Origin of the sequence: Arthrobacter sp. SLBN-112 (genome assembly GCF_006715225.1) — a bacterium.
Classification (GTDB): domain Bacteria; phylum Actinomycetota; class Actinomycetes; order Actinomycetales; family Micrococcaceae; genus Arthrobacter.
The window spans coordinates 4,293,202-4,404,006 of record NZ_VFMU01000001.1; the positions used below are offsets into that span (position 1 = coordinate 4,293,202).

General features: G+C 66.7%; 107 protein-coding genes and 1 tRNA gene (1 of these 108 only partly in view). 41 read left to right on the forward strand and 67 right to left on the reverse strand.

Annotated elements, in window-relative coordinates; translation table 11 throughout:
• Window positions 1-322, reverse strand: the 5' portion of a protein-coding gene (locus FBY33_RS19775) for a VOC family protein (RefSeq protein ID WP_142033063.1). The gene continues 83 nt to the left of window position 1, outside the view; only the first 322 of its 405 coding nucleotides appear in the window; its start codon is at window positions 320-322; its stop codon lies off the left edge, out of view.
• Window positions 323-510: 188 nt separating this feature from the next.
• On the opposite strand from FBY33_RS19775, the gene FBY33_RS19780 reads away from it, so the two are divergent.
• From FBY33_RS19780 to FBY33_RS20395, 5 genes are all read left to right on the forward strand, one after another.
• On the forward strand, window positions 511-1,494 hold the full coding sequence (locus FBY33_RS19780) for a DNA-3-methyladenine glycosylase family protein (protein WP_142032137.1): 984 nt from the start codon (window positions 511-513) through the stop codon (window positions 1,492-1,494).
• A gap of 136 nt (window positions 1,495-1,630) precedes the next feature.
• Window positions 1,631-2,242 (forward strand): hypothetical protein, encoded by a 612-nt coding sequence (locus FBY33_RS19785; protein ID WP_142032140.1) that lies wholly within the window; start codon window positions 1,631-1,633, stop codon window positions 2,240-2,242.
• A 74-nt stretch (window positions 2,243-2,316) separates the two neighbouring features.
• Window positions 2,317-3,810, forward strand: coding sequence for a C2 family cysteine protease (locus FBY33_RS19790; RefSeq protein WP_142032142.1), 1,494 nt, complete (start codon window positions 2,317-2,319; stop codon window positions 3,808-3,810).
• Between the two features lie 119 nt (window positions 3,811-3,929).
• Window positions 3,930-4,247, forward strand: a complete 318-nt coding sequence (locus FBY33_RS19795) for a hypothetical protein (RefSeq protein WP_142032144.1) — start codon at window positions 3,930-3,932, stop codon at window positions 4,245-4,247.
• Window positions 4,248-4,291: 44 nt separating this feature from the next.
• Complete coding sequence (locus tag FBY33_RS20395) at window positions 4,292-4,459, forward strand: hypothetical protein (RefSeq protein ID WP_160141976.1); 168 nt, start codon at window positions 4,292-4,294, stop codon at window positions 4,457-4,459.
• Here FBY33_RS20395 and FBY33_RS19800 read toward each other — a convergent pair whose 3' ends face one another.
• Window positions 4,460-6,136, reverse strand: coding sequence for an AMP-binding protein (locus FBY33_RS19800; protein ID WP_142032146.1), 1,677 nt, complete (start codon window positions 6,134-6,136; stop codon window positions 4,460-4,462).
• A gap of 103 nt (window positions 6,137-6,239) precedes the next feature.
• Between FBY33_RS19800 and FBY33_RS19805 the strand changes: the two genes are divergently transcribed.
• The gene (locus FBY33_RS19805) at window positions 6,240-6,518 is read left to right on the forward strand and encodes a putative quinol monooxygenase (RefSeq protein WP_142032149.1); all 279 of its coding nucleotides are present in this window, start codon (window positions 6,240-6,242) and stop codon (window positions 6,516-6,518) included.
• A 71-nt stretch (window positions 6,519-6,589) separates the two neighbouring features.
• Here FBY33_RS19805 and FBY33_RS19810 read toward each other — a convergent pair whose 3' ends face one another.
• Window positions 6,590-7,027 carry a thioredoxin family protein gene (locus FBY33_RS19810; protein WP_142032151.1) on the reverse strand — a complete coding sequence of 146 codons (438 nt, stop codon included), beginning with the start codon at window positions 7,025-7,027 and terminating at the stop codon, window positions 6,590-6,592.
• 93 nt (window positions 7,028-7,120) lie between these two features.
• The gene (locus tag FBY33_RS19815; RefSeq protein WP_142032153.1) at window positions 7,121-7,675 is read right to left on the reverse strand and encodes an acyl-CoA thioesterase; all 555 of its coding nucleotides are present in this window, start codon (window positions 7,673-7,675) and stop codon (window positions 7,121-7,123) included.
• 455 nt (window positions 7,676-8,130) lie between these two features.
• Between FBY33_RS19815 and FBY33_RS19820 the strand changes: the two genes are divergently transcribed.
• A complete protein-coding gene (locus FBY33_RS19820; protein WP_142032155.1) occupies window positions 8,131-9,147 on the forward strand; it encodes a LysM peptidoglycan-binding domain-containing protein in 1,017 nt (338 codons plus the stop codon).
• A gap of 90 nt (window positions 9,148-9,237) precedes the next feature.
• Here FBY33_RS19820 and FBY33_RS19825 read toward each other — a convergent pair whose 3' ends face one another.
• Window positions 9,238-9,663: a CBS domain-containing protein gene (locus tag FBY33_RS19825; RefSeq protein WP_142032157.1), complete on the reverse strand. Its 426-nt coding sequence runs from the start codon at window positions 9,661-9,663 to the stop codon at window positions 9,238-9,240.
• A 391-nt stretch (window positions 9,664-10,054) separates the two neighbouring features.
• Here FBY33_RS19825 and FBY33_RS19830 point away from each other — a divergent pair, with 391 nt between their 5' ends.
• A complete protein-coding gene (locus FBY33_RS19830) occupies window positions 10,055-13,033 on the forward strand; it encodes an ATP-binding protein (RefSeq protein ID WP_142032159.1) in 2,979 nt (992 codons plus the stop codon).
• Window positions 13,034-13,101: 68 nt separating this feature from the next.
• Here the strand turns inward: FBY33_RS19830 and FBY33_RS19835 are convergent, their stop codons facing one another.
• The 4 genes from FBY33_RS19835 to FBY33_RS19850 form a co-directional block, all read right to left on the reverse strand.
• Window positions 13,102-13,668 (reverse strand): sulfocyanin-like copper-binding protein, encoded by a 567-nt coding sequence (locus FBY33_RS19835; protein ID WP_142032161.1) that lies wholly within the window; start codon window positions 13,666-13,668, stop codon window positions 13,102-13,104.
• Entirely contained in the window at window positions 13,665-13,916 is a 252-nt protein-coding gene (locus FBY33_RS19840) for an SHOCT domain-containing protein (RefSeq protein ID WP_142032163.1), read from the reverse strand. Before FBY33_RS19840 ends, FBY33_RS19835 begins: the two co-directional genes overlap by 4 nt.
• A 460-nt stretch (window positions 13,917-14,376) precedes the next feature.
• Window positions 14,377-14,458 (reverse strand) — tRNA-Tyr (locus FBY33_RS19845).
• A 167-nt stretch (window positions 14,459-14,625) separates the two neighbouring features.
• The gene (locus FBY33_RS19850; protein WP_142032165.1) at window positions 14,626-14,880 is read right to left on the reverse strand and encodes a hypothetical protein; all 255 of its coding nucleotides are present in this window, start codon (window positions 14,878-14,880) and stop codon (window positions 14,626-14,628) included.
• A 186-nt stretch (window positions 14,881-15,066) separates the two neighbouring features.
• On the opposite strand from FBY33_RS19850, the gene FBY33_RS19855 reads away from it, so the two are divergent.
• From FBY33_RS19855 to efeB, 4 genes are all read left to right on the forward strand, one after another.
• Window positions 15,067-15,558 carry a YajQ family cyclic di-GMP-binding protein gene (locus FBY33_RS19855; protein WP_142032167.1) on the forward strand — a complete coding sequence of 164 codons (492 nt, stop codon included), beginning with the start codon at window positions 15,067-15,069 and terminating at the stop codon, window positions 15,556-15,558.
• A gap of 233 nt (window positions 15,559-15,791) precedes the next feature.
• Window positions 15,792-16,652 carry an iron uptake transporter permease EfeU gene (gene efeU, locus FBY33_RS19860; protein WP_142032169.1) on the forward strand — a complete coding sequence of 287 codons (861 nt, stop codon included), beginning with the start codon at window positions 15,792-15,794 and terminating at the stop codon, window positions 16,650-16,652.
• Between the two features lie 38 nt (window positions 16,653-16,690).
• Window positions 16,691-17,887 (forward strand): iron uptake system protein EfeO, encoded by a 1,197-nt coding sequence (efeO, locus tag FBY33_RS19865; RefSeq protein ID WP_142032171.1) that lies wholly within the window; start codon window positions 16,691-16,693, stop codon window positions 17,885-17,887.
• The gene (gene efeB / locus FBY33_RS19870) at window positions 17,884-19,260 is read left to right on the forward strand and encodes an iron uptake transporter deferrochelatase/peroxidase subunit (RefSeq protein WP_142032173.1); all 1,377 of its coding nucleotides are present in this window, start codon (window positions 17,884-17,886) and stop codon (window positions 19,258-19,260) included. Before efeO ends, efeB begins: the two co-directional genes overlap by 4 nt.
• Window positions 19,261-19,463: 203 nt before the next feature.
• On the opposite strand, the gene htpX is transcribed toward efeB, so the two are convergent.
• Both htpX and FBY33_RS19880 read right to left on the reverse strand, forming a co-directional pair.
• Entirely contained in the window at window positions 19,464-20,330 is an 867-nt protein-coding gene (gene htpX, locus FBY33_RS19875; RefSeq protein WP_142032175.1) for a zinc metalloprotease HtpX, read from the reverse strand.
• Window positions 20,331-20,358: 28 nt separating this feature from the next.
• On the reverse strand, window positions 20,359-21,630 hold the full coding sequence (locus FBY33_RS19880; RefSeq protein WP_142032176.1) for an MFS transporter: 1,272 nt from the start codon (window positions 21,628-21,630) through the stop codon (window positions 20,359-20,361).
• 80 nt (window positions 21,631-21,710) lie between these two features.
• Between FBY33_RS19880 and FBY33_RS19885 the strand changes: the two genes are divergently transcribed.
• The 3 genes from FBY33_RS19885 to FBY33_RS19895 all read left to right on the forward strand — a co-directional run bounded on the left by FBY33_RS19885 (window position 21,711) and on the right by FBY33_RS19895 (window position 24,465).
• Window positions 21,711-22,196 carry a Fur family transcriptional regulator gene (locus FBY33_RS19885; protein ID WP_142032178.1) on the forward strand — a complete coding sequence of 162 codons (486 nt, stop codon included), beginning with the start codon at window positions 21,711-21,713 and terminating at the stop codon, window positions 22,194-22,196.
• Window positions 22,197-22,203: 7 nt separating this feature from the next.
• Entirely contained in the window at window positions 22,204-23,700 is a 1,497-nt protein-coding gene (locus tag FBY33_RS19890; RefSeq protein WP_142032180.1) for a catalase, read from the forward strand.
• A gap of 129 nt (window positions 23,701-23,829) precedes the next feature.
• On the forward strand, window positions 23,830-24,465 hold the full coding sequence (locus tag FBY33_RS19895) for a DUF2461 domain-containing protein (protein WP_142032182.1): 636 nt from the start codon (window positions 23,830-23,832) through the stop codon (window positions 24,463-24,465).
• 118 nt (window positions 24,466-24,583) lie between these two features.
• On the opposite strand, the gene FBY33_RS19900 is transcribed toward FBY33_RS19895, so the two are convergent.
• The 8 genes from FBY33_RS19900 to FBY33_RS19935 form a co-directional block, all read right to left on the reverse strand.
• Window positions 24,584-26,149: an amino acid permease gene (locus tag FBY33_RS19900; protein ID WP_142032184.1), complete on the reverse strand. Its 1,566-nt coding sequence runs from the start codon at window positions 26,147-26,149 to the stop codon at window positions 24,584-24,586.
• A gap of 174 nt (window positions 26,150-26,323) precedes the next feature.
• Complete coding sequence (locus tag FBY33_RS19905) at window positions 26,324-26,731, reverse strand: DUF779 domain-containing protein (RefSeq protein WP_142032186.1); 408 nt, start codon at window positions 26,729-26,731, stop codon at window positions 26,324-26,326.
• Window positions 26,731-27,753, reverse strand: coding sequence for an alcohol dehydrogenase AdhP (gene adhP, locus FBY33_RS19910; RefSeq protein ID WP_200831429.1), 1,023 nt, complete (start codon window positions 27,751-27,753; stop codon window positions 26,731-26,733). The genes FBY33_RS19905 and adhP overlap by 1 nt, the downstream gene beginning before the upstream one ends.
• A gap of 52 nt (window positions 27,754-27,805) precedes the next feature.
• Entirely contained in the window at window positions 27,806-29,329 is a 1,524-nt protein-coding gene (exaC, locus tag FBY33_RS19915) for an acetaldehyde dehydrogenase ExaC (protein WP_142032188.1), read from the reverse strand.
• Between the two features lie 122 nt (window positions 29,330-29,451).
• A complete protein-coding gene (locus tag FBY33_RS19920) occupies window positions 29,452-30,795 on the reverse strand; it encodes a helix-turn-helix domain-containing protein (protein ID WP_142032191.1) in 1,344 nt (447 codons plus the stop codon).
• A 215-nt stretch (window positions 30,796-31,010) separates the two neighbouring features.
• Window positions 31,011-31,481 (reverse strand): DUF4304 domain-containing protein, encoded by a 471-nt coding sequence (locus tag FBY33_RS19925; RefSeq protein ID WP_142032194.1) that lies wholly within the window; start codon window positions 31,479-31,481, stop codon window positions 31,011-31,013.
• Window positions 31,482-31,524: 43 nt separating this feature from the next.
• The gene (locus FBY33_RS19930; RefSeq protein WP_142032197.1) at window positions 31,525-32,955 is read right to left on the reverse strand and encodes an FAD-dependent oxidoreductase; all 1,431 of its coding nucleotides are present in this window, start codon (window positions 32,953-32,955) and stop codon (window positions 31,525-31,527) included.
• Window positions 32,956-33,030: 75 nt separating this feature from the next.
• Window positions 33,031-34,026 carry a DNA topoisomerase IB gene (locus FBY33_RS19935; RefSeq protein WP_142033067.1) on the reverse strand — a complete coding sequence of 332 codons (996 nt, stop codon included), beginning with the start codon at window positions 34,024-34,026 and terminating at the stop codon, window positions 33,031-33,033.
• A gap of 105 nt (window positions 34,027-34,131) precedes the next feature.
• Between FBY33_RS19935 and rarD the strand changes: the two genes are divergently transcribed.
• Window positions 34,132-35,151 carry an EamA family transporter RarD gene (rarD, locus tag FBY33_RS19940; protein ID WP_142032200.1) on the forward strand — a complete coding sequence of 340 codons (1,020 nt, stop codon included), beginning with the start codon at window positions 34,132-34,134 and terminating at the stop codon, window positions 35,149-35,151.
• Window positions 35,152-35,251: 100 nt separating this feature from the next.
• Here the strand turns inward: rarD and gabT are convergent, their stop codons facing one another.
• Together gabT and FBY33_RS19950 are read right to left on the reverse strand one after the other, a co-directional pair.
• Window positions 35,252-36,622, reverse strand: coding sequence for a 4-aminobutyrate--2-oxoglutarate transaminase (gene gabT, locus FBY33_RS19945; RefSeq protein ID WP_142032203.1), 1,371 nt, complete (start codon window positions 36,620-36,622; stop codon window positions 35,252-35,254).
• Window positions 36,623-36,676: 54 nt separating this feature from the next.
• Window positions 36,677-38,107 carry an aminobutyraldehyde dehydrogenase gene (locus FBY33_RS19950; RefSeq protein ID WP_142032206.1) on the reverse strand — a complete coding sequence of 477 codons (1,431 nt, stop codon included), beginning with the start codon at window positions 38,105-38,107 and terminating at the stop codon, window positions 36,677-36,679.
• Between the two features lie 168 nt (window positions 38,108-38,275).
• Between FBY33_RS19950 and FBY33_RS19955 the strand changes: the two genes are divergently transcribed.
• The gene (locus tag FBY33_RS19955; RefSeq protein WP_142032209.1) at window positions 38,276-39,712 is read left to right on the forward strand and encodes a PucR family transcriptional regulator; all 1,437 of its coding nucleotides are present in this window, start codon (window positions 38,276-38,278) and stop codon (window positions 39,710-39,712) included.
• 16 nt (window positions 39,713-39,728) lie between these two features.
• On the opposite strand, the gene FBY33_RS19960 is transcribed toward FBY33_RS19955, so the two are convergent.
• Window positions 39,729-41,369 (reverse strand): CYTH and CHAD domain-containing protein, encoded by a 1,641-nt coding sequence (locus FBY33_RS19960; RefSeq protein ID WP_142032211.1) that lies wholly within the window; start codon window positions 41,367-41,369, stop codon window positions 39,729-39,731.
• 136 nt (window positions 41,370-41,505) lie between these two features.
• Between FBY33_RS19960 and FBY33_RS19965 the strand changes: the two genes are divergently transcribed.
• The 3 genes from FBY33_RS19965 (at window position 41,506) to FBY33_RS19975 (ending at window position 44,929) form a co-directional block, all read left to right on the forward strand.
• Window positions 41,506-42,819, forward strand: coding sequence for an MFS transporter (locus FBY33_RS19965; protein WP_142032214.1), 1,314 nt, complete (start codon window positions 41,506-41,508; stop codon window positions 42,817-42,819).
• Window positions 42,820-42,822: 3 nt separating this feature from the next.
• Window positions 42,823-43,503 carry a FadR/GntR family transcriptional regulator gene (locus FBY33_RS19970; RefSeq protein ID WP_142032217.1) on the forward strand — a complete coding sequence of 227 codons (681 nt, stop codon included), beginning with the start codon at window positions 42,823-42,825 and terminating at the stop codon, window positions 43,501-43,503.
• A 148-nt stretch (window positions 43,504-43,651) separates the two neighbouring features.
• Entirely contained in the window at window positions 43,652-44,929 is a 1,278-nt protein-coding gene (locus FBY33_RS19975) for an AI-2E family transporter (protein WP_142032220.1), read from the forward strand.
• Between the two features lie 81 nt (window positions 44,930-45,010).
• Here the strand turns inward: FBY33_RS19975 and FBY33_RS19980 are convergent, their stop codons facing one another.
• Window positions 45,011-45,550, reverse strand: a complete 540-nt coding sequence (locus tag FBY33_RS19980; RefSeq protein WP_142032222.1) for a hypothetical protein — start codon at window positions 45,548-45,550, stop codon at window positions 45,011-45,013.
• Between the two features lie 160 nt (window positions 45,551-45,710).
• Between FBY33_RS19980 and FBY33_RS19985 the strand changes: the two genes are divergently transcribed.
• Genes FBY33_RS19985 through FBY33_RS20000 form a run of 4 tightly spaced genes read left to right on the forward strand, consistent with a single transcriptional unit; the run spans window position 45,711 to window position 48,147 of the window.
• Window positions 45,711-46,001: a hypothetical protein gene (locus FBY33_RS19985; protein ID WP_142032227.1), complete on the forward strand. Its 291-nt coding sequence runs from the start codon at window positions 45,711-45,713 to the stop codon at window positions 45,999-46,001.
• A 3-nt stretch (window positions 46,002-46,004) separates the two neighbouring features.
• Window positions 46,005-46,832: a DUF1206 domain-containing protein gene (locus tag FBY33_RS19990; protein ID WP_142032230.1), complete on the forward strand. Its 828-nt coding sequence runs from the start codon at window positions 46,005-46,007 to the stop codon at window positions 46,830-46,832.
• Window positions 46,833-46,860: 28 nt separating this feature from the next.
• Window positions 46,861-47,646, forward strand: a complete 786-nt coding sequence (locus FBY33_RS19995) for a hypothetical protein (protein WP_235010619.1) — start codon at window positions 46,861-46,863, stop codon at window positions 47,644-47,646.
• 51 nt (window positions 47,647-47,697) lie between these two features.
• Complete coding sequence (locus FBY33_RS20000; protein WP_142032234.1) at window positions 47,698-48,147, forward strand: SRPBCC family protein; 450 nt, start codon at window positions 47,698-47,700, stop codon at window positions 48,145-48,147.
• An 84-nt stretch (window positions 48,148-48,231) separates the two neighbouring features.
• On the opposite strand, the gene FBY33_RS20005 is transcribed toward FBY33_RS20000, so the two are convergent.
• The 3 genes from FBY33_RS20005 to FBY33_RS20015 form a co-directional block, all read right to left on the reverse strand.
• On the reverse strand, window positions 48,232-49,698 hold the full coding sequence (locus FBY33_RS20005) for an FAD-dependent oxidoreductase (RefSeq protein WP_142032237.1): 1,467 nt from the start codon (window positions 49,696-49,698) through the stop codon (window positions 48,232-48,234).
• An 87-nt stretch (window positions 49,699-49,785) separates the two neighbouring features.
• On the reverse strand, window positions 49,786-51,048 hold the full coding sequence (gene cobA / locus FBY33_RS20010; RefSeq protein ID WP_142032239.1) for a uroporphyrinogen-III C-methyltransferase: 1,263 nt from the start codon (window positions 51,046-51,048) through the stop codon (window positions 49,786-49,788).
• A 94-nt stretch (window positions 51,049-51,142) separates the two neighbouring features.
• Window positions 51,143-51,760: a TetR/AcrR family transcriptional regulator gene (locus FBY33_RS20015; RefSeq protein WP_142032243.1), complete on the reverse strand. Its 618-nt coding sequence runs from the start codon at window positions 51,758-51,760 to the stop codon at window positions 51,143-51,145.
• Between the two features lie 65 nt (window positions 51,761-51,825).
• Between FBY33_RS20015 and FBY33_RS20020 the strand changes: the two genes are divergently transcribed.
• Complete coding sequence (locus tag FBY33_RS20020; RefSeq protein ID WP_142032246.1) at window positions 51,826-52,323, forward strand: cupin domain-containing protein; 498 nt, start codon at window positions 51,826-51,828, stop codon at window positions 52,321-52,323.
• Window positions 52,324-52,332: 9 nt separating this feature from the next.
• Here FBY33_RS20020 and FBY33_RS20895 read toward each other — a convergent pair whose 3' ends face one another.
• From FBY33_RS20895 to FBY33_RS20045, 5 genes are all read right to left on the reverse strand, one after another.
• The gene (locus tag FBY33_RS20895) at window positions 52,333-52,473 is read right to left on the reverse strand and encodes a hypothetical protein (RefSeq protein WP_327436762.1); all 141 of its coding nucleotides are present in this window, start codon (window positions 52,471-52,473) and stop codon (window positions 52,333-52,335) included.
• 289 nt (window positions 52,474-52,762) lie between these two features.
• On the reverse strand, window positions 52,763-53,707 hold the full coding sequence (locus FBY33_RS20030) for an ABC transporter permease (protein WP_142032249.1): 945 nt from the start codon (window positions 53,705-53,707) through the stop codon (window positions 52,763-52,765).
• Window positions 53,697-54,422, reverse strand: coding sequence for an ABC transporter ATP-binding protein (locus tag FBY33_RS20035; RefSeq protein WP_142032252.1), 726 nt, complete (start codon window positions 54,420-54,422; stop codon window positions 53,697-53,699). Before FBY33_RS20035 ends, FBY33_RS20030 begins: the two co-directional genes overlap by 11 nt.
• 26 nt (window positions 54,423-54,448) lie before the next feature.
• Window positions 54,449-55,579 carry an ABC transporter substrate-binding protein gene (locus FBY33_RS20040; RefSeq protein WP_142033071.1) on the reverse strand — a complete coding sequence of 377 codons (1,131 nt, stop codon included), beginning with the start codon at window positions 55,577-55,579 and terminating at the stop codon, window positions 54,449-54,451.
• 130 nt (window positions 55,580-55,709) lie between these two features.
• Window positions 55,710-56,876 carry an RtcB family protein gene (locus FBY33_RS20045; RefSeq protein ID WP_142032255.1) on the reverse strand — a complete coding sequence of 389 codons (1,167 nt, stop codon included), beginning with the start codon at window positions 56,874-56,876 and terminating at the stop codon, window positions 55,710-55,712.
• Window positions 56,877-56,945: 69 nt separating this feature from the next.
• Between FBY33_RS20045 and FBY33_RS20050 the strand changes: the two genes are divergently transcribed.
• On the forward strand, window positions 56,946-57,380 hold the full coding sequence (locus FBY33_RS20050; protein WP_142032258.1) for an SRPBCC family protein: 435 nt from the start codon (window positions 56,946-56,948) through the stop codon (window positions 57,378-57,380).
• 89 nt (window positions 57,381-57,469) lie between these two features.
• Here the strand turns inward: FBY33_RS20050 and FBY33_RS20055 are convergent, their stop codons facing one another.
• Genes FBY33_RS20055 through FBY33_RS20075 form a run of 5 tightly spaced genes read right to left on the reverse strand, consistent with a single transcriptional unit; the run spans window position 57,470 to window position 63,202 of the window.
• Complete coding sequence (locus FBY33_RS20055) at window positions 57,470-58,876, reverse strand: sulfate adenylyltransferase subunit 1 (RefSeq protein WP_142032261.1); 1,407 nt, start codon at window positions 58,874-58,876, stop codon at window positions 57,470-57,472.
• Entirely contained in the window at window positions 58,876-59,820 is a 945-nt protein-coding gene (gene cysD / locus FBY33_RS20060) for a sulfate adenylyltransferase subunit CysD (RefSeq protein WP_018769004.1), read from the reverse strand. Before cysD ends, FBY33_RS20055 begins: the two co-directional genes overlap by 1 nt.
• Window positions 59,817-60,545: a phosphoadenylyl-sulfate reductase gene (locus tag FBY33_RS20065; RefSeq protein WP_142032264.1), complete on the reverse strand. Its 729-nt coding sequence runs from the start codon at window positions 60,543-60,545 to the stop codon at window positions 59,817-59,819. The genes cysD and FBY33_RS20065 overlap by 4 nt, the downstream gene beginning before the upstream one ends.
• On the reverse strand, window positions 60,545-62,290 hold the full coding sequence (locus FBY33_RS20070) for a nitrite/sulfite reductase (RefSeq protein ID WP_142032266.1): 1,746 nt from the start codon (window positions 62,288-62,290) through the stop codon (window positions 60,545-60,547). Before FBY33_RS20070 ends, FBY33_RS20065 begins: the two co-directional genes overlap by 1 nt.
• 54 nt (window positions 62,291-62,344) lie before the next feature.
• Complete coding sequence (locus FBY33_RS20075) at window positions 62,345-63,202, reverse strand: sirohydrochlorin chelatase (RefSeq protein WP_142032268.1); 858 nt, start codon at window positions 63,200-63,202, stop codon at window positions 62,345-62,347.
• 61 nt (window positions 63,203-63,263) lie between these two features.
• Here FBY33_RS20075 and FBY33_RS20080 point away from each other — a divergent pair, with 61 nt between their 5' ends.
• Both FBY33_RS20080 and FBY33_RS20085 read left to right on the forward strand, forming a co-directional pair.
• Window positions 63,264-63,917, forward strand: coding sequence for a trimeric intracellular cation channel family protein (locus FBY33_RS20080; protein ID WP_142032270.1), 654 nt, complete (start codon window positions 63,264-63,266; stop codon window positions 63,915-63,917).
• 52 nt (window positions 63,918-63,969) lie between these two features.
• A complete protein-coding gene (locus tag FBY33_RS20085) occupies window positions 63,970-64,398 on the forward strand; it encodes a hypothetical protein (RefSeq protein WP_142032272.1) in 429 nt (142 codons plus the stop codon).
• Window positions 64,399-64,518: 120 nt separating this feature from the next.
• Here the strand turns inward: FBY33_RS20085 and FBY33_RS20090 are convergent, their stop codons facing one another.
• The 4 genes from FBY33_RS20090 to FBY33_RS20105 all read right to left on the reverse strand — a co-directional run bounded on the left by FBY33_RS20090 (window position 64,519) and on the right by FBY33_RS20105 (window position 69,040).
• Window positions 64,519-65,358, reverse strand: a complete 840-nt coding sequence (locus FBY33_RS20090) for an endonuclease domain-containing protein (RefSeq protein WP_142032274.1) — start codon at window positions 65,356-65,358, stop codon at window positions 64,519-64,521.
• A gap of 464 nt (window positions 65,359-65,822) precedes the next feature.
• Window positions 65,823-66,923, reverse strand: coding sequence for a polyprenyl synthetase family protein (locus FBY33_RS20095; protein ID WP_142032277.1), 1,101 nt, complete (start codon window positions 66,921-66,923; stop codon window positions 65,823-65,825).
• A complete protein-coding gene (locus FBY33_RS20100; RefSeq protein WP_142032280.1) occupies window positions 66,920-68,260 on the reverse strand; it encodes a geranylgeranyl reductase family protein in 1,341 nt (446 codons plus the stop codon). The genes FBY33_RS20095 and FBY33_RS20100 overlap by 4 nt, the downstream gene beginning before the upstream one ends.
• Window positions 68,261-68,263: 3 nt before the next feature.
• A complete protein-coding gene (locus tag FBY33_RS20105; protein WP_235010620.1) occupies window positions 68,264-69,040 on the reverse strand; it encodes a demethylmenaquinone methyltransferase in 777 nt (258 codons plus the stop codon).
• A gap of 137 nt (window positions 69,041-69,177) precedes the next feature.
• On the opposite strand from FBY33_RS20105, the gene FBY33_RS20110 reads away from it, so the two are divergent.
• The 4 genes from FBY33_RS20110 (at window position 69,178) to FBY33_RS20125 (ending at window position 73,336) form a co-directional block, all read left to right on the forward strand.
• Window positions 69,178-70,593 carry an isochorismate synthase gene (locus FBY33_RS20110; protein ID WP_142032286.1) on the forward strand — a complete coding sequence of 472 codons (1,416 nt, stop codon included), beginning with the start codon at window positions 69,178-69,180 and terminating at the stop codon, window positions 70,591-70,593.
• A 244-nt stretch (window positions 70,594-70,837) separates the two neighbouring features.
• Complete coding sequence (locus FBY33_RS20115) at window positions 70,838-71,638, forward strand: ABC transporter substrate-binding protein (protein ID WP_142032289.1); 801 nt, start codon at window positions 70,838-70,840, stop codon at window positions 71,636-71,638.
• A gap of 93 nt (window positions 71,639-71,731) precedes the next feature.
• Window positions 71,732-72,523 (forward strand): amino acid ABC transporter permease, encoded by a 792-nt coding sequence (locus tag FBY33_RS20120; protein WP_142032293.1) that lies wholly within the window; start codon window positions 71,732-71,734, stop codon window positions 72,521-72,523.
• Window positions 72,524-72,535: 12 nt separating this feature from the next.
• Complete coding sequence (locus FBY33_RS20125) at window positions 72,536-73,336, forward strand: amino acid ABC transporter ATP-binding protein (RefSeq protein WP_142032296.1); 801 nt, start codon at window positions 72,536-72,538, stop codon at window positions 73,334-73,336.
• A gap of 113 nt (window positions 73,337-73,449) precedes the next feature.
• On the opposite strand, the gene menD is transcribed toward FBY33_RS20125, so the two are convergent.
• From menD to FBY33_RS20165, 8 genes are all read right to left on the reverse strand, one after another.
• On the reverse strand, window positions 73,450-75,249 hold the full coding sequence (menD, locus tag FBY33_RS20130; RefSeq protein ID WP_442858357.1) for a 2-succinyl-5-enolpyruvyl-6-hydroxy-3-cyclohexene-1-carboxylic-acid synthase: 1,800 nt from the start codon (window positions 75,247-75,249) through the stop codon (window positions 73,450-73,452).
• A 59-nt stretch (window positions 75,250-75,308) separates the two neighbouring features.
• The gene (locus FBY33_RS20135; protein WP_142032301.1) at window positions 75,309-77,375 is read right to left on the reverse strand and encodes a PhoX family protein; all 2,067 of its coding nucleotides are present in this window, start codon (window positions 77,373-77,375) and stop codon (window positions 75,309-75,311) included.
• Window positions 77,376-77,560: 185 nt separating this feature from the next.
• Window positions 77,561-78,763 carry an IS30 family transposase gene (locus FBY33_RS20140; protein ID WP_142032303.1) on the reverse strand — a complete coding sequence of 401 codons (1,203 nt, stop codon included), beginning with the start codon at window positions 78,761-78,763 and terminating at the stop codon, window positions 77,561-77,563.
• Between the two features lie 354 nt (window positions 78,764-79,117).
• Window positions 79,118-80,146 (reverse strand): o-succinylbenzoate synthase, encoded by a 1,029-nt coding sequence (locus tag FBY33_RS20145; protein WP_142032305.1) that lies wholly within the window; start codon window positions 80,144-80,146, stop codon window positions 79,118-79,120.
• A 60-nt stretch (window positions 80,147-80,206) separates the two neighbouring features.
• Entirely contained in the window at window positions 80,207-81,223 is a 1,017-nt protein-coding gene (gene corA, locus FBY33_RS20150) for a magnesium/cobalt transporter CorA (RefSeq protein ID WP_142032308.1), read from the reverse strand.
• Complete coding sequence (locus tag FBY33_RS20155) at window positions 81,220-81,825, reverse strand: GbsR/MarR family transcriptional regulator (protein WP_235010621.1); 606 nt, start codon at window positions 81,823-81,825, stop codon at window positions 81,220-81,222. Before FBY33_RS20155 ends, corA begins: the two co-directional genes overlap by 4 nt.
• On the reverse strand, window positions 81,822-83,444 hold the full coding sequence (locus FBY33_RS20160) for an ABC transporter permease (protein WP_235010622.1): 1,623 nt from the start codon (window positions 83,442-83,444) through the stop codon (window positions 81,822-81,824). Before FBY33_RS20160 ends, FBY33_RS20155 begins: the two co-directional genes overlap by 4 nt.
• Before the next feature lies 1 nt (window position 83,445).
• On the reverse strand, window positions 83,446-84,432 hold the full coding sequence (locus tag FBY33_RS20165) for an ABC transporter ATP-binding protein (protein ID WP_142032312.1): 987 nt from the start codon (window positions 84,430-84,432) through the stop codon (window positions 83,446-83,448).
• Window positions 84,433-84,485: 53 nt separating this feature from the next.
• On the opposite strand from FBY33_RS20165, the gene FBY33_RS20170 reads away from it, so the two are divergent.
• Window positions 84,486-85,676, forward strand: coding sequence for an MFS transporter (locus FBY33_RS20170; protein ID WP_200831430.1), 1,191 nt, complete (start codon window positions 84,486-84,488; stop codon window positions 85,674-85,676).
• 36 nt (window positions 85,677-85,712) lie between these two features.
• A complete protein-coding gene (locus FBY33_RS20175; RefSeq protein ID WP_142032314.1) occupies window positions 85,713-86,618 on the forward strand; it encodes a phosphatase PAP2 family protein in 906 nt (301 codons plus the stop codon).
• Between the two features lie 105 nt (window positions 86,619-86,723).
• On the opposite strand, the gene FBY33_RS20180 is transcribed toward FBY33_RS20175, so the two are convergent.
• The 8 genes from FBY33_RS20180 to FBY33_RS20215 all read right to left on the reverse strand — a co-directional run bounded on the left by FBY33_RS20180 (window position 86,724) and on the right by FBY33_RS20215 (window position 96,509).
• The gene (locus FBY33_RS20180) at window positions 86,724-88,118 is read right to left on the reverse strand and encodes a dipeptidase (protein WP_142032316.1); all 1,395 of its coding nucleotides are present in this window, start codon (window positions 88,116-88,118) and stop codon (window positions 86,724-86,726) included.
• Window positions 88,119-88,121: 3 nt separating this feature from the next.
• Window positions 88,122-89,903: an N-acetylglutaminylglutamine amidotransferase gene (locus FBY33_RS20185; protein ID WP_142032319.1), complete on the reverse strand. Its 1,782-nt coding sequence runs from the start codon at window positions 89,901-89,903 to the stop codon at window positions 88,122-88,124.
• Window positions 89,904-89,929: 26 nt separating this feature from the next.
• A complete protein-coding gene (locus FBY33_RS20190) occupies window positions 89,930-91,426 on the reverse strand; it encodes an aminotransferase class I/II-fold pyridoxal phosphate-dependent enzyme (protein WP_235010623.1) in 1,497 nt (498 codons plus the stop codon).
• A gap of 21 nt (window positions 91,427-91,447) precedes the next feature.
• On the reverse strand, window positions 91,448-92,653 hold the full coding sequence (locus FBY33_RS20195; RefSeq protein ID WP_142032321.1) for a carboxylate-amine ligase: 1,206 nt from the start codon (window positions 92,651-92,653) through the stop codon (window positions 91,448-91,450).
• A gap of 219 nt (window positions 92,654-92,872) precedes the next feature.
• Window positions 92,873-93,712 (reverse strand): gamma-glutamyl-gamma-aminobutyrate hydrolase family protein, encoded by an 840-nt coding sequence (locus FBY33_RS20200; protein ID WP_142032324.1) that lies wholly within the window; start codon window positions 93,710-93,712, stop codon window positions 92,873-92,875.
• A 299-nt stretch (window positions 93,713-94,011) separates the two neighbouring features.
• On the reverse strand, window positions 94,012-95,007 hold the full coding sequence (locus tag FBY33_RS20205) for an aldo/keto reductase (protein WP_142032326.1): 996 nt from the start codon (window positions 95,005-95,007) through the stop codon (window positions 94,012-94,014).
• Window positions 95,008-95,203: 196 nt separating this feature from the next.
• On the reverse strand, window positions 95,204-95,587 hold the full coding sequence (locus tag FBY33_RS20210; RefSeq protein ID WP_142032328.1) for a VOC family protein: 384 nt from the start codon (window positions 95,585-95,587) through the stop codon (window positions 95,204-95,206).
• A 268-nt stretch (window positions 95,588-95,855) separates the two neighbouring features.
• Entirely contained in the window at window positions 95,856-96,509 is a 654-nt protein-coding gene (locus tag FBY33_RS20215) for a TetR/AcrR family transcriptional regulator (RefSeq protein WP_142032330.1), read from the reverse strand.
• A 68-nt stretch (window positions 96,510-96,577) separates the two neighbouring features.
• On the opposite strand from FBY33_RS20215, the gene FBY33_RS20220 reads away from it, so the two are divergent.
• The gene (locus tag FBY33_RS20220) at window positions 96,578-97,738 is read left to right on the forward strand and encodes a flavin-containing monooxygenase (RefSeq protein ID WP_327436763.1); all 1,161 of its coding nucleotides are present in this window, start codon (window positions 96,578-96,580) and stop codon (window positions 97,736-97,738) included.
• On the opposite strand, the gene FBY33_RS20225 is transcribed toward FBY33_RS20220, so the two are convergent.
• The 4 genes from FBY33_RS20225 to FBY33_RS20240 all read right to left on the reverse strand — a co-directional run bounded on the left by FBY33_RS20225 (window position 97,707) and on the right by FBY33_RS20240 (window position 100,674).
• On the reverse strand, window positions 97,707-98,408 hold the full coding sequence (locus FBY33_RS20225; protein WP_142032332.1) for an esterase/lipase family protein: 702 nt from the start codon (window positions 98,406-98,408) through the stop codon (window positions 97,707-97,709). The genes FBY33_RS20220 and FBY33_RS20225 overlap by 32 nt on opposite strands.
• A 119-nt stretch (window positions 98,409-98,527) precedes the next feature.
• Window positions 98,528-99,745 (reverse strand): MFS transporter, encoded by a 1,218-nt coding sequence (locus FBY33_RS20230; RefSeq protein WP_142032334.1) that lies wholly within the window; start codon window positions 99,743-99,745, stop codon window positions 98,528-98,530.
• Between the two features lie 53 nt (window positions 99,746-99,798).
• Window positions 99,799-100,230 (reverse strand): hypothetical protein, encoded by a 432-nt coding sequence (locus tag FBY33_RS20235; RefSeq protein WP_142032336.1) that lies wholly within the window; start codon window positions 100,228-100,230, stop codon window positions 99,799-99,801.
• On the reverse strand, window positions 100,231-100,674 hold the full coding sequence (locus FBY33_RS20240; RefSeq protein WP_142032338.1) for an SRPBCC family protein: 444 nt from the start codon (window positions 100,672-100,674) through the stop codon (window positions 100,231-100,233). It abuts the gene before it with no gap.
• 275 nt (window positions 100,675-100,949) lie between these two features.
• On the opposite strand from FBY33_RS20240, the gene FBY33_RS20400 reads away from it, so the two are divergent.
• A complete protein-coding gene (locus FBY33_RS20400; RefSeq protein WP_160141977.1) occupies window positions 100,950-101,117 on the forward strand; it encodes a hypothetical protein in 168 nt (55 codons plus the stop codon).
• A 7-nt stretch (window positions 101,118-101,124) separates the two neighbouring features.
• Here FBY33_RS20400 and FBY33_RS20245 read toward each other — a convergent pair whose 3' ends face one another.
• Window positions 101,125-101,739: a PAS and ANTAR domain-containing protein gene (locus FBY33_RS20245; protein ID WP_142032340.1), complete on the reverse strand. Its 615-nt coding sequence runs from the start codon at window positions 101,737-101,739 to the stop codon at window positions 101,125-101,127.
• 188 nt (window positions 101,740-101,927) lie between these two features.
• On the opposite strand from FBY33_RS20245, the gene FBY33_RS20250 reads away from it, so the two are divergent.
• Window positions 101,928-102,269, forward strand: coding sequence for a hypothetical protein (locus FBY33_RS20250; protein ID WP_142032342.1), 342 nt, complete (start codon window positions 101,928-101,930; stop codon window positions 102,267-102,269).
• Window positions 102,270-102,359: 90 nt separating this feature from the next.
• Here FBY33_RS20250 and trxB read toward each other — a convergent pair whose 3' ends face one another.
• Both trxB and FBY33_RS20260 read right to left on the reverse strand, forming a co-directional pair.
• Window positions 102,360-103,337, reverse strand: coding sequence for a thioredoxin-disulfide reductase (gene trxB / locus FBY33_RS20255; RefSeq protein ID WP_142032344.1), 978 nt, complete (start codon window positions 103,335-103,337; stop codon window positions 102,360-102,362).
• A 22-nt stretch (window positions 103,338-103,359) separates the two neighbouring features.
• The gene (locus FBY33_RS20260; protein ID WP_142032346.1) at window positions 103,360-103,794 is read right to left on the reverse strand and encodes an arsenate reductase ArsC; all 435 of its coding nucleotides are present in this window, start codon (window positions 103,792-103,794) and stop codon (window positions 103,360-103,362) included.
• A gap of 157 nt (window positions 103,795-103,951) precedes the next feature.
• On the opposite strand from FBY33_RS20260, the gene FBY33_RS20265 reads away from it, so the two are divergent.
• Window positions 103,952-104,275 carry a hypothetical protein gene (locus FBY33_RS20265; protein WP_142032349.1) on the forward strand — a complete coding sequence of 108 codons (324 nt, stop codon included), beginning with the start codon at window positions 103,952-103,954 and terminating at the stop codon, window positions 104,273-104,275.
• 142 nt (window positions 104,276-104,417) lie between these two features.
• On the opposite strand, the gene FBY33_RS20270 is transcribed toward FBY33_RS20265, so the two are convergent.
• Window positions 104,418-104,597, reverse strand: coding sequence for a hypothetical protein (locus tag FBY33_RS20270; RefSeq protein ID WP_200831431.1), 180 nt, complete (start codon window positions 104,595-104,597; stop codon window positions 104,418-104,420).
• 56 nt (window positions 104,598-104,653) lie between these two features.
• Entirely contained in the window at window positions 104,654-105,172 is a 519-nt protein-coding gene (locus FBY33_RS20275; RefSeq protein WP_142032351.1) for a MarR family winged helix-turn-helix transcriptional regulator, read from the reverse strand.
• Between the two features lie 229 nt (window positions 105,173-105,401).
• On the opposite strand from FBY33_RS20275, the gene FBY33_RS20280 reads away from it, so the two are divergent.
• On the forward strand, window positions 105,402-106,151 hold the full coding sequence (locus FBY33_RS20280; protein WP_142032353.1) for an ANTAR domain-containing protein: 750 nt from the start codon (window positions 105,402-105,404) through the stop codon (window positions 106,149-106,151).
• 323 nt (window positions 106,152-106,474) lie between these two features.
• Window positions 106,475-106,621: a hypothetical protein gene (locus FBY33_RS20405; RefSeq protein ID WP_160141978.1), complete on the forward strand. Its 147-nt coding sequence runs from the start codon at window positions 106,475-106,477 to the stop codon at window positions 106,619-106,621.
• Here the strand turns inward: FBY33_RS20405 and FBY33_RS20285 are convergent.
• Window positions 106,618-107,787: an MFS transporter gene (locus tag FBY33_RS20285; protein ID WP_235010624.1), complete on the reverse strand. Its 1,170-nt coding sequence runs from the start codon at window positions 107,785-107,787 to the stop codon at window positions 106,618-106,620. The genes FBY33_RS20405 and FBY33_RS20285 overlap by 4 nt on opposite strands.
• Before the next feature lie 158 nt (window positions 107,788-107,945).
• On the reverse strand, window positions 107,946-109,187 hold the full coding sequence (ftsW, locus tag FBY33_RS20290; RefSeq protein ID WP_235010625.1) for a putative lipid II flippase FtsW: 1,242 nt from the start codon (window positions 109,185-109,187) through the stop codon (window positions 107,946-107,948).
• A 202-nt stretch (window positions 109,188-109,389) separates the two neighbouring features.
• Between ftsW and FBY33_RS20295 the strand changes: the two genes are divergently transcribed.
• Window positions 109,390-110,805, forward strand: a 1,416-nt coding sequence (locus tag FBY33_RS20295; protein ID WP_200831432.1) for an LCP family protein, incomplete at its 3' end; no start/stop codon positions are given.

Sequence of the window (110,805 nt, forward strand, 5' to 3'; positions counted from 1 at the left end):
CCGTGTAGCCCATGCCGGGAATCTCGTTTTTGGGCATGACCACCGATCCGCCCAGCTGCTCTACCCGGTCAAGCGTTGCGTTGATGTCCGGAACGTCCACAGTGATGACCGGGTGGGTGATCTGCCCCTCTCTGGCCATCATTCCGCCGTTGATGGCACCGGCCGCCACCGGCTGGCCGTTGTCATCCATATCCGCGGTGATGACCATGCTGTAGTCCATCCCCGGCACCGGTTCTATCCGCCAGTCCAGCGCTTCCTGGTAAAACTTCCTGGCCCGCTCCCGGTCATCCGCCGGGATCTCGAAATGCACTACTCCGCCCATCGTGGCCCTCCTGCCGCGTCCGATGCGGCCCAATTGGTTCCGCACCACAGAGTGGATTCTAGGGTTTGCGCGCCCGCCGAATTAGGGCCGTTCTGCCTTTGCTTCCGGCCGCATTCCTGCCCTGGGTTTACTGCCAGGTCCGCCCGGATGTCCCGCTGCTGTCAGTGGTCCGTGGGACGATGGAAGACATGACGATTGCAGAGGCACCTCCCCGGCTGGCAGCCGCGGCGGACGTGTCCCTGCGGTGGTATCCGGAGGGCCCCTACAGTCTTTCCCACACCCTTGGGCCGCTCCTGCGCGGCAACAGCGATCCTTCCTTCTGCGTCCAGGGTGACGTCATCTGGAATGCGTTTACGACGCCGGCCGGCCCGGCAACCATGCGGCTCGCCCCGGCGGGCGGCGAATCAGGCGGGCCCCTGGTGGACATCCAGGCGTGGGGCCCCGGCGCCGCTTCGGCGGTGAAGGCAGCGCCCCGGCTCCTGGGGGCCGACGACGACTGGTGCGGTTTCGATGAACCGTCCTTCCATGCCACGCTGCCCCGGATGGTCCGGGAGGCCCGGCGGCGGAGCCTGGCGGTCCGGCTGCCTTCGAGCGGCCGCATGGTGGACCAGCTGGTCCCGATCATCCTGGAGCAGAAGGTGACGGTCATTGAGGCGCGGCGCGCCTACCGCTACCTGGTGCACCGCTTCGGCACCCTGGCGCCGCCGGCCGGAACGTCCACCCCGGCAGGGCTGGTGGTGGCCCCCACGGCAGCCCAGTGGCTGCAGGTTCCCAGCTGGGAGTGGCATAAGGCGGGCGTGGGACCACAGCGCTCGGCCACCGTCATGCGCGCGCTGCGTTCCGCCGTCGCGCTGGAACGGCTTGCGGCAGTGCCGGCGGCGGAAGCCGCCCGGAAGATGCAGGCCATTCCAGGCATCGGGGTCTGGACCGCCGCAGAAGTGGTGCAGCGAACCCACGGCTGCCCGGACTCGATTTCGGTGGGCGACTACCACCTCGCCGCCTACGTGGGGGCGGCGCTGACCGGACGCAGGACGGACGACGCCGGGATGCTCCGGTTGCTCGAACCCTGGCGGGGGCACCGGCAGCGCGTGGTCCGGATGATCCAGGCCACGGGCTTCCGGAAACCCACCTTCGGCCCGCGGATGACCATCCAGGACCATCGGGGGCACTGAACTCCCGGGATCCCCCTGGAAACGCTTGATCTCCGTGCCAGAGGGTACGGAGCCGGTATAGGGCGCTCCGCGGGGTGCCACACCCGTCCGGTTGGACGGCACCAGCCTGGCAGGCAACGTCGACCGAAAGGATCCCATGAGCTCCGAAACAGGCAGCACCGACCCAAACTCCGAGGCTGTGCCCGGAATGTCCCAGGATCCCGCCGTCCTGGATCCGGACGCCCAGGATCCGGACGCAGAGGAGAAGCTTAGGCTGCAGCTGGCCATCTTCGACGTGTCGCGCGACGCCGGAGGCAGGGGCTTGCAGGAGATCCGGGAAATGCTGCTGTCAGCCTTTGCCGCCCGGGGCGTTGCGGCACCGCCTGCAACTTGGGTGGAGTCCGTGGCGTCCTCGGCGTTTTACGGTGAGCCCTACATCATCGACTACCCCACGGCCATAGCAGCCGACGATCTGGAACCGGCCCCGAACCCGGAGGTCCGCGAGCGGCTCGCCGCCCGGCGGGAACTGCGCGAGGTGCAGCTCCCACCCGGAATCTTTCCCTCCCAAGAGGAGTGGAATATCCCTGCCAACGAGGTCACCAGCGCGGACCGGGGACGCGGCGGGCGAGCTGCCCTCCAAGCCCTGAAGGCACCTGAAGGCCTCTCCCGGCAGCTCTTGGCAGCGGTAGGGCTGGCAGGAGTCGTCCTGGCTGCCCTTGCGATTATCCAGTTATCACGCCGCACCTCCAGGGTCTCCCTGGAGGGCTAGGGGCAGTTCTCCCCATCCCGCCTTTGTCCGCCGCCGCATAAGCTGTTGGAGGCTGGGACTGATTTGGGGGAACAATGGCAGGCATTTATGGGGCGGACGTCGCCCAACTTCGCGCCCTGGGAAAGGCCCTGACGGCCTCCTCGGCGCGCCTGGCGTCCACCGGGACGGCGCTTTCGAGGGACGTGCGCGACCCGGGCCGGTGGAAAGGGGCCGACGCCGAGGCGTTCCGGAACGACTGGGCCGGTACCCACAGCCTCCTGCTGGGCAAAGTCGTCGAGGCGCTTGCGGAAGCCGGGAAAGCGGCCGGGCGGCACGCGGATGAGCAGGAACTCGCCAGCGGCGCCGGTGGCACGGCAAGCCGGACCAGCGCTGCTGGAGGCCCCGCCAGCAAGGACGGCGGGGATTCGACAGCCGAGTATCTGACCGGCGGGGAGCATTCTGTGGCTCGCCACCCCGACCGGGGCGAAGCGAACCTGGCCGCGCCGGAATTGGACAGGCTCCGGGGCCTGGTCAGGGACGCTGCGTCGAGCAGCAACTTCTTTGTGGGCAACGATACGGACGTCAACGAACTCCGTGATGCCCTGGCCGGGCTCAAGCCGGCCCAGCTGAACCAGCTGCTGGAGTCGTTGACCGACGATGAGATCCGCAGCCTGGGCAGCGGCGCCGCAACCGACGGCAAGGGCCTGTTCAACGGCGAGGGAACTACTCCCTTCGAACGGCAGCAACTGCTCGACCAGCTCTTGTCCAAGGCGTCAAGGGAGCAAGTGTGCCGGCTGAAAGACCTCATCCCGTGGGCACAGCCGGATGGAACAGCAATGGGAGACGCTGCCAGGCCCGGCGGCCCAGACCCCAGCGGCCCCGACCAGTGGGTGGAGCCCAAGTGGCCAGTAATCGGGCAACGCCCGAGCACTGACGACATCAAGCAGGGCCAGTACGGGGACTGCGTGGTTCTGGCAGCCGCCGGGGCCATGATCAATGCGGATCCCGGCTGGGCCCGCGAGCACATGACAGACAACGGCAACGGAACCGTTTCTGTCCTGTTGTTTGACAAGAACGGGCAAGAGCAGTGGGTGACCGTCACCTCCGACCTGCCGGCGAACAGCAAGGGCACACAGATGGGCGCCAAGGCGGGTTTCGGCGGCAACTGGCCGGCCTACGTGGAGAAAGCACTGGCACAGGTATACACCGAAGACGACAACAATGATGGCACTAAGGAAGGCACGCCCCCGGATCAGGCGTACCCGCCGGGTAACTACCGCGCCATCGAAGGCAACTGGGGACCGGATGCATTCCAGTACCTGGCGGGACCAAACATAGCGCGCACATCTGCTGCCGATGATGTGTGGGAGGCGGTCAGACAGGGGCGCCCCGCTTTGGTGACCACCCTCGCCGACCTGCCCCAAGGTGCCCCAGAGGGTTATCACACCAGCCACGCCTACTTCGTTACCGGTTTGGATGCGGAACGAAATATTCTCCTGCGGAACCCCTGGGGTTCGCAGTACCCGGTCCTGACCGTGACGCCACAGGACTTCAAAGACAAGTACCAAGACGCATCGGTGGTGCGCTGATGGGACTTCTGCATCGGTTTCACCGTCTGGGAGCTGTCGCCCTCCTGACCGTGGGCACAGGAGCGTGCTCCCCCAGTCCATCCACAGATCCCACGCCCGTTTCCACTGAGGAGCCCACAATGACTGACAGCTGCACTGGATCAGGCGCCTACCGTATCGTCCCTTCAATTCCCGGGTCATGGCCGCTGCTTCCCGATTCCAGCAAGGGCGACAAGTTCACGCCGATTGTGGGGCTGGCTGGCACGAAGGCCTCTGCCTCCCCTGCAACGGCCGACCTCTCACTGGCTGCCGACGCCCCGGATCCCACTCCGGTCTACTTCCATGACCTCAGGCTGGGCTCCGAAGCAGCGATGAACGGCTACACGATCAGGATCACCTCGATCTGCGACGGCGAAGTCCGCTTCGACCTGGTGCAGCAGCCCGATGGACAATCCTGAGGCCGGTCGGCTCATGGCGCGAACTTCGGAGGCGTAGTGACCCGGTGACCGCGGACTTGTCGGTTGCCCTCTTTTCCGGTGGCAGCCCCGCGTCAAAAGAGTTCCGCGGGCTCGCTATCGGCCAGCAGGCATCCTTCCACGGCTACACCATCAAAATCACCTCAATCTGCGACGGCGAAGTCCTGTTCGACCTGGTGGCGCAGCCCGGATAGTCAGAGCCCCAGCCGGGCCACTGCTTCCTCGCGCATCTGGACCTTGCGGATCTTGCCCGAGACCGTCATGGGGAAACTCTCCCGGACCTCCACGTAGCGCGGGATCTTGTAGTGGGCCAGCCGCCCCCGGCAGTACTCGGCGAGCGTTCCGGCGTCCAGCGGCCCGGCCCCCGGCTTGAGGATGATGCAGGCCATCAGCTCCTCGCCGTACCTGGGATCCGGTACCCCGATCACCTGCACATCCTGGATGTCCGGGTGCGTGTACAGGAACTCCTCGATTTCCCGCGGGTAGATGTTCTCGCCGCCCCGGATCACCATGTCCTTGATCCGGCCCTCCACCACCACGTATCCGTCGTCGTCCATCCGGGCAAGGTCGCCGGTGTGCATCCACCCGTCGGCGTCGATCGCTTCGGCCGTCTTGTCCGGCTGGTTCCAGTACCCTGCCATCACGGCATAGCCGCGGGTGCAGAGCTCGCCGATCTGCCCGCGTTCCAGTTCATCCCCGGTGGCAGGGTCCACGATCCGGCTCTCCAGTTGCGGCATGGTCCTGCCCACGGTCTCGGTGCGCTGCTGGAGGGTGTCGCCCTTGCGGGTCATGGTGGAGACGGGCGAGGTCTCGGTCATGCCGTAGCAGATGGCCACATCCACCATGTGCATCTCCGAAATCACCCGGTTCATCACCTCGATGGGGCACAGCGAACCAGCCATCACCCCGGTACGGAGCGTGGACAGGTCATAGGAGCCGAAGTCCGGCAGCGCCAGCTCGGCAATGAACATGGTGGGAACCCCATAGAGGGAGGTCCCGGCGAAGTCCTGCACTGCCTCCAGTGCGGCCGCAGGCGAGAAGCCACGCCCCGGGATGATGGTGGCGGCGCCGTGACTGAGGGCATTAAGGTTGCCGATCACCATGCCGAAGCAGTGGTAGAACGGCACGGGGATGACCACACGGTCGCGTTCGGTGTACCCCAGCAGCTCCCCGATGGCGTAGCCGTTGTTCAGGATGTTGTGGTGCGTGAGCGTGGCACCTTTGGGAAATCCCGTGGTGCCGGAGGTGTACTGCAGGTTGATGGGATCGTGCGGGTGGAGGTCGGCCATGCGGGCCTTCAGGGCAGCGTGGCCGACGTCGTCCGCGCGCCTGAGCAGCTCGGCGTACGTGAGTTCGGCGTCGCTTTGGGGGCTGCCGGCTGCCAGCCCGTCCAGGCCGTGGTCCGGGAGGAAGACGAGTTCCCGCAGGTCCGGGCCGGTCAGCAGGGCCTGCCGTGCCATGGCCACGTAGTCGCTGTTGGTGTCCGACGGCGCCGCGAACAGCATGCGCATGCCGTTCTGCTTGACCACGAATTCGAGTTCGTGGCTTCGGTAGGCCGGGTTGACGTTGACCAGGATGGCGCCGGCCTTGGCGGTTGCGTACTGCAGCAGGGTCCATTCGGCGCAGTTGGGGCTCCAGATGCCCACCCGCTCCCCCTTGGCGATGCCCAGGGCCAGGAGCGCACGCGCCAGCCTGTCGACGTCGTCGTTCATCTTGGTGTAGCTCCAGCGGCGGGCATCGGCGCCCGGCACCGGCGCGGCCTCAATCAGGGCGTCATGGAGGGGGAACTGCGCGGCCACGCGCTCAAAGTTCGCACCAATGGTTTCCTCCAGGAGCGGGACGTCAGTGTCCCCGGCTGTATAAGCACGCATGATGGCACGCTACCAACAGGATCCCGGCAGGAGAAGGAGGACAGGCGGGGGAAACGGCCGCAACAGAACGGGGCGGCTCCGCAGCCCCGGTATTGTGAAATCCATGAGTGCACCCATTGATCTGATAGCAACGTTCATCCCCAACGAAGGCGAGTTCGTCCGCGTCAAGCTGGCCCTGGAAATCGCGATCGATGAGGTGGTGAACGAGCAAGGCTGCATCCGTTACGAGCTGACCGAAGCCACGGAGGAAAAACTGGTCCTGACCGAACAGTGGGCGTCCGAGGAGGACCTGGACAAGCACTCCAAGGGCACCGCCGTACAGGACCTGAACGAGTCGCTCAGCGCGCTGCTGGCCGAACCGGTCAAGGTGGAGCGCGTCTGACGCAGCCTTAAACGCAAGGAATGCGGGACCTCCTGGGGGGAGGTCCCGCATTCCTGTTTTAATACCGGGTCTTAGAAATCGGGGATCTGCGTGCCGTCCTGCGTGGTGTCCCGGGGGCCGGAAGGCTGGCTGGCCGCGGCGGACGCTTCCTCACGCTGGCGGGCCACATGGGCGTGAACCTCGTCCATGTCCAGTGCCTTCACCGCGTCCACCACCTGTTCCAGCTGCTGTGCGTTCAGCGCGCCGGGCTGGGAGAACACCAGCACCTTTTCGCGGAAAGCCATCAGCGTGGGGATGGAGGTGATGCCTGCCTCCGCCGCAAGCTGCTGCTCGGCTTCGGTGTCCACCTTGGTGAAGAGGACGTCGGGGTGCTTCTCGGAGACTGCTGAGTATGTGGGGCCGAACTGCTTGCAGGGGCCGCACCATTCTGCCCAGAAATCGACCAGGACAATATCGTTGCCTTCGATCGTGGATGCGAACTGTTCACCTGTGATGTCGAGGGTAGCCATGTGTCTACGCTACGCGCCGCGGCCACGGCTGTCGCCCGTGTTCGCTCCCCGCGTCATCGGGAATAGAGGGAGGTACGACGCCGGCACGCGGGTTCAGCGGCTGGCGTTCCACAGGTGCGGGGCCGGGGTGCGGCTGCCGGGCAGGGCACTGGAGGCGCGCCACTCGTGGATCCATTCGGGGAGCACCAGGTCCGCCGGCGGGGTCCCGAACTCCGCCATGATCTCCTCCTGGCTGACCGGTCCGGCCTTGGTGACCAGCCGGGTGGCGATGTAGGCACGCGCGTAAATCTCGCCGTCGGCCACCATGCGCTGCTCAAAGAAGATCGCCTTGGTGTCCAGCCCAATGATCCGGGTTTCGATGGTGTATTCCTGCCACAGCTGGAGGGATTTGCGGAAGGAGATGGTTTCCGCCGACACCACCGGGGTCCAGCCGCGGCGGCGCATCCGCTTCCAGACGCCGCTGCGGACCATGAGGTCGAACCGGCCCAGGTCCATCAGGGACAGGTACATGCCGTTGTTGACGTGCATGGCAATGTCGATGTCCGTCGGCAGGACGCGCAGCGGCAGGGATGACGGGTCCCATACGGTCAGCGGCGGACGCCGTGCGGAACGGACGAGCATGAGCAGTGTTCTCAGGAGCAGGTGCATGCCCTTATGTTACCCGCCGGTAACATATTTCCCGCCTACTGTGCCCTGCCGTCACTCCGGCCACTATCTGGTGGTGGGCCTGCCCGTTCCAGGCCCGGCTGGTAGCTGGCAGCAGGCAAGTATTGGACCTCCGGCGGCCGAGTAGCTTCGCCGCCACAGACAGGTACCGGCCCCGGAAACTCGGGTATTTCCTACTGGTGCCCCGGCCTTGGTGAGGTTCCTAGACTCGGGATTCCTAGGACCAACACGCACTGGCAGGTTCCCCGGGTGGCTTCCGGAAGTTCCTGCCTTCACGCGGAGTTCCGCATTTTCTGGGTATGCGGATGCCTCCAACCTGCGCCGCCCGCGGCTCCGGCAACTGCGGGAGCCGGCGGTGCAATGACTTCTCCATCCGTCCGGCACGCCGGCGTGCAGCAGCACAGCCGGGCTGGACCGAACCCAGATGGGCCAATTCCATGAGCCAGCCTTTCCACCCTTCCCCCGACGGCATCAGCAGAAGCTTCGCCACCGACGAACCGCGAACCGACCTCAACACCGGCCGCCCCATCATCAGCAACAGGCTGTGGGCGGGAATGGCCGCGGCGGCCGTTGTGGCTGCGGTGGGCGTGGGCGCACTGGCCGCACCCACTACTTTCAGTGGAGGCACGACGGCGGCTGCGCAGGTGGCAGAGGCAGCCTCACCGGCGTCGCCAAGCGCCGCAGCCGAAGCAGCCACGGACGCCGGGTCATCCGGCGATCCGGGTGCGGTAGCGGCGGTAGCGGCGCAGGCTGCTGCGCCGGCCGCCGAGGCAGCGCCGGCCCCGGCCCCCGCCGAACCCGCCCCGGCCGCACCAGCACCGGAACCAGCGCCCGCCCCCGAACCCGGCGGCGACCCCAACCTCTACACGGTGGCGCCCGGTGACACGGTGGGTGCGATTGCGGCCAGCCATGGCGTGGACATGATCGCCATGCTCGCTGCCAACGGGCTCAGCGCCTACAGCACCATCTACCCTGGCCAGACGCTCCTGCTGACCGGCCCGCCCGTAGAGGTGGCCGCACCTGCGCCGGCTCCGGCTGCGGCACCTGCCCCTGCCGCCGCTGCACCCGCTCCCGCCGGAGCACCGGCACCGGCACCGGCTCCGGTTTTCGTGCCCGCAGCACCTGCAGTCCGGACCATTTATGTTGCAGGCTCCGGCGGCCAGTCCATGGTGGATGCATGCATCGGACCCATCCACTACACACCCAACGACGGCTACTCACTCTTCATCACGGAGCACGATTTCTGCGGCGGGTGGGCCAGGTTCTCCGGAATCGGCGTGGGTGAAACGGTCAGCATCCCGGGCTATGGAACCTTTACGGTGACGGGGCGCGGGACCGTCCCCAATCCCGGAACCACCAATGACGTGATTTCAGTCTTCGGCGGTTTCCCCCGGGCGATCCTGCAGACCTGCATCCCGGGCACCAGCCAGATGCTCCTGATCGCACTGAACTGAAGGCAGTGAACTGATATTTCCAAAGCTTGTCCGCGGGTCCGGACCCTCAAGGGGTAGACCCGCGGACAAGGCCATGCGGCGCTGCCGCCGCTACATCCCGTGGCGCTCCGAGATGTGTTCCACCAGTTCGCCCACGCGTTGTTCGGAGTAGTTGCGCGCGATGTCGCCCTGGCTGATGATGCCAACGAGCTTGTGGTCGGAGATCACCGGGAGCCGGCGGATCTGGTGCTTTTCCATCATGTCGATGGCTGCATCCACATTGGCGTCGGCGTCCACGCAATACGGCTTGCCGGAGGCGAGGTCGCGGGCCATCATCTGGCCCGGGTCACGGCCGGCGGCGACGCACTTGAGCACAATGTCGCGGTCGGTGATCATGCCCTTCAACTTGCCGTCATCGCCACAGATCGGCAGCGATCCGCAATCCAGATCCATCATCATCCGCGCCGCGTCCACAAGGGACTCGTTCTCCCTGATACACCGCGCATCAGTAGTCATGAATTCACGTACAGCACTCACTGAACCCTCCTTTATCGATGGAAATATCGACGCGGGCGTCGGGGCTCGTACGCCGATGCTGCCAGACTACGCCCGGCCCAAGCCCATGTCGACGACGGCGGTTTCTCCCCATGATCCGGGCTGTGACACGACTCTCCGTCGTGACGCAGGGTCTTCAACTCCGGTCAAAAAATTGCCCCGGCGGGCAAGCCGACAGCACTCAGTCCAAGTGGCGGTTGACAACTGGGAATCAAAGTTGTACGCCTTAATCGTCCATGCGCGGGGCAGAACGTTGTGAACATGGCGAGGAGGCCTGTGATGGAGGCTCCGGCGTCGTGAGCGGTATATCAGTAGACGATCGTTACGCTTCCGAGGGGACGCATCACGCGCTTAAGGAGGCACGAAGCAGCCGATGGCTAGCTCGACCTTAGGGCCCGATGAGCATCCTACGATCCGCACCCCCGACCAGCGGGTGCGCGTCTTCATCAGTTCGACACTGGAGGAGCTGGCACCCGAGCGGAAGGCGGCACGGGAAGCGATCGCTGACTTGCATCTGACGCCCGTGTTCTTTGAAGCGGGGGCGCGTCCTTACCCGCCGCGCGAGCTGTACCGGGCCTACCTGGCGCAAAGCGATGTCTTCGTTGGACTCTACTGGCAGCGCTATGGCTGGGTGGCACCCTCCATGGAGATCTCCGGCCTCGAAGATGAGTACCGGCTCTCGGGCGGAAAGCACCGCCTGATCTACATCAAGAGCCCCGCCCCGGATCGTGATCCCGGCCTGGACGCGCTGCTCGATCGCATCCGTGCCGAGGATGTCGCGTCTTACAAGGAGTTCAACACCCCCGGCGAACTGCGTGAGTTGCTGGCCAACGACCTGGCGGTGCTGCTGACCGAACGGTTCACCCAGGCCCAAGGGACGCCACACCCCAAGACGTCTCCGCCGGTACCGGTCCCCCGCGGACCGCTTGTCGACCGCGAGCAGGAGCGCTCGAGGATCAAGGAGTTGCTGCTCCGCGAGGACGTGGGTCTGCTGACGGTCACGGGGCCGGGCGGCGTCGGCAAGACCCGGGTAGCAGAACACGTCGCGGGCGATGTCGGCGCGGAGTTCAGCGACGGAGTCGCGTTCGTGCCATTGAGCGGGCTTAGAGATGCCCATCTGGTCATGCCGACGATAGCCCAGGCCTTCCACCTGTCCCCGGAACCGGGCCAATCTGCGGTCGAAAGCCTCGTGCAATACCTACAGCACCTGCGCCTGCTGCTGGTGATCGACAACTTCGAGCATGTGCTGGCCGCCGCCAGGGAAGTCGCCCAAGTCCTGGCGGTGTCACCCGGTCTGACCATTCTCGCGACGAGCCGCGAACCGCTGCGCGTGCGTGGCGAGCACGTGGAGCCCATGCTTCCGCTCGCGCTGCCCGACCCGACCCATTTACCCGATCTCCGCTGGCTTGGCCAGGTCCCTGCGGTGGCGCTGTTTGTGGAGCGTGCCCGCGAGGCCAGGCCCGCTTTCGCGCTCACGGCTCAGAACGCCGATGCGGTGGACGAAATCTGTCACCGGCTGGACGGTCTCCCACTGGCCCTTGAGCTGACGGCGGCTGTGCTGTCAGTACTCACCCCGGATGCGCTGCTGACGCGCCTGGAGCAACACCTTCCGCTGCCTGCCCGAGGGGCGCGGGACCTGCCCGAGCGCCACCAGACCATGCGCAACACGATCGCTTGGAGCTACGACCTGCTGGGCTCGGCCGAGCAGAGGTTCTTCCGGCGGCTGGCTGTCTTTGCCGGCGGTTTCACCTTGGATGCAGCACAGATTGTCTGTGCCGACGCCGACATGGGCCCTGCCGGGCCGGCCGACGATACCGCCGTGCTGGAGCGGCTGGCCCTCCTACTGGACAAGAGCCTCGTGCAGGTGCAGCCGGAGGCGAGTGCAGAACCACGTTTCACCATGCTGGAAACCATTCGTGAATACGCCGAGGAGCAACTGGCTGCCAGCGGGGAGGAAGCCGATCTGCGGCGGCGACACTTGGCGTACTTCCTCGCGAAGGCGGACGCGGTTCCTTTGACGCACCCACCGGACCAGTGGAAGGGGATGCACATCGAACAGGAGCGCCACAACCTTCGACAGGCCCTCGACTGGGCCCTCGAGGACGAAGACCCGGACAGCGCGCTGGGGTTGTGCGGCTGTCTCGGATGGTACTGGTTCCTAGGGAACCAGGACGAGGGGCGCCGGCGGCTGCGCCAAGTTCTGGATGTCGCTCCGACCTCCCGTATCCGGCATCGGGCCCGGGCGCTGATCGCGTACGGCCTGGTCTTGGCATGGCATCAGGGCGATGAGTCGGCGCGGGCGGCCAGGGAGGCACTGTCGATCTTTGAGGAGATCCGGGACTCCCCTGGAGCCGCGGCAGCGAAGCTGCTCATCGTGCTCGACCCGAACGAGCAGGATGAGCGGTCACAGGAGCGGTTGCTCGTCGAGGCAGAGTCCGCTTTCCGTGCTGTGGACGACCGAGTGGGCGAAGCCACCGTCTGGCAGTTGCGGACGGAACTGGGGCTCCACATCGGCAACCTGGAGCTGGCCTCCAGCGCAGGCACCATGGCCCTCAATCGGTTCCGCGAGCTCGGAGACATTTGGGGAGTGGCGGGCATGCTCGGAGACTTAGCGGAGACGGCGCGGCGCCGCGGCGACTATCGCGCGGCCCTCGAAATGTGCGAGGAATCGCTGGCCCTCGCCAGGACGCACGGCATCCGGTACGTCGAGCAGGAGGAGCTGCTGCGATTGGGGGACCTCTTCACGCTCCTCGGCGAGTTCGACCGGGCCGCGAAGCTCCATGGGGAGAGCCTGGATCTGGCGAACCGGATCGGCGATCGGGTGGGCGCCGCACACGTCTACGAGGGGATGGGCCTCCTCGCACGGCGACGGGGCGATCCTGCGCTGGCGGCGCGATACCACCGACAGGCCTTAACGGTCTACCGCGAGCTGGGGCATCGCACCGGCATCCGTGTACGGGCCCTCCCCGGCCCTGTCCAGGCGCTGTCGCTGTCGAACCTGGGCTACTGCTACGAGATGCTCGGCGACCTGGCCGAAGCCGAACGCTGTCATCGCGAGGCGCTGGCGCTGGCCCGGGAACACGGGGAGGCCCTGAGTGTTGTGCTGTGTATCGACGGCTTGGCTTCGGTCGCCGCCGCAAGCGGCCAGGCGGAGCGGGCAGCACGGCTGCTCGGCTCAGCAGCCGCCATCAGGTCTCGAAGCGGTACGCCGCTCGTTCAACCCGAACGCGCCGACGTCGAAAGGGTCACCGCGGCGGCACGTCGCTCTCTTGGCGGCAGAGCCTTCGACCGCGCCTACCGACAGGGGCAAACTCTCGATCTGGAGAGCACGATGAAAGAGGCCGAGCTTTGAGTGCTGAAGCTGCTCCGGTCGCGTAAGGACTGGCCGGGGCTGGCTTTGAGCAGGTATTGCTAAGTGGTCTAGCTGACCGTGAGCTGCGTGTACATCCCTGCGGCATAGTGCCCGGGAAGGTTGCAGACGAGTTCATAGCGGCCTGGGGGAAGGGTTACCGTCACCCACCCGGCAGAGCCGGGGAGGATTCCCAGGCCTTCACCTTCGGTGCAGGTGGCGGCGGCTTCACCAAGGCTGCCCGCTTCATCGATCTTCCCGTCACCGCCGGTGACGCGTGTGCCGGCGAGCTGTGTGCCCGTTATCGGAAGGATGACCATTTCATGGGCCAGACGTCCGGCGTTGGTGACCAGGAAAGAAACCTCACCGTGCTCAACGGTGGCCCGGTCTGCGGTAAGGCGCATACCTCCCATCCTCCGGGAGCCACTCATCATCGGGCCACCCATGTCGGTAGCGGTGACATCGATAAGGCTGCCCGGCAGGGCCGGGGTCGTGCATCGGGCGGCAACCGGAAACCCGAAGCCCCGAAGAGTCATGCCGCCGCCCACGAGTGCCACGACGACCAAAGAGACGCCCGTAAGGGCGATGGTCGCGATGATTCCGAGGAGGATCTGGGCCCTGCGGGAAAGCTTGTTCACGGTCGGTGCCGTAGTGCGGTGCGGCGCGCGTTGAACTCCGTTTCGTCAATCTCGCCCCGGGCAAAGCGCTCATTGAGGATACGCTCGGAATCATCGTGCGGCGGCCCGGAGAAACCTCTTCCCCCCGGGTGACTGCCGCGCAGCAGGAAGACCACCAAGGTGATTAAGCCTCCCCAGAACAGCAACATCATCAACCCCATTGCGATCCAGCCGGCGATCCCCCAGCTTCCATCCCATCCGTACATCATGACCAAATTCCCTTCAGCCCGGATTCCCTGTCTGCGTCCAGTATCCTTTGTGTCCGGTCTCTCCCACAGGGCATTTGGTCACATGCAGATCGCTCTCTTTTCAGCTTGCTGGCCACCTCAAGACTGTCGACGGCGGTCTCTTTCGGTACCGCACGGTCCTTTCCGGCGCCGCACCCCCGTGGTGCTGACACCGAGAAAAAGGCCGCGTGGGCTTTCCTGGGCAGAGATTACTGCTCAGCCAAGACCGCACCCGAAGCCCCTCCCGACCCGGACCCACGCCCTGAGCTCTACAGCACCGGCCTCAACGCCGACGAAGGCCTCTGGACCCGCAAAGGTTGGACACGACGCACACGACGGGCCCGAGATTTACACACGTCTTGTCCTATACCCCCATTGCGGGCCCTGCCTGGAGACACGAAAAAGCCTCCGGAACCTGGTGGTTCCGGAGGCTTTCCTTGGGTGGCAGATGAGGGATTCGAACCCCCGTAGGCGTTGCCAGCTGATTTACAGTCAGCCCCCTTTGGCCGCTCGGGTAATCTGCCGAACTTCAAAAGAAGTACCCGCTGATGCAGTGTTCGAAAGGGTCCGTTTCCGGTCCGTTCCGCTTCAGTAACCGCGGGCAAGACAACTTTACAGAACTTCCGCCGAAGAATCGAATCGGGCCACGGGCTGCCGCAAAAGACGCGGAACGGCGCGGAAAAACGGCGGTTTACGCCTCGCCCAGGATGCGTCCGGCCAGCTTGGCCTCGAAGCTCAGGGCCTGCTCCTCGGTGATCTGGTTAAGTTGCACCGCCCGCTGCAGGTCAGCCCGCACTCCGTCCATGCGGGAGGAAGCGTCCGCCACCGGGCTGAAGACGATGGAAGCAGCCACTGCTGCTGCCGCCACCGAGGTTGCCGCCGTGGCCACCGCCCCGGCGGCTGCCGTGGTGGTCCGGGTAACGTAACGGGCGGCTTTGCGGTGCATGGTGTTCCCTTCAGACTGCGGTACAACTGGTCCAACTCTCGCCGGTGCTCCTTCGTTCCGCCGATGCGTCCGCTGAGAGGGAACTGTGAATGCGCGGCCCCCACCGGCCGGGGCATCCGTATTAGGCTGGATGGCAGTGATCCACGCCCTGTCCCCGCACAGGGCTCCCATCAACAAAGGAGAGTCATGGCAGGCGAGTCAACGTTCGACGTCGTAAGCAAAGTGGACAAGCAGGAAGTGGCCAACGCCCTCAACCAGGCCCAGAAGGAACTCGCCCAGCGCTACGACTTCAAGGGCGTCGGCGCCGAGGTGGACTTCAGCGGCGAGAAGATCCTCATGAAGGCCAACTCCGAGGAGCGCGTCCTGGCGGTCCTGGACGTGCTGCAGTCCAAGCTGATCCGCCGCGGCATCTCGCTGAAGTCCCTGGACGCCGGCGAGCCCTACGCCTCGGGCAAGGAGTTCCGCCTGGAGGCATCGATTAAGGAAGGCATCGCCCAGGACCTGGCGAAGAAGATCAACAAGCTCATCCGCGACGAGGGCCCCAAGTCCGTGAAGTCCCAAATCCAGGGTGATGAACTGCGGGTTTCCTCCAAGTCCCGTGATGACCTTCAGGCTGTGATGGCGCTGCTGAAGGACTTCGACGAGGCCGACCTGCAGTTCGTGAACTTCCGCAGCTAGCCTTCCACCGCCGCTATTGCCGGCGGAAAATGCGAACCCGCCTCAGGGCCGGCGCACCCGACACCGGGCGCGCCGGCCTTTTGCGTCTCACAGCTTCTGCACGTCCACCATCGGGAGCCTGCTGAAGTAACCTCGACACAATTACCGCACGTTTAGTTTGCGTAATAGCCCGCGCCGGGTAACCTCTTCCTTAGGTCCGCCTAAGTAAGGACCGCCTGAGCGAAAGAACATCCATGACTGCCAACCTCCTGATCGGCCTGCGCGAAGGACTCGAAGCCACCCTGGTGGTAGTCCTCCTCATGGCCTACCTGGCCAAGACGGACCGCCGCCACCTCCTCCCCCGGCTGTGGGCAGGCGTTGCGGCGGCCGTGGTGGTCTCCGTTGGTTTTGGTGCCCTCCTGACCTTCGGCCCCAAGGGGCTTACGTTTGAGGCGCAGGAGGCGATCGGCGGCGGTCTGTCCATCGTCGCTGTCGGCCTGGTGACGTGGATGGTCTTCTGGATGGCACGCACCGCCCGGACGCTGGGAAGCGACCTGAAATCACGTGTTGACCGGTCAGCGGGCGGAGCGGGCTGGGGCCTGGCCGTGGTGGCCGCCATTGCCGTGGGACGTGAAGGACTGGAAACAGCGCTCTTCCTCTGGGCCGCGGCCAAGGCCACCGGCGAATCCACCCAGCCGCTGATCGGCGCCCTGCTGGGCCTGGCAGTTGCCGCCGGCCTGGGCTACCTGCTGCACCGGGGCGTCCTCAAGGTCAACCTCTCCCGCTTCTTCACCTGGACGGGCGCGGCCCTGATCGTCATCGCCGGCGGCGTCCTGTCCTACGGCATCCACGACCTCCAGGAGGCCCGTCTCCTTCCGGGGCTGCACTCCCTGGCGTTCGATATCAGCGGCGCGGTCCCGCCGTCGTCCTGGTGCGGCACCCTGCTCAAGGGCACCCTGAATTTCTCCCCGGCCACCACCTGGCTGGAAGCTGCCGCGTGGCTCCTGTACGTGGCGCCCGTGCTGTTCCTCTACCTGCGCACCAACCGCAAAGCCCCAGCCGGCCCCGCCGCTCCCGGCGCCAAAGCTGCCGTCAAGGCCGCAGCGGCCGTCTGACCCCCTCATCCCCGCCCCCGCACTCAAAGGACTTCCCCATGCCCGGCTTTTCCCTGCCCCAAAAACCCCGCCACGCTTGGCGAAACAGGCCCGCAGGCCTCGCTGCCGCAGTCGTGGCCGTCCCGCTGCTCCTAACCGGCTGCACGGACAACACCAAGGCGGCAGATACCTCGGGCGGCGCCATCGAGGTTGTCAGCTCCAACACCGAGTGCAAGGTGTCCACCGGCCGCGTGCCCAGCGGCAACCTCAACTTCTCGGTAAAGAATGAAGGCACCGAAGTCACGGAGTTCTACCTCCTGGCGTCTGACGGCCTGCGCATCCTGGGCGAGGTGGAGAACATCGGCCCGGGCCTGACCCGCAACCTGGTGGTCACCGCCCCGGCCGGCACCTACACCACGGCGTGCAAGCCCGGCATGGAGGGCGACGGCATCAGGGGCGCCCTGGAGGTCACCCAGTCCGGAAACCAGCCCACGGCAGATGCGGACTTCCAGCACCTCCTGGACACTGCCACGGCCCAGTACTCGTCCTATGTGAAGGACCAAAGCGAGCAGCTGCTCAGCGGCACGGAACAGTTTGCCGCGGCTTTCGCAGCAGGCAACACTGCGCAGGCCCGTGACCTGTATGCCGCGACGCGCCAGCACTGGGAACGGATTGAACCCGTGGCAGAGTCCTTCGGGGACCTCGACCCCCAGCTCGACGCCCGCGAGGCCGACCTTGAACCGGGCCAGGAGTGGACCGGCTGGCACCGCGCCGAAAAGGACCTCTTCCCGCCGGCGGAGTACACCGCAATGACTGCGGCCGAACGGTCCGCCATCGCCGACCGCATGGTGGCCGACACCAAGGACCTGGTGGAACGCACCAAGACCCTGGAGTTCACCGCGGACGCGCTGGGCAACGGCGCCAAGGAACTGCTGGACGAGGTGGCCACCGGAAAGGTGACCGGGGAAGAGGAAATCTGGTCGCACACCGACCTCTGGGACTTCCAGGCGAACGTGGACGGCGCCCGCATCGCCTTTGAGAACCTCAAGCCCGCCCTCCAGCAGAAGGACGCTGCCCTGGCCGCCTCCCTGGACGAGAAGTTCGCCGCCCTGCAGGCCGAACTTGCCACCCACGCCGAGGGCTCCGGTTTCGCCTCCTACGACAAGCTGGCCCCCGAACAGGTCCAGCGGCTCGCGTCACTGGTGGACGCGCTCGGGGAACCGCTGTCCCGGCTGACGGCGGCCGTGGTCCTGTGACCGGGTGCCCGTTTGGCGGCCGGCCGCCGGAGGCCTCCGGGCCGGACGGATCCGCCGTTTCCGCTGACCCGCCGCTTGACGGCAGGGACAGGGAACAGCCGACGGCGGTAAGCCGCCTGAGCAGGCGCGGCCTGTTTGGCATCGCCGGGCTGGGCGGTGCAGCCGCCGGTCTGGCCGCCGGCTTCCTCGGCCACGACGCCGTAGCCGCCTCCGCCGCGCCGCCGGCTGCAGACAGCCTGGTGGTCCCCTTCCACGGCGACCACCAGGCGGGCATCACCACCGCCGCTCAGGACCGGCTGCACATGGCCGCGTTCGACGTCACCACCACCAAGCGGGATGAACTGATCCAGCTGCTCAAGGACTGGACCGAGGCTGCGGAGGCCCTGACGCAGGGCCGTCCGGCCGGGGCAACAGGTGCCGTGGACGGACCGTACGGCGCCCCGCCCGAGGACACGGGCGAAGCGCTGGACCTGAATGCCGGAAAGCTGACCCTGACCTTCGGATTCGGGGCGGGCCTGTTCGAAAAGGACGGTGGGGCCCGTTTCGGCCTGGACGGCCGCCGGCCCGAGGCCCTGATCGACCTGCCGCATTTTCCCGGCGATGACCTGGACCCCCGGCGCAGCGGCGGTGACCTGGTGGTCCAGGCGTGCTCGGATGATCCGCAGGTGGCGGTGCACGCCATCCGGAACCTGGCCAGAATCGGATTCGGGAAGGTCCGGGTCCGCTGGTCCCAGCTGGGATTCGGCCGGACATCATCCACGTCCCGCGCCCAGCAGACACCACGGAACCTTTTCGGGTTCAAGGACGGCACCAACAACCTCAAGGTCGAGGATGAGCAGCTACTGGACCAGCACGTGTGGGCCCGGGCCACGCGGCCCCAGGACGCCTGGATGGCCGGCGGCAGCTACCTGGTGGCCCGCCGAATCCGGATGCACATCGAAATCTGGGACCGCACCTCACTGGGCGAGCAGGAGGCCCTGGTCGGCAGGACCAAGGGCACGGGAGCCCCGCTGTCCGGCGGCGAGGAGTTCACAAACCCCGACTTCGACCGGCAGGGCAAGGGCGGCAAACCCCTCATTCCGCTGGACTCGCATGTCCGGATGGCCCACCCCAGCCACAACAACGGTGCGCAGATGCTGCGCCGGGGCTACAACTACACGGACGGTTCCGACGGCGTTGGCCATCTCGACGCCGGGCTGTTCTTCATCGCTTTCGTCACCGATCCGCGGACGCATTACGTCCCCATGCAGCTGGCCATGGCGAAAGGCGACACACTGGCCGTCGAGTACCTCAAGCACACCGGTTCCGGGCTCTTCGCTGTCCCCGGCGGGATGAAGCCGGGCGGCTACATCGGCGAAAGACTCTTCGCGTAGCGGGACCGCCCACGCCGGCCCCGCCCCGCCGTCGTTCCCGACGCGCCAAAGGCTAACCGCTGCGCAGGTTCCTTGGCGCACCCGAAATACCAGGGGCGCCGAGGAATCTGCGCAGCGAAAATGAAGGTGCGCGTCCCCGGCGAAGGCGCGCGTCGCTGCTGAAGGCAGGGCGTCGGCATACAGGTCCGACGGCGGGCAACCGGCTAGGGCTGCCGGCCCGCCATCCGCTCCAGGCGGGCGATCCGGTCCCGCATGGGCGGGTGGGTGGCGAACAGCTTGTTCATGGCACCGCCGCGGAACGGGTTGGCGATCATCAGGTGTGAGGCGTTGACCAGCCGCTGGTCGTGCGGGAGCGGGACAATGCTGACGCCGCGCTCGATCTTGGCCAGGGCTGAGGCGAGCGCCAGCGGATCGCCGGTGAGCTGCGAACCGTCCTCGTCGGCGTCGTACTCCCTGGTGCGGGAGATGGCCAGCTGGATCAGCGACGCCGCAAAGGGCGCCAGCAGGGCCATGGCGATCATGGCCAGGGGGTTGGCGTTACGCCGGTCACCGCCGCCGAAGAACAGCAGCATCTGCCCCACCGAGGTAATGACGCCGGCGACGGCGGCTGCCACGGATGAAGTGAGGATGTCCCGGTTGTAGACGTGCATGAGCTCGTGCCCCAGGACGCCGCGGAGTTCGCGCGGATCCAAAAGCTGCAGGATGCCCTCGGTACAGCAGACCGCTGCATTTTGCGGATTGCGGCCGGTGGCGAACGCGTTGGGGTTCATGGTGGGCGAAACATAGATGCGCGGCATGGGCTGGTTGGCGCGCATCGAAAGCTCCCGGACAATCTGGTAGAGCTGCGGCGCCTGGGCTTCGGACACCGGGACGGCCTGCATGGACCGGATGGCAATCTTGTCGCTGTTCCAGTAGCCGTAGAACGTGGTGCCGACGCCGATCAGGGCCATGATCCAGATGGGCGCCGAGCTGCGCGTCCCCACTCCGATGAGCCCGCCAAGGCCCAGCAGCACCGCCCACAGCACCCCGAACAGTGCCGCTGTTTTCAGGCCGTTGTGATGTTTGTGCACGTTTCCTCCTCAGTAAGGGAACGGCTTGCTAGGGAACCGGGTTCCGCGCATCGTACTTCCGGAAACCCCGCTGCAGTTTCGCCGCCAGCCACGCCCCAGCGATGCACAGCGCACCGCCGAGGAGCAGGACCCAGCCCTCATTCAGAATCTTAGTCGCGCCGCCCGCCAGCAGGTCCCCGATTCGAGGACCGCCTGCCACCACCACGATGAACACGCCCTGCAGCCGGCCGCGCAGGTGGTCCGGGGCCGCCGCCTGCAGGATGGTGTTGCGGAAGACGCTGCTGATGGAGTCGGCGATGCCGGCCAGGCCGCAGCAGATGGCGGCGGGCAGGAGCCACAGGGTCACTGCGCCGCCCGGCGCGGGGCCGGCCAGCAGCACCACCAGGCCGAACGCCCCGATGGAGGCACCCCAGCCCATCACGGAAATGATGACGGCGGTGCCCTGGCGGCGGACGCTGCCCAGCGGCCCGGAGAAGAGGCCGGCAAGGAAAGCGCCGACGGCGGTGCAGGCCAGCAGGATGCCGACGGTTGCCTCGCCGCCGCCGACCATGAGGGCCGCGACGGCGGGCAGCAACGCCCGCGGCTGGGCCAGGATCATGGCCACGAGGTCGATGATGAAGGTCATGCGGAGGTTGGGCCGCGTGCCAAGGAATCGAAACCCCTCGAGGACGGAACGGATCCCGGCTTTGCTGTTGCCCCCGGATGGTGCCATGGGTGGAAGCCGGTACACAGCCCACAGGACGAAGGCAAAGCTCACGAAGTCGATGGTGTAGGTCCAGCCGAACCCCAGCCAGGCAACCAGGAGCCCGGCCAGCAGCGGTCCGGCTGTCATGGCAAGGCCGAATGACAGCATGCTCAGCGCGTTGGCCGCCGGCAGCAGTTCCTTGCGGATGAGCATGGGAATGATGGCGCTGCGGGCCGGCTGGTTGATGGCCTGGGCCCCGCTTTGCAGCGCCACCAGCAGGTACAGCACCCACACGTTTCCGAGCTGCACCCAGGCCTGCAGCGCGATCAGGCCGGTGGTCAGCCACAGCACGGTGGTGGCCAGCAGGGCAATGCGCCTGCGGTCGTGGGCGTCGGCGATGGAGCCGCCCATCAGTCCACCGAAAACCAGGGGAACCAGCGCAAAGATGCCCAGCAGGCCCACATAGAAGCTGTCCTGCGTCAGGCGGTAGACCTCGAGGCTTACGGCCACCAGGGTGAGTTGGCTGCCGACGGCCGACACTGCCGATCCCAGCCACAGCCGGCGGAATGCGGGGCTTTCCCTGAGCGGCGTGACATCGGCAAGTAATTTCCCCACTCCGTAACAGTAATGGGCGACACGATGAGGTTAACCGCGCCTTATTGTGAGTTGCTCAAAATAAGTGTTTCAATGGAGCCATGACGGAGCACTTTGACGGCCAGGACGCATGGGCTGCAGCCCTGCGCGCCCACGGACGCAGGGTGACCAAGCAGCGGCTGGCTGTACTGGCCGCCGTCGAACGCCACCCGCATTCCCCTGCCGAAAGCATCCTTGCCGCCGCCCGGGCCGAATTGCCCGAGCTGACGGCCCAGTCCGTCTACGTTGTCCTCGGCGACCTGACGGACCTGCACATGCTGCGCCGCTTCGAGCCGCCGCACTCCCCCGCTTTGTATGAAACGCGTGTGGGCGATAACCACCACCACGCCATCTGCATCAGCTGCGGCCGCGTTGAGGACGTGGACTGCGCCGTCGGCCACGCCCCCTGCCTCACACCCCACTGGAACCCGGACGCCAAGCCCATGACCATCCAGATCGCGGACGTCATGTACCAGGGCATCTGCCAGGAGTGCCAGCAGGCCCAGCAACTTCCTTCCCATAGTCCCTCGCAAGAAAAAGAGAAATAGGAGAACAATGACTGCCGTTTCCACAACCCAGTCAGGTGCGCCGGTTACGTCCGACGCTCACTCGAAGTCAGTTGGTGCCGATGGTGCCATCATCCTGACCGACCACTACCTCATTGAGAAGCTCGCCCAGTTCAACCGCGAGCGGGTTCCGGAGCGCGTAGTGCACGCCAAGGGCGGCGGTGCATTCGGCACGTTCAAGACCACCGAGGACATCTCCAAGTACACCAAGGCCGCGTTCCTGCAGCCGGGCGTCGAAACCGAAATGCTGATCCGCTTCTCCTCGGTCGCCGGCGAGAACGGCTCCCCGGACACCTGGCGCGATCCCCGTGGCTTCGCCGTGAAGTTCTACACCACTGAGGGCAACTACGACCTCGTGGGCAACAACACCCCCGTCTTCTTCATCCGCGACGGCATCAAGTTCCCGGACTTCATCCACTCGCAGAAGCGCCTGCCGGGCACGCACCTGCGCGACGCCGACATGCAGTGGGACTTCTGGACCCTGTCCCCCGAGTCCGCCCACCAGGTCACCTGGCTCATGGGTGACCGCGGCCTACCCGCCTCCTGGCGCGAGATGCAGGGCTACGGCTCGCACACCTACCAGTGGATCAACGAAGCCGGTGAGCGCTTCTGGGTCAAGTACCACTTCAAGTCCAACCAGGGCGTGAACTCCATGAGCTCGGACCAGGCTGAACAGCTTGCCGGCTCCGACGCGGACTTCTACATCCGCGACCTGTCCGAGAACATCGCGGCCGGCAACTTCCCGTCTTGGGACCTGCACGTCCAGGTAATGCCGTACGAGGACGCCAAGACCTACCGCTTCAACCCGTTCGACCTGACCAAGGTGTGGCCGCACGCGGACTACCCCCTGATCAAGGTGGGCACCATGGAGCTGAACAAGAACCCGGAGAACTACTTCGCGCAGATCGAACAGGCCACCTTCGCGCCGTCGAACTTCGTGCCCGGCATCGCAGCCTCGCCGGACAAGATGCTGCAGGCGCGCATCTTCTCCTACGCGGACGCACACCGCTACCGCGTGGGCACCAACCACGCGCAGATCCCGGTGAACCAGCCCAAGAACCAGGTCAACAACTACAGCCAGGACGGCCAGGGGCGCTTCCTGTTCAACGCCCCCTCGGTTCCTGTCTACGCCCCGAACTCGGTGGGCGGCCCGGCTGCCGTTGAGCCGCAGAACCCGGCCGGCGGCTGGGAGAACGACGGCGAGCTGACCCTCGCCGCGCACTCCCTCCACGCCGAGGACAGCGACTTCGTGCAGGCCGGCGCACTGTACCGCGAGGTCTACGACGAGGCAGCCAAGGCCCGCTTCCTGGAGACCATCACCGGTGCCGTGGGCGGCGTCAAGAGCCCCGGCATCAAGGAACGCGCCATCCAGTACTGGACCAACGTTGACGCCGAACTCGGCGCCAAGCTGCGCGCCAACCTCGGCGCCGTCGCTGCTCCATCCGCACCGACCTCCGACGCAGAGGCCGCCAACAAGATCGGCTGACCCTGCCAGTTGAACTGGACCACCCCGTCACGGTTTCCGTGGCGGGGTGGTCTTTTCGGTCCCGGAACTTTTTGCACATACGGCCCAGGACCCCTGTCCCGCTCCCCGCGCCCGTCCTAGGCTCCGTTCATGGACACATTTTCAGGCATTCCCCCGGAGGCCTTCCGGTTCTATAAGGAACTGGAGGACAACAACAACCGCGAGTGGTGGCTTGCGCACAAGGACACCTATGACACAGCCGTGAGGGAACCTATCACCGGGCTCCTCGCGCAGCTTGAGCCCGAATTTGGCCCTGCCAGGCTGTTCCGCCCCTACCGTGACGTCCGGTTCTCGCAGGACAAGTCACCCTACAAAACGGCACAAGGCGCGTTCGCCACCCGGCAGGAAGGCGTGGGCTACTACCTGCAGGTCGGTGCGGACGGGCTGTTAGTAGGAGGCGGTTACCGTTCCCATACCCCGGCCCAACTGGCCAGGTTCCGGGCCGCGGCCGATGCCTCCGGAAGCGGCGCCGCACTGCAGGAGATCGTGGACGCTATTGCGGCGGCCGGGTTCAGTATTGATGGGGAGAAACTCAAGACCGTTCCCCGCGGTTTCGACAGGGACCATCCACGGGCGGAGCTTCTCAAGTACAAGACCCTGTACAGCGGGTCCCACCTGGGCCGGGCGGAGTGGATTTCCACGGAAGCAGCCGCGGAGGAAATCGCAGGCAGGTGGCGGCAGCTCCGTCCGCTCATTGAATGGGTGGGCCGGTTTGCGGCACCCTGAATCACCGGAAAGCAGAGCCGCTGAAACCAAGAACCTCCGGAAACACAGGTTGCTCTTAACGCGGCTGCCCGCCCGGCAGAGGCCGGGCGGGCAGTTCAACAGCGGGAGTAGCGGGCCGTCAGGCGCGGCTCAGCTCGTCCTCGTCGTCACGCTCACTGGCTGCCTCGGTCCCGGCTGCAGCGGGTGCGCCGTTGACAGACACGCTGGCTTCGGCGAAGCGCTCGTTGAGCCGCGAATGCCGCTGTCCATAGGCGAAGTAGATCGCCAGGCCGATGACCAGCCAGATGGCAAAGAAGATCCAGGTCTCCACGGCCAGGTTGGTCATCAGGTACAAGCACAGCACTGCGGAAACGATGGGCAGCACCTTGCCGAACGGGACGCGGAAAGCGGGCTTCAGGTCCGGGCGCTTCCTGCGGAGCACCAGGATGCCCAGGCTGACCACCACGAACGCGGACAGCGTACCGATGTTGATCATTTCCTCGAGCAGGTCCACATTCGTGAGGCCTGCCACCAGGGCAACCGCGGCACCGCAGATGATCTGGAGGCGCGCCGGCGTGGAGCGCTTGTCGCTGGTCTTGGACAGCGACCGGGGCAGCAGGCCGTCGCGGCTCATGGCCAGCACCACACGCGACAGGCCCATGAGGAGCACCATGATGACGGTGGTCAGGCCCACCAGGGAACCGAAGGCGATGACCTTGGCGGCGGACGTGTCACCCACGGCCTCGAAGGCGGTGGTGAGGGTGGGGCTCTTGGCCTCGGCAAGCTGGGTGTAGGACACCATGCCGGTCAGGGCCAGGGAAACCAGGATGTAGAGCAGCGTGACCAGGGCCAGGCCGCCAAAGATACCGCGGGGCAGGGTCTTCTGCGGGTTCTTGACTTCCTCGGCGGAGGTGGCCACCACGTCAAAGCCGATGAAGGCGAAGAACACGAGTGCGGCGCCGGCGAAGATGCCCATGGTGCCGTACTGCGCGGGCGCGGCGCCGGTCAGGAAGCCGAAGAAGGACTGCTTCAGGACGTCCGCGGCGCCGGTGCCTGCCGTGGGCTCGGCGGCGGGAACGAACGGGCTGTAGTTCTCCACCTTCACGTAGGTGAAGCCCACCACGATCACGAACAGCACCACGCCGATCTTGATCAGGGTGAAGATGTTGCCCACTCGGGCGGACAGCTTGGTGCCCAGCACCAGCAGCACGGTGAAGATGGCCACGATCAGGAAGGCGCCCCAGTAGAGGTCCACGCCGCCCAGCGAAATGGCCGGCGGCACGTCCAGGCCCGTCAGGGCAAACACCTTGCTGAGGTAGATGCCCCAGTACTTGGCAATGACGGCGGCTGCCGTGAACAGCTCCAGGATCAGGTTCCAGCCAATGATCCAGGCAAGGAGTTCACCCATGGTGGCGTAGGTGAACACGTAGGCCGAGCCGGCCACGGGGATGGCAGTGGCGAACTCGGCGTAGCACATGATGGCCAGCGCGCAGGTGACGGCGGCGATCGCGAAGGAGACGGTAACGGCGGGGCCCGCGAAGTTGGCGGCGGCCTTGGCGCCCACCGAGAAGATACCGGCGCCGACAGCAACGGCGACGCCCATGATCATGAGGTCCCAGGTGCTGAGGGAACGCTTGAGCTTTCGTCCGGGCTCATCGGCGTCGGCAATCGACTGCTCGATGGATTTTGTCCGCAGAAGATTCATAAGGGGTCACAATCCTGGTTTGTGAGGGAAACAGACCTATCAACGATAGTGTCCATTCACTGGACGGCCCCAATCGTCCCGAATAGTGAGACACTCAGAACGCCGAATATTCTTCTGCCAACGCACTCGGGGCCCTCCGATTGGAGAGCCCCGAGAGGGTATTAGTCGAACTTGCTAGGCGGGCCAGTCCATCAGCGTGGACCGGATCAGGAAGCGTTTGCCCTCCGGCGCTTCCACCGAAAAGCCGCTCCCCCGGCCCGGTACAACGTCGATGGTCAGGTGGGTGTGGCTCCAGTAGTTGAACTGCTCCCGGGACATCCAGAACTCCAGCGGCAGGGGCTGCAGCCCGTCGGACAGGTCGAACAGCCCCAGCAGGACGTCCGAATCCCCGGTGACGAAGTCCCCGGCCGGGTAACACATGGGCGAGGACCCGTCGCAGCAGCCCCCGGACTGGTGGAACATGAGCGGTCCGTGCCGGTCCCAGAGCAGCCGCAGCAGGTCCACGGCCGCCGGCGTGAGCGCCACCCGGGAAAAGTCTTCCCCGGGCAGCGTCACGGCGGCATCGATCCCATGGGCGGGCATCAAAACCTCAGCACCACGCGGCCGTCGATCTTGGCGTGCTTCATCTCATCGAAGACGGCGTTGACCTCGGAGAGCTCCCGGACGGAGACCGTGGGGTGGATCTTGCCCTGCGCGTAGAAGTCCAGGGCCTCCTCCATATCCTGCCGGGTGCCCACGATGGAGCCACGGACGGTCAGTCCCTTGAGCACAATCTCGAAGATCGGCGCCGGAAAGTCCCCCGGCGGCAGGCCGTTGAAAACGATGGTGCCGCCACGGCGGACCATGCCGATGGCCTGCCCGAATGCTGACGGATGCACCGCGGTAACCAGCACTCCATGGCACCCTCCTGTCTCCCGCTGGATGACCTCCACTGGGTCTTCATGCAGCGCGTTGACGGTCACTTCGGCTCCATGGGCCCTGGCCAGGGCCAACTTGTCATCGGCAACGTCAACGGCGGCCACCCGCAGGCCCATCGCGACGGCGTACTGGACGGCGATGTGCCCCAGTCCGCCGATGCCGGAGATGGTGACCCACTGGCCTGGCCGGGCCTCGGTCATTTTCAGGCCCTTGTAGACGGTGACGCCGGCACAGAGTACCGGCGCCACCTCGACGGGGTCGGATCCCGCCGGTATGCGGGCCGCGAAGCGGGAGTCCACCAGCATGTACTCGCCGAAGGAGCCGTCCACGCTGTAGCCGCCGTTTTGTTGGGCTTCGCAGAGAGTCTCCCAGCCGGTGCGGCAGTACTGGCAGTCACCACAGGCGGACCAGAGCCAGGCGTTGCCCACCAGGTCTCCAACCTGGAGGTCGGTGACGCCCTGGCCCAGTGCCACCACTTCCCCCACGCCCTCATGGCCGGGAACGAACGGCGGGGTGGGCTTGACCGGCCAGTCCCCCTCAGCTGCGTGGAGGTCGGTGTGGCAAACGCCGGTGGTCAGCACCTTGACCAGCGCCTGTCCGGGTCCGGGTGTGGGGACGTTGAGGGTCTGGACCTGCAGGTCCTTGCCGAATTCGGTTACTACGGCTGCTTGCATTGTCGTCGTCATTGGCGATCCTTGCTTCGTTGTAGCTGGGTTGGGATAGGTTCTGCGGCGGGGTTTAGAAGAAGCCGAGCTTGTTTTCGTCGTAGCTGACCAGCAGGTTCTTGGTCTGCTGGTAGTGGTCCAGCATCATGGCGTGGTTTTCACGGCCAATGCCGGATGACTTGTAGCCGCCGAAGGCAGCGCCGGCCGGGTAGGCGTGGTAGTTGTTGACCCAGACACGGCCGGCCTGGATTTCCCTGCCTGCCCGGTAGGCCACGTTGCCGTTGCGGGACCAGACCCCGGCGCCCAGCCCGTAGAGGGTGTCGTTGGCGATGCCCATGGCGTCGTTGTAGTCGCTGAACTTTGTCACCGCCACCACAGGCCCGAAGATCTCCTCCTGGAAGATCCGCATCCTGTTGTGGCCCTCGAACACGGTGGGCTGGACGTAGAAGCCGCCCGCCAAGTCGCCCGGGAGTTCCGCGCGGGCGCCGCCGGTGAGCACCTTGGCGCCTTCCTGCTTTCCAATGTCGATGTAGGACAGGATCTTCTCCAGCTGGTCGTTGGAGGCCTGTGCACCCACCTGGGTATCGGTGTCCAGCGGGTTGCCCTGGACCATTTTTTCCACGCGGGCCACGGCGTCCGCCATGAAGGAGTCGTAAATGTCCTCCTGGATCAGCGCGCGGGACGGGCAGGTGCAGACTTCGCCCTGGTTGAAGGCGAACAGCGCGAACCCCTCCTGGGCCTTGTCGTAGAACGCGTCGTTGTCCTGGGCCACATCGTTGAAGAAGATGTTGGGGCTCTTGCCGCCCAGTTCCAGGGTGACGGGGATGAGGTTCTGGCTGGCGTACTGGCTGATGAGCCGGCCGGTGGTGGTCTCACCGGTGAAGGCGATCTTCCGGATCCGGGAGCTGGACGCCAGCGGCTTGCCGGCCTCCACGCCGAAGCCGTTGACCACGTTCAGCACGCCGGCGGGGAGCAGGTCCCCGATGAGTTCCACCAGCACCAGGATGGAGCTTGGCGTCTGCTCAGCGGGCTTGAGCACCACCGTGTTTCCGGCGGCGAGCGCGGGCGCAAGCTTCCAGACGGCCATGAGGATGGGGAAGTTCCAGGGGATGATCTGGCCCACCACGCCCAGGGGTTCGTGGAAGTGGTAGGCGGTGGTGTTCTCGTCCAGCTGGGACAGGCTGCCTTCCTGGGCACGGACTGCCGAGGCGAAGTAGCGGAAGTGGTCCGCGGCCAGCGGCAGGTCGGCATTGAGGGTTTCCCGGACCGGCTTGCCGTTGTCCCAGGTTTCGGCGACGGCGAGCATTTCCAGGTTCTCGTCAATGCGGTCGGCGATCTTGTTCAGAATCGCGGCGCGCTCTGCGGCGGAGGTCTTGCCCCAGGAAGGGGCCGCCTTGTGCGCAGCGTCCAACGCCAGTTCGATGTCTTCCGCCGTGCCGCGGGCCACCTGGCAGAACGCCTTGCCGGTCACCGGGGTGATGTTCTCGAAATACTGCCCCTTCACGGGGGCCACCCATTCGCCGCCGATCCAGTTTTCGTACCGGTCCTTGAAAGTGACCTTCGACCCGTCGGTTCCCGGCTGTGCGTAAACGGTCATGTGCTTAGCTCCTTTGCTGTGCAGGAGGCGGGCCACAGGGGCGTCCGCCGTTGAAGACAGCGTAGGAGCCGGGAGGTTGCAGCAAGGTTGCAACCTTGTGGCTCATGTCACAGTGGAACTTCTCAGGCGCGCAGTTCGGCTTCCAGCCGTTCGAGGTCGGCCACGACGGCGGCCCGCTTGGGTGAGCGCGGCGGCAGGAGGCGGAGCGCGGCGCGGCGGATTTCGACGTCGTCACTTGCCTCGGGAAGCGCGGCGTACTTGAGCAGGGACTCGGCACTGCCATCGGTGAGGACCGCTTCCCGCAGCAGGGACGAAACCCTGTTCCTCAAGTCCACGATGCCCGGCGCCTCGGAGCGCGGAAGCACCCCGCCGCGGTAAATCTCCAGGGCAATCCGGTGTGCACCGCGCTGCAGGCAACTGAGCACCTGGCCCGTGTCCGGCACCAGGTCGATGGGCAGCCGGTAGGGGCGCGAGCCGGGAACAGCATCCGGGGAGAGCTGCTGGAGGACTTTGCGCAGGCGGACCATCTCGGCGCGCAGTGTCATGGTGGAGCCGTCCCCCGGATACAGCAGCGAGCTCAGTTCCTCCGCTGTGAGCCCGTCCGGGTGCATGCTGAGCAGGGCAAGGATCTCGCTGTGCCGGGCGGACAGGGAAACGGTCCTGCCATCCAGGCTGAGCAGTGCCTGGTCGCGGCCCAGCAGCTGCAGGCTGTTCCGGTAGAGGCTGCCTTCCTTGGCACCCTGGCCCTGCCTTCCTGCAGCAGCCGGGGACCGTCGTCGTACAGGCTTCCTGGCCAGCTCCGCCGCATGCTGCAGTCGCTCCACCCGCAGTTGCGCCTGGGCGGCCGCCACCGTTGCCTCCACCAGGGACAGGGTGTGCGGCGCCACCGCCGTGGCCGTTCCGGTGATGTCCACGACGCCGAGCACGGCGCCCGAATCGGGGTCATGGAAGGGGACCGCGGTGCAGCTCCAGGGATGGACGGTGCGCTGATAGTGCTCGGCGCCGGCGATCTGGATACCCTTGCCCAGGGCCAGCGCGGTGCCCGGGGCGCTGGTGCCAACACTGGCTTCGGACCAGTCGGCGCCGGGGACGAACATCATCCCTTCGGCCCGGCGTTGCAGCGTGGGGTCCCCGTCCACCCACAGGAGCCTGCCCACCTCATCCCCCACGGCCACCAGGAGTCCGCTGTCGTGGCTGGGCTGGACCAGGAGCTTGTTGATGACCGGCATAATCGCGGCCAGGGGGTGCTGCCGGCGGTACTCCTCCAGCTCCTCGAAGTCCAGGGCCAGCGGCGCGGCAGTGTTGTCCGGGTTTGCCTTGAAGCTGGCGGACCGCAGCCAGGATTCCCTGATGAGTTTGCGCAGGCCGGGGATCTCGGGAGTGGCGCCGCCCAGGGCGTGATCCAGGCGCTCGTGCCCGGCCAGGGCGGCACGCTGGCGCGGTTCAGGCTGGAGCAGGTTCGTCATCGAACTCCCGGGAAGTGCAAGCGTGCGGCACGGTCAATTCAAGCCCGCGCACTCCTGCGCGCCGGACTCATTTTCAGCTGTGCATGGCTGGATGCCCAAGCCAGCATAGCCGGGTAAGAACTCCCTGTCATGGGTGTACCCGAACAAGCTCCTCCAGGGTATCCGCGCCCGCTGCGGCTCCCCCGGTGGCTGTTCCCTTCCGGATCCGCGTCGGATCAAACCGGCGGACCCTGAACGGCTACCAGCTTTTGCGCTGGACCTCTGACCAAGGATGCGGCAACCACCTTCTGGCCTGGGTCTTCGCGCAAACTCTTGATGCTCGCTACCGCCTCCAGCACTGGCCCCAAGTGGACAGTGAGGAAAGACGTGAGATCCTCGGCCCGTTGATCTTCAGGCACCGGGACGTCAAGATCCAGCAGAGCTGCGAGCTGCTCCTCTTCGCCTCCAACAAGCTGTGAGAGGCGGGTCCGGACGTGGCACACGTGCTCCTTCGGGGTCCTGGCTTCGCCAAGAGGCCGCAGCCACAGGGCAATGTTCACGTAGTACTGCAATCCGTACTGCGACTTTTGCAGTTCGACCACGGTGATCACCTCATCGGTGATGCGGTACCAGGATCCGCTGGTCTTCGAGAATCCGGCACTATCCATGAAGCCGTCAAAGGTAGTTTGAATGACATTCCTGCTCATGGCCCTCCGTAGGACATGACCTGCTGCCGGGGTAAGTAAAGGGTCAGCCGCGGGAGATGCGGATCATGTCCTCCCGCGGGACCACCTTGATCCGTTCACGCACCACGTGGTCCAGACCCTCAGGTCCGGTCCAGGCGGCGCCCAGTCCTGCCTCGTGGGCGTCGAGCCTGTTCCACCCCTCCCAGGTGGTGTATTCGATGCCGCGTTCCTCAAGCAGGTCGATGATGGCCTGGGGATCCGGGTTTTGTGCCGCCGGCAGGTTCGGCCGGTCCTCCAGCAGGAAGCCGATGGTCTCCAGCGCATCGCCTTTGGTGTGCCCGATCAGTCCCACCGGTCCGCGCTTGATCCAGCCCGTGGTGTAGATGCCCGGGACGGGGTTGCCCCCGGCATCCAGGACGCGGCCGCCTTCGTTGGGAATGACGCCGCGCTTGGCGTCGTACTCCAGTTCGTCCAGGGCCGAGCCGTGGTAGCCGACGGCCCGGTAGACCGCCTGGACGGGGTACTCCACGTACTCCCCCGTCCCCTTGGCGTTGCCGGTCCCGTCCAGCTGCATGCGCTCAAACTTGATGCCGCCCACCTTGCCCGTACCGTCGTCGAGCACTTCAACGGGGCTGTGCAGGAAGTGCAGGTGCAGCCTGCGGGAGGAGGGGTTCTCCGACTCCGCATGCTCCTCCACCAGCCAGTTGGTGAGCGTGTTCACCATGGTCTTGACCTGGTTGTTGCTGCGGATCGCCTCGTCCGATGCCTCGTCGAACTCGAAGTCCTCCGGGTACAGGACAATGTCCACATCGTTCATGTGGCTGAGTTCGCGCAGTTCCAGCGGGGTGAACTTCACCTGGGCCGGGCCGCGGCGGCCGAAGACGTGCACGTCCGTCACGGGCGAAGACTTCAGGCCCTGGTAGACGTTGTCCGGAATCTCGGTGGTCAGCAGTTCCTCAGGGTGCTTGACCAGCATGCGCGCCACGTCCAGGGCCACGTTGCCGTTGCCGATGACGGCGATTTCCCTGGCCTCCAGCGGCCATTCGCGGGGAACATCCGGGTGGCCGTCGTACCAGGACACAAAGTCGGCGCCGCCGAACGAGCCCTGCAGGTTGATCCCGGGAATCTCCAGGTCCGCGTCCTTCACCGCACCGGTGGAGAAGATCACGGCGTCGTAGAAGGCCCGGAAATCGTGCAGCGTGAGGTCCCGGCCGTAGGTCACATTGCCAAGGAACCGGATGTCGCCGCGGTCCAGGACCTTGTGGAGGGCGTTCACGATGCCTTTGATCCGGGGGTGGTCCGGGGCCACACCGTAACGGATCAGGCCGTAGGGCGCCGGGTAGGCCTCGAAAAGGTCAATGCTGACCTGGAAGTCGCCGTCCTTCACCCCGCTGGACTTGGTGAGGATGTCCGCAGCATAGACTCCTGCCGGTCCAGCGCCGACGATGGCGACGCGGAGGGGACGGTTGGCGGCGGTTTCGCTCTGATTGGACACCGAGAGCCCTTCTGAACTGGTCCTGCTCACGTTTCATGAGACTGCACCGCATCATGCAGCGCACAGTCCCCCATTCTAGTTGGCGGCCAGGGCCACCACCTTGCCCTCGCGGTACAGGAGCGCCCGCAGCTCGGACTCAGCCGAGTCCAAGCGCTTGGGGTCGATGGTTTCGCCCGCGTGATAGTTGTCCAGGACGCGGGGGTCCACGTAGCTCTTGCGGGCGATGGAGGGCGTGTTTCCCAGCGTCTCCGCGGCGTCGTGCATGGCCCGGCTGATGGCCCGCTTCCGTTTGGCCGCCGTACGCTGGGGGCCGGTGCTGGCCAGGCTTGCCGCCGCCGCCACCGTGCCGCGAAGGGTGCGGAAGTCCTTGGCGGTGAAGTCCGAGCCCGTCCGTTCCTTCACGTAGGCGTTGATGTCCGCGCTGGTCACCGGACGCCAGGTCCTGCCCTCCTTGTAGGCCAGGAGCCGGGCATTGGGCCCGCGGCGCTTGAGCAGTCGCAGCAGGACGGCGAGGTCGGGGTCGCGGATTTCCGATTCCCAGTCCTTGCCGCTCTTGGCCGGGAAGCGCAGCAGGATCCGGTCCTTGCGCACCTGGACGTGGGCGCACAGCAGCGTGGCCAGTCCCCGGCTGCCGTTCTCGTTGGTGTACCGTTCAGACCCGACCCGCAGGGATCCGCTGTCCAGCATCCGGAACGCCCCCGCCAGGACCCGTTCCCTTGTGAAGCCCTCGCTGCGCAGGTCCATGGTGACCCGGCGGCGGGCGGCAGGCAGCGATTCGGCCAGCTGGAGGGACCGGTCGAACTTCACCCGGTCCTTACGCTCACGCCACTCGGGATGGTAGATGTACTGGCGCCGGCCCACCGCATCCACGCCCGTTGCCTGGATGTGGCCGTTTTCAAACGGGGCAATCCACACGTCGGTCCATGCCGGCGGGATGCCGATGTTCTCCAGCCGGTCGCGGATGGGACCGGGCGGCAGGGTGGAGCCGTCCAGGTCGCGGTAACTGAAGCCTTTGCCGGCCGGCACCCTGCGGTAGCCGCGGCCCGAGGCGTTGCTGTGCCGGAGCCTCATGGGGCCGGCTGCGGGGTACGGGCGCATTTCATGAAAGCAAGCCTACTGACTATTTTCCGGATTTCCCCGCCCGCCTGCTGGAATACCTGCCAGGGGGATGCTGTTATGGACAGCGTGCCCTCGCCAGACAGAACCCCCACAGCCACTTCCTCCCCCGCCCCGTCCGGAAAAGGAACAGCGGCGCCCACGGGCCCCAAGCCCCTGGCCAAGGACACGACGGCGGGAATGCTGTTCGGCATCGGCGCGTACGTCTTGTGGGGGCTGCTCCCGCTGTACTTCTTCATCCTGATGCCAGCCGGCGCCGTCGAAATCGTGGCCAACCGCGTGGTGTGGTCGCTCCTGTTCTGCGCCCTCCTGATCACGGTCACCAGGGCCTGGGGCGCGCTGGTGACCGCGCTGAAGGACCGGAGGGTGTTTGGCTCCCTGGCGCTGGCCGCTTTCCTGATCGCCATCAACTGGCTGACCTACACCTACGGCGTGACCACCGGACAGGCGGTGGAAACGTCCCTTGGCTACTTCATCAACCCGCTCGTCTCGGTGCTCCTCGGCGTGCTGGTCCTGAAGGAGAAGCTGCGGCCGCTCCAGTGGACCGCCGTGGGCGTCGGCTTCGTGGCCGTAGGCGTCCTCACCTACTCCTACGGCAAGCTGCCGTGGATCGCCCTGACCCTGGCCTTCAGCTTCGGCCTGTACGGCTTCGTGAAGAACCGGGTGGGATCGCGGGTGGACGCCATCACCAGCCTCAGCGTGGAGACCATGGTGCTGGCCCCGCTGGCCGCCGTGGCCATGGTGGTCCTGGCCGCGAACGGCAGCGCCACACTGACCTCACAGGGCGCCGGGCACTTCTGGCTGCTGCTGGCCTCCGGCGTGATCACCGCCGTCCCGCTGCTCTTCTTCGGCGCTTCCGCGCGGCGGCTGCCCATGACCACCATCGGGCTGCTCCAGTATTTTGCGCCCGTGCTGCAGTTCCTGGTGGCCCTGCTGGTGTTCCGGGAAGCCATGACCGTGGAGCGCTGGATCGGGTTCGGCGTGGTGTGGCTCGCGCTGCTCATGCTGACCCTTGACATGCTCAGGACGGCGCGCAGGAACTCGGTGGCCCGCAGGGCAGCGCTCAGCTGGGCCGCCTGAAGCAACACCGGGCGCACGCCGCACCCACCGTACTGACACAGAAGGCGGGCTCCCCATCGGGAGCCCGCCTTCTGTGCGTTGCCGGAGGGAGTCGTTCCGGTTAAGCGTTGGCCTTGATGGCGGCGGCCAGGACATCCAGGCCGTCGTTCAGCAGCTCGTCGGTAATGACCAGCGGCGGCAGCAGGCGGATGACGTTGCCGTAGGTGCCGCAGGTGAGGATGATGACGCCTTCCTTGAGGCAGGCGGCGGCAACAGCTTTGGTCAGTTCCGGGTTGGGCTCCTTGGAGCCGGCCTGGACAAGTTCGACGGCGAGCATGGCGCCGCGGCCGCGGACGTCACCGATCACGGCGGTGCCGGCAGCGGCGAGTTCGGTCTGCAGGTCGCGGAGCCGCCCGAGGGCGAGTTCCTCGATGTGGCGGGCGCGGCCGTTCAGGTTGTACTCCTCCATGGATCCGATGGAGGCGAGGGCTGCGGCGCAGGCCACCGGGTTTCCGCCGTAGGTGCCGCCGAGTCCGCCCGGGTGCACGGCGTCCAGCAGGTCCGCGCGGCCGGTGATGGCGGACAGCGGCATGCCGCCGGCGATGCCCTTGGCCATCGTCAGGATGTCCGGGACAACGCCCTCGTGGTTCACGGCGAACCATTCACCGGTGCGGCAGAAGCCGGACTGGACCTCGTCCGCGATGAAGACGATGCCCTTGTCCTTGGCCCAGGCGGCCAGCGCGGGGAGGAAGCCTTCGGCCGGGACGATGAAGCCGCCCTCACCCTGGATGGGCTCGATGATGATCGCGGCCACCTGGTCGCCGCCGATCTGCTTCTCGATCATGGTGATGGCGCGCTTGGCGGCCTCGGCACCGGTGATGGCGGGGTTTTCCTCGCGGTACGGGTAGCTCATGGGCATCCGGTACACCTCGGGCGCGAACGGCCCGAAGTTGGTCTTGTACGGCATGGCCTTGGCGGTCAGCGCCATGGTCAGGTTGGTACGGCCGTGGTAGGCGTGGTCGAAGGCGACGACGGCGTCCCGGCCGGTTGCCAGGCGGGCTACCTTGACGGCGTTTTCCACGGCTTCGGCGCCCGAGTTGAAGAGGACGGTGCGCTTCTCGTGGTCGCCCGGGGTGAGGCGGTTCAGCTGCTCGGCGACCGCCACGTAGCCTTCGTAGGGGGTGACCATGAAGCAGGTGTGGGTGAAGTGCTCCACGGCTTCCTTGACGGCACCGACGACGGCGGGATCGGACGCTCCCACGCTGGTCACGGCAATGCCGGAGCCGAGGTCGATGAAGGAGTTGCCGTCGACGTCGTGGATGATCCCGCCGTCGGCGTCTGCAACGTAGACCGGGACGCTGGAGGCGACGCCGGCAGCCACCACGGACTTGCGGCGTTCGGTCAGTGCCACGGACTTGGGGCCCGGGAAGTCGGCCTGGACGTTGCGCTTCTGCTCCAGGCGGTAGGTGATGTCTGATGCGGTGGTGGTCATGGTGTTTCTTTCTTTGCTAAAAGGGGCGCCCGTGGGGAAAATCAGGCGGCTGGGTTATGCATCAAGGGCACTCATCACGTGCTTGATGCGCGTGTAGTCCTCCACGCCGTACATGGAGAGGTCCTTGCCGTAGCCGGACTGCTTGAAGCCGCCGTGCGGCATTTCGGCGGTGAGCAGGATGTGGGTGTTGATCCAGACGGCGCCGAAGTCCAGGTCGCGGCTCAGCCGCATGGCGGTGCCGTGGTTGCTGGTCCAGACGCTCGATGCCAGGGCGTAGTCCACGTCGTTGGCCATGGCCACCGCTTCTTCTTCGCTGCTGAACTTCTGCACCGTGATGACCGGTCCGAAGGTCTCCTTCTGCACCACGTCGTCGGTCTGCTTGGCTCCGGTGATGATGGTGGGTTCGAAGAAGTAGCCCTTCTCCCCCGCCCGGTGGCCGCCGGTCTCGATCCGGCAGTTGGCCGGCAGGTTCTCCACCACGGAGGTGACGGCATTGAAGTGGTTCACGTTGTTCAGCGGTCCGAAGTAGTTGTCTTCGTCGTTCTGGGAGCCGGTGTGCAGGGTCCTGGTGTGCTCCACCATGGCGGCCACGACGTCGTCGTGCACGGATTCGTCCACCAGCACGCGGGTGATGGCGGTGCAGTCCTGGCCGGCGTTGAAGAAGGCGAACTCGGCGATGGCCGCGGCGCTCTTCTTGATGTCGGCGTCCTTGAACACGATGGCCGGAGCCTTGCCGCCCAGTTCCAGGTGCGCGCGCTTGAGGCTCTTGGCGGCACCGGAGGCAACAGCGATGCCGGCGCGGACCGAACCGGTGATGGACACCAGGCCGGGGACCTTGTGCTCCACCATCATGGCGCCGGTTTCGCCGGTGCCGAGCACCACGTTCAGGACGCCGGCAGGGAAGATGTCGCCCGCCAGGCGGGCCAGGACCAGGGTGGATTCGGGGGTGGTGTCGGACGGCTTCAGGACCACCGTGTTGCCGGCCGCGAGCGCGGGACCAATCTTCCAGATGGCCATCAGGAACGGGTAGTTCCAGGGGGCTACCTGGGCCACGACGCCGATGGGTTCGCGGCGGACGTAGGAGGTGTGGCCCTCGAAGTATTCACCCGCGGACTTGCCTTCAAGGATGCGGGCGGCGCCGGCGAAGAAGCGCAGCTGGTCGGCACCGGCGGCAACTTCCTCGGAGGCGATCAGCGAGCGGACCTGGCCGGTGTTGCGGTGTTGGGCTTCGACGAGTTCGTCGCTGTTGGCCTCGATGGCGTCGGCGAGCTTGAGCAGCATCAGCTGTCGCTGGCCCGGGGTGACATGCTTCCAGGTCCTGAAGGCGTCCTTGGCAGCCGCCATGGCGGCATCGACGTCCGCCTGCACGGAGACGGGGGCGTGCGCCACCACTTCGCCGTTGGTGGGGTTGACCACGTCCAGCAGGGTGGTGCCGGCGGGGGTGACGAACTTCCCGTTGATGAAGTTCTGCAAGGTTTGGACCACGGTGTGCAACCTCTTTCGTAAGGGCCATCGGCGGCCGGGCGGAGACCAGGACGGATGGATGGAACTGCCTTGAGCCTATGCCAGCGCCCAAGTCGGGTGAATAGCCACCTGCACACCCTTGCCAAAGAGGTTTAGTGCGGTTGCCCAGCTCACGTTTATCCTTGCTTCATGGCCATTTCCCTTGCTGCCCTGGTGGGCGTATCGTCCCTGAAGCTGTCAAAAGCGGGCGTGGCGGAGACTACCTGGAACCAGGACATCAACTGGGTCGCTGTCACCGAACTGGAGGATCCGCAGCGGTTCCTCAACGGCGGGGAGCTGGTCCTCACCACCGGCCTGCGCCTGCGCTCCGCCCCCGAGCAGCGCCGCTTTGTCCGCCAGGTGCAGCGGGCCGGCGCGGTGGGCATCGGATTCGGCGTGGGCCTCTCGCATGAAGCGGTGCCGCCGGCCCTGCTCGCGGAGGCCAACCGGTGGGGCCTGCCCGTGGTGGAAGTGCCGTACGAGACCCCTTTCATCGCCATCACCAAGCTTGTGGCCGACGCGCAGTCCGCGGACCACTACGCCAAGCTGGAACGGCTGATCGCCGGCCATCAGGTCCTGGCGCGGGCACTGCTGACCGGCGGCGGCGTGGCCGAACTGTTGAAGAACCTGGGCGGCATGCTCCGCACGGATGTTGCCCTCACGCAGTTCACGGCGCAGCTGTACAACAGCAGCACCGCCAGCCCGTCAGCGGACACCTGGTCCAGCTATCCCGTCCCCACCGGCCGCCGTGATGCCTGCACGCTGTGGGTGCGCCAGCCGTTCGAGGACACGGGCATCATCGGCTACGCGCAGAACCTGATCAGCGTGGAGTTGAACAACATGGTCAAGCAGCGGCAGGCCCAGCGCGCCCTCTGCGGCCAGGTGCTGGAGGACGTGATCCACGGGGCGCTCGAGACCAGCGAGGCCCAACGCCGCCTGGCCGGCGTGGGCGTAAACAGCACCCGCAAGAATGTGGTGCTGCTGGCCGTGTCGGCCGCCCACGGCAAGGCCCTGGGCAGCACCTCCGTGCCGCTGGAACTGGAGAAGGCGGTTGCCGCCGTGGTGGGCAAGGACCTGGTGCTGGTGGTCAATGACGACGGCGGGACGGCACCGGCGCTGGCACGGAAGCTCAGCGACCACCTCGCCGAGGCCGGGATCCACGCCACGATCGGCATCGGCGGGGCCTATACCAAGCCGAACGGCCTGCGCTGGAGCTACTTCGAGGCCCGGGACGCCGCGAGCCACGGCCTGCCGGTCAACGAACCTGAGCGGCTCAGCCTGACCTCGCTGCTGCTGGCCAGCGAGGATGTGCCGCTGGCGGACATGGCGCACGAGTCCCTGAACCCGCTGCGGTCCTTTGATGCCGCGCACGGTTCGGAGTTGATGGCCACGCTGGAGAGCTACCTGAACAACAACGGCTCGGTGGCCGCGGTGGCGGAGGAACTCACGCTGCACCGCAACACGGTCCGGTACCGGCTGGCCCAGATCACCGAACTCACCGGGTACGACCCCGCCGTCACCGCCGACCGGGTGCAGCTGTGGCTCGCCCTGGCGGTGGCCCGGTTGTCGGCACGCCAAGGCAAGTAGCCAGGAAGCAGGCAGGTCAGATGACGCCGTGGCCCAACAGGTCCCGCGATTTCTTCCACGCTTTCCGGAAGTCGGCCTGGGCCGCCAGCATTCGTTCTTCCTGCTGGTTGAGCAGCTGGGCATAGATGCCTGCGGTGGTTGCCCCGGTGTCATCGGCGGCGATGCCGGCCAGCAGGTCTCGGGCCACGGCGGCGTCCTGGAACCGGCCCAGGATCTTTTGTTGCCTGCGGGCGGCCTTTGCCACCTTGCCTGCCCGCTTGCCGTGCACCAGCACGGCCGATTCAGCCACATGGCGCAGCCGCTTGGCGTCCTTGCGGACGCGGTGGAGGGCCAGCTCCTGTTCCCTGCCGCGCCGTGCGCGCTTTACCGCCTTGCGCGAGCGCCGCAGCCGTTTGGCCGCTTTGTCCACCGCCTTCGCCGCGGCCCGCCGCCCGGGCCGTACCGCTTCGGCACGCACTGGCGGGCTGTCGCGGAAGTCCTCGAGCTTGTCCAGAAGCCGGAAGTAGCGGTCAGTGCCCAGGGCTTCCTGCAGGAGCCGGTATGCGGCATCGTAATCGGTGCTTGTGCGCTCCTCCAGCCGTGTCGTTGCCTCCGCAATGCCTTCCCCGGGCGGCAGGCCGGCCAGCTGTCCGCGGAGCTGCTCCCTCAGGACCTCGGCGTCACGCGGCTGCCCCAGCAGCTGGCCCAGCCACTTCAGCTCGTTCCGCAGCTTGCGGACCGGCGATGCCCGGTAGAGCCTGCCGTAAGCACCCAGCACCGAACGGATCCGGCGCGCTGCCGAGCGCATGGCGTGGACTGCCTCGGGTTCCTCGCCCCGGACGGCGGCATCGCTGGCAAGGATCTGGTCAATCTGCGCGCCCACGTAGACGGTGACGACGGCGGCTGCCGGCGCACGCTTTCCGGCCAGCAGGGCCGGGCTGCTTTCGGCCGTGGCGGTGCCGCCGGTTTCCCCACTTCGAGCTTCCCCACCTCCGGCTTCTTCACCGGCGGAGGCGCGCTTCGCGGCCGCCTTGCCGGCTTTTTTGTCATCGCCCAGTGCCCGGGCCAGTTTGGAGGCGTGGCCGGCCGGGCGGGCACCGGCAGCGGCGAGCAGTTCCTCCACGGGCCCAAAGAGGCCGGGATCACCGTGGACCAGTTCCAGTTCCCACTCGCGCCACTGCTGCCGGGTGGCCGCCGCCTTGTCCCGGTCCTGGAGCCGTTCGGCGGTCACCTGGTCATCCGCGAGGTCGGCGAGGTGCACGCCGTCGTCGCCGTACAGGGGGTAGGTGGTGCGCCGGGTTTCCAGGCGGACCACCGGCACCGGGGCGGCACCCCGAAGGTAGGCGTGCAGGTGGGTGAGCAGGGCGTCCGGGACGACGTCGGGCCGGCCCAGGGGTGCGTGCAGTTCCGTGCGGTGCTGCGGCCCTTCCCCGGCCGCGGCAGCTTGTGCCGGCAGCTTCAGGTGCCAGCCGGCGTCCTTCCCGCCGGTGCGGCGGCGCAGCGTGATGCGCCGGGCGGCGAGGGCATGCTTTGGCGTGTCGAAGTACACCGCCTCCAGGAGGTCGGTATGCGGCGCGCCTGTCCGGGCCACCCCGGCCGCCTGCTCAAGCGCGGGCACTGCGGCGCCGGCGTCGACGTCGTACTTCTTCTCGATTTCCAGTCCCCGGGAAGCTTCCACAGCCGTCCTTCCGCACCACCTGGTCTGTGCCAGGCCCTCCGACAGTCCGTTCGAAGTCTATTGCAGCGGCCCCGGACCGGGAGAGGTTGACCACAAAAGGACAAACATCAAACGTCTAACCTTTAGGCTGGACAGTATGCCCGCCACTCCCCCCTCTTCGCCACCTTTAGCCACCCAGGCAGCCGCGGCCGGCCCAAGCGCTCCCGCAACCGGGACGATGCCTGCCAAGCCGCGCTCCGCCGTCGTGTTCGGCGTGATCGGCCTGGTGCTGATTGGGCTCAATCTTCGGGCGGGCATCACCGGGGCGTCCGCCCTGCTGCACGATCTCCAGGCGGTGCTGGGTTACGGGGCGCTGGTAGCGGCCATCATTCCGTCCATCCCCACGCTCTGCTTCGCGGTGGCGGGCGCCGCCACTTCCTGGCTCACCGGCAGGGTGGGGGTGGAGAAGGCGATCCTGCTGTCCCTGGCCCTGCTGGCCGGCGGCCTGCTGCTGCGCGGCATCCCCGCCACCGGCATGCTCGTGGCCGGCAGCGTGGTGGGCATGTCCGGCCTGGCAATCTGCAACGTGGCCATGCCGTCCTTCATCCGCGAACACTTCGCCTCGCGCACCTCGCTCATGACCGCCGTCTACACGGTGACCATGACCACCGGCGGCACGCTCACCTCCGTCGCGGTGGTGCCGCTGGCCCACGCCCTGGGGTCTCCTTCGGCCGCGGTGGGCGCCGTGGGCATCGCCGCGGTGGCGGCCTTCCTGGGTTTCCTGCCCGTGGCGTTGCACGCCCACCGGAATACCGTCCGAAGCACCGCCGGCCACGTCTCCCCCTGGCCGCTGCTGCGGACCCGCAAAGGCCAGCTCCTCACCGCGATCTTCACGCTGCAGGCCCTTCTCGCCTATGCCCTGCTGAGCTGGTTCCCGTACATGCTCACCACCATGGGGATGAGCGCCTCGGACAGCGGGCTGATGTTCGGGCTCATGCAGCTGGTCTCCGTGCCGGCCGGCATGGTGCTGATCGCCATCGGCTCCCGCCCCGGGATGCTGCGTCCGGCGTTCTACCTGGTGAGCATCACCATGGCCGTGGGCATCCTGGCGCTCCTGTTCCTGCCCGTGGGCCTGGCGGCCATCCCCGCCGTCCTGCTGGGCTTTGGTTTGGGCATCTTCCCGCTGGTGATGGTCATGATCAGCCGCAGCGGCACCAGCACCTCCGAAACCACTGCGCTGTCCACGCTGGCCCAGTCCTCGGGGTACCTGCTGGCCACGGCGGGTCCGTTCGGCATGGGACTGCTGCACAGCGCCACCGGCGGCTGGATCCTGCCGCTGGCCCTGCTGCTGGCGCTGGCCCTGGTCCAGATCGTGGTGTCCCACCTGATTACCGGCCGCGCAATGTCCGGCAAGACCGCAGGCACTGCCCAGGGCGCTGTTCCGGCCGGCACTGGGGACGGAAGGAAGTAGCCCGTGTCCCTGAGCCCGTCAGTCCGCCCGCCACTCGCCGCCGAAATCACGGCCAAGCTGCGGGACATGGTCCACACCGGCGAGTGGGCCCTAAACGAGCGCATCCCTTCGGAGCCCGAGCTCATGGCCCGGCTTGGCGTCTCCCGCGGAACCCTCCGCGAAGCAGTCAAGGCCCTCGCCCACGGCGGCATGCTGGAGGTCCGGCGCGGGGACGGCACCTACGTGCGCGCCACCAGCGAGATGTCCGGTGCCGCGCAGCGGATGTACCGGGACCACACCGAGCAGCACATCCTGGAGGTGCGGCTGGGCCTGGATACGCAGGCTGCCCGGCTGGCGGCACGGAATGCAACGGATCAGGACGTCACCGCCCTGCGTGCCCTCCTCACCAGCCGGGACCAGGCCTGGAACAACGGTGACTTTGAGGCCTGGGCGGACGCCGACTGGCACTTCCACGAGGGCATCGCGAGGGCGTCCGGCAACCCGCTGCTGCACGAGCTCTACGCCAGCTTCGGAACAGTGTTCCACCAGGATCTCCTCAAACAGCAGCGCCGGCCCGGCTTCAACGGTCTTCCGCGGGACGGCCACGAGACGCTCCTGGATGCGGTCGAACGGCGGGACGAAGACGCTGCCGTGGCCACGGTGAACCGGAACCTGAACTCCTGCGCGGAGTGGCTGGCGGAGTAGTCCCGCCGGCCGGCCATGACGGCGGTTTGTTTGGCCCGGGGTTTCTACCCGACCCAAACCATCAGTAGGCTTACCATCTGACGAAGGATGTTCTGCCCTGCACTGCACTCCGCGGCGCAGGGCACCCTCCGGACGATGAGGAGTTCCCATGGCGCGATTAACACGCCTCAATGAGCAGGAACTGGGCAACGAGTCCCCCCGGGCGGCGCGGGCCGCCGATGTGGAGGCCGGCGCGAGGCCGGCTGACGGTGCACCCGCTCAAGCGGGGCAGCAAGGCGGCGCACCCCGCCAGGGGCAGCGCCTCGGCCCGATCAGCAAACCGCAGGGGTCCCGGCCGCCGGGCGCACTGTGGTCCGACGGCCTGGGCAAGGTGGGCACCCGTGCGGCCCAGATCCTGCTGATCCTGGCTGTCGCCACCGTATCCGTCTTCGCGCTGATGCAGATCAAGCTCCTGGTGATCCCGGCCCTGATTGCCCTGATCCTGGCCGCAGCAATCGGCCCGTTCGTGAACATGCTCCGCCGGCGAGGGATACCGGGGGGCCTGGCCACCGGCATGGCATTCGTGGCGCTGCTGGTGATCCTGGCCGGCGTGTCCACCGTCATCTACTTCTCAGTGCGGAACCAGTGGGGCGAACTGGCGGCACAGGCTTCCTCCGGCCTGGACGAGCTGGAGCAGTTCCTGCTGACGGGGCCAATCCCCATTGAACAGGAGCAGCTCAACCAGGCACGGGAGTCGGTGGTGCAGTTCGCCACCAGCAGCCAGGTTCGCTCCGGCGCGGTCACCGGACTGTCTGTGGTGACCGAGTTCATTGCCGGGGCCAGCCTCATGGTGGTCATCCTGTTCTTCTTCCTCAAGGACGGCGCCAAAATCTGGGACTTCTTCCTCCGCCCCTTTTCAGGCCAGCGTGAAGCCAAGCTGCGCCGCTCGGGCCGCCGCACCCTTGAGGTCCTGGGCGGCTATGTCCGGGGCACCGCAATCGTTGCCCTGGTGGATACCGTGGCCATCGGGGCGGCCCTGCTGATCATGCAGGTGCCGCTGGCCATTCCACTGGCCATCATCGTCTTCATTACCGCCTTCATCCCGCTCGTGGGCGCAACCATCGCCGGCATCCTTGCCGCCCTGGTGGCGCTCGTGGCGAACGGCCCGGTGGTGGCCCTCATCGTGGTGGCCGTCGTCGTGGCGGTGAACCAGCTGGAGGGCGACCTCCTGCAGCCGATCGTCATGGGCAAGTCCCTCCAGCTTCACGCCCTGGTGATCCTCATGGCCTTGACTGCCGGCACCATCCTGGCCGGGATCGTGGGTGCGGTCCTGTCCGTCCCGCTGGCGGCCGTGGCCTGGGCGATCATCCAGGTGTGGACGGCGGAAGACCCCAACCTGAAGGACATGAACCCGGACCTGCCGCCGCCCAATACCCAACCGGTGTAGCAGCGACCCCAGCAGCAGACAAAGCGGCGGCCCGGCACTTACGTGCCGGGCCGCCGTCGTCCGCTCTGTACCGGCTGGCTGCTACTCCCCGCGCAGACCCGCAAAGACGTTCTTGGGACGCTGCATCTCGCCGTGCTTGGCGCCGAGGATGATCACCAGGGCTGCGAAGCCGGGGATGGCCCACTGCAGGAGCTTGAGCTGCTGCTGGGCCGCCTTCAGCTCGTCCGAGGCCGCACCGTGCGGCTCCGTTGCGCCTTCGGCGCCTTCACCGGCGAGCTTCTCCACCTTCTTGCCCACGATGCCCGAGTACAGGGTCACGGCAGCGCCCACCACGGTAACGGCGGTCTTGATGACGGTGTCGCGGGCCACGCCTTCCTGCTTGGCGATGCGGCCCTTGTTCTCCCACGCAATGGCGAGATCGGCCACCAAGTGGGAGGCAAAGGCTGCAGTCTGGAACGGAGCCCACTTCATCCAGCCTGCACTGGAAAGCCGGGTGCGCTCCGAAGGGTCCTTGGCCTGGGCCGCTGCGCCGTTGAGCCCGATGGCGCCCATCAGGGAGCCGCCAAACCATGCTGCTGCCGTCAGGTCGTGAACTGAACGGGCAATGAGATTTCCTGCCATGATGTGCATTCCTAACGTTGTGAACTGGTTTCCAGATTGCCGCTGTGCCGCGGACTTCACTTGCGGTGTCCCATCGAGGTATGGTGCGCCCATGGTAAGCACACTTACTAATATTACGAAAGCCCGTTCGGGACCGGGTCAACCGCGTAATATCGTCGCCATGGGAAATACAGGAACATTGTTCGGCTGGGCCTTCGGGGACCCCGCCCGTGAAAGTGACGGCGGCTACGTGGACGGCCTGCAGCGCGAGGCGCTCAGGAATGCGCGGGAAACCGCGAAGGCCAAAGGCGTGGAGGCTGTGACGGGTTCCGAGGTGTTCACCGTCCTCAGCGCGGATGATTCCCTGGTGGAGCTGGACAACGCCCCCGGCCAGCTGGTGGTCCGCTGCACGGTGCACGTCGAGGGCCCGGGCGCGGAGAAGCTGCGGGCCGAAGGGCCCATGAACGGCTGAACCATGTCCGACGGCGATTCCACCCTCAGCCAGGCAGCGGACGCTGTCGAGGAAGCGTCCAACCACAAGGCCCTGGACGTCCTGGCCCGCAGCGGGTTCGCCGTCATGGCCCTGCTCCACGTGATCATCGGCGCCATTGCCATCGCCATCGCCTTCGGCCATCCGGGCGACGCCGAGCCCACCGGTGCCATCGCCCAGCTCGCCGACAACACGTGGGGACCATTTGTCATGTGGGCGTGCGTGGCAGCATGTCTCGGCCTTGCCCTCTGGCAGGCCAGCGAGGCCACGCTGCGCGCCCGGAGCCTCCCCCGCAAGGAACGGCTGGCCAAGCTGGTCTCCTCGGGGTTCCTGGCCATCGCCTACGGCAGCGTGGGCCTCACCTTCGCAGGCTTCGCCCTGGGCCAGCGCAGTGACTCCGGCGAGAACACCCGGGACTTCAGCGCCAGCCTGATGGCCCACCCGCTGGGGCCGTGGGTCCTCGCAGCCCTGGGCCTGACCGTCCTGGGCATCGGCATCTACTTCATGGTCAAGGGGTTCCGCCGCGGCTTCAAGGAAGAGCTGTTCCACTTCGACGGCACCCGGCGCGGCAGGCTCATCGACAGCCTGGGCGTTACCGGCCACATTGCCAAGGGCGTGGCCCTGGTACTCACCGGGCTGCTCTTCGTCATTGCCGCCGCCAAGCACAACCCGGACGAGTCCACCGGCCTGGACGGCAGCCTCAAGGCCCTGCAGGACCACCCGTTCGGGCCCGCCCTGCTGGTGGCCATTGGAGCGGGATTCATCGCCTATGGGATCTTCGCACTTGTCCGCTCGCGGTTCGGCCGCATGTAAAGCCGAATTTCCGGGGTAGGAAGGAAACATGACCCAACAACTGCGCGTTGGTTCCGCCGTCACCGGGAGTGCCGGGGAGGCTTTCGCTGCCCTCTTCCGGCTCCTGAAACTCGCCCGCCCGGACCGGCCCATCCATCCCCGGGGACTTGGCCTGGCCGGGGAGCTCACCAGGACCGGCAACCCTGCCGGCCCCAGTGGGATCGACTGGCTCGATTCCCCCGGCACTGACCAGGTGATGGCCCGATTTTCGCGATCCGTGGGGCTGCCGCAGGCGCTGCCGGACATCCTGGGCCTGGCCCTCCGGATTTCGCCTTCCGGCGATGCCGGCCTTGGTGCCGCTCCGGGTGCTGCCCTTGGTGCCGCCCCAACTGCCGGTCTCGGCGCGGCCGCTGGTGCCAAACCCGCCGATGTCCTTTTCGCCTCCACGGGCTGGCGACTGCCCGGCCGGTTCCTGCTGATGCCGCGGCTGGATGTCGCCGGAGCCACCCTGACCACGCTGATGCCGTACCGCGGCCGGCGGGGCCCGGTGCTGCTGGGTCTGCGGACGCGGAACCTTCCATCGGGTTCACTTGCATCCGGTGAATGGGAACTGGGCCTGTACTGGGCCAAACCGGGCGGGCCCTGGCGGGAATGCGGGGAACTGCGGCTGCATGCCGGCACTGATCCAGGGGACATCCCGCTTCGTTTCGACCCGTTGGGGAACCAGCCGCCCGGGGCCCGCACCTACGGCTGGGCCCGGCGGCTCCGGAAGCCGTCCTACCGGGCCGCACGGCGGCCGGCACCTCCCGCCGTCGTACGTTCCAAGGAACCCTGACGCGCAACAGCCACAAGCCACGAAACCACCACCCGAACCGGAAGGAACTCCATGTCCACCGTCTCGCAGCTGTTCACCTCCCCCGCGGCCGACGTCTGGCGGGTCATCGCAGACGGCTGGCTCTATTCCGGCTGGGTGGTGGGCGCGTCACGGATCAGGGACGTGGACGCCGAATGGCCGCAACAGGACGCCCGGCTGCACCACTCGGTGGGCGCCTGGCCGCTGGTGATCGACGACAGCACGCGCGTTACCGCCGTCGAGCCGGGCCGCTCGCTGGAACTCGTGGCGCGCGGCTGGCCGATGGGTGAGGCGAAGGTGGAGATCACGGTGGAGGACCGCGGCGACCAGTGCCTGGTGACCATCGCCGAGGACGCCATCCGCGGGCCCGGCAAGCTGATGCCGAAGTTCCTGCGGGATCCGCTGATTTCAGTGCGGAACCGGGAGACCCTGCGGCGCCTGGAGCTGATGGCCGTTGGCGGCGCCGGCAAACAGAAGCCCTGAACAGCGCGGCCGGGTTAAGGCACTTTAACGCAGGAACCGCGGGACCAAATGGCCCCGCGGTTCCTGCGTTTTGTCGATAGGCGGTTAGACCTGCGCGGCCACGCCGTCACGGGAGATGTCCACCATGTCCTCGCGCGGGACCACCTTGACGCGCTCACGCTTGACCTCCACGCCGTGCGAGCCGCCCGCCTCGGTGGCTGCTGCGCCGAGCGCAAGTTCGTGCGCGTCCAGGGCAAGCCAGCCTTCCCAGCTGGTGAACTTCACGCCGCGGGCGTCGAGGAGCTCGACGACGGCGTCCTCCTCAGGTGCCGAAGCGACGGGGAGGTTTTCGCGGTCTTCCAGCAGGTAGGTCACGGTTTCCAGGGCGTCGCCCTTGGTGTGGCCGATGAGGCCGACCGGTCCGCGCTTGATCCAGCCGGTGGCGTAGATGCCCGGCACGTGCTGGCCGTCGACGTCCAGGACGCGGCCGCCGTCGTTCACGACGACGCCCTTCTTGTGGTCGAACTCCACGTCCGGGAGGGCGGAACCAAAGTAGCCGATGGCGCGGTAGACGGCCTGGACCGGGTAGTCCACGTACTCGCCGGTGCCGCGGGCGTTGCCGGTGCCGTCCAGCTCGGTGCGCTCGAACTTGATGCCGGCCACCTTGCCCGGGGTCTCGGCGTCGTCATAGATCTCCACGGGGCTGTGCAGGAAGTGCAGGTGCAGGCGGCGGGAGGCCTTGAGCTCGGAGAGGTCCTCGGGCTGCTCGGCGATCCAGTTGGTGAGGGTGCCCACCATGGTCTTGGTCTGGTTGTTCGTCTGGATCTGGCGGTCCGATTCCTCGTCGAACTCGAAGTCCTCCGGGTACAGGATGATGTCCACGTCCTTGGAGTGGGACAGCTCGCGCAGCTCCAGCGGGGTGAACTTCACCTGGGCAGGCCCGCGGCGGCCAAAGACGTGCACGTCGGTGACGGGCGAGGCCTTCAGGCCGGCGTAGACGTTGTCCGGGATCTCGGTGGTGAGGAGGTCATCTGCATGCTTGGACAGCACGCGGGCCACGTCCAGGGCCACGTTGCCGTTGCCGATGACCGCGATTTCCTTGGCCTCCAGCGGCCATTCGCGCGGGACGTCGGGGTGGCCGTCGTACCAGGACACGAAGTCGGCGCCGCCGAACGAGCCCTCCAGCTCGATGCCGGGGATGTTCAGGTCCGCGTCCTTGATGGCGCCGGTGGCGAAGATGACGGCGTCGTAGTGCGTGCGGAGGTCCTCGATGGTGAGGTCCGTGCCGTAGTCCACGTTGCCGAAGAAGCGGATGTCGCCGCGGTCCAGCACCTTGTGCAGGGCGTTCACGATGCCCTTGATGCGGGGGTGGTCCGGAGCCACACCGTAGCGGATCAGGCCGTAGGGTGCCGGGTAGCGGTCAAAGAGGTCGATGCTGACGGTCAGCTCGCCGCTTTTGACGGCTTCGCTCTTGGTGAGGATGTCCGCGGCGTAGACGCCGGCCGGGCCGGAGCCCACGACGGCGACGCGAAGCGGACGCGCAGCTGTTCCTACGGGAGTGCTGGATGACACGGCTGTGTTCCTTTTCTTCTGCATCGATTGCTCCGTAGATGCCGTTTTGAACACTCATAACGGCAGTTGTGGAGCAGTCGATGGGTTTCAGGTGGTGAGGACGGTCTTGCGGGGGCTGTTCGGGGTGGTGGTGCTGTAGTCAGCGGTTTTGAAGTGCGACGGCGCGAACGGGCTCACGCGCACCACGTCACCGATGACAATCACGGCAGGATTTGCGACGCCGGCCGCCTGGGCCTGGTCGGCGATGGAACCGAGCGTGCCAATCGTGACGCGCTGGTCCGGCAAATAGCCGTTTTCCACGATACCAACAGGGGTGTCCTGGGGCAGGCCGGCTTCGCCCAGCGCGGACGCGGATTCGCGCAGCTGGCCAACGCCCATGAGCAGGACGATCGTGTGGTCCGCGCGGGCAGGAACCTCGGAGAGTTCCTCGTGGCCGGTCACCACACTGAAGCCCTTGGCCAGGCCGCGGTGGGTGACGGGAATGCCGGCCGCTGCGGGCACCGAGATGGCGGAGGTGACTCCGGAAACCACTTCAACCTCGACGCCGTGCTGCCGGCAATATTCGGCTTCCTCGCCGCCGCGGCCCAGCACGTAGGGGTCGCCGCCCTTGAGCCGGACCACGCGGTGGCCTTTCAGGGCTTCCTCGACGAGGATCCGGTTGATCTCCGCCTGCGGGACCGGGTGGTGGCCTGGCGTCTTGCCGACTTCGATGATCCGCACGTCGGGGGCGAGTTCGTTCAGGAGTTCGCGCGGGCCCAGGCGGTCCGCCACCACGACGTCGGCCTGGCCCAGGAGCCTGCGGCCGCGGACGGTGATGAGGCCGGTGTCGCCGGGACCGCCGCCCACCAACGCGACGCTGCCCGCGTGGGCGCGGCGCCGGCGCAGTGGAAGGTCGCCGGTTTCAAGGGCGGTGGCCACTGCGTCCCGGACGGCCATGGCGCGGCGGGGATCTCCACCGGCGTTGATGGCAATCTTGACGTCGTCCACCTCTGCCACCGCGGGGGTCCAGGCAGCAGAAGCTTCATGGTTGGAGGCGTTGACGCACCAAACCCGCTGCGCCTCGGCGTCGGCCGATACTTGGGCGTCCACGGCGGAATCGCCGGTGGCGGTCTGGACGAACCATACGCCGTCGACATCGCTGGAAACGTAGGGGCGCGCTTCCCAGGTGAGCAGGCCGGCGCCGGCCAACTCCTGGAGCGCGGGCGAGGCAACCGGAGCGACGACGGTGACCACGGCACCGGCGTCGAGCAGCCCTTTGGCGCGGCGCGCAGCAACGGGGCCGCCGCCCACCACCAGCACCGGGCGGCCGAGCAGCCGCAGCGCCGTGGGGTAAATATCCTGAATTGCCATGAATCAACGGTAGGGCCGCGTCACAATGGGCTACAAAGGCCGAGCAACACCAGTTCACGTAAGGTAACGCTGCGTCACAAAGTGCTGCGGTCGGTCAACCCCACAGGCCCTCTGCCTGCGCCTTGACCAGCAAAGCGTTGGCGGTCCACCGCATCGATTCGATGGCCTCCTCCCGGCCCAACCCGCCCACGTCCGTGAGCCAGACCAGGGCTTCAATGCCGATGGCACTGCGGATGGCCAGCACCAGTTTGTGGATCTGCTCATCGGCCAGTTCCCCCCGCAGCGGCATCAGCGCCTCCGTTAGCCAGCCAATGGCGCGTCCCTGGCGCAGCGGCAGGCTCCGGTCGGGACCGTCTGCGGACTCAAGCGACAAGCGCAGCATGGTCCGCTGCTGCGCCTCGGTTTCCAGGATCATGCGGGTGAACTCCACCACCACCGCATCGAGCCGCCCGGCAGCATCCTGGGGCGGAGTGTCCGGGAGCATCGAGGTCCGTGCAGTCTCGGGATGCGCCGCGGCGAGCAGTTCCCGCTGGCCGGGGAAATAGCGGTAGGCAGTACTCCGGGCAACTCCGGCCGCCTGCGCGGCCTCGTCCACCGTGGGCGTCCTGCCGGCGGCAACAAGGGTCCTGGCCGCCGCCACGAGCGCATCCATGGTGCGGCGCTTCTGGCTGCTGCGCCCGCTGTCCGCATAGGGTCTTGACACGCTCTTCATGGTACATGAGTCTTGTTATGGGACGTTCGTCCCATAAAGTTTCCCAAGGCATCGAGGCGAGCAGCATGGAAACGAAAAATGCGTCATCATCCCTGGTCCGTCAGCCCGGCGAAGGACCACGACGCTGGTTCTACGGCGGCGGAGTGCACACCTGGAAGGCCAGGGAGGAGGAGACGGCCGGCGCGTTCCTGCTCTTCGAGGACGAGATGGCCTTGAACAAGGTCACCCCGCTCCACGCCCACCCGGATTCGGATGAAACCCTCTACGTTCTGGCCGGTGAGATCCTGGTAAACCTGGACGGCACGGAGCACCGCATCGCGGCCGGGGGCCTGGTCATGGCGCCACGGGGCCTTCCCCACGCCTTCAAGGTGCTGCAGGAGGGCACCCGGATACTGTGCCTGCAGACGCCCGGCAGTGCCCAGTCCTTCTACGACGGCGCCAGCGAACCACTGTCCGATTCTGATGCCCCAAACGGTTCCGGCCTGGTGGACTTCGGCCGGATTCGGGCGTCCGGCGAGGCCCACGGCGGGATCGAGATCATTGGGCCGCCGCCCTTCGCATAGCCCTGGAAGTTAGTTGATCCGGCGATCTGCGCCGGCGAGGAAACCGCCGCGTTGGGCGATGAGGCGCTCCAAGTAACGCGCCAGGAACATCCGTTCGACGGCGCGGCCCAGCACACCCAGCGGGGCGGTGAACTCCACCCGGTCCACCATGGTGCTCCCAGAGGGTGTTGCCGCGAACTCATGGACATGCCGGAAGGCCTTGAAGGGTCCCTTGACCTGTTCGTCTATGAAGCTGCGGGGGAAGTCCAGTCTGCCACGGTCTGCCTCCGCAGCTGCCGCAGTCGTGGGGCACTTTGGCGCCCGGGTTGGGGTTCTGGAGGCGGCTTGGCGGCGTGTCCGTGTCAAAGTGCCCCGGTTTCGTCAGAGCAGACGGCAGGAAAGCAGAGAGCCCGACGGCGGGACTCGCCGTCGGGCTCTTGGGGATGCCTTGGGGTGCGGGTCAGCGGGTGCTGCCGGCCAGGAGGCCGCGGCGGCGCAAAAGTCGCTTCTCGATGGGCCCGAAGACCAGCAGCTCGATCAGGATTCCGACGCCGAGGATCAGGAGGATGGCCGCCATCACCACGGTCATGTCCGACAGGACGCGGCCCTGGTCCAGCAGCGAGCCCAGACCGAAGCCGATGGTGCCTCCCACGGCGATGATTTCGGCCGCCATGAGGGAGCGCCAGGAGAAGGCCCAGCCCTGCTTGAGTCCGCCCAGGTAGCCGGGCAGCGCGGCGGGGAGGATCACCTGCAAGGCCATCTGCAGCCGGGAGGCACCCAGCACAGTCCCCATGCGGCGGTACTGCGGCGGGATCTGGTCCACGCCGGAGATGAGCCCGTTGATGATGGACGGGATGGCGCCCATGAACACCACGAAGTACACGGTGGCGTCGGTCAGTCCGAACCAGATGATCGCGGCCGGAACCCAGGCTACCGAGGGCAGGACCTGCAGGCCCGAAATCAGGGGCCCAAACGCGCGCCGCAGCGGTGCAACCTGGGCCAGCAGCAGGCCTACCGGCGTGGCGATGGCTACCGAAATCAGGAAGCCCACCAGGCCGCGCTGCAGGGATGTCCACACCGATTCCTGGAGCTTGCCGTCACTCCACAGCACGCCCATCTGGGCCACCACGTCCAGCGGCCCGGGCACCAGGTCGCGCCGCTTGACGCCCAGGGACACATAGAACTGCCACACGAGCACCAGGACCACCAGCGCGGCCACGGGCAGCAGGATGCGGCTCCACTCGATCCGGTGTTTGCGGTCGGCGTCGGACTGCAGGGAGTCGAGGCCGGATTCAAGTTCCCGGAGGTCCTCGTGGCCGGTGGACGTACGAGTCAGAGCGGCGTGGATGTGCCGGGTCTCAGGTTCGGACGGGGCTTCGGCGAGCGGAGTGGGGTTACTTGGCATGGCGGCGAATCTCCTCCCGCAGCCGGGCGGTGATGACCCCGGTCAGCTGACCGGCGAGCCCGGCGTCGGTTCGGTGTTCCTCGGTGACGGCCCATTCCTGGACCACGCGGCCGGGCCGGGAGGACAGCAGCAGCACGCGCTGGCCCAGCCGGACGGCCTCGCGGACGTTGTGGGTGACGAAGACGATGGTGCGCCCGGTTTCCTTCCAGATGCGTTCCAGTTCGTCGTGCAGCAGGTCGCGGGTGATGGCGTCCAGCGCCGCGAACGGCTCGTCCATGAGCAGAAGCTGCCGGTCCTGGGCCAGCGACCGGGCCAGCGAGACACGCTGCCGCATGCCGCCCGAGAGCTCGTGCGGGCGCTTGTCCCCCGCCGTGCCCAGGTGGACCAGTTCCAGGAGTTCCTGCGCCTTGGCACGGCGTTCGGCCTTGGCAACACCGCGCAGTTTCAGGGCCAGTTCGATGTTCTCCCGGGCGGTCAGCCACGGGAACAGGGCGGCGTCCTGGAACATGAAGGCGGCGCCGTCGCTGGGGACTTCCAGGGCGCCCGACGTCGGCGCCTCCAGTCCCGCGATGATGTTCAGGAGGGTGGACTTGCCGCAGCCGGAGGCACCGAGGAGGGCAACGAACTCGCCCTGCCTGATGTTGGCGTTGACGTCGTCCAGTACCGGGGCGCCGTCGCCGAAGCGCTTGCCCAGGTGTTCCAGTACGACTGGCATGGTGCCGTCCTTAGGTAGTGGGTGGGTCAGTCCTGGCCGAGGCCGGCCGCGGAAATCTTGTTGGTAGCGCCGGTGACCTGGTTGAGGGCGCGGAGGTCGAAGAGGCCGTTGATGTCGGCCTTCTTGGTGGTGCCAGCGTCGACGCCATCCTGGAGGAGCTTGGGGTAGCCGCCGGCCAGGGGGTCGAGGGTGAACGTGATGTTCGCGAGGGACCGGGTGAGGACGTCGCCCGGCAAGGCTGCCCCGGCGGCTTCCTGCAGGGCGGAGTTGATGAGCTCTGCCTTCTGGTCCGCCGGCGCCGAATTAAGCCAGGCCACCGACTCCGCGTTGCCCTTGATGAGGGCCTTGACGGTGTCCGGGTGGTCGGCGGCGAACTTCTGGTTCACGATCAGGATGGTGGTGGGGAACTCGCCGGGCTGGCCGGTGCCGGTTCCATCCCACAGGTCCTTTTCGTCCACCAGCACCTTGGCGCCGGCCTGGAGCACCAGGCGTGACGCCCACGGCTCAGGCAACCACGCGCCGTCGAGCTTTCCGTCCTGGAACAGCTTCAGGGTCTGCGCGTTCTCCGTGGGGTTGATGGCGACGTCCCCGCTGCCGTCCACGTTCGTTTTATAGCCCTGTTTGGCGAGCCAGGAGCGCAATGCGACGTCCTGGGTGCCGCCCAGTTGCGGCGTTGCCAGGGTCTTGCCCTTGAGGTCCGCGGCGGAGTTGATCCCTGGCCTGACCACCAGCTGCGCACCACCGGCCGCGGCGCCCGCAATCACGCGCACGGACTGGCCCTGGCTTTTGGCGAAGGAGTTGATGGCGGGGTTGGGGCCGATGTAGGCGGCGTCGATGGCCCCGGCGTTCAGGGCTTCGATGGCGGCCGGGCCGGCGTTGAAGGTCTCGGTGCTGAGCCTGGTGCTGCCCAGGGCATTGGCAAGGAAGCCTTTTTTGACGCCCACCAGCGCCGGGGCGTGGGTGATGTTCCCGAAGTAGCCCAGCTTCAGTTCCGCGGCGGGAGTGGGCTCAGCAGCCTGCGCCTCGGTGTTGCGGGAAAGGTTTGAGGCCACAATGGCCCCGACGGCGATCAGCAGGACCAGCCCGATGGCCAGGGCAGCCTCGACGGCGCGCCTGCGCGTGGGGACCGCGCTTTCGCCTGCCACGATGCGGGTCATCCCGGGCTTGGAACTAGTCATTGTTTCACCATAGAGAGTGGCCCAAACCCGTTCAATGAAGCGGAAACGGGGGGTCACGCACGTTCATCCAGCGTCATATTTCGCCGCGCGGCTGCCATGTTTGGCAGATTCAGTTGCCTTTGACGTTGACCAGCTGCCGCAGCTTGTGCCGCACCGTCACCAGGTCCGCGGCATCCTGCATGACCTGGTCGATCGGCTTGTAGGCTGCCGGGATTTCGTCAATAAAGGCCTCCGAGGCGCGGAACTCGATTCCCCGCATGGCGCGTTTCAGTTCCTCCAGGGTGAACGTTTTCCGCGCGGCGTTCCGTGAGTATTCACGCCCCGCGCCATGCGGTGAGGAGTTCAGCGACGCCTGGTTGCCCCGGCCCTCCACCACATACGACGCCGTTCCCATGGACCCCGGGATCAGTCCGGGATCGCCGGGGCCGGCTTTGATGGCCCCTTTGCGTGACACCCACACCGTCTTGCCGTAATGCGTCTCCTGCTCAGTGAAGTTGTGGTGGCAGTTGATCCGCTCGCGTTCCCGGACGGGCCCTCCCACCCAGCGGCTGAACTGGGAAGCCACGCGGTCCATCATCTCCTCCCGGTTCAGCAGGGCGAAGTGCTGGGCCCAGCGCAGCTCGGCGATGTACCGCTCGAACTGCGGGGTTCCTTCGTCCAGGTACGCGAGGTCCGGATCGGGAAGGTAAACCTGGTTTTTCCGGCTGACGTGCTGGGCGACGCCGATGTGGTGCTGGGCGATCCTGTTGCCGATGCCCCGCGAGCCTGAATGAAGGAAGAGCCACACGCCGTCGTCCTCATCTGCGGAGACCTCGATGAAGTGGTTCCCCGAGCCCAGGGACCCCAGCTGCAGCTCCCACTTGGCAACATACTGGGCCGGGTTGAAGCCGGCCTTCGCCGCCCGCTGCTTCAGCTCGGCGATCCGCGGCTGCGCGGTGGGCAGGACCTGCCGGTTGTTGTGCCCGGCGGACAGCGGGATGACCCGCTCGATGTCCTCGCGGAGGCGCTTCCGGTCCTTCGGCAGGTCCTTCACGGAGTACTGGGTGCGGACCGCGATCATGCCGCAGCCGATGTCCACGCCCACTGCCGCCGGAATGATGGCCCGCAGCGTGGGGATGACCGAGCCCACGGTGGCGCCCTTGCCCAGGTGCGCGTCCGGCATCAGCGCCAGGTGCGGGTAGATGAACGGCAGGCGCGCGGTCATTACCGCCTGCTCGCGGGTCTTGTCATCCAGGATGGACGCCCAGTTCAGGAGCTTGGGGCTGATGGTCTCCATGCTTCGCCTCCCGCAGCGCTGCCGAGGACTAACGTAGGTATTCCCGCACTCTACAGAGGAGAAGTCCCCGTGGTGAACGTCCAGACCGAGGTTGTCATCAACCGGCCACGCACGGAGGTGGCAGAGTACGCGGCCAACCCGGACAACGCGCCCAAGTGGTACGTCAACATCCACAGGTCGCAGCGGCTCACCGACGGTCCCCTTGGTGTGGGCTCGAAAGTGGCCTTCACAGCGAAGTTCCTGGGCCGGGAGCTGAACTACACCTACGAGTTCGTGGAGTACGTCCCGGGCAGGAAGCTGGTGATGCGCACCGCGCAGGGGCCGTTCCCCATGCAGACCACCTACACGTGGACGGACGACGGCGGCGGGACCCGGATGGTTCTCGGCAACAGCGGCAGCCCGTCGGGTTTCTCACGGCTGGCAGGGCTGGTCATGGAACCGATGATCCGCCGCGAAACCCGGAAGGACCTGCAACGGCTCAAGTCGATCCTGGAAAGCCAGTAAGCCCCGGAAGCACGAAATCGCCGGAACCGTGCGTGGGTAGCCGTAGCGATACGGCGACTTCGCACTGTTCCGGCGATTTCAGGGAAGGATCAGATGCTGTAGCGCTCGTCCTCGTGGTCGCCCGGGTGGTCCTTGACCAGGCCGGCGGCCAGTGTGTTGCCGTCCAGGGGGTCGATCACCAGGAACGCGCCGGTGCGGCGGTGGTGCAGGTAGTTCTCCAGCGGCAGCGGAGCGGCGAGCCGGAGCTGCGCGTGCCCGATGTCGTTCAGCTCCAGGTTTGAAGCGCCCTCGAGCTTGAAGGTGGCAAGGTCCAGCTTGCCGGAGACGCTGCGGACCATGGCCTGCACCGTGCGGGTGCCGTGCTTGACCAGCACCTTCTGGCCTTCGCGGAGCGGCTTCGGGGACAGCCAGCACAGGGCTGCGTAGAGGTCGGCGGAGGCTTCGCGGACGGTACCGGCGGCGGCAATGGTGTCACCGCGTGCCACGTCGAACTCGTCTGCCAGCCGGATGGCCACCGACTGCGGCGCGGCGGCTTCCTGCAGGGAGGCGCCGGCAAAGTCGATGCCCACCACGGTGGTCGACCGGGGCGACTGGCCCGGTGTCAGCACGGACACCTGGTCCCCCACCTTCACGGAGCCTTCGGTGATCTGGCCGGCGTACGCGCGGTAGTCGCGGTAGGCCTCCACGTCCAGGCCTGCGGCGACGGCGTCGGGAGCCAGCGCACCCTGCGGCCGGATGACCAGCTGTACCGGGAAGCGGAAGCTTTCGAGGTGGCTTTCCAGCTCATCGGCGGCCGGGAGGGTTTCGAGGACTTCGAGCAGCGCGGGCCCGGTGTACCAGGGGGTGCGCTCCGAGCGCTCCACCACGTTGTCGCCGTCGAGCGCGGACACCGGGATGACCAGCAGGTCGCTGATCCCGTCCGAGCCGAGGCCCAGTTCGCGGCCCACCTGCTGCACGTCGGCTTCGATGTCCCGGAACACGGACTCGCTGAACTCCACCAGGTCGATCTTGTTCACGGCCACGATCACGTGCGCCACGCGCAGCAGCTGCAGCACGGACAGGTGCCGGCGGGTCTGCTCCAGGACACCCTTGCGGGCGTCAATGAGCACGACGACGGCATCCGCAGTGGACGCGCCGGTCACCGTGTTCTTGGTGTACTGGACGTGCCCGGGGCAGTCGGCCAGGATGAAGCTGCGCTGGTCGGTGGCGAAGTAGCGGTAGGCCACGTCGATGGTGATGCCCTGTTCGCGTTCGGCGCGCAGGCCGTCGGTCAGCAAGGCCAGGTCGATGCCGCCCTTTTCCCCGCCGAAGCCGCGGTCGGCCGAGGTGCGGGCCACGGCGTCGAGCTGGTCAGCCAGGATGGCCTTGGAATCGTGAAGGAGGCGGCCCACCAAAGTGGACTTGCCGTCGTCGACCGATCCTGCGGTGGCGAACCGGAAGAGCGTGGTGGGCAGGGCCGTTTCCAGGTCTGCCGGGAGAACTGCTTCGGTGGTCATTAGAAGTACCCGTCCTTCTTGCGGTCTTCCATGGCGGCCTCGGAGATGCGGTCATCTGCACGGGTGGCGCCACGTTCGGTCAGGGTGGACGCGGCGACTTCCACCACGACGTCGGACACGGTGTAGGCGTTGGATTCGACGGCGCCGGTGCAGGACATGTCCCCCACGGTGCGGTAGCGGACGGTCTTGGTGATGACCTCTTCGCCGTCGCGGGGCTGGGACACCTCACCCACGGCGCGCCACATGCCGTCGCGGGCGAAGACCTCGCGCTCGTGGGCGTAGTACAGGCCGGGCAGCTCGATGTTCTCGCGCTCGATGTAGCGCCAGATGTCCAGCTCGGTCCAGTTGCTGATGGGGAACGCACGGACGTGCTGGCCCACGGTATGGCGGCCGTTGTACAGGTTCCACAGTTCGGGGCGCTGGTTGCGCGGGTCCCACTGGCCGAACTCGTCGCGCAGGCTCAGGATCCGCTCCTTGGCGCGGGCCTTGTCTTCGTCGCGGCGGCCCCCGCCGAAGACGGCGTCGAACTTGTTCTGCTGAATGGCGTCCAGCAGCGGGACGGTCTGCAGCGGGTTGCGGGTGCCGTCGGCACGCTCGGCCAGTTCGCCACGGTCGATAAACTCCTGCACGGAGCCCACCACCAGCTTCAGGCCCAGCCGCTCCACGGTCCGGTCGCGGAAGTCGATGACCTCGGGGAAGTTGTGGCCGGTATCCACGTGCAGCACGGGGAACGGAACCTTGCCCGGCCAGAATGCCTTGGTGGCCAGGTGCAGCATCACCACGGAGTCCTTGCCGCCGGAGAACAGCAGCGCAGGCTTCTCAAACTCGGCAACAACCTCGCGGATGATGTGGATGGCCTCGGACTCGAGGGTGTCCAGGCTGGACAGGCGCGTGGATACGGCGGCGTCAGTCACCTGGGTCTCCTCGGTAAGTGAAGTGCTCATACGTGTAGCCCGCATTCTGTCTTGTCGGATCCTGCCCAGCGGCCGGCGCGGGGATCCTCGCCGGGTGCCACTTTGCGGGTGCAGGGCTGGCAGCCGATGGAGGGGTAACCCTGGGAAAGCAGCGGGTTGACGGGCAGGAGGTTGTCGTCGGAGTACTGGACCAGCTGGTCGAACGTCCAGGCGGCCATGGGATTGACCTTGACCAGGCCGTTCTTCTCGTCCCACGTGACCAGCGGCGTGTTGGTCCGGGTGGGGGCTTCGTCGCGGCGGACGCCGGTGAACCAAAGTTCGTAGCCGGCCAGGGTGCGCTGCAGCGGGGCCACCTTGCGGAGGGCGCAGCACTGGGCGGCGTCACGGGCGAAGAGGTCCTTGCCCAGCAGCCGGTCCTGCTGCTCCACGGTGTTCTCGGGGAGCACGTCCACCACGTTGACGCGGAGGTTCGCGGCCACCTCATCGCGCGTGGCGTAGGTTTCCGGGAAGTGGTAGCCGGTCTCCAGGAAAAGGACGTCGACGCCGGGCATCTGGTCTGCCACAAGGGCGGGCAGGACGGCGTCGGCCATGGAGCAGGCGACGGCGACGGCGGGCAGGTCGAAGTTGCGCTCCACCCAGGCGATGACGTCGCGGGCAGGGGCGTCCCAGCCGAGCTCGGCAGCGCCGGCTTCGGCCAGGGCCTTGAGCTCCTCCACGGGGCGCTTGGCGGGTGCGGGTGCCAGGTGTTTTGCCATTACTGGAGTGCCTCCTCGTCTGCTGCGTGGGCCCATTCGGCGAAGGTCTGTCCTTCGGCGCGGTCGGCGACGAAGCGGCGGACAACGCGCTCCACGTAGTCGGGCAGGTCGTCCACGTACACCTTCAGGCCGCGGACGGTGCGTCCCAGCCCTGCTTCCTCGCGGTCATTGGAAGCCAGCCCGCCGCCCAGGTGGACCTGGAAACCCGGGGAGGGGTCGCCGTCGGGCGTTGGCAGCATCATGCCCTTCAGGCCGATGTCCGCCGTCTGGATGCGGGCGCAGGAGTTGGGGCAGCCGTTGATGTGCAGCGACAGTGCTTGCGGCAGCTGGCCCGAGTCTGCGAGGTCCGCCAGGCGGCGTTCCAGCTCGGCGACTGCCGTGGCGGCGGTGTACTTGGTCTCCACGATGGCGAGCTTGCAGTACTCGATGCCGGTGCAGGCGATGGTGCCGCGGCGGAACACGGACGGGCGCGCGGACAGGCCCAAGGTGTCCAGCTCGGCGACGAGCGGCTCCACTTGGTCCTTCTCGACGTCCAGCACAACGATCTTCTGGTGCGGGGTGGTGCGCAGCCGGTACGAACCGCGGGCCTCAAGGGTGTCCGCGAGCTTGACCAGCTGCGAACCGGACAGCCGTCCGGCGAGCGGGGTGGCACCGATGAAGAACTTGCCGTCCTTCTGTTCGTGCACGCCGATGTGGTCTCCGGGGGTTGTAGGCTTCGGCGCGGCGGGACCATCAGCCAGCTTGTAGCCGAGGTATTCGTCTTCCAGGATCTGGCGGAACTTCTCCGGACCCCAGTCGGCCAGCAGGAACTTCAGGCGGGCCTTGGTGCGCATGCGCCGGTAACCGTAATCGCGGAAGATGCTGGTGACACCGAGCCACACGTCAGCGGCCTGCTCAGGACGGACGAAGGCGCCCAGGCGCTTGGCCAGCATCGGGTTGGTGGCCAGAGCGCCGCCCACCCACAGGTCGTAACCGGCACCCAGTTCGGGGTGGATCATTCCCACCAGGCCGAAGTCGTTGATTTCGTGCACCACGTCCTGGCTGGGGTGGCCCGTGATGGCGGTCTTGTACTTGCGCGGCAGGTTGGACAGCAGCGGGTTGCCGATGAACCGCTCCCCCAGCTCCTCGATGAGCGGCGTGGGGTCGATGATCTCGTCCTTGGCGATGCCGGCCACGGGCGAACCCAGGATCACGCGGGGAACGTCGCCGCACGCCTCGGTGGTGGACAGGCCAACACCTTCCAGGCGGTTCCAGATTTCGGGGATGTCCTCCACCTGGATCCAGTGCAGCTGGATGTTCTGGCGGTCGGTGAGGTCGGCGGACTCGCGGGCGAAGTCCACGGAGATCTGACCGATGACGCGCAGCTGCTCAGTGGTGAGGGCACCGCCGTCGATCCTCACGCGGAGCATGAAGTACTTGTCTTCGAGCTCGTGCGGCTCGAGGGTTGCGGTCTTGCCGCCGTCGATCCCCTGCTTGCGCTGGGTGTACAGGCCCCACCAGCGGAACCGGCCGTGCAGGTCCTGGCCGGGGATGGCGTCGAAGCCCTCTTTGGCGTAAATGGTTTCGATACGCTCGCGCACGTTAAGGCCGTCGTCTTCCTGTTTCCAGGTTTCGTTGGCGTTCAGCGGCGTCTTGCCATCCACTTTCCACTGGCCGTGCGGCTTCGCAGCGGGGCGGGACGGGCGTGCGGGGCGCTTGGCGGCAGCCGTGTCCGCAGACGCTCCGGCTAGAGCTGTATCAGTCATGCATCGACTGTAGGTCGCCCCCGAATTACGTCACAAAGGACCGGAAACGCTAAGTCACCTAGGGAAATATTTCGTCACGAAACGCCGGACGGCCTTGTAGAAGCCACCCTCCTGTGCATTTGCCGACGCTTCCGCGGGGGCCTCCGCAGCCGGTTCCCGGGGTGCTGCTGCGGGCGCTTCGTTCATCTTTGCGACGGCGGCGTCGTACCTGTCCAGCGCGATTTCCGCGAGCACCGGGGACGGCAGCAGGGGTTCGGTCACGACGTCGGCCCCGGCCTTCGCCAGCTGGTCGTGGAAGAAGCCCGGTGCCAGGAGGTACGAGGCAATCACCACACGGCCGCCGACGTCCACAGCCCCTGCGGACTCCCCCGCCCCGGCACCCCCTTCCAGCTCCTCACGAAGCATCGCGACGGCGTCGGGCACTGACGGCTTGGCCGAGGCACCATAGGCGGCCACCATCCGGTTGGACCGCAACTCCCGCAGCTGGCCCAGCAGTTCCTCGACGCTTACGGCGGCATTGGGGTTGGAGGAACCGGCGGCGGCCAGGACGATCACATCGTTGTCCGTGGTTCCGGCCTCATGCAGCCGCTGGTCCAGCAGTTTGGCCAGCCGCGGGTCGGGGCCCAGCGGCGCGGCAGCCGCACTGCCCGGACGGCTCTTCACGGCCCGGGCGATGTCCACCTTGACGTGGTAACCGACGCTCAGCAGCAAGGGAACCACCACGGCGGCCTCCCCCTCCTGCAGGCCCGCCACCACATCCACCAGGTCCGGCTGCTGGACGTCCACATAGGCTTCCCGGACATCAAGGCCCGGCCGCAGTTCAGCGATGGCAGCGCGCAGGGCATTGACCTCCGCGGCCCCCTGTGTGTTGGACGTCCCATGGGCACAGGCAATCATGATGGGGCTGTTCATAGGGGCTAGCGTAACGTTGGAGCCGCCCTGTCCGCCCTCTTTGAAATACCGGGGACGCCCCATGACATTTGCCTTTGACAACTCCCCGGTGTGGCTGGATCTGCTGGGCGTGTTCTTCTTTGCCGTCTCGGGATCGCTGCTGGCGGCGCGGAAGCAGATCGACATTGTGGGATCGCTGTTGCTCGCCTCCCTGGTAGGGCTCGGCGGCGGCGTCATCCGGGACATCATCCTCGCCCTTGTCCCCGCGGCCTTCACAAATCCGGCATACCTGGCCCCGCCGCTGCTTGCCACGGTGCTGGTGTTCTTCCTGTTCTCCAGCGTGCAGCGGTACACCTCGCTGCTGATCCTTTTCGATGCCGCCGGCCTGGCCCTGTTCTGCATGACCGGCACGCTCAAGGCGCTGACCACGGGGCTTAACCCGGTGGCGTCCGTGCTGCTGGGCGTGACCACGGCGGTGGGCGGCGGGCTCCTGCGCGACATCACGGCCAATGAGGTTCCCGAGCTGTTCAACCCCGAGGACATCTACGCGCTGCCTGCTTTTGTGGGGGCTGCCATGACTGCGGTGCTGTGGGTCTTCGGCGTGTTCAACGTGCTGACGGCGGCCAGCATTGCGGCTGTGGTTTTCACCTTCCGGGTCCTGGCCTGGCGGCGGTCCTGGCAGGCTCCCCTTGCCGTTCGCGGGTGGCACCGGCGGGTGGGTGGCACCGGGCTGTGAGGGCCGGTCCGGGTGTCATTTCGGGGTGCTCCGCATTGGCTAGGATATGAGCATGACTGACATGTTCCTCGAGAAGTTCCGCGCGCTTGTTCCGAAGTATCTCGAGGATGAATGGCAGGAAGAGGACGGCCTGACCCAGGAGGAACTGGACAAGGCCCTCGCCGAGCACCAGTTCGAGATTCCCCTGGTCCTGCGTGAGTTCTACCTGGCCCTGGGCGGCTGCGAGGACCTGATGGAGGCGTACCACTACTTCTGGGATCCCGAGGAGCTCGAGGTTGATGACGAAGGCTTCCTCATGTTCCTCGAGGATGAAGAGGAAGCGTTCACGTGGGGCTTCCGCGTAGGCGACCTCAGCGTCCCCGATCCCATCGTCTACCGCCGCAACAATGCCCGCGGCCAGTGGAAGTCCGAGGAAGGGACCTTCTCCGAGTTCGTCTTCGACATGTTCGAGTGGGCGTTCGAGGACGAAGAGGAAGAGTAGGGGCTTCCCCCGCTTCCCTTGTTGCCTGGCCGCGGTCCTGGGGCACTTTGACACGGACACGCCGTGATCCGCGCCCATGGCGCGGTTGTCGCGGCTCAATGTGCCCCACGACGGCAGGGCTCACCTCACGCTGAATGATCCCCGCCGGCTCCGCTCCAGCACTGCCAAGACCTGGGCCACCATCTGCTCGGGATGATGAACGACTTCCGCATAGCCGAACCTGAGGCAGAGACGACCGCCTACCACAGTGGCATTGTTCCGCACCCGGTCCTTCTTGACCTGCTTTGCCTCCAAATGGCTGGCCCCGTCGGTTTCCACCACCAGGCAATCCTCGATCAGGAAGTCCACCTCCCCCACGCCCTGGAGCTCAACGTGGCGGCGTACATGAAGGCCAGCCCTCCGGAAGTGGTAGTTGGCCAATACCTCCAGGACCGAATCGGCCCGGGGAATCACGTAATCCAGGACTGCCCGGGCCCGGGCGTTGCGGTTCCCGGGAAGTTTGCGCCGAAGGAATTCCACTGTCACATCTCCCCGTTGCGCCGCGCACTGAACCATGACTAACGCTTCCAGTTCAGGCAGGCAACGCAGGGCATGGATGAGGACGTCCGCCAGGCCCGCCACCGGCAGCCATGGATGGACAGGGTGAAGTATCCGGCCGTGGGTTACGGTTCCCGGCACTGTCTTCTTGTGCCCAGGGCTTAGGTGGACCACGCAGGCCTTCTCCAAGGTCCACAGCTGATAGGCCGGGGCAGCGGAGAGGCAGGTCACGAACGCATTGTGCTGCAGCGCCAAACCGAGCGCGGCGCCTTCCGTCGGCAGGCCATAGACGCCCCGCCTGACCCGGACGACGCGGCCTGCTGCGAGGGCCTTGTCCACACGCGTTCTCGTGAACCCGGCACGGTGTAGTGAAGAAGTTCTGGCCACGCCTCCCCGATGACGGAGAAATCCTTCAATATCCATGGCTCCAGAGTCACCTGAACCCCGCCGCTGGCGACAGTTCCAGGCAGCGCCATGTGGAGAAGGCGCCCTCGTGGGGCACTTCGACACAGACTCGCCGCGAATCGAGTCCTGTCAGCAGAAGATAGGTCCCAAAGTGCCCCGCAACGGCAGGAGAGACGGAGCTGAAAAATCTTTGACACCAGCAGTAACAAGGGACTTGCATATTGTGACAAAGCTGTCATAAGCTATTCACGGATCCGCTAAACGCCTCCGGCGGGTCTGATGCGAACGGAGAGATGGCCCCGGTTCACAGCAGCTTAGGTTGTTGAGGACCGGGGCCGTCCCGTTAACGCCCCATCCCATCGATTGCTCCGCACTTGTCGTTATGGCGCGTCAAAACGACAAGTACGGAGCAATCGATGAAAAGAAGAAGCCCGGCCCCACCTGGATCAACCAGGGGAACCGGGCTCCTGACAAACTAGTGGTCAGCTGGCGCGGTCCACCACGGCCAGCGCGAAGTTGGACAAGGACTCCTTGACCACGCCCTCGGGCAGCGGGGCCAGGGCGGCGATGGCTTCATCAGCCCACCGGCGTGCCACCACCCAGGACTCGGCCGTGACAGGGTGCTCGCGGAGTCCGGCGACGGCGGCGGCAAGAGCCTCATCAGAGGACAGGTCGCCATCAATCAGCGTCAAAAGCTCGACGGCGGACTGGTCACCATCAGCGCCAGCCTTGCGCAGGAGCAGCACGGGCAGCGTGGGAACCCCTTCGCGCAGGTCGGTACCGGGTGACTTGCCGGACTTCACTTTGACGCCGGTGACATCGATGACGTCATCAGCCAACTGGAAGGCCACACCCACCTTCTCGCCGTATTCCACCAGGATGTCCTCGAAAGCCTCGTCAGCACCGGAGAAGATGGCACCGAACTGGCCGGAGGCAGCCACCAGTGAACCGGTCTTGTCCGCGATGACTGACAGGTAGTGCTCCACCGGATCCTCGTCCGGGCGGGGTCCCACAGTCTCATGCAGCTGGCCCAGGCAGAGCCGCTCGAAGGTCCGGGCCTGGATTCCCAGGGCACGCCCACCAAGCTCGGACACCAGGATGGAGGCGCGGGCAAAAATGAGGTCGCCGGTGAGGACGGCCACGGAGTTGCCCCACACCTCGTGGGCGGTGGGTGCGCCGCGGCGGAACGGCGCAGAGTCCATGACGTCGTCGTGGTACAGGGTTGCCAGGTGCGTCAGTTCCACCACGACGGCGGCCTGCACCACCGCGGGCAGCGACGCGTCACCGAGGTGGGCGCAGAGCAGCGTCAGCAGCGGCCGGATGCGCTTGCCGCCGGCTTCCACCAGGTGGCGCGACGTTGCGTCAGCCAGGGGATCCGAGTTGGCGATGGCTTCGCGGAGCTTCTTCTCCACCTTGGCCAGGTTGGTGGTGATGGCAGGGCCCAGTTCAGCATCCGCTGCAATGGCCGCAAAGCCGGCCGGCAGCTGGAGTCCCGTGGCGATGGCCGTGGTGTTGAGGCTGGGTTCGGAGTCCGGCAGGCCGTGCCCGGCGTGCGTCCAGCTGTGGTCTGCGGATTTGGTCACGGGTTAACCCTAACTTTTTGTTGCGGATACCGCTGGTTCGGAGCTGACGGGGTGGGCGAAGTATTGGATGTGGCCGGAACCAGCGATTCCAGGACGCGGATCACCCGGTCCTCGAAGCCCTTGGCGGAGGGGTCCGTGAGGTTGGCCAGCAGCCGCACCACGAACCGCATCAGCACAGGGATCGGCATGCCGGTCCGCAGCGCCAGTTTCATGACGGCGGGCTTTCCGATCAGCGCGGCGAAGGCCCGGCCAAGGGTGAAGTGCGAGCCCCACTGGTCCCGCACATAGTCCGCGTACCGCGAAAGGTGCGCGTCGGCGTCGTGCTTTCCGCCCGCTGTCAAAGAGCGCGAGGAGGCGTCGATGATGAACTCCGCGGCGAAGCGCGCCGACTCCATCGCGTAGGAGATGCCCTCGCCGTTGAACGGGGAGACCATGCCGCCGGCGTCGCCCAGGAGCAGCAGGCCGGGCGAGTAGTGCGGGGTGCGGTTGAAGCCCATGGGCAGCGCGGCGCCGCGGATCTCCCCCACCTGGTTCTCCGGGGTGAAGCCCCAGTCGGCGGGCATGCCGGCGGTCCATTCGCGCAGCACCTGCTTGTAGTCAAGCTTGCCGAATTCCTTGGAGGAGTTCAGGATGCCCAGCCCCACGTTGGAGGTTCCGTCGCCCACGCCGAACACCCAGCCGTAGCCCGGCAGCAGCTTTCCGTCGCGGCCGGGGAGCTCCAGCCAGCCTTCCATCCAGTCGTCGTCGGTGCGCGGCGACGTGAAGTAGGTGCGGACGGCAACACCGAGCGGGCGGTCGTCACGCTTTCGGATGCCGAGCGAGACGGCGGTGCGGGTGGAGTTTCCGTCGGCGGCGAGCACGACGTCGGCACTGAACTCCTGCGTCTTTCCCGTCTTGCGTCCGGACTCGTCGAGGAGCGCTGCGCGGACCCCGGTGACACGGCCGTCGTCGTTCCTGATGGCATCGGTGACGCTGTGCCGCTCGAGGATGGTGGCGCCGGCGGCCTGCGCATGCCGGGCCAGCTCCTCGTCAAAACCGAGCCGGGTGCGGATCAGCCCATACTGGGGGAAGTCGGACACCTCAGGCCAGGGCAGTTCGATGGTGCGGCCGCCGGCGATCAGGCGCAGGCCTTTGTTCCGGCGCCAGCCGTCGTTCTCCGGGTGCGGGAGGCCGAGCTTCTGGATCTCGCGGACGGCGCGGGGTGTGAGGCCGTCACCACAGACCTTCTCCCGCGGGAAAGCTGTCTTTTCCAGCACGGTAACGTCCAGGCCGGCCTTGGCGAGGTAGTACGCGGCCGTGGATCCTGCCGGACCCGCGCCGACAATCAGTACCTTCACAGGTCAGCGGACGATGTTGCGGCGCAGCTTGGCCACCGGGCCCTTGTGCGCGGCGATGGCGGCAGCGGCACCGTCCGGTGAGGAATCGGCGGGCTTGAAGGCACGGTGGACGGCCACAATGCCGCCGGTGAGGTTGCGGTAGGTGACATTTTCCCAGCCCGCTTCCTGCAGCCAGGCGGCGAGGTGGTCCTGGTCCGGCCAGGCGCGGATGGACTCGGCCAGGTACACGTACGCGTCCGGGTTGGAGGCGACCTTGACAGCGATGGCCGGCAGCGCCCGCATCAGGTATTCGGTGTACATGGTGCGCCACAGCGGAACCACAGGCTGCGAGAACTCGGCGATGACCAGCCGGCCGCCGGGTTTGGTCACGCGGATCATCTCCTGCAGCGCCTTCTTGGGCTCGTTCACGTTGCGCAGGCCGAAGGAGATGGTGGTGGCGTCAAAGGTGTTGTCAGCGAACGGCAGGTTGGTGGCGTCACCGGCAATGAAATTGATGTCCGGGCGGCGGCGCTTGCCCACCTTGAGCATGCCCAGGGAGAAGTCGCAGGCCACCACATCTATGCCGGCATCGGCATACGGTTCGCTGGAGGTACCCGTTCCGGCGGCCAGATCCAGGACCCGCTGGCCCTTGGAGACTTCCATGGCGTCCACCACGATCTTCCGCCAGCGGCGGGTCTGCCCCATGGAGAGGACATCGTTGACGACGTCGTATTTCGGTGCGACGTCGTCAAACATCGTGGCTACTTCGTCCGGACGCTTATCCAAGGATGCTCGGTTCACCATGACATTGTCTCAAATGTTCCCGGAGGTGCTGACCAGCCCCGATTTGCCGCATCCCGCCTGCACCAAGGCGTCACCAGGGCTGCACCAGGGCGCCGGGGAGGCCATGGAGTACGCGGGAGTAGTGTTGTCTCATCATGACGAGCACGTTCCGCACCTTGACAGTCCCCCTGGATGGCAAAGCGTTCCCCGGGGGGCTGCCTTCGTTTCTGGTCAGGGACGATGTCCTGTGCTGGACCCGGCGGGAAGCCGGGCTGGCTGGGTTCGGCGAGATAGCGCGCTTCACCGCCACCGGGCCTGACCGGTTCCTGGAGGCGGACATCTGGTGGCGGCACCTGGTCCTTGAGGCTGACGCCACTGACTCCGTTGAGCTGCCGGGCACCGGCCCCGTCGCGTTTGGCTCCTTTGCCTTCTCCAAAACGTCCGCCCATGAGTCCCGTTTGATCGTGCCGGAGATCGTGGTGGGCGTGCGGGACAACCAGGCATGGCTTACCCAGTTGACGTTCGACGACGGCCCGCTCACCGAGGAGTCGGCCCTCGCCGCACTTGACCGCTGGCTCACCGGTGGTCCCGCCGGCGCGGACGCTGCCGGCGCCCCGGACGCTGAGAGCACGACGGCGGCAGCGGACTCTGCCGGGAACGCCCCCTTGGGTGCCGTGCCCGGGAAAGCCGGCGGCGCCGTCGTGCGTCCCCTTCCCCTGGCCGCCGGCGCAACCCTGCATACCGGCTCCCTCAGCGAGGAAGCGTGGATGGATGCCGTGGCCGCCGGCGTTGCCGAGATCCGCACGGGAGCGCTGGAAAAGCTGGTGCTGGCCCGGGACGTCGTGGCTACTATTCCATCCGGCGTACATGCCTCAGAGGTGTTGCGCGAACTCGCCGCGAGGTACCGCGAATGCTGGACCTACGGCGTGGACGGGCTGGTGGGGGCCACCCCCGAGATGCTGATCCAGGTGGAGGGCCGCACGGCTCAGGCCCGCGTGCTGGCCGGCACCCTTGACCGCCGCGACGCGCACGGCGAGGACGGGCCGCCCATGGATTACGCAACGCGCGTGCTGGCCGGGTCCGAAAAGCAGCGGCACGAGCATGAGATTGCCATCCAGTCCCTGACCAAGCAGCTGGCGCCGTTCTCGGAGGCCATGAATGCCCACGACGAGCCCTTCATCCTGGAGCTGCCCAACGTCTGGCACCTGGCCTCGGACGTTAAGGCGGAACTCACCGAGGTGGAAGGCCACGTGCCCACCTGCCTTGCCCTTATCAACGCACTGCACCCTACGGCGGCCGTCTGCGGAACCCCGACACTGGTGGCGGGCGAACTGATCCGGAAGCTCGAGCATCTGGACCGCGGCCCCTACGCGGGGCCGGTGGGCTGGCTGGACGCGGCCGGGAACGGCGAATGGGGCATCGCCCTGCGCGGCGCCGTCATCGAGTCGCCGCAGACTGTGCGGCTATACGCCGGGTGCGGCATCGTGGACGGTTCCCAGCCGAAGGCGGAACTGGCCGAAACGTGGGCCAAGTTCCGGCCAATGCTGGAGTCGTTGGGCATCAGCAGCTAAGACGATACCCTCCCAACTAGGTAGCAGTAAGTTTCGTTTAGAGGGGTCAAAACGACATTTACTGCTACCTAGTTGGGTAAGGAGTCTGGGATCGCGGACAACGGGTGGCGTGGAAGGCTTGAATCTTGTTGTGGTTTAGTTATCCAATAATCAAAAGAAGTTTTCTGTGATGCACATCTCCTTATCGGCGCTACACTATGAACCGGTTTAGTCCCGCATACCCCTGCAACAAAAGGTAAGAAATATGCAGCTCAAGTCCCTGGCCACGGCCAAAATGTCAGCCAAGGCAGCAGCACTCCTGGCCGCCGGCGTTCTCACACTCACGGCATGCGGCGGAAGCTCAACCCCAGCAGCCTCCGAAGGCGGCATCAAACTGATCAACGCCGGCAAACTTACTGTCTGCTCCGACATCCCCTACGAGCCCTTCGAATTCCAGAAGGACGGCAAGACCGTCGGTTTCGACATCGACATCGCCAACGAAGTAGCCAAGGACCTCGGCGCGGAACTCAACACGGTGGACAGCTCCTTCGAAGCCATCGAGACCGGCACCGCACTCACCCAGTGCGACGTGTCCATCTCTTCGATCTCCATCACCGATACGCGTAAGTCGGTCATGGACTTCTCCACGCCCTACCTGGATGACGACCTGACGCTGGTGGCCAGCACCGATTCCGGAATCAAGAGCCTGGATGACGCCAAGGGCAAGAAGGTGGGCGTCCAGCAGGCCACCACCGGCGCTGAGTACGCCAAGGACAAGGGCATCGAGGCACAGCAGTTTGAGGACACCGGCCTCCTGGTCCAAGCCCTCCAGGCGGGCACCGTCGACGCCGCCCTGGGCAACCAGTCGGTCCTGGGCTACGCCATCAAGGACGATCCCAAGTTCAAGAGCGTCGAGGACTTCGCAACGGGCGAGAAGCTCGGCATTGCCGTCAAGAAGGGCAACACGGCCATGCTGGAGAAGGTCAATGGCACGCTCAAGCGCCTGACCGATGACGGCTCGCTGGAAAAGTTCAAGACCACCTGGTTCGGCCAGACCGCCAAGTAGGCCTGCGGGCTATCGAACGCCGCTGGGGCCCCGGACAGGCTGTAGTCAGTCCGTCCGGGGCCTCAGCCACGCACAACGAAATGTGAGCTATTAATGGCAATGACCGCACGCCAACGGGCCAGGGTAAGCCTCTACGTCCAGGGCGGAATCTTCCTCGTGGCCCTGGTGGCCATCATCCTGGCCGTGGACTGGAAGACCATCGGCAACAGTGTCTTCAACTTCGGCAAGATCGGTCCGATGTTCCCGGACATCTTCCTGTCCGGCCTTAAGAACACCCTGGTTTACACCTTCCTCGGCTTTATTGTGGGGCTCTCGGGAGGCCTGCTGCTGGCCCTCATGAAGCTCTCCAGCTTCCCGCTCTACCGCTGGATTGCCACCGGCTACATCGAGTTCTTCCGCGGCATCCCCGCGCTCCTGGTCTTCATCGCCTTTGGCTACGGTGTTCCGCTGGCGTTCGGCGTCCAGTGGAACGTGACCATCGTCGTCATGATCTCCCTGGGCATGGTGGCCTCGGCCTACATCGCAGAGACGCTTCGCGCCGGCCTCCAGGCTGTGCCCAAGGGCCAGCTTGAGGCAGCCCGGTCACTGGGCATGCCGCAGTGGCGTGCCATGGTGACCATCGTGATCCCGCAGGCCTTCAAGATCGTCCTGCCGCCGCTGACCAATGAGGTCATCCTGCTGACCAAGGACTCCTCGCTGATCTACGTCCTGGGCCTGACCGCCTCGCAGTACGAACTCACCAAGTTCGGCCGCGACGGTATCTCCAGCCTGGGCGCGGGCCTGACTCCGCTCCTGGTGGCCGGTGCCTTCTACCTGGTGATCACCATCCCGCTGAGCCTCCTGGCCCGGAAGTTCGAAAGCCGCTCCGCGCGGACCAAGCGATAGGCAGGGAAGACCATGAACGACGTCGTAAATTCCTCCGGCAGCACCAGCACCATCCACGCCGCCGGCGTAGCCATCGCCAACCTGCGGAAGTCCTACGGTTCGAACGAGGTCCTGAAGGACATCAGCCTGAACGTTGCCCCGGGTGAAGTGGTCTGCCTGATCGGCCCTTCCGGCTCCGGCAAATCCACGCTGCTCCGTTGCGTGAACCTGCTGGAGCAGCCCAACCAGGGCAGCATCCATGTGGGAGGCTTCGAGGCCACCGATCCGGATGTGGACATCGACAAGATGCGCCGTAAGGTGGGCATGGTGTTCCAGCAGTTCAACCTGTTCCCGCACCTGGACGCCAAGCGCAACTGCACCGTGGCGCAGACCAAGGTGTTGAAGCGCTCCCAGGCCGAGGCGGACAAGGTTGCATTGCACAACCTTGAGCGCGTAGGCCTGGGGCACCTCGCGGACCGGTTCCCCGACCAGCTTTCCGGCGGCCAGCAGCAGCGTGTGGCGATCGCCCGCGCACTGAGCATGGACCCGGAACTGATGCTTTTTGACGAGCCCACCTCAGCGTTGGACCCGGAAACCGTGGGCGATGTCCTCTCGGTCATGCGCAACCTGGCCAAGGAAGGCATGACCATGCTGGTGGTGACCCACGAGATGGGCTTCGCCCGCGAGGTGGCCGACCGCGTGGTGTTCATGGACGGCGGCGTGGTGGTGGAGGAAGGCGTGGCCGAGCAGGTCATTTCCGCCCCCACCCAGCCCCGCACCAAGGAGTTCCTGCGCCGAGTCCTGGACCCGACGCACATCGAGATCGAGGAATAGGCCTTCGGATTTTCGACCCTCAAATTCCCTGGCGCTGCCGATATTTCGATGGCGTCAGGGAATTTTTGCGTCCGGGGGTGATGTGCGCGCCGAGGAAGTAACCCGGCGAGTGCCTACTGCCCCGCCAGCACACCCTCGACAGCGGCAGCAACGGCTTCCTTGATCCGGGCATGCAGCTGCCGCAGCTGCCGGCGGTCCGTGCGGACCTCCACGATGCTGCGCCCCTGCACAGGCCGGGCCAGCGCTTCGGCGAGTCCCGCCGTCGTACTTACCAGTGAATGCCCGACGCCGTACGCTGCGGCGAGTGCCGCGGTGTCCACGGAGTGCGGGGTAGCGAAGAGCCGTTCGACGGCGTCTCCGTAGCGGCCGCCCTCCTCGACTCCCCCGTGCTCCAGGAGCCCGAAGATCGCGCCGCCGGAGTCGTTCAGGACCACGATCCGCAGGTCCGGCTGTTCTTCCCCCGTGCCGAGGAGGAGCCCGCCGGCATCGTGCAGGAACGTGACGTCGCCCATCAACACGGTGGTCTCCTGCCGGCCGCCCAGGGCGATGCCGGTAGCCGTCGAAACAGTGCCGTCGATCCCGGCCAGGCCCCGGTTTGCGTACACGGTGGCGGCGGGATCAGGCGCGGGCAGCCCGGCCAGGTCCACGTCCCGGATGCCGTTGGAGGACCCCAGCAGCAGCTGGCCGCGGGCGTGCTTCCAGACCAGCGCGGCGACGGATGGCCCGGTGGCAGCGGCTTCTGCGGAGATTACCTGGTCCAGGGCATGCTGTGCAGCGGAACCGGCGAGGAGCCAGATGTCCAGCCAGGCGGAGTTCCCGCGGCCGGCGAAATCGGCGAGGTCCGCCAGGTTTTCCAGTGGCAGCTCGGTGCGGCGGCCGGGCTCGTACCAAGCCACCGGAACCGGCTGGTACAGGGCCGATTCAACATCGGCGCGGGCCAGGAGCGCAGCCACCGGACGGGACAGGGTGGGCCGTCCGAACAGCACCACACGTTCGACCGGCTGTGCGGAACCTGGGCCGAAATGCTCCAGCAGCAGCCGGTACGGACCCACGGCGTTGGGCCCGAAGCGGGAATTGGAGGACGGTTCGGCCAGCAGCGGCAGGTTGTGGGCGCGGGCGAACGCCTCGGCGACCGGACCGGCGTCGTGCCCTGCCAGCACCACGGTGTGCCGCTCCGGCAGGCTGTCCGGGGCCGGCGGCAGGTTCATGACCAGGGGCTCGGTGCCCACCCGGTAGCGCTGCCGCTCCACTGCCTCCGGCAGCCCTTCGTCGTGCGACGGAACCAGGGGGTCGCGGAACGCCAGGTTCAGCTGGACCGGGCCCGGCGGCAGGTCCGGGAAGGCGCCGGTTGCAGCGGAGAGCCCGGTCTGGACCGCCCGCTTGGGGTTGGTCCCGGCGGGAATGTCGACGGCGAAGCGCACCTGCTCACCGAACAGGTCCGGCTGGATGGTGGTCTGGTTGGCGCCGGTTCCGCGCAGCTCGTCGGGCCGGTCCGCGGAGAGGACGATCAGCGGCACGGCGGCATGGTTGGCCTCCATCACGGCCGGCATCAGGTTCCCGACGGCGGTCCCTGACGTGGTGAGCACGGCCACCGGCGAACCGGTGGAGAGGGCCAGGCCCAGGGCCGTGAAACCGGCGGACCGCTCATCGATCCGCACCAGCAGGTCCACGCGGCCGGCAGCGGATGCTTCGGCCAGGGCGTATGCCATGGGTGCCGACCGGGAACCCGGCGACACCACCACGTGCCGCACGCCGCCGTCGAGCAGGACGTCGACGGCGGTCCGAGCCGCGGCCAGCGCGCTCAGCTCATCTTCCTGCAACTCAGCAGGCGTGTCCGGGGCAGGTTCGTTCAACGAAGTCACCAAACCAGTCTGCCACCCCTCGCGGCCACCCCTAAGCACGCGTTGCTCCATCACTTATGGTCCCTAAAACCGCGGCTTAGGGACCATAAGTGATAGAGCAACGGAGTGGGTTAGGCGCGGAACACCTGGACCACCGCGGGACGCGGGGCGCGCGCCTGGCCGGGCGCCGGCGTCGTACCTGCCGGGACGTAATCCGGGAAGAGGGAGTTGGGCGCCTCGAAGGTGCCGTCCTCGCCCGGGTGCTGCACGGCGACGAACACCGTGCGCTCGTCGTCGTGGATGACCGGGCCGCAGGTCTCGGCGTCGCGGGGAACGGAGAGGAACTGCTCCACCTTGCCGCGCTCGGCGCCGTCCAGGGTGACCTTGAAGAGGCCGTCGTTGTAGCCGATACCGGAGGGGGCGCCGTCGGTGGAGATCCAGAGGTTGCCCACGGAGTCGAAGGCCACGTTGTCAGGGCACGAGATGGGCGAGACCTTGTCCACCGGGTAGCCGGAGAAGTAGGTGGCATCGCCCTGGGCGGGGTCGCCGCAGACCATCAGGAGGGTCCAGTTGAACTTGGTGGAGGTCTGGTCGCCGGTTTCGGTGATTTCCACGATATGCCCGTCGCGGTTCTGCGTGCGCGGGTTGACCTCGGTGGCGCCTTCCTTGGTGCCGGTGCCGCGGTCCGAGTTGTTGGTGCAGACCACGTACACCTTGCCGCTGTGCAGGCTGGGCTGGACATCCTCGCAGCGGTCCATCTTGGTGGGGCCCACCTTGTCCGCGGCCAGGCGGGTGTACACCAGGACCTCCTCCACGGACATGCCGGGGACGGCGGACTTGCCGCCCACCACCAGGGGCAGCCATTCGCCGGTGCCGTCAAAGGCGCCGTCGGAGGGGAGCTTGCCCGTGCCGTCGATGTCCGTGGCGGGCGAGCTGCCGGTGAATTTGGCAACGTAAAGGTCGCCCTCGGACAGCAGGTTCATGTTGTGCCGGCGGTCGCCTTCACGGTACTTCTCAGCGGAGACGAACTTGTAGAGGTAGTCGAACTTCTCGTCATCGCCCATGTAGGCCACCACGTGTCCGGATTCGGCCACGATCACGTTGGCGCCCTCGTGCTTGAAACGGCCCATGGCGGAGCGCTTCTTGGGAGTGGAGGTGGGGTCGAACGGGTCCACTTCAACGATCCAGCCGAACCGGTTGGCCTCATTCCCGTAGCCGGGGTTGCGGGTGTCGAAGCGGGGATCGTCCAGTTCCCACTTGCGGGCGGTGGGCTTGGCGGTGAGGCCGTAGCGCTTGTCACCGGCAGAGGTGCCGCCTGCCGCGAAGTAGCCGTTGAAGTTTTCCTCGCCGGAGAGGATGGTGCCCCAGGGGGTGGTGCCGCCGGAGCAGTTGCCAAACGTGCCCTTGATGGCGCGGCCCGAGGGATCCGCGATGGTCTTGACCAGTGCCGAGCCAGCGACGGGGCCGGTCAGTTCGTAGGTGGTGTCCGAGAGGTAGCGGCGGTTCAGCGGGGCGCCCTTGACGTAGCTCCACGGCTTGGTGGTGTTCTTGCGCTCCAGCTCCACGACGGCCAGGCCATGCGCCGCCCGCCCGATCGCCCGGGTTTCCGCGGCGTCGTAACCGGCCGGGACCATGATGCCCTCATTGGTGTATTCGTGGTTGGTGAACAGCACAGCGCGGCGGCCCTTGGTGCCCGGAATTTCCAGGATGTCCGTGTAGTCGTTGTTGTAGCCGAACTGGCGGGCCTGGGCTGCTGCAGTCTGGTTGTTCAGGTCGAAGTCCGGCGAGTCGGCGAACAAAGGATCGCCCCAGCGGATGATCGGCTGCCAGGTGAAACCTTCCGGCACGGTGAAGGCGTCTACGGCCTTGTCCACGGGCTTAATGGCGGTGAACTGTAGCTTGGAGTTGCCGAAGCCTTCCTTGGCGGCCTTGGACAGGCCGGCGGCGGAGGCGGGCTCGGCGGACCCCACCGCTGAGCCGAGGACGACGGCGAGTGCACCTGCGGCTCCCATGCCCAGGGCGGCGCGGCGGGACAGGGTGGCAGAGGCGATGTCGCGGAAGTAGCTGTTGGAGCTGGTGTTGCAGACATCGCCGGCGCAGGCGTTGTCACACTTGAGCGCGCAGGTGACGGGGCTCCGCTTGCCCTTGGTGTGGCCGAGCATGGGCAGGAGGGTGAACTTGCGGGCAGTTTCAGACATGGGAACCTTCCAAGGAATCTCGCTGGGGTGCCTGATCACCCTTCCAGCCGGTTCCTACGGGAAGCCATCAATTGGATGAAGTTATGGTGAACCGCCTGTGACCTGCAGGAACATCTCCAAAACCCGCATCGATTGCTGAGTATCTGCCGTTCTGAGCGTGGAAAGTCAAGTGGTCGTTGCAACGGTTAGGCTGCTGCGGCGAGGAGGAGTTCGTTGAATTTCTGCTTGGGTGTTGCGAGGCCGAGGGTGGGGCGTGGCCGGTTGTTGAGGCTGTCCTGAGCTCGTTTGATGTCCTGGGCCGTGTGGACGGACAGGTCGGTGCTTTTGGCGAACCAGTGCCGCAGGAGCCGGTTGGTGTTCTCGTTCGTCCCGCGTTGCCAGGGCGAGTGCGGGTCGCAGAAGTAGATTTCCGCGTCGATCGCGATCTGGATTTGGGCGTAACGGGCCATCTCGACTCCGCGGTCATAGGTGAGGGTTTTGCGCAGGTCCGCCGGCAGTTCGGCGAACGCGGTGATCATGGCCTTAGCGACCTCGTCTGCGCTGTGGCCGTTGGGCAGGTGCAGCAGCATGGTGTATCGGGTCGAACGTTCCACGCAGGTTCCGATCGCTGAGTTGCTGGCGACCGAGCCGAGTATCAGGTCGCATTCCCAGTGCCCGGGAACGGCCCGGTCCTCGGCTTCAGCAGGACGTTCGGAGATCTTCAGCGCGTCCTTGAACGGACTGTTGTTCCGACCCCGGCCGCGTCCGTCGGTGACCCGTTTGGCCCGGCCGGTGCTCAGTTGCCGGTACAGGTCCTGGCGGACATGACCGCGGCCCTGGACGTAGATGGCCTGATAGATCGTCTCGTGGCTGATCTGCATCCTCTTATCGTCCGGGAATGCACCAGCCAGGACCAGCGAGCACAGCTGGGGGGACCAGCCCTCGTCCATGGCGGACTCCACGAAGCGGGCCAGCGGTTTATGGGCGAGCTTGTGTTCCTTGGGGCGGCGGGCGTTCTGACCTGCCTTTAGCTGCGCGACGTCGGACTGGTAGATGCCGTCATCGCAGCAGTTCCGTCTGGCCTCGCGCCAGATCACTGACCGGTCCCGGCCAAGTTCCCTGCCGATCGCCGCGTAGGACCAGCCATCTCGCAGGCGCACCATGATCACCGCCCGTTCCGACAGACTCAGCCTGCCTGAACCAGGGACGCCGTCCGGAAACGGCGCCCCTGCAGGCCCTCCACGATTGCCCTTGGAAATCTCCACAGGGCCCATCTTCCGGATCCAATGCAGCACCGTTGAGGACCACAGACCCGACACGCGGCACGCCTCACTAATCGACGCTCCCTGCCGCAGCAAAGCAAAAAACCCGTCCCTGACCTGATCCCCAAACACGTACCCCGCCGGCATCGCAACACCCCTTCAAATGGCCTTGTTGCAATGACCATATGAATCCGCCGCGTTGAAAACGACAGATACTCAGCAATCGATGGACTGGACGGGAAGAACGCGCGCACGGGCAGCAGGAGCCCGATTAGCGACAGCGCGATGATGACCAGCTGGTTGAACCTGGTCATTGCCGGGAGGAGGATTTCCAATGAGGTGCACCGCCCAGAACACCGGGTAGAACCAGGGCGCATACCAGGGCCACCGTTCGTGTCGCCGCGCGCTCGAGGTCACCCTATCGCGGCCGGTTCAAGCGGACGATGGGAGTGTCACCATCGGTTGCTGAGTAACTGCCGTTTTGGGCCCTGAAAACGGCAGTTATGGAGCAATCGACGGCTGGGTGGGTGCTGAGCTGAGGAGGGCGTGGACGCGGCGGAGCCGGGCCAGCCACCAGTCCCGTCGTTCGGCAGAAGCCGCAAACTGCCCAAGCAGCCCGGCGTCGGCGCTGACGTCGCGGAGGCGGATGGCGCCGTCGTCGGCCACCAGGGGGTCCAGCGTGATGTCCGATTCGAACAGCGACACGGTTCCCAGGCCGCAGGCGTAAGGCAGCTCCGGCAGGGCGGCGGCCAGCGCAAGGCCCGCACGGATGCCGACGGAGGTGTCCAGCGCGGAGCTGACGACGGCGGGAAGTCCGGCCTGTGCCACGATCTCCAGGGCACGCCGCACTCCCCCAAGTGGTGCCACCTTGACGACGAGAAGGTCCGCCGCCCCGGCCCGGGCCACCTTGAGCGGATCGGTTTCCTTGCGGACGCTCTCGTCCGCGGCGATCAGCACCGGTGTTCCTGCGTCCCGCAGCCGGGTCCGGACCTCAGCCAGGCCCTCGATCGAGGGAACCGGCTGCTCGACGTACTCCAGCACAAACGGTGCCAGCCGGGTCAGGGCGTCCACCGCGCCGGGCACGTCCCAGCCGCCGTTGGCATCCACGCGGATGGCTGCGTCCGGCAAGGCGTCGCGGACGGCACTCACCCGGCTCACGTCGTCGTCCAGGGACTGCCCCTGCTCGGCCACCTTGACCTTGACGGCGTCCACGCGCCCGAACCGGGCCAGGACGTCAGGAACGCGGTCAGCGGAAACGGCGGGCACGGTGGCGTTGACCGGGACGGAGTGCCGCACAGGAGGCGGGAACCCCTGCCAGCCCGCTTCGATGGCGGCGGCCAGCCACCGGGCGGCCTCGGCGTCGCCATACTCGGGGAACGGGCAGAACTCGCCCCAGCCCGCCGGCCCGCGCAGCAGCAGCGTTTCACGTTCCATGATGCCGCGGAACTTCACCCGCATGGGCAGGCTGGCCACGCGGGCGCCTGACAGCAACTCGTCCAGCGGGGGGATGCGGAACTCGTGGGCAGGCATGGATTCACTGTACCGGCGGCTCCGGAAACAGCAGCCGGGAAGCCGCACCTGTGTGGATAACTAGATCCACTTGTTGTGCTTGAACGCCAGGTAAAGGACCAGGCCCATGGCCGCCATCAGGCCCAGCGCGTAGGGGTAGCCGTAGGTCCATGCCAATTCAGGCATATTGGCGAAATTCATGCCGTAGATGGACGCCACCAGCGTTGGGGCGAACAGGATGGCAGCCCAGGAGGAGATGCGCTTGACCTGCTCGCTTTGTTCAAAGCTGGACTCCGTCATCCGCTGCATTTCCTCGTTTTGCCGCTGTGCCACCAGGGCAGCATTCACGGCGAGCGCGTTCTGGAGCAGGGCCCGGAAAGATGCCACACGCTCATTGATCCGGATGACGTGGTCCAGGACGTCGCGGTAGTGGTCCCGCAGCTCGGTTGCCTGGTCACGGGCCGGAGCCCCGGCAATGAGGGCCTGCAGTATTCCCGACAGCGGACTGGTGGCCCGCTGGAAGATGATCACCTGGCGGGACAGCTCGTAGATGCGGCGGGATACATCCGGATCGGCCCCGAAGAGGTCATCCTCAATCTCATCAATGTCGTTTTCGAGGCCGGCCACCACCGGCTCGTATTCGTCCACAACCTGGTCCAGGATGCCGTAGAGCACGGCATCCGGTCCCAGGGCCAGGAATTCGGGCATCGACTCCATCCGGCGGCGGACCTTGGCCAGATCCGGAGACTCGGCGTGCCGAACGGTCACCACATACTCATCCCCGGCAAAAATGTGGATCTCGCCGAAGTCCACCTTTTCCTCGTCGTCCCGATACCGGGCGGGCCTGAGCACAAGGAAAAGGCACTCGCCGTAGTGCTCCAGCTTGGCCCGCTGATGGCCGGCAAGCGCGTCCTCGATGGCCAGGGCGTTGAGGTCGAATTCCTCGCCGACGGACTGCAGCTCCTCACCGTCCGGCCGGTACAGCCCGATCCATGCCATCCCCTCGCGCTGGCGGAGCAGGAAGTAGGTCTCGTCAAGATCCTCCGGGTCCTCGGTGCGCAGCCCGTTCACGTACACCGCGTTGTCAATGATGGTCACGGCGAGCCCTCCCCGGACCGCTCCCGCTCCCAGTCGTCCAGCAGGGCCGGCATCCGCGAATTGAGGAACCGGTAGAAGCGGGCCATGTCCGCCACGCGGGCCTGTGCAGCCGATCCCTCCGGAAGGGTATCCGCCGTCGCGTCGGTCAGCACCGCAAGCTTTTCGTAGATGGGACTGTTCCGCATGGACACCACGTACCACTCGTCCTCATGCAGGGCGTAGAGGTCGCGGCGGCTGCCGGGCAGGGAGACCCGGTGGATAAAACCCACGGTCTGCAGGTACCGCACGGCCCCGGAGACCGCTGCGGCGCTGGCCCCCAGCCGCTCCCCGAGCTCGGCCGCCGTGAGGCTGCCCGTCTCGGACGACACCAGCGCAAGCAGCGTCCGCGCCGGCATCTTGGGGAAACCGGCGGCGGCGAAGGCAGCAGCGGTTCGTTCGGCGGCAGCGACGGTGGGTCCGGCATCGGCAAACCCGGCAGGCCCCGCCGCTCCTGGCACCAGGCCAGCTCCGGGAACCGGCGCGGGCCCGGGAACGGGCGCGGGCCCGGAAACGGGCACGGGCCCCGATACCGGCGCAGCCCCAACATCAGGATCTGCGCTCATGCTGACCCCACTTCCCGCCGCCGCATCACGGCAACGGACAGTGCGGCAACCACTGCGGCGACGGCCAGCATCCACCACGCTCCGCTCCAGTCCGTGGCGTCGCCCTCCGGAACCGGTGTGTGGGTGAACGGGGACAGGTTGCGCAGGTTTTGGTCCAGCCCCAGCATGCCGCCAAAAATGCCCAGCATCACACCCAGGGCCAGCAATGCCCAGCTGGCGGCGATGGTCGCCGCGGGCCACAGGACGAATACCAGGGCCGGAACGGCCAGGTAGTTCAGCGCGGCTGGCACCTGGGCCAACGCGGTCTCCCACAGTGCATCCGCCGGCATGGACATATCACCGGAGCCGCTGAGGGTGGCCCACGCACCCAGGCCTGTCAGCCCTATCACCAGCACCACGGCCGCCGCACCCAGCAGCAGGTAGCCGGCCAGCCACCGGATCCGCCCCACGGGAGCGGCGAGCAGGAGTTCGGCGGTTCCGGCCGCTTCCTCCTGCCGCAGCCTAATGACTGCCTGCAGCGCACAGGCGGCCGCCAGGACCCCGGCCATGGAGAAGATCACCGAGACCATGAGCTGGGTCAGCGAGATTCCCTGCGCCTGGAGCATGGCCCGCATCACCGCCGTGATACCCGTCCCGGGCGTATCGAGGGCGGCTACCGCCTTGCCCAGCGACCCCGCCAGCAGCCCCAGCGCCAGCCCGCTCAGCGCCCAGCCGATGATTGACCCGCTTTGCAGCCGCAGTGCCAGGGCCACCGGACTCCGGAGCCCCGGCCGGGCAGCTGGCCGTCCCGGCCGGGCACCCCACACGCTGGCCCCGGTGTCCCGAATTCGAAGGATGAGCCAGGCGGCCGTCAGGCAGACGACGGCGAGCCCCACCGTCAGCAGCAGGGGCCAGGCGCGGTTCCCTGAGTAGGCATATGTCTGTTGGCCCCAGCCGATCGGTGAGAACCAGCTGGCAAGCCCCTCGGTCATGGTGGTTCCGTCGGCGCCGGGCGTCCCGGTGGCGTCCCCGATCCCGCGCAGGAGATAGGCAAGGACCACCAGCGCGGCAGAGACGCCGTTGGCACCGCGCGAGGTCCCCATGAACTGGGCCACGAGCAGTCCCACGCCCAGGAAAGCGAGGCCGACGGCGCCCGTTGCGGCTCCGGCGGTCAGGGAACCTTGCGGGTCCAGGCCCTGGGCGGCAAAGCCGGCGAACACGGCGAGCGCCACGAGGATGTTCGCCGTGACGCCGTGCAGCAGGGTGGCGGCATTGGGCAGCAGGCGTCCGGCGGGCGTTGCGGCCACCAGTTCCGCGCCGCCGGTTTCCTCGTCGGCGCGGGTGTGGCGTACCGCCAGGAAAGTGCTCATCAGGCCGGCCAGGAGGGCGAGGAACGCGTAAATCAAAAAGAACGTGAAGGCGCCCTGGTCCGCGCCGCGGGGCAGGCCGCGCAGCATCAGGATGGCGGGCGTAGCGATGGCCACCTGCAAAATCTCGGTACGTGCTGCTGCACTGCCGTAGGTTTGGGTGACGGCGGCCGCCGCAAACAGCGCGAACGCCCCGATGGCCGCCACCCAGCTCACCAGCTGCCAGCGGTCCCGCCGCAGGCGCTGGCCCCAGAGGACAAGGAGGACACCCATGTCAGCTCCGCCCCCGGGCGCTGAGCAGGTGCCGCCGGGACCCATGTCCACCGGCGGGTGCATCAGCCTGCGGCTCCGGAGCAGCCGAGGCATCCCCGTAGTGCCGGAGGAACAGCTCCTCCAGCGACGGCGGAACAATCGTCAGGCCCTGGACGCCCAGGGCGCCCAGCGCGGGAAGGACCTCGGCGATCCGGTCCGAGTCGGCGCTGAACCTGACCCGCCCGGCGTCGAGCGTGAGGTCGTGCACCGCTCCCAGGCGCGCCAAGGCCTCCGCGTCCAGGCCGTCCGCGGCGAACGAAACTTGGGACCTGGTGAGGTGCCGCAGCGAGTCCAGCGTGCCGCCGTCGACGATCCTGCCGGCGCGGATGATGCTCACGCGGTGGCACAGCACTTCCACCTCGGAGAGGATATGGCTGGAGAGCAGCACGGTGGCTCCGCGGTCGACGGCGGCAAGCAGCTCGCCGCGGAAGACCTCCTCCATGAGCGGGTCAAGGCCGCTGGTGGGCTCGTCCAGCAGGTAGACCTCCGCTTCGGTGGCCAGGGCCGCGATGAGCGCCACCTTTTGCCGGTTGCCCTTGGAGTAGGCGCGCCCCTTCTTGGCCGGATCGAAATCGAACACCTGGCACAGCCGGTCCTTCCGGCGCCGGTACGCTACAGCGTCCGCGGTGCCGCCGCGCAGCCGGGACAGCAGGTCGATGGTCTCGCCGCCGGACAGGTTGGGCCAGAGCCGGACGTCCCCGGGCACATAGGCCAGGCGGCGGTGCAGCTCCACGGCCTGGCTCCAGGGCTCGAAAGCCAGGACAGCCGCGGAGCCGGAGGTGGGCTTCGCCAGCCCCAGGAGGACGCGCAGGGTGGTGGATTTCCCGGCTCCGTTGGGGCCCAGGAAACCGTGGATCTCACCACGCTGGACGTCCAGGTCCAGCCCGTCCAGGGCCCTGACGTGTCCGAAATGCTTGTGCAGATTCGCTGTGTGGACAACGGTGTTCATGCTTCAAGTCTTCGGAGTTTTCACAATTTTCTGAAGGTACTAAAGTCCCCACTATGAGCACCGGCGATCCCCTGTCCAGCGGCCAGGCCGCCCGCTCCTCCTCGGCGCCCCTCTACGCGGCCGGGTTCGTCACCGCGTTCGGGGCCCACAGCATTGCGGCCGGACTGGGCGCGCAGAGCGGAAACATCGGCCTGACCCTGCTGAACCTGGGCATCCTGCTGGCCCTCTACGACGTTGCCGAGGTCTTCCTGAAGCCCATCTTCGGTGCGCTCAGCGACCGCATCGGTGCCAAGCCTGTCGTCGTCGGCGGACTCCTCGCCTTTGCCGCGCTGTCGCTAATCGGCCTGGGCGCTGCCGACCCATTCATTTTGGCCCTGGCCCGGCTGGGACAGGGCGCGGCGGCGTCGGCCTTCTCGCCGGCGTCGTCCGCCATGGTGGCAAGGATGGCCCGCGGCGGGAAGGCCGGCACTTACTTCGGCCGGTACGGGTCCTGGAAAAGCCTGGGTTACATCATTGGCCCGCCGCTGGGTGCGGGCCTGATCCTGGCCGGCGGCTTCCCGCTGCTGTTCGGCACCCTGTCGGCGCTGGCCGCGGTCACCGCGGTGTGGGTGCTGGTGTCGGTGCCGCACCTGGCGCCGCTGCCGCGGAAGCGGTACACAGTGATGGACCTGGCGCGGCAGGTGGGCGAGCGGCGTTTCCTGGTGCCCACGCTGGTGCTGGCCGCCTCCACGGGAGCGCTGGGTGCCGCCGTCGGCTTCCTTCCAGCGCTGGCCACGCGGCACGGCATGGATGCCTTGGCAGGGACTGCCGCGGTGAGCGTGGTGGCGCTGGGCTCGGTGCTGACCCAGCCGTGGATCGGGCGGCGGCGGGACCGGCACGCCGTCACCGACAACAAGGGTACGACGGCGGGCCTGCTGCTGATTGCCGCGGGCGTCGGCCTGGTGGCGGCCGTCCCCGGCGTGGTCACCATTTTCGTTGCCGCGGCGTGCATCGGGGTGGGGATCGGCGCGGTAACGCCGCTCGGTTTCGCGCACCTGGCGGACACCACCCCGCCGGAGAGGATGGGCCGGACCATGGGTTCGGCGGAACTGGGACGCGAACTGGGCGACGCCGGCGGGCCCCTGCTGGTAGGCGGCATCGCCACGCTCACGGCGCTTCCGTTCGGGCTGGGCGCCCTGGCGCTGCTCGTGGCCGCGGCAAGCATCCCCCGGCTGGACCCGGTCCAACCCACCCCCACCCCCTAAGCGGCCTTCCAGCTTTCTGTGTCACCCTTAACCGCGATGACTTTTTCACAGCAACTACCCACCAGGGCCCTGGTCCGGCCTGCCCCGGGCTCGGCGTTCCTGTTCGTGCTGTCCACCCTGGCGTGCGTTGCCGGACTGTTTGCCACCTACTACTTCTTCGTCCAGACCACCACCGGACAGTTCATTGACGAGTCAGCGCTGGTGGAAGCGGTGGAGATCCACGGCCCCGCCGGAAAGGCAGCCACCCGGTTCCTGGACCTGCTGCCCACCATCTCGCTGGTGATGGCCGCCGTCGTGGTCCTGTTCGTGACGGTGATCCGGCGGCACTGGGCGGAGGCGGGGATCGCCGTGGCCGCCTGCATCGGCGCAAACGTGGCCACCCAAGTGCTGAAGGACCTGCTGCCCCAGCGCCCGGACAAAGGGGTGTTGACGCTGGAGCTGAATTCGCTGCCGTCCGGGCACACCACCCTGGCGGCGTCGGCTGCGGCAGCAGTGTTCCTGATGGCGTCCCCACGCTGGCGGCCCATGGCCGGCTTCATCGGCGGCAGCTTTGCCATCGCCTCCGGGGTATCCACGCTGATCAACCAGTGGCACCGCCCGGCCGACGTGGTGGCCGCGTTCCTGCTGGTGGGCGCGTTCATGATTCCGGCCGGCTGGCTGATCCTCCGCCGCGGTTCATGGAACGAATGGGACGGGTTCGGTGAACATGTTGGCTCGGCCCGGATCTGGCTCACGCTGCCGGTCCTGATCGGGCTGGCCTCGGCCGTGGTGGCGGTGTTTTCGCTGATCCGGATCGCGCCCAGCCCGTGGCAGGAGGCCAGCACCACCAACTACTTCTGGGCGGGCATCGCGCTGATCGTGATCGCGGGCTACCTGGCCACGGTGGCCACCACGTCGCTGTTCGCGTTCGCAGCACGACGGCGGAGCGCGCCGCGCCGCTGACGGGCCGCCTTGGGTGCCACCCTCCCAACTGGGTCGCAATAGATGTCGTTTTCGGGCCTCAAAACGACATCAACTGCGACCTAGTTGGGGAGGGGAAGCAACGGGTCAGCCGGCGTTGAGGCGGGCCAGCAGCAAGGCTTCGGCCACGATGGCGTTCTCGAAGTCGCCCAGGTGGATGGATTCGTTGGCCCCGTGGGCGCGCGAGTCCGGGTCCTCGGCGCCGGTGACCAGGATTTCCGCCTCCGGGTACAGCCTGTTCAGGATGTTGACGGCCGGAATGGAGCCGCCAACGCCCATGGAAACGGCGGGAACACCCCACGCCTCACCCATCGCCGCCAGCATCAGCTGCGATATTGGGGACCCGGCATCCCCCGCAAACCCCTCGGTCCGCCCGCCCGGCGTGAAGACCACTTCGGCGCCGAACGGTACGTGGGCTTCCACGTGCCGGCGGACTGCCTCCATGGCGGCGGCGGTGTCGGAATCCGGTGCCAGGCTGAGGCTGAACCGCGCCCGGGCCGCCGGCTGCAGCGTGTCGGAAGACAGCGCCACGGACGGCGCATCGATCCCGATGATGGCCATGGCGGGTTTGGTCCACAACCGCGACGTCAAGGATCCCGAGCCGGCCAGCGGCACTCCCGGCAGGACGCGGGAATCGGCGCGGAACTCTGCCTCGGTCAGGGACGGACCCGGCTCCTCCGAAGCCGGCAGGCCCTCCACCGCTACGCTGCCGTCGTCGTGGTGGAAGGAAGCGATGAGCCGGGACAGTGCTGCCACGGCGTCCACCAGCGGCCCGCCGTAGGTCCCGGAATGCAGGGCGTGCTCCAGCACCCGCACCTCGATGGTTCCCAGGACCAGCCCGCGCAGGCTGGTGGTCAGGGCCGGCACGCCCACCTTCCAGTTCCCGGAGTCGGCCACCACCAGCACGTCCGCCCGCAGCAGGTCGGCATGCTGCTGCAGCAGCAGGGGCAGCGAAGGCGAGCCCGCCTCCTCCTCGCCGTCGATGAACACGGTAATGCCCACGCCCAGATCGTTGCCCAGGACCCGGAGTGCGTTGCGGACGGAGGCCACGTGCAGCAGCACCCCGGCCTTGTTGTCCGCCACTCCCCTGCCCCACAGCCGGCCGCCGCGCTCCACCGCTTCGAAGGGCGGGCTCTCCCACAGCTCCAGGTCGCCCTCGGGCTGGACGTCGTAGTGCGCGTACAGCAGGATGGTCGGTTTGCCGGGGCGCGCCGGCCGCCGTCCCACCACGGCCGGGGCGCCGGGCTTCCCGTCCGGCCGCGGCGCCTGCAGGATGTCGACGTCGGCAAGGCCGGCGTTGCGGAGCAGGCCCGCCACCTGCTGGGCGGCCTGGTCCAGCTGGGAGGGGTCGAAGGAGTCCCAGGCCATGGCAGGGATGCGGACAAGCTCAGAGAGTTCGTCGACGGCGGCACGGAAGTCGCCGCGGACGGCTTGCCGGAGGCCGGCCAGGACATCCTGGTCCACTGTTGACGGTGGTGCCATCCCTTAGCCCACCCCGTGGCGCTGCAGCCACATTTCCAGCAGCGCGAACTGCCACAGGACATTGCTTTTCACGGGGGTCCGCTGGCTGTTGGGATCCTCCAGCAGCCCGTCGATGTACTCGGGGCGGAACAGTCCGCGCTGCTTGGCCTCGGGTGCGTGGAGGGCATCACTGACCATGGTGATGAACGGTTCCTCGAGGTGCCGCAGTGCCGGGACCGGGAAGTACCCCTTGGGCCGGTCGATCACGGCGGACGGCAGCAGCTGCCGGCCCAGGTCCTTCAGGATGCCCTTGCCGCCCTGGGTTGCCTTGAGGTCCGGCGGGCAGGAGGCGACGAGTTCCACCAGTTCGTGGTCCAGGAACGGAACCCGGGCCTCCAGGCCCCAGGCCATGCTCATGTTGTCCAGCCGCTTCACCGGATCGTCCACCATGAGCAGGTGGGTGTCCAGCCGGAGGACGGCGTCCAGGGCAGTCTCAGCCCCCGAAGCGGCCAAATGGTCCGCGAGCACTTTGCGGCTGACATCGGTCCCGGTCAGCCACTCGGGTTCCAGGATGCCCAGGAGCTCCTCGTGGCTGTGGTCAACGAAAGAGGCCGTGAAGGCCGCCAAAGCCTGCTCCCGGGGCACCCCGGCCAGCGGCTGGTGGTAGCCGTACCCGCCGAACACCTCGTCGGCGCCCTGCCCGCACTGCACCACTTTCAGGTGCCGCGACACCGTGTCGGAGAGCAGGTGGAAGGCGGTGACGTCGTGGCTGGCCATGGGCTCCGACATCGCGTCCAAGGCGCCGCCGATGGAGGGCGCAAACTCGGACGTGGGCACGTGCAGTCGCTCGTGCCGGGTGCCGAACTCGCGCGCCACCAGGTCCGAGTACTCGAACTCGTTCCCGGCGTCGCCGCCGGCGCCGTCGTCGAATCCGATGCTGAAGGTGGACAGTCCGTGCTGGCCCTCGTCGGCGAGCAAGGCAACCAGGAGGCTGGAATCCAGCCCGCCGGACAGAAGGACACCAACCGGCACATCGGCAACCATCCGGCGTCGTACTGCTGTCCGCAAGGCATCCCGGACGGCGTCCTGCCAGTCGGACGTGGACCAGCCCGCATGCTCAGGCTTCCGGGTGTAATCCGGCCGCCAGTACTCGCGGTCATGCCAGTTTCCGTCGGGGCGGATGATGCGGATGGTGGCGGCGGGCAGCTTCTGGACACCGCGAAGGATGGTGCGCGGGGCCGGGACGATCGAGTGCCAGCTCAGGTAGTGGTGCAGGGCCACTTCGTCGATGCCCGTATCGATTCCGCCGGATGCCACCAGCGCGGGCAGCGTGGATGCGAAGCGCAGCTTCCCGGGCAGCTGCGAAACGTACAGCGGCTTGATGCCCAGCCGGTCGCGGACCAGGAGGACCTCCTCCCGCTGCGGATCGTAAATGGCGATCGCGAACATGCCCACCAGGTGATGGACAAAGTCGTCACCCCATTTCCGGTACGCCTTGAGGATCACCTCGGTGTCGCTGGTGGAGCGGAAGCTGAACTCGGGCTCAAGCTCCCGGCGCAGCTCCGGATAGTTGTAGATGCACCCGTTGAAGACAACGGTCAGGCCGCCGTCGTCCTCCATGGGCTGCGCCCCGGCTTCGGAGAGGTCAATGATGCTGAGCCGCCGGTGCCCGAGTGCAACCCAGCCGCCGTTCCAGTGTCCCCTTCCGTCCGGTCCGCGGGAGGCCATGGCCCCCATGATTTTCAGAACTGCTTCCCCCGATGCCGCCCTGCCATTGAATGCGATTTCGCCGGCTATGCCACACATTTTGATTCCTTGCTGTTGACGCAGTCCTACTGCTGCGGTTTATGGGGTTCTTCGCGCACCACGCGAATAGTCTTCAGTGTTGGATCTGCGGGATCGGGCAGGACCATTCCTGCTTCCACGCCGCTCCTGAGGTAGTCGATGGCCGCCTGGTTGATCCGTTCACCGGGAAGCAGGAGCGGGACTCCAGGCGGGTAGGGTGTTGCCATTTCCGCCGCGATCCGGCCTGGTGATTCCTCCACGGGAATGACTTCCACTGGCCCAAAGAAGGCGTCGCGGGGCAGCATCACGGTTTCCAGGAAGAGCTCCTCCTCCTTGGGAATGACGACGGCGGGTGGCCGGGGCAGGGACGGCGCGGCCTCTGCCAGCTGGCGCAGTCCGCCCAGCAGCCGGTCTGCGGTTTCGTCGTCGTCGGAGACGGAGATCACCGCTTCGGTGCGACGATGGTCGTTGGTGCCCAGGTCAATCCGGCAGTTTTCCCGCATCCAGTCCGTCGCTTGGTAGCCGCTGATCCCCAGCTGCGAAACATCGATCAGGACGTGCAGGATGTCCAGGTCGTGGGACGCCTCCTCGTGGACCAGCTCATCCTCCAGGACATGCAGGCCCGGGATTTCCTCAATCTCCCTGCGGACGCGGCGGGCCAGGTCAAGGGCCCGGTCGATCATGCCCTTGCCTTCCTGCACCATCTGCCGCCGCCAGCCATCCATGGCCCCGTAAATCAGGGTGTTGGCGCTGGTGGTGGACAGCATATCGGCGCACTGGTTGAGCCGGACCGGGTCCACCAGGCTTCCCTGCAGGTGGAAGATGGAGCCCTGTTCAAAGCCGAGGCCCATCTTGTGGACGCTGACCACGCAGATATCTGCACCGGCTGACATCGCCCAAGTGGGGGTGTCCGTGTGGAAGGGCAACTGCGCGCCCCACGCTTCATCCACGATTAGCGGCTTGCCCCGCTTATGGCAGATCTCAACGATGGCTTCAAGGTCCGCGCACGTTCCGTACGGGGTGGGGCTCACGATCAGGGCCGCGGAGGCGTCCGGGTAGCGCTGCCACATCTCCTCCACCGTCTCCGGTGCCGGCGGGTGGCTCATCTTCAGCTCGTCATCCCAGCGCGGCTTGATCCAGCGGGGCTGCAGCCCTGACAGGACCAGGCCGGACACCACGGATTTGTGCGCGTCCCTGCTGATCAGGAGTTCGCCCTGGCCGCGGGTCACAGCCAGGATTGCGGCTTTGATGGAGAGCGAACTGCCGCAAGTGGAGAAGAATGCCTTGTCAGCGCCGACGGCGGCCGCCAGCAGTTCTTCAGCTGTGGACAGGTAGCCGTTGGAAGACTTGCGGTTGTCCAGGCCGGAGGAGGCAACGACGTCGGCCTTGAAGCTTTGCTCCCCCAGCACCTCCAGCACGCGCGGGTCCACGCCCCGGCCCTGGCGGTGCGCCGGCGGCGTGAAGCCGTACCGGCCCAGCTTCTGGTGTTCTGCCAGCGCCTCAATCACTGGTGCCTGGTTCTGGTCCATTTCATTCTGGCCCAAGGGGGACCTCCTGGTGTCGGTTTACAGAGTCTGGTTGTCCAGCTGCGGCATGACGCCCTTCGCGCGTGTGGGAGCTTTCCCGTGCAACTGGTGCGGCGAGGCGTCCCTGCGCAGCCGTGTGCGGGCAGCCTGCCCCCGCACGGCCGAGGCGGGCAGGGCGGTGACGTCAATGACCTTTGCGATCATGCCGGGGAGGCTGCCGGCCTGGGCGAACCACTCCCGCTGCACAACAGCCCCCGTCCCGCGGGCCATGACCTGGAACAGCAGCAGCTCCACGGCGGCCAGTTCGCCCTGCTCTTCCAGGACAGGGCGGACGTGGTCCAGCAGGGCCGCCAGCACGTCAGACGCGGGCCGCGGTTTCCCCTCGACGGGATCCAGCAGGTCAGTCTCCAGGCCGAATCGGCTGGCCTGCCAGCAGGCGAGCCGCAACTGGGCAGCGGGCACGGGTGCCGGGGACACCCCGTCGCGCCACTGCCTGGCTGCGGTTTCCGTCAACGCCCGGACCAACGCGGCCACCAGGACCGCATCGTCCGCGAACAGGCAGACGTCAGCTACGCGGACCTCCACAGTGGGATGGCGATCGCTGAGCCTGGCGTCGAAGTAGAGGCTTGCTTTATCAAGCGGGACGCCCGAGCCAAGGAACTGCTGGGCATGCTCATGGTAGGCGGCGGCCGAACCGAAGATGTCACATGGTCCCGTTGTGGGCCAACGATTCCACGCTTGGGAGCGGTAGCCGGCGAAGCCTGAGTCGGTGCCGTTCCAGAACGGCGAGTTTGAGGTGATGGCCTGGAGTACGGGCAGCCAGATCCGGATCCGGTCCAGGATGGCCACGCCTTCCTCGTCGGACTCCACCTCCACGTGCACATGGCAGCCGCAAGTGAGTTGTTCCACGGCGGTCAGCCCGTAGCGCTGCATGAGTTGCTGATACCGCTCGCCGGGGGCCACGGTGGTTTTGACCGGCAGCGGCGAGGTTGCCAGGGCCGCTAAACGCGCTCCGGCCAGCCGTGCCACGGCATCGGCGTTCCTGCGCCCGGCCGTGATGTCCTGGGCCAAGTCGCTGAGGGCCAAGCGTGGGTGCGTACAGGTCTCAATCTGTTCCTGCTTCATTTCGCTGCTGAGGTTGGGGTACTCACAAACCCGCTCAAGCACTGCACCTAATGCCACCGGGTGGCCGTCGGCGCCGTCGACAATGAGGAATTCTTCCTCCACGCCCATGCGGCGCGTCATCGCACAGCTCCAGGACCGCGCAAATTCACAACCAGCACCCGCCCGGTTGGGGGTACCACTCCGTATCCGTTAAAGTTAGCCACGACGCTCCCAAGGTCCAGAACCGCGGGCTCTTGCTCAACCCTTGCTCAACATACTAAGCATGCTTACTTCATGAGAGCAAGGCTGGCTGGTGGCGCGTTCCTTCCCTGGCGACCCCCGCCGCGGCGTTACCGCAGGTCAGAAGGCGTCGGGATTTACCAGGATTGCCGGCGTCGCACCGGGCAGGAAAGAGGCGGGCGCGTCGGTCACGGACGACGGCGTGGCCGGGCTCAGCCGCGACAAATACTTTGCCCGGGCTGCTTCGACGAACCCCCGGAAGAGCCCGAAGTCCTCGGAAAGTTCCTCGGGGTGCCACTGGATACCCAGGGTGAAGGTGGCAGCAGGGTATTCGATCGCTTCCACCACCTGGTCGCGGGTCCAGGCGGACGCCACCAGGCCGTCGCCGAGCTTGTCCACGGCCTGATGGTGGGCTACAGGTACGGCCTGCACGTCGGATCCAATCAACTGCGCCAGCTGGGATTCGGGCCGGACGTGGACCGGGACGCGGTTGAACTGGAAGCCGCCCAGCTGGTGGTCGGCGTGGCCGACCACCTCCGGCAGGTGCTGGTGCAGGGTGCCGCCGAGCGTGACGTTCAGCAGCTGCTCACCGCGGCAGATGCACAGCAGCGGAATGTCCTGGCGGATGGCTTCGCGGATCAGGGCCTGCTCCCAGGCATCGCGTTCGGGCCGCGGGTGGTCGGTGCTGGGGTGCGGTTCCTGCCCGTAGAGCGCCGGGTTCACGTCCCAGCCGCCGGGGATCAGCAGGCCGTCCAGCCGGCTCACCAGCACTTCGATCACGCCGGGAGCGACGGGCTGCGGCGGGAGCAGGGTGGGGATGCCGCCGGCAGCGATGATCGGGGCCAAATATGTTTCCGGAAGGAAGGCGGCACTGACGTCACCACAGCCGGCAGTACCCGCCTGCTCAAGGTAGGTGCTGAGGCCGATGACGGGCTTTACGATTGTGTCCGTGGTTTCCATATGCTGGTGCAGTCCTTCCGGGAAAATCTCTCAGATAAGCGTATAAGAGCCCGGGCCCCGGAATGTTTCAGCCAGATCAAAATCACGTGTCGATTGCCGTCGCGTGCGTCACTCTTTTTCGCCCCGGATGATCCCTTTTGACACTCAGCTTCAAGGGTGTCCCCCTCGTTTTCGACTCCGATATCCGCCCGTGACGCGCATATTCCTCTGCGCGGCCCGGATACAGGCAGCGGGAAGGAATCTGCGACGCCAAGGAGAATATGCGCGTCGCCAGCGGCCCACGCGGGTGCGCTCCAGAGCTACAGGTTGGTCCGCGCCTCCGCGTCGTCCGCATACCTGGCGCCCTGGACGGGAATCCTGGTGATCAGCCGGTCGAGTTCAGTCAGCTCCGCGTCAGTGAGGGCGAGGTCCGCTGCGGCAAGGTTCTCCTCCAGGCGTTCCAGTTTCCTGGTGCCGGGGATGGGCACGATCCAGGGTTTTTGGGCCAGGAGCCAGGCCAGGGCGATCTGCCCCGCCGTCGCCCCCTTGTCCCGTGCGATACTGCGCACGGCGTCCACCAGGGCCTGGTTGTGCGCCATGGCGTCCGGCCCGAAACGGGGGATGTTGGCACGTGCGTCATTGCCGCCGTCGAACGTGCTGGACGCGTCCAGCGTCCCGGTCAGGAAACCACGGCCCAGCGGGCTGTAGGGGACGAAGCCGATGCCCAATTCCCCGCAGACACCCAGGACCTCTTCCTCCGGGCGGCGCCACCAGAGGGAGTATTCGCTTTGGACGGCGGTGACGCGATGGACGGCGTGGGCGCGCCGGATGGTTCCGGCTGCGGCCTCTGACATGCCGAAGTGCTTCACCTTGCCGGCCTCAATGAGTTCCTTGACGGCGCCGGCAACGTCTTCGATGGGAACGTTCGGATCCACCCGGTGCTGGTAGTACAGGTCGATCGCCTCCACGCCGAGCCGCTGCAGCGAGCCCTCCACTGCGGCGCGGATGTGGCCGGGATCGCTGGTGACGTTGCCGCGGGGCTTGCGGGCCACGGGGTCGATGTCGAAGCCGAACTTCGTGGCGATCACCACCTGGTCCCGGTAGGGGGTCAGAGCCTCCCCCACCAGTTCCTCATTCGCGAAGGGCCCGTAGATTTCGGCCGTATCAAAGAAGGTGACGCCGCGGTCCACTGCCGCCCGGAGCAGGGCCACCATGTCTTTCCGTTCCGGCATGCTGCCGTAGCCGCCGGTCATGCTCATGCAGCCAAGCCCAATGGCAGATACCTCCAGGCCGCGGCCGAGTGTGCGCTTGTGCATGGGTGCTCCTGTTCGCTGTGGCAGTTCCGCCCTCCCTTGCCTTAGCACGGAAGGACGCGTGGCGGTGATGTTTTGAGCAAATCTTGAGGAATTGGTGCCCCATAGCTTGAGCCACGCCGTGAATAGTTGCAGGTGCCTGGGCGGCGTCTTGAAGTGGGCGCCGCCCGGTACATCCCCCGCTCTCCCGTTGACTGCCTCAGGTTATGGGATCGAGCCGCTTGCGCAGCAGGCAGAACTCGTTGCCTTCGGGGTCCTGCAGCACGTGCCATTGTTCATTGCCGGTCTGCCCCACGTCGGCCGGCCGCGCGCCGAGGGCCAGCAGGCGTTCCAGCTCCGCGTCCTGGTCCCGGTCCACCGGGTTGACGTCGATATGCAGCGGAAGCCTTCCCACCCGCGGATTGCTGCTGGGGCTCAGGAAGATGGTGGGCTGCAGGCCGCCGAAACCGGCCTCGGGCGGCCCGATCTCGATCGCACCGTCCTCCCGGTCGATCTCCACATACCCCAGGACATCGCTCCAGAACCGCGCGAGCAGTTCCGGGTCGGCACAGTTCAGGACCAGTTCGCTGATGCGGCATGACATGGTGCCAGTGTACGGACGGCCGCCGCCTGCCTGCGGGCAGACACGGGCGGGAAATTACGACGACGGCAGGCAGCATCCGGGGCAAAGCCCAGCTCCGCGGGAGGCGGCGCCGCTGCGTTGGGGGGTATTGCAGCGGCACCTTCTTCCGCCCAGCTGGGAACAACATTGCAGGTCCAACCTCAGGAAGTGAGGGGGTAAAGCGTCAGCAAAAGCTCAAGTTATGTGAAATTCCAATCCGAGTCTGACCTGGGCTTTTACCGAAAGAGGCTCATTTTGATGTGAGCAGCAACCGGCACCAGGCGTCGGTGAGCCAGCCGGCGAACTGGTCAGGGCTCCAGCGGCGCTGGTCCACCAACAGCACCCAGTATTCGGGCCCGTTCATGCTCCAGACGGCGTCGGCGAGTTCGGCGGCCGGGCGGTCTGTCCGCAGCTCCCCTGTGGCGGCAAGATCCTCAACGAACTTCAGCATGTTGGCCGCACGCCGGTCGGAGATCTCCCGCCAGAGCACTGCGCAGTCAGGGTCGGTGCCGGCGGCATCGCGCAGCGCCACATACACGGGAGCCAGCCGCGGCTGGATCCCTGCCAAAGCCTCCGCATAAATCCGGATCCTCTCCGCTGCAGTCTTAGCTTCCCGCATCCGGATCACGTAGTCGCGGCGCTCCGCGGGAACCGCCTGGCCCGTCCCCGAGATGGCTGTTTCCACCACCTCCCGCAGGAGGTCCGGTTTGCGGCCGATGGTGGCGTAAATGGTGTCGACGGCGACGCCGGCCCTCCGTGCGACGCCGGCCACGGTGGTGGAGCGGTAGCCCTCCCCCACGAAGAGCTCACGGGCCGCAGCCAGGACGGCGTCGCGCGTGGCCGCCGCCTGCTCCTTCCGCCGGGGCGAGTGATAGCGGCGGGCTGGGGCATTGACTGCATTCATCGACGGGCCTACCCTAATTTCATCCGAAGTGTATTCGGATGAATCTTAGCAGGAAGCCTGGACCGGCAGTGGCAAAGCGCAGCAACACAAAGCCTGCCGTCCGGGCGGAAGGGCAGGGCATCATGTCAGAGCACTTCGACACCGTGGTGATCGGCGGCGGCCAGGCAGGTTTGGCCATGGGCTACCACCTCTCCCGCCTCAAGCGTCCCTTCGTGATCCTCGACGACAACGCCAGGACCGGTGACAGCTGGCGTACCCGCTGGGACTCCCTCCGGCTGTTCACGCCGGCACGCTACGATGCACTTCCCGGCAGCCGCTTCCCCGCGCCGCCGTGGTCCTACCCGTCCCGCGAGGAGTTCGCCGACTACCTCAGCAGCTATGCGCAAAAATACGAACTGCCGCTGAGGAACAACGTGCGGGTCACCAGCCTGGGGCACAATGGACACCGTTTCGCCATCGAAGCCGGGGGCCGGCACTTCGAAGCGGACAACGTGGTGGTCGCCGCCGGCTGGGACCGGAAGCCCAAAGTGCCGGCGTTCGCCCCGGACCTCAACCCGGCCGTCCACCAGTTGACGGCGGCAAGCTACAAGAGTCCAAAAGACCTCCCAGCAGGCCCCGTGCTGGTGGTCGGTGCTGGCAACTCCGGTGCGGATATCGCCCTGGAGCTGGCGGCCACCCGAAAGACCTATCTCTCCGGCAGGCATCCCGGTGAAATCCCCTGGCCCATCGACGCCGTGGCCGCCAGGCCGCTTACCCTCGCCGTCTTCTTCGCCTTCTCCCACATCCTGACGCTCAACACGCCAGTGGGCCGCAGGGCCCGCCCCCAAATCCTCGCGCACAGCGGACCACTGGTCAGGGTGAAGAACCGCGATCTGGTGCGTGCCGGCGTCGAACGCCTCCCCAGGACGGAAGGCAGCAAAGACGGCCTGCCGCTGCTCGCGGACGGACGAGCCCTGGAGGTGGCCAACGTTATCTGGTGCACCGGCTTCCGCCCCGACCTCGAATGGATCCATCTGCCGGTGTTCGGCCCGGACGGCGGGCCGGAACAGGACCGCGGCGTAGCCAAGGCACAGAAGGGACTCTATTTCCTGGGCGGCATCTTCCAGCAGTCGCTGGCGTCGTCGATGGTCCACGGCGTGGGCAGGGACGCGGCCTTCATTGCACGGCACATCGCAGCAGCGCAAAGCCCCATCAAAATCAGGCCGGAAGGTTCAGCTGCTCCACAATGATCCGGGCGGTGGCGGGGTCGCCAAGGATTCGGAAATGCCCCGCCACCGGCAGTTCGATGTTGGTGGCCCCGGGCAGGATGCTCCGTTCGGGAATGTGCGGATCGAACGGCCCGTAAATGGAGGTGATGCGGCTGTTGATGGTCAGCTCGCGGGACATCTGGAGCGTCAGGGCGTTCTTTGGCGAGAAGATCCGCAGGCTGGGCAGGAGCATGTACCGGGCGTAGCGCGAGCCGGAGAAGGGTGCGCACACGGCGATCATCCGGTCGATCCGGTGCTCCGGATCCAGGGACAGCATGGCATATTTGCCGATCAGGCCGCCCTTGCTGTGCGCCACCAGGATGGCATCGCGCAGGCCCGCCTCCTCCAGGTGCTGGGCCACCAGCTTTGCGGCGTCCGGGACCTTCATCTTGTTGCGCTGGAGCACCGTGACCACGTGGACGGGATGTCCGGCGTCGTGGACGGCCTGTATGAGCGGCATCATGAACTGCCAGTTCTCGTACACGCCGGGGATGATCAGCACGGGCGCGCGGTTGCCGTTGCGGAAGGACTCCGGCTTCACGCGCGACAGGAATCCGCGGACCTGCCAGCCCGCGGCGTAGGCATAGTCCTGGGCCCACCACACGGCTTTTTGCAGCGGACTGATGCGGGCCTCGGCGCCGGGATCACTCATGTGTCGAGAATATCCTCGCCACCCGCGCTACCCACCAATCCGGCACGCTAACACGGCCGGTTGCTCCATCAGATATGGTCCCTAAAACACCTGTTTAGGGACCATAAGTGATGGAGCAACTAGTAGTTGCGGCGGTGCTTCAGGCGGGGAATCACGACGGCGAACACGGCCGCCGCCGCGAACCCCAGCAGGCCCGTGGCTGAGATCCCCGGGCCCAGGGAGGCCAGCGCGGTCACCCCGGAGAGGAGGACGGGGCCGCCGGTGGAGCCGGCGTCCGCCATGAACCGCCAAAGCCCCAGGAACTGCCCGCGGCCGCGGTCCGGCGAGAAGTCGGCACCCAGGGTCATCACCAGCCCGGAGCTGATCCCGTTGCCGAAGCCGATCAGCAGCGCCGCCAGCAGCAGCCCCACGAAGGAACCGGCGAGCGGGATCAGGAGCAGCGCTAATCCCATGAGCAGCGTGGACGGAACCGCCACCCACTGCCGCCCCTTGCGGTCCATCAGTTTCCCGGCGGGATAGAACACCAGCATGTCGATGGCGCCGGAGAGCCCGTAGATAAGGGAGGCGGAGGTGGCGTCCATGCCCAGGTGGTCCGCCCAGAGCGGGATCACCACCTGCCGGGAGGACCGCAGCGCACTGAGCAGCAGGATGCCCACGCCCAGCGAAAGGAACACGCCGGCATGCGACACCGCCACGCTCCGAAGCGTGGGCTGGGGGCCCGCGTGCCCGCCCAAGGGGACATCCGGCGTCGCAAGGTCCGGGATGGTAAGGGACAGCAGCGCGGCGGCTGCCATGGCTACCACCCCCACCCAGTAGGCCCCGGCGATGCCGAAGAACTGCATCGCCGCCGCTCCTGCGAACGGGCCGATGAACACGCCAATGCGGTTCACGCCGCCCAGCGTGGACAGCGCCCGGGCACGGAACGCCACCGGGACCGCCTCCGTGAGGTACTTCTGGCGGGCCAGGCCAAACACCGCCCCGGACATCCCGACGACGGCCATCGCCACAGCGAGCAGCAACAGTCCGTTCGGGGCCACGGCGGAGGTGGCGGCGGCTGCCAGCGCCAGGCCGGCGGCGACGGCGGCGCCCACGATGGACCAGCGTTCCCCGAAGCGAAGGGTCACCAGGGACGCGGGCAGGTTGAAGAACCAGGAACCGAGCCCGATCAGGGTGACGATCAGGGCTGCCACGGCCACCGAGGCGCCGAGCTCGCGGGCAGACAGCGCCACCACCGGAAGGATGGCCCCGGTTCCGATCCCGTAGAGCAGCGTGGGTCCGAAAGCGGCCACGGCAATGCTGCGCAGGCTGAAGGGCGGGGAGTCGTCCGGGGAAGTCATCAGATTTATCCTATGGCCGCCCCTTCACGCGATCTGACCCAGGTGGGAACAGCTCAGCGGGGCTTGGGCTCGAATCCGGCCAGGGCGCGGAACAGATTGACCACTTCCACCACCGCGCCGATCACGGAGCCCACGATGCCGAGCACCAGGAGCACCCGCACCACCACCGGCCAGCCGGACCAGGCGTCGCCGAAGTCGAACGGAAAGACCTCCCACAGACGCAGCATGGCAGCCACCCCGAAGCCCATGACAACAATATTGCCCAGTGCCAGGAGGGCCCGGGCGCGGATCACCACGCAGACCAGGTTCACGATGATGCCCGCGATCAGGGAGGCGTTGATGAGGTCAAGGACGCGGGCCATGTCCGCCGTCAGGAACGGCAGCACCTGCCACCCCGGCCAGATATTGATCCCGTACAGCATCAGGGCGTTGACGATGGCGGAGCCAAGGTTGCCGCTGGGCCGGGTGGTTGTCCTGTCCGCCATTTAGCCGCCTGCCGCCTGCTCCAGGTGCCGCTTGAGGCCGGTCCAGGTCCGCTGCTCCTGGCGGCGTCCCACAACCGTGATGACCGGACCGGCCAGCTTCAAAAGTCCCTTGGGCCTGCAATCCCAGGACCAGTCCATCCGGGTCCCTTCGTCCGTGGGCCGGAAAGTCAAGCCTCCCCGGATATCGACCGCTCCTATCGTGGCGACGGACCCCAGCTGGCGGGGCCGTACAAAGTCGGTGATTTCCAGGTCGAACGATGTCAGCCGACGCTTCGTGCCGGTCGTGGCCCGCCAGACAGTTCCGATCCCTATGGGCCCAGGAGTGGCCTTCTCCACCTTCCGCATCTGCGGGTTGTAGGCCGGCTCGTTCCGCTCATCGGCCACAAAGTCGAAGACTTCCTCCACCGGTCGTCGAATGGCGATGGAACCTTTGATATGTGCCATCCCCATCTCCGTAACTCGTCTCCGCTGGCCCGGTTGCACTCCACCTTCGGCCTTACCAACAGGCTCCAGCCGAACCGTCCGGACCAGAAGTGCCGAAGGTCCCCCGCCCTCCCGCTGCCCAGGCGTCGGGGACGCTCAACCCTGAACAACGAATGGGCCGTTCGGCCCTGTTTCACCACCTGGCTACCCATGACGCTGTTCACGGACGTGGTGACAATGTTTACTCTTCGCACCATGGGCGGCCTCGCCCTCTTATTGGCTGGGAGCAGCTGGTTGTGGATCACGCCCACGTTCGCCACCCGCGGCGTGAACACATCCAGCATCTGGTGGAACATCACCCGGCGTGGAATGTCTTCGTTCACGTCCTGATGGTGGCCGGCGTGGCGGTGCTGCTGCTGGTGCCGCCGCTGGAGCGGTGGGTGAACCAGCAGGTCATGGGTTAGCGGGGAATCAGTAACCTTCCAGGACTTCCCTGGCCTTGCCGTTTGCCGCCGCGCTAATCAACTCTTCTGCCACGAGGTGCAGCTTGACGTTGGCGTGCTGGCTCCTGGTGGCCAGGACCTTGAACGCCGCCTCGGCATCCAGGCTGCGCAGGGCCATGACCATGCCTTTCGCCTGCTCGATGACCGCTTTGTGCCCGAACGCGCCCTCGATGGCCTCGGACGCGGCATGCTGGGACTCGATGCGCAGGCTCTGGGTCACGTCCACCATGAAGCCGCGTGCCCGCTCCACCCGTCCTGATGGGCCGGCAATCGCCTGGATTGCCGAAAAGACGCGCCGCTCCCTGCCCCGGGCGTCCATGATCCGGTGCAGGAGTGCGCCCTGGCCGCCGCCCTCAAGGAGGTCCGCCCACAGTGCCTGCACCGGCTCCCGGTCCACGGGGTGCTTGTGGGCCATCAACACGTCAAACGTGGGCACCACGTCACCCGGTCGCAGCCCGTGAATCGCAAACATGCCCTCGGACCACCGCATGTTTCCTGAGTCGACGTCCAGCTCAAAGGTCCCTGAAGGACAGACCGCGGTAACGGGCAGCGGGAAGAGGTACGCATCCAACTTCGACCACATACATGCCTCCCAACAATCGCCCATCCGGGGCGGGTTTCTGGCATAAGAGTAGCTGAACACGGCGGCCGTTATGTGCCGTGTTCGCTGGCGGCAGGACGCGGATTAGGGGGTCACAAAAGCGGTGTGGAGGAGTAGCGTTCGCCTTATGGGGTGCTGAACCGCGTCCCAATCCAAGGGAAGGTCAATTCATGGGTGAGGCATGGATCCGGACGCTGGGCAACGGGCTGGTCCGGGCAGATCGGGTCACCGAGATTTCATCCACCCGCGGGTCCCTTTATGAGGACCAAGGGTATTCATTAAAGGTCATCGTGGATGGCAAGGGCCACGTGCTGATTGACGACGGCGGGTTGCAGGGGTCCATGTCCGAGCGGCTGGAATACGCCAGGCACATGGAGGACGCCCTGTTGCTGGCCATCGACGAGGCGCGCGAGAGCGACGTGTCGATGGTGATCTCCTACGAGCCGGAGCGGGAGCGCTGGTCCGCAGCTCCAGTTTCAGTCTTAACCGGGCGGCTTCCCGAAGTCGTCTGACGCTGCGCCCCAACTAGCTCGCAGTTAATGTCGTTTTCAGGGTTCATAACGACAACAAGTGCGAGTTAGTTGGGGGCCGGGCAGCAGTACTTAGCTGTGCGTCGGTTCTTCCACGAGGGCGGTGGCGATGCTGGCGGCGTCATCCAGTGCGGCCAGGAACCGTTCGGCGTCCAGGGCCGCAGCGCAGCCGGTGCCGGCGGCGGTGATGGCCTGCCGGTAGCGGTGGTCCACGGCGTCGCCGCAGGCAAATACGCCGGTCAGGTTGGTGCACGTGGTGGGGGCGTCCACCTTGATGTAGCCTTCCTCGTCCAGGTCCACCTGGCCTGCCACCAGCTCGGTGCGGGGAAGGTGTCCGATGGCCACGAAGATGCCCGTGGCGTCCTGGTGCCGGGTTTCGCCGCTGCGGGTGTCCGTGAGGGTGACACCGGTGACCTTGCCGTCGCCGTGGATGGCGGTGACGGCGGAGTTCCAGGCGAAGCGGATCTTGGGGTTGTCCTTGGCGCGCTGGGCCATGATGCGGGAGGCGCGCAGTTCACCCTTGCGGACCACCACGGTCACGGTCTTGCCGAACCGGGTCAGGAAGGTGGCTTCCTCCATGGCGGAGTCGCCGCCACCCACCACGATGATGTCCTGGTTCCGGAAGAAGAACCCGTCGCACGTGGCGCACCAGGAAACACCGTGGCCGCTGAACTTCTTCTCCTCCGGCAGGCCTAGCTCCTTGTACGCCGAGCCGGTGGCCAGGATGACGGCCGGCGCCTCGTAGGTCTCCCCGCCGCCGGTGACCACGCGCTTGAGGGAACCTTTCAGCTCAACGGACGTGGCGTCGTCGTACTCAATGCGCGCGCCGAACCTTTCAGCCTGCTGCTGCAGCCCGTCCATCAGTTCCGGACCCTGGATGCCGCCGGGGAAGCCCGGGAAGTTTTCCACTTCGGTGGTGTTCATCAGCGCGCCGCCGGCGGTGACGGACCCGGCCAGGACCAGCGGGTTCAGGCCGGCGCGCGCGGCATAGATGGCGGCGGTGTAGCCGGCGGGGCCGGACCCGATGATGATCAGCTGCTCTTTACTCATGAATTGTCCTTCGGTGGCGGTACTACTGGGCGTCCGCGTGCTGCGCGGGCAGGAGTTCGGCGATCAGTTGTTCAACGCGGGCCTTGATCTCGTCACGGATGGGACGGACGGAGTCAACGCCCTTGCCGGCCGGATCCTCCAGCACCCAGTCCTCGTAACGCTTGCCCGGGAAGAACGGGCACTCGTCACCGCAGCCCATGGTGATCACCACATCCGATTCTTTCACTGCCTCGGTGGTGAGCACCTTCGGGACCTCGGCGGACATGTCGATGCCCACCTCGGCCATGGCCTCAACGGCGGCCGGGTTGACCTTGTCCGCCGGCTGGGACCCGGCCGAACGGACCTCGACGGCGCCCCTGGACAGGGAGGTGAGGAAGGCGGCAGCCATTTGCGACCGGCCGGCGTTGTGGACGCAGACAAAGAGGACAGAAGGCTTTCCTGCGGGGTCGGTGCTCATGGGTACTCCTCAAACTGATGGGAAACTGCGTTCGGTGTAATAAACGTCACCCGTGTTGCGTGGATCACACTAATTGCCTAATCTAGTTGAGGCTTAAGCAAACAGGCCATGCAAGAAGCTGCAGCGTCGCAGCCAATGCCGGGGAAGGCTTTACAACTTGAACTCTAAGCTGAACATTGTGGTCCGGGTGGATCTGGACCGTAGCAAGGCCAAGGTGATTGCAACGGGGCATATCACCATTCACAGCATCAACGCCCTCTATGTCGTGGCAAAGCGCGCCAACTCCCTCAAGGGAGGCCTGGACCTGGAGCTGGACATTTCCAGCGCCTGGGTGGACCAGGAAGCGCTGGACATGCTCCGCGCCTGCTCTGAAACAAGGCACCTGCCCGCCAAAATCGATCCGGACCAGGCATCCTGCACCATCAGCGTGCTGGCCGACCGCCGACATCGGCGCCAAACGGCAGGCCGCCTGGCCGCATAAGTTTTCCGGCCCCTCGCCGAGCCCAGTTTTCGGGCCAGAACGGGCCGACCCACCGCTTCTTTTTCGCTCCGACGGCACGAAGTGCAGCTGCATCTGAACAAACGGATGGCTGCACTTCGGGCCGGCGGAGCTTTTTTCCGGGCTACAGCACCTGAACGCCCGCGCGCAGAATGTCCTCGAGCTCCTCAACGGTGACGCCGGCGGCCCTGCTCAGCGCGTCGTGCCCAGCTCCCAGGTCCGCAGCACTCCGCAGAACGCTCCCGAACCGCTCCTGTGCCGCATCAAACTCCCACTGCAGGCTCTCCACCCTTGCCGAGGCCAACTGGACCGCTTCCAGCGGATCGCCGGGAGACCCGCCCCGGCGCTTGAAGGTTTTGTCTACCCTGCTGTAACAACGCGGCCGCTCTCGACCGCGTCCAAGGCTTCGCGCATGCGCACCAGGAAGTGCATGACGGCTTTAAGCTCCTCGGGAGACAGCGATTCCGCAGCTTCCAGCATGCGCTTGTGCATCTGGTTGAGGTTGTGCCGGACTTCCTCGTCCGCCCCTGGAGTGGGACGAAGGATGACGGCGCGGCGGTCTGAAGGATGCGGTTCGCGGGTCACGTACCCACCGGCGACGAGCCGGTCCACGAGGCTGGTCATGGAAGCCGAGGTAATCCCCAGGCGGGCGGCAAGTTCCGTAGGGCGGATTCCCACGCCGGCAGCTTCTGCATCGATGAGGTAACGGAGAGCCAGGAGGTCCGTCTCCCCCATCGCAGCTGAGGAGCGCGTGCGCCGCCGCATCGCGCTTTCGGACGTCCGGAATTCGCGGAGGGCATTGATGACGTCAACAGCCCCTGGCTGCGCATCCGCGGTGGGCGGGTACCAGTAGCCTTCGCTTGCACCATACGGTTTCATGCGAATTCCTTCGATGTCCTACTTGCTTGGCTGTCTAACAAAGCCCATGGTAGCCCACTTCGTCCGGTCCACACCTCCACAGCGTTGAAAAGCGCAGGCAAGTACCCGCGCAGGTAGCGGGAGGAAAAGTAGAGTACCGGCTACTCGTGCCCTCCCCCGGCCGGGCCAATAAGTTTCAATGAAACCCGCGGCACCACAGCCAAGGGGCGTGAGATGACGGGGGTTCAGGGTGGCAGGTGGCCCGGCAATCAACGCGGAGCCCGAGCGGCAGGGGTTCCTGCTGGATTTGGTGACAGGGGCCGACGACGATGCAGGGTCCCTGCAGAAGCTCGCCGATGCCGCCTCCCGCTGGATCAGCACCACGTCCGGAAGTGCCATTGAGTGTGCCGCCGTGCTGCACCGTCAGCGGTCCTGTCCTGCCAGCGCCGGGAGCACGCCGGCCGCGGCCAGCCTGGCAGCTGAGGACGAAAACGCGGACGGTCCCGCGGCGATGGGGTCGGCGCTGCCGGCGCCGGCAGTGATCAACCAGGGCGGCGCCCGGTGGCAGGCGTACCGGACGCGGTTGTTGGACAGGGGTTTTGGCGCGGCCCTGGCCGTTCCCCTTGAACTGCAGCCTGGCTCTGCCGGGGCACTGGTGTTCCTGGGGCAGGCAAACTACGTTTTCAGTGCCAGGGTGGTTGACGAGGCAGCCTGGTTCGCCGGGGTGGCGTCGCACAGCCTGAAACTGGCCCTTGACGTGCATGGCGTCATCCGCGCAGGCGACAACCTGAAACAGGTTCTGGAGAGTAGGACCAGCATCGACGTTGCCTGCGGCGTGCTCATGGCACAGAACCGCTGTTCCTACGCGGAGGCATTCGGCAAACTCGCCGGCACCTCACGGCACCGCAACCTGAAGGTCCGCAGCGTTGCGGAGAGCATCCTGAGGTCGCTGCCCAGCGGAGCGCCGGTAACGCGGTTCGAGCCCCCCGCCATCGCATAAGAACGAACTGCGGCGGAGGATCCTAGTGCCGCGCCCTTGCCTTAACTAGTGCCGCCCCCGGAACCGGATGAGGCCTGCCGCCACCAGCCCTGCACACCCGAGTGAAGCCAGCATGCCGCCGAGAGCCACGAAGTAATCGCTAATGGTCATTGTCCTGCGCTCCTTCCGTACTGCCTGATGAGCCCAAGCTATGCGGCGAAACTCAGCGTTCGCCGAAGGATCGCCAGCAGGTTTGGTCAAGATCCGGTAAAGGAGAACTGCGGCGATCCACATACTTTGGCCTCCGATCTTCTCTTTGTCGGGGCGTTCCGTATTATTCATGCATGTGGACAAAACAAAGCCAGAGCTTCTGCCCCACCTGCGGCAGGACCACCAATCACGTCACCCACTTCCAAAAGGACGACGCCGGCGCCCTGGTTGCTGACGTCCGCTGCGTTGAGTGCCCCGAGATCGCTGGGGCGGTCGCCTAGGTAGTTTCGTTTCCGGAAGACGGCGATCCAGCGTCCCTGCCGGAGGCATGGGGACGCACGACGGCGAAGATCACCAATGCGGCGGCCTGGACTACCGTGACGGTCACCGCCAGGGCAGGAACTGAGAATTCGTAGAGCAGGCCGATGAGGAAACTCCCGGCCAGCCAGGCAAGGCCGTAGCAGGCGGTGAACATCCCATAGGCACTCCCCCGCCGGGCCGGCGGGGCCAGCCCCGCGACGCCTGCCCGCATGGTGCTTTCCTGGATACCCATCGCCGCTCCCCACACCAGCACCCCTGCCACTGCGAGCGCAGTGTTGTTGCTGAAGCCCAGCCACGGGACCGCGGCGGCCAGGACCGGCAGGACCAGGAGAACCTTCAGCCCCACCCGGTCAAAGAGCCAGCCGGAAACCAGTGCGGCCACGCCGTCCACTCCCATGGCCGCGGCATAGAGCACCGGGACCAGCGCCGGCGGCAGGAGTCCGGTAGCCACCAGGTGGAACGACAGCAGCCCAAAGGTCGCGTAGCCGAACATGGTCAGGCTGCTGAAGGCGGCGTACAGCCAGAACTCGCGCGGCATTGAGGGCGGGCCGCTGGTTGGCCGCGCGGTTTCGGGCTGCGCTGTTTCGGGCTGCGCGGTTTCGGGCTGCGCGGCTTCGGGCTGCCCTGCGCCTGGCTGTCCGGAGGTTGGCCGGGCTGAAATTGGCTGCCCGCCGGCTGCCTCATAGACAGCAGGATCAGGAACCCGGCGCCTCAGCCACAACAGGATCAGCATGGCGCCGAGCCCCGGAACAGCGAGCAACAGGAACCCCGGCCCGTAGCTGCCGGAAAGCGCCAGGGCCGCCCCCACCAGCAGCGGCCCCACCAACGCCCCCACCTGATCCAGTGCTTCGTGCAGCGCGAATGCCTTGCCTTGCCCCAGTGCAGATCCGGCCTGGGCCAGCATGCTGTCCTTTGCCGGGCTCCGGACCGCCTTGCCCAGCCTCTCGGCCAGGACCAGCAGGCAGGCGATCCACAGCGCGTCGGTGATTCCCAGCAACGGCACAGACACCGCCGTTAGGGCATACCCGCTGATGGCGAGCGTCCACCTTAGCCCCGGCCGGTCAGCCAGCCGGCCGAACACCAGGCGCAGGACCAGCGCCACCGCCTCACCCGCGCCCGTGACCACGCTGACCAGGAGCGCTGACGCGCCCAGTGCACCCAGATATGGTCCGGTGACACTCCGGGCCCCTTTCGTAGACCATGTCCATCAGCGAGCTGACCAACCCGAAAACCAGGATGAAGCGGATGGCAGTCATGGGCGCCGCAGGAACAGTCCCGCCGGTGCTACCGCTGGTGCGCATGCTCCCGGACCTGTACCGGGGCGCGCCCCGACCCAGCCCGGCCGGATACAGCGCGTCCCGGGCGGGTCACCGCCAGGATCACCCCGATGCCGGCCAGCGACGAAACCATGGCCGATCCGCCGTAGGAGATGAACGGCAGCGGCACGCCGATTACCGGCAGCAGTCCGCTGACCATGGCGATGTTGATGACGGCCTGCCCCAGGATCCAGGTGATCACGCTGCAGGCCACGATCCTGGAGAAGGTGTCCGTGGTCCGGGCGATGGTCTTGAACACCGCGATGGCCAAAATGGCGAACAGGCCCAGCACCAGCAGCGTGCCGGCCAGGCCGAGCTCCTCGCCCAGGATCGAGAAGATGAAGTCGTTGTGGGCTTCCGGGATCCAGTTCCACTTCTGCCGGCTTTGCCCCAGGCCCACGCCGAACCAGCCGCCGGAGGCCAGGGCGTAGGCGCCGTGCTGCGCCTGGTAGCCCACTCCCTGCGCGTCCTCCTCCGATCCCATGCCCAGCCAGGAGGAGATCCGGCCCATGCGGTTGCCGCTGGTGGCCGCGAGCAGCAGGGCTGCCACCGCGCAGATCAGCCCGGCCACCGAGAACACTTTCATCCGGACCCCGCCGTAGAACATGGTGGCGGCAAGGATCATCATGATGATCATGGTGGTGCCCAGGTCGTGTCCCAGCCCCACGATCAGCATGATCAGTCCGCCCGCGGGACCCAGCGGCACAACGGCATGTTTCCAATTGGCCAGCAGGGCCTGTTTCCGGTCCAGGATGCCGGCGGCCCACACGATCAGCGAGAGCTTGGCGAATTCGGACGGCTGCGCGGTGAAACCACCCACGCTCAGCCAGTTCCGGTTGCCGTTCACGGACATGCCCAGCGGCGTGAACACCAGCACCAGGGCAACCAGGGAACCGATCAGCAGCGGCCAGCCCAGCCACCGGATCCGCCGTACGGGCATCCGCGCCAGCACCAGCATGATCACCACGCCTGCCACGGTCCACATGGCCTGCTTGAGCGGAAGATCGTACGGATTGTTTCCTGCCGCCACGGATTCCACGGACGACGCCGATGCCACCTCCACGAGTCCGATCGCCGAGAGCGTGAGGACTACCGCCAGGATCAGGGGCCGGAGGCGTCCCGGGGAGTCATCCTCCAGCCACATCGCCAGTTTCCCCAGCCCGCGCCGGGCAGGACGGCCCGTCACGCGCTGCTTTTGTCCTGTATTCATCTGTCCGTTCCTCAACCTGCACAGCAGGGCTTCCCCCATGGCCGGGCCCATCCCCGGGGCGGGTACCGCCGAGAAAAAAGAGTACGCCCTTTGCGGTTATACGGACGGTGGCGGCGCGGCCGGGGGCTGCCGTTCTTAGGGAATTGCCAGCTTGGGCCTGTAGGGTAGCGCAAATCCGTCCCCTCCCGAAGGTTATTTTGTCGTGTTCGGTTCCAGAAAAACCCCCGGCCCGGATCAGGTTGGCCCCACCCCCGCCGCCTACCCCGGCCAAGGCGACCTGTACGCCGAAAGCTCGCTCCGCCGTCGTCCTGTCCGCCGGGTCCCGCGCTGGCTCAAGGCCCTTACGGCTGTGGTGTCCGTGCTGCTCCTGGGCGCCGTGGCCTTCGGCGGCTACTGGGCATGGCGCCTGCAGTCCAACATCAGCACCTCGGAGCTGACGGCCGGCGGGCAGCGGACCGAAGGGACCGTGAACGACAGCAAGGACCGGCTGCAGATCCTGGTCCTGGGCTCGGACACCAGGGACGGCAGCAACAGCCAGTACGGCGCGGCGGAGGACTCCTCCGGGTACGGCCAGTCGGATGTGATGATGCTGCTGGACATTTCCGCTGACAACAAGCATGTGAACGTGGTCAGCTTCCCGCGCGACCTGCTGGTGGACGTGCCCAAATGCACGGACCCCAAAACCAGCCAGTCATATCCCGCGCAACAGGACGTGATGATCAACAGCGCCATGGCGCAGGCCGGCATCGGCTGCGCCGTGGACACCGTGAACAAGCTGACCGGCCTGGAAGTGGACCACTTCATGATGGCCGATTTCAACGCCGTGAAGGAACTTTCCAATGCAGTGGGCGGCGTGGAGGTCTGCGTCAGCGACGCCGTGCACGATCCTGACAGCGGACTGAACCTGCCGGCCGGCACCTCGCAGGTGCAGGGCGAACAGGCCCTGGCGTTCCTGCGCACCCGGCACGCCTTCGCCAACGGCGGGGACCTGGGGCGCATCCAGGCCCAGCAGGGCTTCCTGGCCTCGCTCAGCCGCAAGCTCAAGTCCGAGGGCACCTTGGGCAACCCGCAGAAAACCCTCACTATCGCCGATACCATCACCAGGAACCTGACGGTCGACTCGGGCCTGTCCTCCGTCCCGTCGCTGCTGACCATCGCCAACCGGCTGAAGAATATCGATCCGGCCAACATCAACTTCATCACCGCGCCCACTATGCCTGCGCCGGAGGACCCCAACCGGCTGGCCCTGGATCAACCGGCGGCCTCCAACTTCTTTACGGCGCTGCGCAACAGCCCGGACCTGAGCCAGTCTGCCCCCGCCACCCCCACGGAGACGCCTGCCACTCCCGCGGCGCCCGCCTACGACAAGTCACTGCAGCCCGTCTCCATTGCCAACGGCACGGGTGTAACAGGGCGGAGCAACGCGATCGCCGGGCTGCTCTCGGACGCCGGCTTCACCAACCTGACCAAGCTGCAGGCCCAGGCGCAGGACAAAACCATGGTGTACTACTCGGCCGGCTTCGAGGACGTCGCCGCGGACGTGGCGGCCCTGTTCGGCCTGCCGGCCGGCAGCGTCCAGCAGGTGGCGAACATCCAGGGCGTGCAGCTGTATGCGGCA

Excerpts from the sequence above, each read along its gene's own strand:
- FBY33_RS19780 (WP_142032137.1), top strand. The coding sequence starts at position 511 with ATGACGATTGCAGAGGCACCTCCCCGGCTGGCAGCCGCGGCGGACGTG.
- FBY33_RS19785 (WP_142032140.1), top strand. The coding sequence starts at position 1,631 with ATGAGCTCCGAAACAGGCAGCACCGACCCAAACTCCGAGGCTGTGCCC.
- FBY33_RS19790 (WP_142032142.1), top strand. The coding sequence starts at position 2,317 with ATGGCAGGCATTTATGGGGCGGACGTCGCCCAACTTCGCGCCCTGGGA.
- FBY33_RS19795 (WP_142032144.1), top strand. The coding sequence starts at position 3,930 with ATGACTGACAGCTGCACTGGATCAGGCGCCTACCGTATCGTCCCTTCA.
- FBY33_RS19800 (WP_142032146.1), bottom strand. The coding sequence starts at position 6,136 with ATGCGTGCTTATACAGCCGGGGACACTGACGTCCCGCTCCTGGAGGAA.
- FBY33_RS19805 (WP_142032149.1), top strand. The coding sequence starts at position 6,240 with ATGAGTGCACCCATTGATCTGATAGCAACGTTCATCCCCAACGAAGGC.
- FBY33_RS19810 (WP_142032151.1), bottom strand. The coding sequence starts at position 7,027 with ATGGCTACCCTCGACATCACAGGTGAACAGTTCGCATCCACGATCGAA.
- FBY33_RS19815 (WP_142032153.1), bottom strand. The coding sequence starts at position 7,675 with ATGCACCTGCTCCTGAGAACACTGCTCATGCTCGTCCGTTCCGCACGG.
- FBY33_RS19820 (WP_142032155.1), top strand. The coding sequence starts at position 8,131 with ATGAGCCAGCCTTTCCACCCTTCCCCCGACGGCATCAGCAGAAGCTTC.
- FBY33_RS19830 (WP_142032159.1), top strand. The coding sequence starts at position 10,055 with ATGGCTAGCTCGACCTTAGGGCCCGATGAGCATCCTACGATCCGCACC.
- FBY33_RS19840 (WP_142032163.1), bottom strand. The coding sequence starts at position 13,916 with ATGATGTACGGATGGGATGGAAGCTGGGGGATCGCCGGCTGGATCGCA.
- FBY33_RS19850 (WP_142032165.1), bottom strand. The coding sequence starts at position 14,880 with ATGCACCGCAAAGCCGCCCGTTACGTTACCCGGACCACCACGGCAGCC.
- FBY33_RS19855 (WP_142032167.1), top strand. The coding sequence starts at position 15,067 with ATGGCAGGCGAGTCAACGTTCGACGTCGTAAGCAAAGTGGACAAGCAG.
- efeU (WP_142032169.1), top strand. The coding sequence starts at position 15,792 with ATGACTGCCAACCTCCTGATCGGCCTGCGCGAAGGACTCGAAGCCACC.
- efeO (WP_142032171.1), top strand. The coding sequence starts at position 16,691 with ATGCCCGGCTTTTCCCTGCCCCAAAAACCCCGCCACGCTTGGCGAAAC.
- FBY33_RS19885 (WP_142032178.1), top strand. The coding sequence starts at position 21,711 with ATGACGGAGCACTTTGACGGCCAGGACGCATGGGCTGCAGCCCTGCGC.
- FBY33_RS19890 (WP_142032180.1), top strand. The coding sequence starts at position 22,204 with ATGACTGCCGTTTCCACAACCCAGTCAGGTGCGCCGGTTACGTCCGAC.
- FBY33_RS19895 (WP_142032182.1), top strand. The coding sequence starts at position 23,830 with ATGGACACATTTTCAGGCATTCCCCCGGAGGCCTTCCGGTTCTATAAG.
- FBY33_RS19900 (WP_142032184.1), bottom strand. The coding sequence starts at position 26,149 with ATGAATCTTCTGCGGACAAAATCCATCGAGCAGTCGATTGCCGACGCC.
- FBY33_RS19905 (WP_142032186.1), bottom strand. The coding sequence starts at position 26,731 with ATGCCCGCCCATGGGATCGATGCCGCCGTGACGCTGCCCGGGGAAGAC.
- adhP (WP_200831429.1), bottom strand. The coding sequence starts at position 27,753 with ATGACGACGACAATGCAAGCAGCCGTAGTAACCGAATTCGGCAAGGAC.
- exaC (WP_142032188.1), bottom strand. The coding sequence starts at position 29,329 with ATGACCGTTTACGCACAGCCGGGAACCGACGGGTCGAAGGTCACTTTC.
- FBY33_RS19920 (WP_142032191.1), bottom strand. The coding sequence starts at position 30,795 with ATGACGAACCTGCTCCAGCCTGAACCGCGCCAGCGTGCCGCCCTGGCC.
- FBY33_RS19925 (WP_142032194.1), bottom strand. The coding sequence starts at position 31,481 with ATGAGCAGGAATGTCATTCAAACTACCTTTGACGGCTTCATGGATAGT.
- FBY33_RS19935 (WP_142033067.1), bottom strand. The coding sequence starts at position 34,026 with ATGAGGCTCCGGCACAGCAACGCCTCGGGCCGCGGCTACCGCAGGGTG.
- rarD (WP_142032200.1), top strand. The coding sequence starts at position 34,132 with ATGGACAGCGTGCCCTCGCCAGACAGAACCCCCACAGCCACTTCCTCC.
- gabT (WP_142032203.1), bottom strand. The coding sequence starts at position 36,622 with ATGACCACCACCGCATCAGACATCACCTACCGCCTGGAGCAGAAGCGC.
- FBY33_RS19955 (WP_142032209.1), top strand. The coding sequence starts at position 38,276 with ATGGCCATTTCCCTTGCTGCCCTGGTGGGCGTATCGTCCCTGAAGCTG.
- FBY33_RS19965 (WP_142032214.1), top strand. The coding sequence starts at position 41,506 with ATGCCCGCCACTCCCCCCTCTTCGCCACCTTTAGCCACCCAGGCAGCC.
- FBY33_RS19975 (WP_142032220.1), top strand. The coding sequence starts at position 43,652 with ATGGCGCGATTAACACGCCTCAATGAGCAGGAACTGGGCAACGAGTCC.
- FBY33_RS19980 (WP_142032222.1), bottom strand. The coding sequence starts at position 45,550 with ATGGCAGGAAATCTCATTGCCCGTTCAGTTCACGACCTGACGGCAGCA.
- FBY33_RS19985 (WP_142032227.1), top strand. The coding sequence starts at position 45,711 with ATGGGAAATACAGGAACATTGTTCGGCTGGGCCTTCGGGGACCCCGCC.
- FBY33_RS19990 (WP_142032230.1), top strand. The coding sequence starts at position 46,005 with ATGTCCGACGGCGATTCCACCCTCAGCCAGGCAGCGGACGCTGTCGAG.
- FBY33_RS19995 (WP_235010619.1), top strand. The coding sequence starts at position 46,861 with ATGACCCAACAACTGCGCGTTGGTTCCGCCGTCACCGGGAGTGCCGGG.
- FBY33_RS20000 (WP_142032234.1), top strand. The coding sequence starts at position 47,698 with ATGTCCACCGTCTCGCAGCTGTTCACCTCCCCCGCGGCCGACGTCTGG.
- cobA (WP_142032239.1), bottom strand. The coding sequence starts at position 51,048 with ATGGCAATTCAGGATATTTACCCCACGGCGCTGCGGCTGCTCGGCCGC.
- FBY33_RS20015 (WP_142032243.1), bottom strand. The coding sequence starts at position 51,760 with ATGAAGAGCGTGTCAAGACCCTATGCGGACAGCGGGCGCAGCAGCCAG.
- FBY33_RS20020 (WP_142032246.1), top strand. The coding sequence starts at position 51,826 with ATGGAAACGAAAAATGCGTCATCATCCCTGGTCCGTCAGCCCGGCGAA.
- FBY33_RS20895 (WP_327436762.1), bottom strand. The coding sequence starts at position 52,473 with ATGGTGGACCGGGTGGAGTTCACCGCCCCGCTGGGTGTGCTGGGCCGC.
- FBY33_RS20030 (WP_142032249.1), bottom strand. The coding sequence starts at position 53,707 with ATGCCAAGTAACCCCACTCCGCTCGCCGAAGCCCCGTCCGAACCTGAG.
- FBY33_RS20035 (WP_142032252.1), bottom strand. The coding sequence starts at position 54,422 with ATGCCAGTCGTACTGGAACACCTGGGCAAGCGCTTCGGCGACGGCGCC.
- FBY33_RS20040 (WP_142033071.1), bottom strand. The coding sequence starts at position 55,579 with ATGACCCGCATCGTGGCAGGCGAAAGCGCGGTCCCCACGCGCAGGCGC.
- FBY33_RS20045 (WP_142032255.1), bottom strand. The coding sequence starts at position 56,876 with ATGGAGACCATCAGCCCCAAGCTCCTGAACTGGGCGTCCATCCTGGAT.
- FBY33_RS20055 (WP_142032261.1), bottom strand. The coding sequence starts at position 58,876 with ATGACCACCGAAGCAGTTCTCCCGGCAGACCTGGAAACGGCCCTGCCC.
- cysD (WP_018769004.1), bottom strand. The coding sequence starts at position 59,820 with ATGAGCACTTCACTTACCGAGGAGACCCAGGTGACTGACGCCGCCGTA.
- FBY33_RS20065 (WP_142032264.1), bottom strand. The coding sequence starts at position 60,545 with ATGGCAAAACACCTGGCACCCGCACCCGCCAAGCGCCCCGTGGAGGAG.
- FBY33_RS20070 (WP_142032266.1), bottom strand. The coding sequence starts at position 62,290 with ATGACTGATACAGCTCTAGCCGGAGCGTCTGCGGACACGGCTGCCGCC.
- FBY33_RS20075 (WP_142032268.1), bottom strand. The coding sequence starts at position 63,202 with ATGAACAGCCCCATCATGATTGCCTGTGCCCATGGGACGTCCAACACA.
- FBY33_RS20080 (WP_142032270.1), top strand. The coding sequence starts at position 63,264 with ATGACATTTGCCTTTGACAACTCCCCGGTGTGGCTGGATCTGCTGGGC.
- FBY33_RS20085 (WP_142032272.1), top strand. The coding sequence starts at position 63,970 with ATGACTGACATGTTCCTCGAGAAGTTCCGCGCGCTTGTTCCGAAGTAT.
- FBY33_RS20090 (WP_142032274.1), bottom strand. The coding sequence starts at position 65,358 with ATGGATATTGAAGGATTTCTCCGTCATCGGGGAGGCGTGGCCAGAACT.
- FBY33_RS20110 (WP_142032286.1), top strand. The coding sequence starts at position 69,178 with ATGACGAGCACGTTCCGCACCTTGACAGTCCCCCTGGATGGCAAAGCG.
- FBY33_RS20115 (WP_142032289.1), top strand. The coding sequence starts at position 70,838 with ATGCAGCTCAAGTCCCTGGCCACGGCCAAAATGTCAGCCAAGGCAGCA.
- FBY33_RS20120 (WP_142032293.1), top strand. The coding sequence starts at position 71,732 with ATGGCAATGACCGCACGCCAACGGGCCAGGGTAAGCCTCTACGTCCAG.
- FBY33_RS20125 (WP_142032296.1), top strand. The coding sequence starts at position 72,536 with ATGAACGACGTCGTAAATTCCTCCGGCAGCACCAGCACCATCCACGCC.
- menD (WP_442858357.1), bottom strand. The coding sequence starts at position 75,249 with ATGGAGCAACGCGTGCTTAGGGGTGGCCGCGAGGGGTGGCAGACTGGT.
- FBY33_RS20135 (WP_142032301.1), bottom strand. The coding sequence starts at position 77,375 with ATGTCTGAAACTGCCCGCAAGTTCACCCTCCTGCCCATGCTCGGCCAC.
- FBY33_RS20140 (WP_142032303.1), bottom strand. The coding sequence starts at position 78,763 with ATGCCGGCGGGGTACGTGTTTGGGGATCAGGTCAGGGACGGGTTTTTT.
- FBY33_RS20145 (WP_142032305.1), bottom strand. The coding sequence starts at position 80,146 with ATGCCTGCCCACGAGTTCCGCATCCCCCCGCTGGACGAGTTGCTGTCA.
- FBY33_RS20155 (WP_235010621.1), bottom strand. The coding sequence starts at position 81,825 with ATGAGCGCAGATCCTGATGTTGGGGCTGCGCCGGTATCGGGGCCCGTG.
- FBY33_RS20160 (WP_235010622.1), bottom strand. The coding sequence starts at position 83,444 with ATGGGTGTCCTCCTTGTCCTCTGGGGCCAGCGCCTGCGGCGGGACCGC.
- FBY33_RS20165 (WP_142032312.1), bottom strand. The coding sequence starts at position 84,432 with ATGAACACCGTTGTCCACACAGCGAATCTGCACAAGCATTTCGGACAC.
- FBY33_RS20170 (WP_200831430.1), top strand. The coding sequence starts at position 84,486 with ATGAGCACCGGCGATCCCCTGTCCAGCGGCCAGGCCGCCCGCTCCTCC.
- FBY33_RS20175 (WP_142032314.1), top strand. The coding sequence starts at position 85,713 with ATGACTTTTTCACAGCAACTACCCACCAGGGCCCTGGTCCGGCCTGCC.
- FBY33_RS20180 (WP_142032316.1), bottom strand. The coding sequence starts at position 88,118 with ATGGCACCACCGTCAACAGTGGACCAGGATGTCCTGGCCGGCCTCCGG.
- FBY33_RS20185 (WP_142032319.1), bottom strand. The coding sequence starts at position 89,903 with ATGTGTGGCATAGCCGGCGAAATCGCATTCAATGGCAGGGCGGCATCG.
- FBY33_RS20195 (WP_142032321.1), bottom strand. The coding sequence starts at position 92,653 with ATGACGCGCCGCATGGGCGTGGAGGAAGAATTCCTCATTGTCGACGGC.
- FBY33_RS20200 (WP_142032324.1), bottom strand. The coding sequence starts at position 93,712 with ATGGAAACCACGGACACAATCGTAAAGCCCGTCATCGGCCTCAGCACC.
- FBY33_RS20205 (WP_142032326.1), bottom strand. The coding sequence starts at position 95,007 with ATGCACAAGCGCACACTCGGCCGCGGCCTGGAGGTATCTGCCATTGGG.
- FBY33_RS20210 (WP_142032328.1), bottom strand. The coding sequence starts at position 95,587 with ATGTCATGCCGCATCAGCGAACTGGTCCTGAACTGTGCCGACCCGGAA.
- FBY33_RS20215 (WP_142032330.1), bottom strand. The coding sequence starts at position 96,509 with ATGAATGCAGTCAATGCCCCAGCCCGCCGCTATCACTCGCCCCGGCGG.
- FBY33_RS20225 (WP_142032332.1), bottom strand. The coding sequence starts at position 98,408 with ATGAGTGATCCCGGCGCCGAGGCCCGCATCAGTCCGCTGCAAAAAGCC.
- FBY33_RS20230 (WP_142032334.1), bottom strand. The coding sequence starts at position 99,745 with ATGACTTCCCCGGACGACTCCCCGCCCTTCAGCCTGCGCAGCATTGCC.
- FBY33_RS20235 (WP_142032336.1), bottom strand. The coding sequence starts at position 100,230 with ATGGCGGACAGGACAACCACCCGGCCCAGCGGCAACCTTGGCTCCGCC.
- FBY33_RS20240 (WP_142032338.1), bottom strand. The coding sequence starts at position 100,674 with ATGGCACATATCAAAGGTTCCATCGCCATTCGACGACCGGTGGAGGAA.
- FBY33_RS20245 (WP_142032340.1), bottom strand. The coding sequence starts at position 101,739 with ATGTGGTCGAAGTTGGATGCGTACCTCTTCCCGCTGCCCGTTACCGCG.
- FBY33_RS20250 (WP_142032342.1), top strand. The coding sequence starts at position 101,928 with ATGGGTGAGGCATGGATCCGGACGCTGGGCAACGGGCTGGTCCGGGCA.
- trxB (WP_142032344.1), bottom strand. The coding sequence starts at position 103,337 with ATGAGTAAAGAGCAGCTGATCATCATCGGGTCCGGCCCCGCCGGCTAC.
- FBY33_RS20260 (WP_142032346.1), bottom strand. The coding sequence starts at position 103,794 with ATGAGCACCGACCCCGCAGGAAAGCCTTCTGTCCTCTTTGTCTGCGTC.
- FBY33_RS20275 (WP_142032351.1), bottom strand. The coding sequence starts at position 105,172 with ATGAAACCGTATGGTGCAAGCGAAGGCTACTGGTACCCGCCCACCGCG.
- FBY33_RS20405 (WP_160141978.1), top strand. The coding sequence starts at position 106,475 with ATGTGGACAAAACAAAGCCAGAGCTTCTGCCCCACCTGCGGCAGGACC.
- ftsW (WP_235010625.1), bottom strand. The coding sequence starts at position 109,187 with ATGAATACAGGACAAAAGCAGCGCGTGACGGGCCGTCCTGCCCGGCGC.